The sequence below is a fragment of the Psychrobacillus sp. NEAU-3TGS genome (genome assembly GCF_029955155.1).
Classification (GTDB): domain Bacteria; phylum Bacillota; class Bacilli; order Bacillales_A; family Planococcaceae; genus Psychrobacillus.
In genome coordinates, this window is the sequence record NZ_JAPNOZ010000005.1 from 1 (window position 1) to 115343 (window position 115343).

The window sequence follows — 115343 nt, forward strand, 5'->3', positions numbered from 1 at the left end:
CATTAAATGATGTCATAATTGCTTTGCTTTTAGACTAAAATAAATTAGTCTATCAAGCTATATGTCTTAACGTTTTGCATGTTCAGTTTTCAATGTTCATGTTGTTTAATTTGTCGTTTTGTTTTGGCGACCTTTGTATCTTAACATCGTTTTAACATGAATGTCAACACTAAAACATAAAGTTTATTAAAATGATTTGAAAAGGTGCGTGTTACTTTGAAAAAAAAGCTATTGTTGGTCGGTTCATTCGCATTATTAATCACACTGTTGTTCATCTCCCCAAGAAACTATTCCTCTATCCTACCTGTATTTCAATTAACAGAAAAACCAACCGTAATTTCTAAAGGAACATACGGAAAAACAGTTACAATTGATTTAACCTTTGGAAAAGAAGAAATTGAAACCTTGCTAAAGGATATAGAAGCGCCTTATCCACACTTTTTTATAAGCACCGAGTGGATGGAACGATCTGCACCCATTATAAAAACTATGCAAGATAAACATATTCCGATTGGGCTTTTAGGTCAGGATGGGGCAATTTATATAGAGAATCCCGGTTTATTTCAAAAAGAAGTAGATCAATTCGAAAAGGCTATGGGTGAAAAACCGCTTTGGTTTCGAACGAAGGATTATCAATTTCCAGTGGAGGTTCAAGAAATTGCTTGGGATCAAGAGGTAAACTTGCTAAGTTCCAGTAAGTATTGGGATGGGGAAGTTCCTGTACTTTCAAAAGGAGATGTCCTTTCCGTACCACTTCACCAAGAGGAACGGGTTGACATAAAGCAACTGACCAAACTTTTAAAGTCTCAATCATTTTTACCTATAGAACAAAATATATTCGGTTTAAAAATGAATACAAAAACGTTTCCCGAATAAAATTCCATAAGTCCTATTATAAAAACTGCCATGACAATCATTCGTCATGGCAGTTTTCATTTACTTTGTTTTAGCAGCAACTTCTCTTCTTTCTTTTCTGCGTGCTTCTAATTTCAAACGATCCTCATCTGATTTTGCATTGTATTTCGGCAAAGCTAATAATTGGTAAGCATTTACTGCAAGAATCGGGAATAATAATAATGTTACCCAACTATCCACATTATCTGCTCGTACCATTAATACTGGTAACCATTCCAATGTGGATACAACGATCATAAAAAATAATGCAGAAATAAGGGTATGTTTTTTGGTCATATTCGCTTTAGCAATGGCAACTACTATAGCTGTAATTATTAATATCGCAAGTAAGATAACATATAGCCAAATTTGTCCGGTAGTCTCTGCATTCGGACGGAAACGGAACATAATTAAATCAAAAATGACAATTGCAATAATGAGTAATTGAACCCAATTCCAGAGTGTAAGCGTTCTGAAAATATTAACACCCATTTGATGAATCGTTAAGTAAGCAAAATAACCCATTTGTGCAATTACACTTACGGTAAAGCCCATAACAATCATAAATGCAAAAGCTGCAAAAAACTCTCCCCATTGCCCTGCTTCAAAATATTTTGCGAAAGCATCATCCCATCGTATAAATAAGCCCAAAATACCGGTAATGACTCCACCGATCAACATGGCATTTAGAAAAAATTTAAACCAATTTCGTATAGTCACAGCAAAGTTTCCTCCAACTTTTCTTTTTCTTCTTTTTAAATTGTAACAACCATTTACCCAAAAATCTATTTCTTCCTAGTTACTATACATATTTCTGAAACAAATGTGAACAATAATCGAAAGGACGGTGACGATAATGAAGTATTTTGCACTTATTTTGTTGAGTCTTGGGCTTCTTGCCGGATGTAGCAGCTCTACTGCTCCTCCCTCCTATGAGGAAAATAAAAAAATGCTCATAGATGCGTTACAGACCGAAGACGGAAAAAAAGCCATTCGAACACTTTTAGATGACCCGCAATTTAAAGAATTGTTAGTAATTGATCATGAGCAGGTAAAGAAATCCGTTGAACAAACAATGTTATCGAAGGAAGCCGAAGAATTTTGGAAGGAAGTTTACCAAGACCCTAAATTTTCGGAAACCATGGCCAAAAGTATGGTGAAACAGCAAGAAGAACTCATGAAAGCACTGATGAAGGATCCCACCTATTTAAAAGACTTAGAAAGCTTTTTCGGCTCTGCTGAGATGAAAAAGGAATTAGAAAAGGTGCTACAATCCAGTGATATGCGAAAAGAAATGCAAAAGGTTGTAGAGGAAACGATTCAAAGTCCTCTATTGCAAACAAAGTGGCAAAAACTAGTGGAAGAAGCTGGTTCTGGTTCACAGAAAGAAAGTGGCGGTGGGTCCAAAGAGGAATCGGGTGCTTCTGACGAGAAGAAAGACGAGACGCAAAAATAAGGCCGCTCCCTTAGAGGAAACGGCCTTTTCTTATGCTTTTTCGATTACTTTTTGTGCGATTTCTAAATAGATTTTCCCTGTATCATGTGTTTCAGCATAGACAGATGGAGCAAAATCGATATCATTCCAATCTGGCTGTCCTAATGGAAGTTGACCAAGTAATTCTGTACGGAGTTCATCCGCAAGCTTAGGGCCACCGCCTTTACCGAATACAAATTCACGCTCTCCTGTAGATTTCGCTTCATACCAAGACATATTTTCGATGACACCCAGTATTTCATGATCTGTCTGAAGTGCCATTGCGCCTGCTCTTGCAGCAACAAAAGCCGCTGTTGGATGAGGTGTTGTTACAACAATCTCTTTAGAAGCCGGCAACATTTGATGAATGTCTAATGCAACATCTCCAGTACCCGGCGGTAAATCTAATAATAGGAAATCTAGTTCTCCCCACTCGACATCTTTGAAAAATTGATCTAATACTTTTCCAAGCATTGGTCCACGCCAAACGACTGGTGTATTATTTTCAACGAAGAACCCCATAGAGATTACTTTTACCCCTTTGCGTTCTACCGGAATGATGCGGTCATCTTTTATTTGTGGGATATCTTTTACCCCCATCATATCCGGCACACTAAACCCGTAGATATCTGCATCCACTAGTCCAACTTTTTTGCCTAAACGTGCAAGTGCTACAGCTAAGTTAACCGATACAGTAGATTTACCAACTCCACCCTTACCAGAAGCGATGGAGATAATCTTTACTTTGCTATTAGGGGATAGAATGCTCTCATTATCGCTTTCCTTTGCTTTCCCACGGAACTGTTCTAATACCTCTTTTGGTAATTCTTCAAAGCGGATACCTACTGTTGCCGCTCCCGCTTCTTTTAATACATCCACTACTTTACTTTGTAGTTGCATTTGCTCTGCTGAATTTATTTTGGCAATCGCTAGTTTAACACTAACATGATTTTTTTCTTCTTTTATAGATACTGTCGATATTCCGTTTGTTTCTTCTAAAGTTCTATGTAAAAATGGATCATTCAATTCGCCAAGTAACGCACGAACTTGTTGTTCATTAATCATCTGTAGACACTCCCCTTTAGTTAACTATTCGCCATATAGTATACCATATACGAGTGTCTACATTCCTAAACATTGGCTCAGTAAATATTGTCTTCTACAAAACGAAGTACACCATCTGAAATGGCATCCACCATTTGATTTTGGTATTTATCCGATTGCAGTAATTCTCGCTCTTCATTGTTACTTATAAAACCTGTTTCTACTAACACTGCTGGTGCTTTTGCTTTTTTCAAAATATACACCTGTTTAATAGCGAGTGCTTCTCTCTCTGTATTACCTATATTTTCTCTAATAGAACCTTGAATGGACTTAGCTAAAAGTTCTCCACCTTCGTGACCATCCGCATGATAAAATACTTGTGCACCACGCCATCTCTCTTCAGGAACTGCATTCACATGTAAGCTAAGGACAATATCAGCTTCCGAGTTATTCATAATCTCTTCTCGAAGGAGTAAATCTGCTCGCTTTCTAGCACGAGTTGTTGGAAAATCTCCATCCGGATTATGTTCTGCTACTGCATCTCCTTCTTTCGTGCGTGTCATGACGACTGTTGCTCCTTGTGCTTTTAATTTTTTCTCTAGCTTTAGAGACATAGCTAATGTAATATCACGTTCCACTACCTCCCCGTGACTAGCACCCCCATCTATCCCCCCATGTCCTGGGTCAATGACTATTTTCACGCCACTTAACGGATTTGGTAGGAAAAAACCAGTATCACTTGCCTTCGTTCCATAAATAACAGCAAGTAAAGAGATGAAAAACAATGCCGAGATGATTATCCACTTTTTCAGGTCCATCGCTCCTTTTTCACTCATTATACGTATGAGGGACAAAGAGTATGATAGCTTCAATGAGTCATTTTTCGATTCGATAAATTCCTTTTTTATCTCTTAATACGCAGCCGTTTTTCTTGAATATCTGCACCATATGCGCGTTACTTTCATCTGTACTTCCAACATAGTATGTAGCTTTTATCTTCTTCATGATTGAAAGTGTAACTTTGTGAATCTCAGCACCTAGACCCATCCCTCGCATTTCTGGAATCACTCCAAAGTAGAACATCCTTCCTTCTTCTTCTGTTCCCATCTCAATATGCGGGATACTTATCCCAACTAATTTCTGTCCTTTTAAAAAGTAGTAGCAATGGCTTCTCCAGTCTTCCCCTAACTCTTTACCGATGGAATCCATCACCTGCTCGATCGGCTGAGGTATATTTTTATTTGCAGTTCCTGTCCTACATAATTCATACACCTGTGCAAATTCTGTGTCCGTCATCAAACCATCTGATAAGGAATGGAACAAAAGATCACTGTCCAGATTAATCTCTTCTTCCAATAGCTTTGTGTACTCCACTATAGAAGAAATCTTTCTAAAGTCTCGCTCAAGCAACCATTTTTCAAATGCCTCATCCATTAGTAAAGATAGATAGCCTATTTGTTCTTCGTCGTAAGCTTTTAAGATTTTCTTAAACGCTTCTTTGTATTCCTCCTGCGATTTCCCTTCCATCTTCACTTGATCAACTAACCAATACGCTTTTTCATTTTTAATCAGATTGAATAATTGCATGTCTATTCTTCCTTTCTTCCATCCGGTTACTAAAATAAAACGATGGTATTGCAAGCAATGTAATTCCACCGATAATCGTAAATACAAGTGCTCCACTATTCAAACTGTCTAAAAGAATGCCTCCCATACTTGGTCCAGCAATTCTTCCAACTGATTTCACGCCAGATAATGCAAAATAAGTCCCTTTTTCATGATCCTCACATATACCATCAATATGAATATCGATCATTGTAAAAACTAACACTTCACCTGCTGTAAAAACAACCATCGCTAATATTAATAAAAGAATTCGTTCACTCTGCCCAAAGCAGATGAGACCTAACGATAACAAAGCACTGCCTATAATGAGGGAAGACGTTGTACTAATAACTTCCCCCAATCTATAAACAAAATATTGAATAATAATTACTGTAATAGCATTTGTCGTAATTAGCCATGCAAAATATTGAATAGCTAACTCATGGTTAAATCGTATACCTAAATATTGACTAAACGTCGAGTCGAACTGACTATATCCAAAGCTAATAAAAATTAATGCCAATATGAAAATGCCAAATGCATAATCCTTCTTGAATACATAGAAGGATTGAAAAATAGACGTTTTTTCCTTATGTCCAGATACTTGCTTCATTGGGTATTTTCTAAAAATGATTGCAAAGGTCATAATATTAATAAAGAAAATAAAGCCTACTACAAAAAACAAATTCTCCATACCAAACTGCTGAAAATATACAGATGTTAACGGTGCAATAGCAGCAGAAATATTAATGAGGAAATATCGAACATTAAATATGAATCTTCTATTTTCCAGTTCGGTATAAAGGCTTAATAACACCCGGTAAGTCGGTTCAACAACCGATTGGCTGGCACCAAGCAATGCTGCAAACAATATAAATCCACCATACTGCTCGATAAAAGGAAAATATATATAACAACCCAGGTAACCGATTAACCCGGTTATAATCACTTTATCTTTAGGAAACCTATCGATATATGGACCTACCAGGAAGCTCATAATTAAATTAGATAAAGCAAGCGTAGATATAACTGTACCTATTTGTACCGCTGAGAAATGAAACTCATCCAACAAAAACAACGTTAAGTACGGCAAAACTAAAAAAGTCCCAAACCGTGCAATAAAAATACTAACAAGAATCGTTGATGTAACTATATTAAATTTACTTTTCATACATTTCCTCTTTTTCTAAAATTCGACTATCAATTTGAATAGACGTATACATTATGTCCTTTAAAAATAATCTCTGCCTCTACACTCATTCCATTCTTAGCTGCTACTTTTCGAGAAGCCTTATTCCCCTGTTGGATTAAAGATATAAACCTATCTACCCCTAACTGTTTTTCCCCTCTATGTAAAAAGGCTTTCGCTGCTTCAGAAGCATAACCATTTCCCCAATACTTTTTTGCAATCCAATAACCTACCTCCAGTTCATCCTTCCCCTTTACTTTTTGCGGGACAATACCAGCATGTCCGACCGGAACATTATCTTCTTTCCGAACAACCACTTTTAAGCCATACTCAGAATTCATCTCATACTGGCTGTAAATCCATTCTAAAAATACTTCAGCACCTTTTAAATCTCGTGTCTCTCCATTTCCGATATAGCACACCATATCTGGATCAGAAAGCATGCCATACAAGAAATCAAAGTCATCTTGTGTATACGAACGAAACAATAATCTTTCAGAAGTAAACTCCATTATTCATCATCCCACCCACGTTTTTCTAGTTTTAAAATATTTCACTTAATATACACCTCCAAAAACAACGAAACAACTACTTTTTAAAATTTTGATGTCCGGATACAGGAATCTGTAATGCCTCTTCATTACCGAAGCTATTCAACAGGTTGATAGTCCGTTGTAAGATAAAATACCAGAAGCTATTTTTACCTAAAGAGGAATAACAATATATTAATGCGTGCCGTAATACCTTTTACTGAAAACGTTAAGGAAATATGGACAATATTTAAAATGAGCCAGTGTGATAGTCGTCTCATATAAGTAACTTGTTATTTCTAGAATTGGTCACTTCCCTTACTCACGGCCATTTACTGGATTCAGGCATTCTCACTTTGTTTTAGCTATTCGACTATGAGTAAGCAAGTAGTTTCCAGACATTGATTTTCACTGCAGGCCGCGACACTAGCCAAAGATCAACTTAATAAATCTTTTTATGACGTATTCTCGATAAAAAAGAGCATATATTATGTTGTTGAGAGAAAACTATTTACATGTCATCCATTTTTAATTTCCCCAAGCTAAAAAAAGCACCTCTCGATATATCTCGAGAAGTGCTTTGAACTGATAATATAAAATTAACGTTTTGAGAACTGAGGTGCACGACGTGCGCCTTTAAGTCCTGGTTTTTTACGTTCTTTCATACGTGGGTCACGTGTTAAGAATCCAGCTGATTTTAATGCTGAACGGAAATCAGGGTCTACTGTAAGTAGTGCACGTGCAATACCGTGACGGATTGCTCCTGCTTGACCTGTGAATCCTCCACCGTTTACGTTTACGTGTACATCATAGCTACCTAAAGTTTGAGTAGTTACTAATGGTTGTTTAATAACTTCACGTAAAGTTTCGTATGGTACGTAATCTTCTACGTCACGTTTGTTAATAACGATTTTTCCTTCGCCTGGTACTAAACGTACGCGTGCTACTGAACTTTTACGGCGACCAGTGCCGATATATTGAACTTGTGCCAAGTGTATGTCCTCCTCTTAGTTATTATCCGCGAAGCTCGTATGCTTCTGGTTTTTGTGCTGCATGTGGATGCTCTGCTCCAGCGTAAACGTTTAGTTTAGAAAACATTTGACGTCCTAAAGTGTTTTTAGGAAGCATTCCTTTGATCGCTAATTCGATCATTTTCGTTGGGTACTTAGTACGCATTTCTAAAGCTGTACGTTGTTTAAGTCCACCAGCAAATTGTGTGTGACGGTAGTAAATTTTATCATTTAACTTGTTCCCAGTTAAATGAATTTTTCTGCATTGATAATGATAACGTGATCACCTGTATCAACGTTTGGTGTGAATGTTGGTTTGTTTTTACCACGTAAAATAGCTGCAACTTCTGAAGCTAGACGACCAAGAGTTTGGCCTTCAGCGTCTACTACTAACCATTTACGTTCTACTTCGTGACCTTTAGCCATGAATGTTGTACGCATGTATTTTGTCCTCCTAATTCAATCATAATCGATCTATAATTTTCTATATCCTCATACCAATAAGTTTCGGGGCTTATATTGTGGGGTTAATGAAAATACCATACATCATCTTACCCCGAATGCGTCATTTAGTCAAGCATTTTATGAAAAACACCTGGAAAGGTTGCTTCATTGTGAATACACTACTTTTTCTAAGTACAAACCGTGTGCTGGCGCGGTTTTCCCCGCATTTTTTCGATTGCATGATTGCAAGATTTCAGGCAAGTCCTCTACACTTTTTTTCCCGATTCCAATTTCCCACAAAGTTCCTGCGATAATTCGAACCATATTATATAAAAATCCATTCCCGCTAATCTCCATTTGAAGCTGATTCATCTCTTTATCTACTTCCAAACGAATCGAATGGATTGTTCTCACGAAGTCTTTCACACTCGTGTTAGATGCACAGAAACTTGAAAAATCGTGGGTCCCTAGCAAATGAATAGATGCCTCTTTCATCCTCTTAATATCCGGCTTGTAACGGTCTGCATGCACGCTATAGTTGCGTTCAAATGGACTATGCACTTCATTCAATGACCAAATATAACGATACGTTTTTCCAACTGCATTATATCTTGCATGAAAGTCACTCTGCACTTGTTCCACTAATAACACCCGAATATCTCCTGGTAGTTGTACATTTAAAGCCGTTCTCCAGCGATCCATCGGCAATGTAAGCTCACTATCGAAATGGATAACTTGTCCTGTTGCATGTACACCAGCATCCGTTCTCCCACTAGCAACCACTTTTACAATAGACCCTTTGTGCATTGTCTGTAATACTCTTTCTAACTCCAACTGAACGGTTCGTTTTCCCGGCTGCACTTGATAGCCCGAAAACGCACTTCCATCATAACTAATAATCGCCCGTAGCCGCATGACATACACCTCCGATTACGATCTAAAATAAATAAGAACGACCGCTAGTATGAGGAGAGTAACGATGATTACCGTATCTTTTGTTGCCCATTCTAGTTTACGATATCTCGTTCTTCCTTCCCCGCCTTTATAGCCGCGCACCTCCATAGCAGTCGCCAAATCTTCGGCCCTTTTAAATGCACTAACAAACAAAGGAATTAGTAACGGTACGATCGCATTCATTCTTTCTTTCATACTACCCGTTGTCATATCCGAGCCTCTCGCCATTTGCGCCTTCATAATTTTATCCGTTTCATCCATCAAAGTTGGGATAAATCTTAACGAAATGGACATCATAAGCGCTAATTCATGCACAGGTAGCTTCCATTTCTTTAATGGGTTCAATAATGTCTCCAATGCATCTGTAATCGAAATAGGGGTCGTTGTGAGCGTTAAAATAGACGTCAAAATAACAAGGACAAAAAAGCGGATGGAAATGAATATCCCTTGACGTAAACCTTCCTCGTATATCTTTAAAAATTTCCACTCAAATATAACTGCACCTTCTCGTGTAAAAAACAAATGCAATAAAAAAGTAAATATGATTAAAATGACGACCGGCTTCAACCCGTTGATCAAAAAATAAAGCCTAATTCTAGACATTCGGATGATCAAAAATGTAAACACAACTAAAATTGCATAAGTAATCCAGTTATTTGCGATAAACACTACCGCAATAAACAAAAATACAAAGATCAATTTTGCACGTGCATCTAACCTATGAATAAACGAATCTCCAGGTATAAATCGACCAAATATCATTTTCTCTAGCATTACAACTCACGCTCCTTCTTCAAAAATTGCGCAAGTTCCTCTGCTAACATCTCTTCCGTCAAACAAAGTACAGGTAGCTTCTTCTCCATCATCTGTTCTACCTTTTTCTGAAACTTAATGCTTTGAGGAAGTTCTAAACGATAATCCATCAAACGAACTTCATCCGAAAAAATATCTTGCGGTGTTCCAGCTAATACACATTTACCATCATGCATAATAGCAATCCGATCCGCATATCTTGCGGCGTCCTCCATACTATGTGTCACAAGAACCGTCGTTAACCCTTTTTCTTTGTGCAAGTGATAAAACAAATCCATTATTTCTTTTCTTCCTCTTGGATCTAAACCTGCTGTTGGTTCATCTAAGACTAACACCTCTGGATTCATCGCAAGAACCCCTGCAATGGCAACACGTCTCATTTGCCCTCCCGATAAATCAAAGGGTGACTTTTCTAATACCTCGTTCGGTAAGCCCAGTAAGTTTACTAGCTCAATTGCGCGGCGTTTTGCTTCTTCTTCCGACACGCCAAAATTCATCGGACCAAACATAATATCTTTTAACACTGTTTCATCAAATAATTGATGTTCAGGAAATTGAAATACTATCCCTACTTTTTGTCTAACTTTTCTAAGTTGCTTATTTTTCTTCTCCGCCTTTACTTCTACATCCCCAATTTTAATCGAACCTTCCGTCGGTTTTAATAATGCATTCAAATGCTGTAAAACCGTTGACTTACCTGAACCAGTATGCCCAATAATCGCTTGATACGACCCAGAAGGGATATGTAAATCTACATCATAGAGTGCTCTTTTTTCAAATGGTGTATTTTTCGAATAGGCGTAACTTACTTGTTGAAGTGTGATGTCCATAAATCATTCACCAATTCTTCTTCTGACATATGTTCTGCTACTAATGGAATTCCTTGTTTCTTTAATAATCTAGAAACGTTCATCGCAAAAGGAAGATCTAATCCTAAATCGACTAACTCCTGTCCACGTTGGAAAATCTCTTCGGGCTTTCCTTCTGCATATTTGCTCCCTTGATTCATCATAATGACCCGATCAGCAAGTAATGCTTCTTCCAGGTCATGTGTAATAGAAATAACGGTCAAATCTGTCTCTGCTCTAAGCTGTTGTACCGTTGAAAGCACTTCATCTCTTCCTTGTGGGTCTAACATAGAGGTCGCCTCATCTAGCAATAATATTTTGGGCTGTAAAGCAATAGCACCCGCAATCGCAACACGTTGTTTTTGCCCACCAGATAAATGATGCGGCTCACTATTCATAAAATCGCTCATTTTCACTTTTAGTAAAGACCGTTTTACTCGTTCTACCATTTCCTCAAAAGGGATCCCGTTATTTTCTAAAGCAAACGCAACATCATCTTGCACAGTTGCCCCTACAAACTGGTTATCCGGATTTTGAAAAACCATTCCCATTTGTGAGCGTGTATCCCATAAGCTTTGTTCATCTAACGGCTCTCCAAAAACTCGTACTTTTCCCGTCTGAGGAAATAGAAGACCATTCATTAAACGTGCAAGCGTAGATTTTCCGGACCCGTTATGACCGACAATCGCAACCCATTCTCCTTCGTAAACTGTATATGATACATTATTTACTGCAGGTCGTATGTTTTCATCTTCTTCTGTATATGTAAAAGTTACTTCTTGTAAAGAAATAATTTCTCGTTTCATCCTTTACCTCCTCTTGCTCGTCTCAGCTAAACTAATACGCTTTACACTATATTACGACAAATTAAAAAAGCGCGCACCTCATTTAGAGAAATGCGCTCTTCTATAACTTATTTCAAGATTGGGTGCTCAAGACCAATCCGAAAATGAGGTGCGTAGAGCTAGACGAGACGCAACTTAATGTTTAAGTCCGCTCATCGTAACACTCTGCTTTTATAATGTCGTATAAATCTGTTTGAAAAAAGAAGAGGGTGGTAGGATGCACCAATTGCCCTCTTCAATTTGTAGAATAAATTAAATTAAACTAACTCAATTACTACAACTGGTGCTCCGTCTCCGCGACGAGGTCCAACTTTCATAATACGAGTATAACCGCCTTGACGATCTGCGTAACGTGGTGCTACATCATCAAACAACTTTTGTAATGCAAACACATCTGTTTCATTACCTTCTTCGTCAGTAGAAGTTGCTACTTCACGACGAATGTAAGATGCAGCTAAACGACGTGCATGCAAATCTCCGCGTTTACCTAAAGTGATCATTTTTTCAACGACAGAACGTAATTCCTTCGCGCGTGCTTCAGTAGTTTGAATACGCTCGTTAATGATTAAGTCTGTTGTTAAGTCACGTAACATCGCTTTACGTTGAGAACTTGTACGTCCAAGTTTTCTGTAACCCATGGATGTTTCCCTCCTTTGGTGAATAGTTCAAATCTAGCTATATCAAAAATCGCTTAGTCTTCTTTACGTAATCCTAAGCCAAGCTCATCTAACTTCGCTCTTACTTCTTCTAAGGATTTACGTCCTAGGTTTCTTACTTTCATCATGTCATCTTCTGATTTGTTTGCAAGCTCAAGTACTGTATTAATACCTGCGCGTTTTAAACAATTATAAGAACGAACAGAAAGATCAAGCTCTTCGATAGTCATCTCTAATACTTTCTCTTTTTGATCTTCTTCTTTTTCGACCATGATTTCAGCAGTTTGTGCCTCGTCTGTCATCCCTACGAAAATATTCAAGTGCTCTGTTAAGATTTTTGCTCCAAGCGAAATCGCCTCTTTAGGACCGGTGCTGCCATCTGTCCACACATCAAGAGTTAGTTTATCGTAGTTAGACGATTGCCCAACACGAGTATTCTCCACTTGAAAATTAACGCGTGAAACTGGAGTATAAATAGAGTCGATCGGGATTACGCCGATAGGAAGATCCTCACGTTTGTTTTGATCAGCAGGAGTGTAGCCACGGCCTCGACCTGCGTACATACGCATACGGAAATGACCATTTTTGCCGATTGTTGCAATATAGAGTTCTGGATTTAATATCTCAACATCACTGTCATGTGTAATGTCAGCAGCTGTTATCGTTCCCTCTCCTTTTACATCAATCTCAATGACTTTTTCTTCATCAGAGTAGATTTTTAAAGCTAGCTTTTTCACATTCATAATAATAGATGCAACATCTTCCACTACGCCTTCAATAGTTGAAAACTCATGTAAAACGCCATCAATCTGAATAGAAGTTACTGCAGCTCCTGGTAAAGAAGACAGAAGGATACGACGTAAAGAATTTCCCAAAGTATTTCCATAGCCACGTTCTAGCGGTTCTACAACAAATTTACCAAACTTGGTATTTTCGCTGATTTCTACACTTTCAATCTTTGGTTTTTCAATTTCGATCATTCCAATTTACCCTCCCTCAAAACATCGAATGTATAGGTTCTTTCCATCATGAATTCGATCGTTTAACTGGTTGCTTGTTTGAACAACCTCAGTCTGTACAATAAATGATGTTCTCAAACAATTTGAGTAGCACCTTTTACACGCGACGACGTTTTGGTGGACGACAACCATTATGTGGTACTGGTGTTACGTCTTTAATAGCTGTAACTTCTAGACCTGCAGCTTGAAGTGCGCGGATAGCCGCTTCACGTCCAGCACCAGGACCTTTAACAGTTACTTCTAAAGTTTTAAGACCATGTTCCATAGAAGTTTTTGCAGCTGTTTCTGCAGCCATTTGTGCAGCGAATGGAGTAGATTTACGAGAACCTCTGAATCCAAGAGCTCCAGCACTTGACCAAGAAAGTGCATTACCTTGCATGTCTGTGATAGTCACAATTGTGTTATTAAATGTTGAGCGAATGTGAGCAATACCGGATTCGATATTCTTTTTCACACGACGCTTACGTGTTTGTTGTTTACGTGCCATGTTAAGAAGAAACCTCCTTTACCGATTATTTTTTCTTGTTAGCGACTGTTTTACGTGGACCTTTACGAGTACGTGCATTGTTCTTCGTATTTTGTCCGCGTACAGGTAAGCCGCGACGGTGACGGATACCACGGAAAGATCCGATTTCCATCAAACGTTTAATGTTAAGTGATACTTCACGACGAAGGTCACCTTCTACTTTGTATACACCGATTTGTTCACGGATTTTGTTTAACTCGTCTTCTGTAAGATCACGAACTCGTGTCGATTCAGAAATACCAGCTTCTACTAGTACTTTTTGTGCAGTAGTTTTACCAATTCCGTAAATGTATGTTAATGCAATAACAACGCGTTTGTCGCGTGGAATGTCAACACCAGCAATACGTGCCATATGTGTCGTGCACCTCCTTCTAATTATCCTTGTCTTTGTTTGTGTTTAGGATTTTCACAGATTACCATTACTTTACCGCGTCGGCGAATTACTTTACATTTTTCGCAGATCGGCTTCACAGATGGTCTCACTTTCATCTAACCCAACCTCCTTAGTAGTCCGGAGTGCAAAAGATTATTTAAAACGGTACGTGATACGACCGCGAGTTAAATCGTAAGGAGAAAGTTCAATTGTGACTTTATCTCCAGGTAAAATGCGGATAAAGTGCATACGAATTTTACCCGATACATGCGCAAGTATCGTATGACCGTTTTCTAATTCTACCTTAAACATCGCGTTTGGCAAAGTCTCAACAACTGTTCCTTCGACTTCAATTACATCATCTTTCGCCATCAACCCTGTCTCCCTTCTATATACAAATCAGGTTCTCATCAAAACTCAAACGTAATTTGCTTTTAGTATAGCCTCTAACGGAACGAAACTATTCGTTTCAAGCATATGTTTGGAAATCATGAGAGATGTTCGAAAGACACTCGTAAGGTTTCGCTTTTTGCAATCCACGGAGTAGACTGACTGGTAGAAACCCGTCTCCCTCATGTCAACATGTTCGCACGAATGTGTTGGATGAGTTCCATAGTACCCGTTCGTTACATAGATGCTTCCACGAAACCCATTATACCCTTTCAGAAGTCAAAATGCACGTGGACTAGGGGGTCCTCGTTATAGATGCATCTCCATTCATCCAGTTCGTATACCGGGCGCAATATGCTTTTGCAGCTCTCGAAAAAAACGTCTTCGTTCTTATGCATAGTGCCCGGGTATTCAGTCGTCTGCGACAGGCACCGGGCTATTAGATGCGGTTGCCCTGTAACAGAGCATCTAGATCAGCAAATACTTTTGTAATATCTTGCTGTCCATCTATATTTGTTAAAACACCTTTGTTGTCGTAAAAGTCAAGCAAAGGTTGTGTTTGCTTCATATTTACTTCCAGACGGTTAGTTACCGTTTCCGGATTATCATCCGCACGTTGATAAAGCTCTCCACCATCTTTGTCACATAACCCGTCCTTAGCAGGTGGGTTAAAGACTAAATGATAAGCAGTGCCGCATACTTTACAAATACGACGGCCAGTTAGACGTTTGATCAATTCATCTTGTTCTACTTGAATATTAAGCACATGCTCAATTGATTTTCCAAGATCCGTAAGTAAAGCATCTAGCGCTTCTGCCTGCGGTACAGTACGTGGAAAACCATCAAGTAGGAATCCTTTTTCACAGTCTGGTTTACTTAATCTATCGCGAACGATACCTATCGTTACTTCATCCGGTACTAATGCACCTTGATCCATAAACGATTTTGCTTTTAAACCAAGCTCCGTGCCATCTTTAATAGCTGCACGAAACATATCGCCTGTAGAAATATGAGGGATTGCGTACTTCTCAACAATTTTATCTGCCTGCGTACCTTTACCAGCACCTGGCAGACCCATTAAAACGATATTCATACGAAAATACCCCCTCAGGACTATTTGTAGATTTTTAGGAACATAAACCGTTCCTAAAAACCATATTATTTCATAAAGCCTTTATAATGACGTTTAACTAATTGTGATTCCAATTGCTTCATCGACTCTAATGCAACCCCAACTACAATAAGTAAGCTGGTACCACCAATTTGAGCTGATTGCGGTAGACCCGCAAACTTAACAAATAGTAATGGCATTATTGCAATTAAAGCCAAGAAAATAGAACCGATAAAAGTTAATCGATATAATACGCTAGTCAAATAACTTTGAGTGTTTATACCTGGGCGTATCCCCGGAATATAAGCACCTTGCTTTTTCAAATTGTCGGCTACATTTTCTGGATTCACTTGAATGAATGCATAGAAGTAAGTAAAGGCAACAATTAAAGCAATGTAAATAATCATACCAATAGGTTGTGTATAATCTAATGCTCTTGTTATGAAATCAGTCGTACTATTCTGTCCGAAGAACAGAACAAGTGACTGAGGTGCCATAAGAAAAGCAGAAGCAAAGATTACCGGAATTACTCCCGCAGCATTTACTTTTAAAGGCAAGTGCGTTTGTTGACCACCCGTTTGGGCTGTGCCAGCAACACGTTTTGCATATTGGATTGGAATTTTACGCAACGCTTGTTGAACATAAATTACTCCAACCGTAACAGCAATAATTGCCAGTAATAATAATAATACAATCACAATATTGATAAATAGTGCTTCTCCAGCACCCTCAATAAATTGTGCATACACTTGGTTCATCGCATTTGGAATAGCAGCTACGATCCCAGCGAAGATAATGATAGAAATACCATTTCCAACACCTTTTGATGTAATCTGTTCTCCTAACCACATTAAAAATGCAGTTCCTGCAGTTAATACAATTGCAATTACAACGTAATTCAAGATGCCTTCTTCTCTTATTAAAGAACCACCATACATACGGTTAAAACCATATGACATAGCAATTGCTTGAATAAAAGCTAACACAATAGTGAAGTAACGTGTGAATTGAGCAAGTTTACGTCTTCCAACTTCTCCTTGCTTAGCCCACTCCGTAAACTTCGGTACAACATCCATTTGTAACAATTGTACAATAATGGATGCTGTGATGTATGGCATGATACCCATTGCTAAAATAGAAAAGTTAGCAAGTGCTCCACCACCAAATGTATTTAAGAAACCAATTAAACCTAATTGATCTGTTTGCTTCAATACATTTGCATCGACGTAAGGTACAGGAACGAATGTCCCTATACGAAAGACGATCAACATCAATAAAGTAAAAATGATTTTATTTCGAATATCTCTCACACGCATAAAGTTGGAGATCGTCTGAAACATTAAACCACCTCGGTTTGTCCGCCAGCATTCTCAATTGCTTCTTTAGCTGAAGCAGAGAATTTATGAGCTTTTACTGTTAACTTCTTATCAAGAGTTCCATTACCTAGAATCTTAATACCAGACTTTTCACTGCTCACAACACCTGTTTCAATCAATAATGCAGGTGTTACTTCTGTGCCTTCTTCGAAACGATTTAATGTGTCAAGGTTCACAATTGCAAACTCTTTACGATTAATGTTCGTAAATCCACGTTTTGGTAAACGACGGAATAATGGGTTCTGACCGCCCTCAAATCCAGGACGAACTCCTCCGCCTGAACGAGCGTTTTGACCTTTATGACCTTTACCTGCAGTTTTACCATTACCAGAACCGGTACCACGACCTACACGGTTACGCGTAGAACGAGATCCTTCTGCTGGTTTTAACTCATGAAGTTTCATTTGGTGGCACCTCCTTATTATTAAGATATACCTTAAATTTCTTTAAGTGTTACCAAGTGAGCTACTTTGCCAACCATCCCACGGATAGCAGCATTGTCTTGATGCTCAACAGTTTGGTGTAATTTACGTAGTCCAAGGGCTTCAGCTGTTTTGCGTTGATTTGGTTTAGTACCAATCAAGCTTTTAGTAAGGGTGATTTCTAATTTAGTTGCCATTGTCAATTTCCCCCCTTATCCTAACAGTTCTTCTACTGATTTACCACGTAATTTAGCAACGTCCTCAGCACGTTTTAGTTCTGTTAAACCTTGGATTGTAGCACGAACCATGTTAATAGGTGTGTTAGAACCAAGTGATTTAGAAAGAATGTCTGTGATACCTGCTAATTCTAGAACCGCACGAACCGGTCCACCAGCGATAACTCCTGTACCAGGTGCAGCTGGTTTAACTAGAACAGATCCAGCACCGAAGCGTCCAATAATTTGGTGAGGAGTAGTTCCTCCAACTCTTGGTACTTCTACTAAGTTTTTCTTTGCATCTTCAACTGCTTTACGGATTGCATCTGGAACCTCTTGAGCTTTACCAGTACCAAATCCAACATGTCCGTCTTTATCTCCAACTACTACTAATGCAGTAAAACGGAAACGACGTCCACCTTTTACAACTTTAGCAACACGGTTAATCGTTACTACGCGTTCTTCAAGTTCAAGTTTGTTTGGGTCAATACCACGCATGAAATATGTCCCTCCTTCTTCTTAAAATTCTAAGCCGTTTTCACGTGCAGCTTCAGCTAACGCTTTAACACGTCCATGATATAAGTAACCGCCACGGTCGAATACAACAGATTTAATGTTCTTTTCAACAGCGCGTTTTGCGATTGTTTCACCGATTAATGTAGCAGCTTCAACATTTCCAGCTGTACCATTAAAGTCTTTATCCATAGTAGACGCACTTACGATTGTTACACCTTGTGAATCATCGATCAGTTGTGCGTAAATATGTTTGTTAGAACGGAATACATTTAAACGAGGACGTTCAGTAGTACCCGTGATTTTTGTACGAACACGTGCATGACGTTTCTTACGAACTTGATTTTTGTCTTGTTTCGTAATCACAGTGGTCACTCCTTTCTAATGCGGGATGCATTATTTACCTGTTTTACCTTCTTTGCGGCGTACAACTTCGCCTTCATAACGAATACCTTTACCTTTGTAAGGCTCTGGTGGACGAACAGCACGGATGTTAGATGCTAATGCACCAACACGTTCTTTGTTAATACCGCGAACGATAACTTTTGTATTAGAAGGAACTTCAACTACTACTCCGTCTTCAGGAGTAAATTCTACTGGGTGAGAGTATCCTACGTTAAGTACAAGTTTAGTTCCTTGTAGTTGCGCACGATAACCAACCCCAACTAATTCAAGACCACGTTCGAATCCTTGTGATACACCAGTGACCATATTTGCTAATAAAGCACGTGTTGTACCGTGGATTGTACGGTGTTCTTTAGACTCTGAAGGACGTACTAAAGTAATGACATTACCTTCTTGCTCAATTTTAATATCTTGGTTAAAAGAATTTGTTAATTCACCTTTTGGTCCTTTTACTACTACTGTATTATCAGCGTTAACTGTAACAGTAACATCTGCAGGAACCTCTATTGGTTTTTTACCTACTCGAGACATTTTGTTGCACCTCCATTCGTTTGTTGATTATTACCAAACGTAAGCTACGATTTCTCCGCCAACTTGTTTAGCGCGAGCTTCTTTATCTGTTAATAAACCATTTGAAGTAGAAACTAAAGCAATTCCTAAACCATTTAGTACTTTAGGCACTTCGTTTGTTTTTGCGTAAACGCGTAGACCAGGTTTTGAAATACGTTTCAAACCAGTAATAACGCGCTCGTCGTTTTGACCGTATTTTAAGAAGATACGGATGATACCTTGTTTGCTATCTTCTACTAATTCTACATCACGTACGAAACCTTCGCGTTTTAGGATTTCTGCGATTTCCTTTTTCATGTTTGAAGCAGGAACTTCCAATTTCTCGTGACGAACCATGTTAGCATTACGAATGCGTGTAAGCATATCTGCAATTGGATCTGACATTGTCATTACATTTACCTCCTTCCCATTTATAGGGGTTTACCAGCTTGCTTTTTTAACGCCAGGAATTTGTCCCTTGTATGCAAGTTCACGGAAACAAATACGGCAAAGCTTAAATTTACGATATACAGAGTGCGGACGTCCACAACGCTCACAGCGTGTGTATTCTTGCACTTTGAACTTTGGCGTACGTTGTTGTTTAACGACCATTGATTTTTTAGCCACGTTTTCGCCTCCCTTAGTTTACTTTTGGAATGGCATACCGAACTGTGTTAATAACTCACGAGCTTCTTCGTCAGAGTTCGCAGTTGTTACAATTACGATGTCCATACCGCGTACTTTCGAAACTTTATCATAATCGATTTCAGGGAAGATTAATTGCTCTTTAACTCCAAGCGTGTAGTTACCGCGACCATCAAATGCTTTTTTAGAAACACCACGGAAGTCACGTACACGTGGAAGAGAGATAGCGATTAATTTATCCAAGAAGTCATACATACGCTCTCCACGTAGTGTAACTTTTGCTCCGATTGGCATTCCTTCACGAAGACGGAAACCAGCGATCGATTTTTTAGCTTTCGTAACTACAGGTTTTTGACCTGAGATAATTTGTAATTCTTCAACAGCAGCATCAAGTGCTTTTGTATTAGATACAGCATCGCCCACACCCATGTTGATAACGATTTTATCAACTTTAGGTACTTGCATTACTGATTTATATTCAAACTTGCTCATTAGAGCAGGAGAAACTTCCTTAAGATACTTTTCTTTTAGGCGGTTCATGTGTGTACCTCCCTTCTCTTTACTTATTTAATAATTTCACCGGATTTTTTCGCAACACGAACTTTTTTGCCATCTTCTACTTTATAACCTACGCGAGTCGGCTCGCCAGTTTTAGGGTCGATTAACATAACATTCGATACGTGAATTGCTGCCTCTTGGCTTACAATTCCACCTTGCGGATTTACTTGATTTGGCTTCATATGTTTTTTGATGATGTTTACACCTTCAACTAACACACGGTCTTTCTTAGGGAAAGCTGCAAGGATAACACCTGTTTTTCCTTTGTCTTTACCTGAGATTACCATTACTTTGTCGCCTTTTTTAACATGCATTCTGTCGCACCTCCTTGATTGGCACTTTCATGTAAATTAAAGAACTTCTGGAGCTAAAGATACGATTTTCATGAAGTTGCTGTCACGTAGTTCACGCGCAACAGGTCCGAAAATACGAGTTCCACGCGGTCCTTTATCATCTTTGATAATAACACATGCGTTTTCATCAAATTTGATATAAGTACCGTCTTTACGGCGTACGCCGCTTTTCGTGCGAACGATTACAGCTTTAACGACGTCACCTTTCTTGACAACGCCACCTGGTGTTGCTTTCTTAACTGTACATACGACGATATCGCCGATATTAGCAGTTTTACGACCAGTACCACCAAGTACTTTGATTGTTAAAACTTCACGTGCACCTGAGTTGTCAGCAACTTTCATACGAGTTTCTTGTTGGATCACTTAGGTAACCTCCCTTCGGAATGAATTAGTTCCGAAATTTATTATTAGATAATAACCGCTTTTTCTACAATTTCCAATAAACGGAAACGTTTTGTAGCTGATAACGGACGAGTTTCCATGATACGCACGATATCACCGATTTGTGCTTCGTTTTGCTCATCATGAGTTTTGAATTTCTTCGAATATTTAACACGTTTACCGTATAACTTATGTTTTTTATGAGTTTCAACTAAAACAGTAATTGTTTTATCCATTTTATCTGAAACAACACGGCCTGTGTATACTTTGCGTTGATTACGCTCAGTCATGCCTGAAAACCTCCTTTATCAGTTGTTTGCACTGATTTCTCTTTCGCGAATCACAGTTTTCATACGCGCAATCGCTTTACGTACTTCACGAATGCGAGCTGTGTTTTCTAATTGACCAGTCGCCAATTGGAAGCGAAGGTTGAAAAGCTCTTCTTTCAGTGATTTTACCTTTTGTTCTATTTCTGCAGTAGTAAGTTCACGGATGTCATTAGCTTTCATTAGATTCACCACCAATTTCTTGACGTTTAACTACTTTACATTTAACAGGAAGCTTATGTGATGCTAAGCGTAACGCTTCACGAGCGATCTCTTCAGATACACCAGCAATTTCAAACATAACTTTTCCTGGTTTTACTACCGCTACCCAACCTTCAGGAGCACCTTTACCAGATCCCATACGAACCTCAAGAGGCTTTTTCGTATATGGTTTATGCGGGAAAATTTTAATCCAAACTTTACCGCCACGTTTCATGTAACGTGTCATTGCAATACGAGCAGATTCGATTTGACGGCTTGTAATCCAGCTTGCTTCAGTTGCTTGTAAACCGAATTCACCGAATGATACTTCTTTACCGCCTTTCGCTTCACCACGCATTTTTCCGCGGTGTTCACGACGATATTTAACGCGTTTAGGCATTAACATATTATTTGCCTCCTTCCTCAGAGTTCTTCTTCACTGGAAGGACTTCCCCACGATAGATCCATACTTTAACGCCTAGCTTACCATAAGTAGTGTCAGCTTCAGCATGTGCATAATCAATGTCAGCACGTAATGTATGAAGTGGTACAGTTCCTTCACTATAGTGTTCAGCACGCGCAATGTCAGCGCCGCCTAGACGTCCAGATACTTGAGTTTTAATACCTTTAGCGCCAGCACGCATTGTGCGTTGAATTGCTTGTTTTTGAGCACGACGGAAAGATACGCGGCCTTCTAATTGACGTGCGATACTTTCTGCTACTAGTTTAGCATCTAAGTCAGCTCTTTTAATCTCAACGATGTTGATGTGTACGCGCTTGCCAGTAAGTTCGTTCAAGTGTTTACGAAGTGCTTCGACTTCAGTACCACCTTTACCGATTACCATACCTGGTTTCGCAGTGTGAATTGTAATGTTAACACGTTTAGCAGCACGTTCGATTTCTACAGTAGAAACAGATGCATCGTTTAAACGAGTTTCAATGTGTTTACGAATTTTTAAATCTTCGTGAAGTAGAGTTGCATAGTCTTTACCAGCGTACCATTTTGACTCCCAGTCACGAATAATACCTACTCGTAATCCTATTGGATGTACTTTTTGACCCACGAATTATCCCTCCTTCTTCTCAGATACCACTACAGTAATGTGGCTAGTACGTTTGTTAATCGCACTTGCACGACCTTGTGCACGTGGACGGAAACGTTTTAGTGTTGGACCTTCGTCAACAAAAATTTCAGAAACAACTAGGTTGTTAATATCTAAATCATAATTGTGCTCAGCGTTCGCAACTGCAGATTTTAATACTTTCTCAACAACAGGTGATGCTGTTTTAGGAGTAAGTTGTAAAATTGCAACTGCTTCACCAACTTGCTTACCTCTGATTAAATCAACGACTAATCTTACTTTACGAGGAGCAATGCGCACCGTTTTAGCAATAGCTTTTGCTTGTGACATTTGAATGACCTCCTCTCAAATTAGCGTCTTGTTTTCTTATCATCTGCACCATGGCTTTTATAAGCGCGTGTTGGTGCAAACTCGCCTAGTTTATGACCTACCATATCTTCAGTCACGTATACAGGAACATGTTTACGTCCATCATATACTGCGATTGTTAATCCGATAAAAGTAGGGAAAATTGTCGAACGGCGAGACCAAGTCTTAATCACTTGTTTTTTCTCAGAATCCTTTTGTGCATCGACCTTTTTAAGTAAATGATCGTCTGCGAAAGGTCCTTTTTTCAAGCTACGACCCATGCTGAATCCTCCCTTTCGTGATTACACCACGGTCCGTTCTTTGAACCGTAGTAAACCACATTATTTTTTACGACGACGAATGATAAGCTTGTCGGATTTGTTTTTCTTGCTACGAGTTTTGTATCCAAGAGTTGGTTTACCCCATGGAGACATAGGTGACTTACGACCGATTGGTGTACGTCCTTCACCACCACCGTGTGGGTGATCGTTAGGGTTCATTACAGATCCACGTACAGTTGGGCGTTTACCTAACCAACGAGAACGACCTGCTTTACCAATGTTTACTAGTTCGTGTTGTTCGTTTCCTACTTCACCGATAGTTGCACGGCAAACACCTAGGATTAAACGAACTTCACCAGATTGTAAACGTACGATTACGTATTTACCTTCTTTACCAAGTAATTGTGCAGATGTTCCAGCAGAACGTACTAGCTGACCACCTTTACCAGGTTTCATTTCAATATTATGGATTGTTGAACCCATTGGAATGTTTTCTAATGGAAGAGCGTTACCTACTTTAATATCAGCTTCTGGACCTGACACAACTGTCATTCCAACTTGTAAGCCTTTAGGAGCTAGGATATAACGTTTTTCTCCATCCACATAGTTAATCAATGCGATATTCGCAGTGCGGTTTGGATCATATTCAATAGTAGCTACACGGCCTTCAATACCATCTTTGTTTCGTTTGAAATCGATGATACGGTATTGACGTTTGTGTCCACCACCATGATGACGAACAGTAATTTTACCTTGATTGTTACGGCCGCCTTTACGTGTCACAGGAGCAAGAAGTGATTTCTCAGGTTTGTCTGTTGTGATCTCAGCGTAATCTAACGATGTCATGTTACGACGTCCGTTTGTCGTTGGTTTATACTTTCTAATCGCCATTGTATTCCCTCCTTCTTGAGTATTGATTTGTTTTTATAAGATTTAGATCTCGAATAATTCGATATCTTTGCTATCTTGAGTTAATGTAATAATCGCTTTACGGCGTTTGTTAGTGTACCCACCAAATTTACCTACACGTTTGAATTTCCCTTTGTAGTTCATGATGTTTACTTTTTCAACATCTACTCCAAAGATTTCTTCAACTGCATATTTAACTTGAGTTTTGTTAGCGCGAGTGTCCACTTCAAAAGTGTACTTTTTATCTGCCATAATTTCAGAAGAACGCTCGGTAATGACCGGACGTTTAATAATATCACGTGCTTCCATTATCCAAGCACCTCCTCAACTTTTTCTACTGCAGATTTAGTTAACACTAATTTATCGTGTCCTACTAAATCTAATACGTTAATGCCTGTTGCAGACACAACTGTGATTCCAGGGATGTTACGTGCAGCTAATGCTACGTTTTCATCTAAATCAGCAGTTACGAATAACGCTTTTTTATCGATTGAAAGGTTAGATAACACTTTCACGAATTCTTTTGTTTTTGGTGCATCAAAAGCTAAACCTTCTAATACTACGATGCTTTCTTCACGCACTTTAGATGAAAGAGCTGAAAGAAGAGCTAAACGACGTACTTTTTTAGGTAATTTATAGCTATAGCTACGTGGAGTTGGACCAAATACAACACCACCGCCGCGCCATTGTGGAGAGCGAATCGACCCTTGACGAGCACGACCTGTTCCTTTTTGACGCCATGGTTTACGTCCACCACCAGCTACTTCAGAACGGTTTTTCACTTTGTGATTACCTTGACGAAGTGATGCACGTTGAGCAATGATAGCTTCAAACAAAACTGCTTCGTTTGGTTCGATACCGAAAACTTTATCGTTTAACTCGATTTCACCAACAGAAGATCCTGCTTGATTCAATAAAGATACTTTTGCCATTCCTGTTTCCTCCTTTCTTCAAGAGATTATTTCGATTTAATAGCAGCTTTTACAACTACTAATGATTTACGAGAACCAGGAACATTACCTTTTACAAGTAGTAGGTTGCGTTCAGCATCCACTCTTACGATATGTAAGTTTTGGATTGTCACTACATGCCCACCCATTTGACCAGGTAATTTCTTTTGTTTAAATACACGGTTCGGAGCAACTGGCCCCATTGAACCTGGACGACGGTGGTAACGAGATCCGTGAGCCATTGGTCCACGTGATTGTCCGTGGCGTTTAATAACACCTTGGAAACCTTTACCTTTAGTAACACCTGTTACATCAATTACATCGCCTTCTGCAAAACTTTCTACGTTGACTTCTTGACCAACTTCGTAATTAGCTGTATCCAAGCCGCGGAATTCGCGGATGAAGCGCTTAGGAGCAGTGCTTGCTTTTGCTACGTGCCCTTTAGCAGGTTTGTTAGAAAGCTTTTCACGCTTATCTTCAAATCCTAACTGAATAGCTTCGTAACCGTCTGTTTCAACTGTTTTCTTTTGAAGTACTACGTTTGGAGTAGCTTCAATTACAGTTACAGGGATTAAGTCACCGTTCTCAGCAAATACTTGCGTCATACCGATTTTTCTACCTAAGATTCCTTTGGTCATCCGTCACACCTCCTATAATAATTTGTTGTTTTATTTTTTTACCATTAAAGTTTGATTTCAATATCAACGCCAGATGGTAAATCAAGCTTCATTAACGCATCAACAGTTTGTGGTGTTGGGTTAACGATATCGATCAGACGTTTATGCGTACGCATTTCGAATTGTTCACGAGAATCTTTGTACTTGTGAACAGCACGAAGAATTGTGTACGTCGACTTCTCAGTTGGAAGTGGAATCGGACCTGATACACTTGCACCTGAACGTTTAGCAGTTTCCACAATTTTCTCAGCAGATTGATCAAGGATTCTGTGATCATACGCTTTCAAACGGATACGAATTTTTTGTTTTGCCATTATTTTCCCTCCTTCTCGCCTATTTTCTAGACATTCTCCACGAAAATTTTCCGATCACTCGCCATGGCAAAGCGGCCGGGTGTGTCGGTAACCTCTCGCTTCATCGCAGTCAAAGACCAACTACAACATTATAAACAATAAAAAAAGATTTCGCAAGTGTTTTAGCGAAATTCTTTTAAATTGTTTTAGAAACATATTTTACAGCTACACTTGCTTTCTTAAGCCGGGTTTTAGTATATAAAATTCCGCAACAAAATACAAGTGATATGGTGTTGTGAATTTGTGGAATTATTCATTAGGATAACATTATGACCAGAAGAGTGCATACCACCGTTTAGGGAACTGTGCGCTAGTGAGTTGAATGAGCTGTACAATAGGTTCTTCTCGACAGGACAGACGGTTTCCAGGGGATGAGCGATAATCCACGCAGACGCTTACACGTTCGCCTAAGATGTCTCATCTTCTCACAGAAGTACGAAGGTTAAGAATGCCACATCGTGTGGCAACACCTTGAGGACCAACATCTAGGAGTCGCCCACTACAATCTATTAATGATAGCACTAGTTAATTAGTGGCACTCCTTCAAGAGGTATATTCTAAAGTGAAATCACAGTAGTTGATGTAGCGCTATATAATTTGCTATGAACGCGACAAATATCCCAGCGGTCACTTTCTTCAAACCTACTAAGTCGAAGTATCCCTTTTCGGTTATAGTTTAATTACATTTATCCAGTAAACAGGCATAAGCAAGCTATCAGCTATCAGAAGTAACTATACTAGCCGTAAAGCAACTAATACTTCCTTTTGTGAGATGCCCCAATGATTGACTTCCCCTATACAAAAAAGGATGACCTCATTAAAGATCATCCTTTTCTTTCTATAGAAATTCGTTTATTACGAGAAAAACATAATTGCAATCCATCCGAAAACGATTAACGGAATGTTAAATATAAAAAACGTTGGTATACAAGTGTCACGTATATGGTTATGTTGACCATCTACGTTTAAACCTGCTGTTGGACCTAAAGTAGAATCAGAAGCAGGAGAACCAGCATCACCTAATGCACCCGCAGTTCCAATCAATGTAATAATTGCTGCTGGACTTAAACCAAATTCTTGAGCAATCGGAACAAAGATAACCGCAATAATAGGGATCGTTGCAAACGAAGAACCAATACCCATATCAACGATCAAACCTATAAGTAACATGATCAGCACTGCAAGACCTTTGTTGTCACCCATTATAGATGTAGATGCCGTTACTAGCTTCTCTACATCACCTGAGTCTGTCACTACTGCAGCAAATCCGCTTGCAGCTATCATAACTAAACCTATGAATGCCATCATACGCATACCATCCGTTAGCAATTCATCTGCTTGTCTCCATTTAAGTGCTCCTGTTATATATAATATAACTACACCAGATAATGCACCCAAAATCATGGACCCCGTCGGTATTTGCACGACAACAGCAGCTACAAGAGCAAGGATAGTAAAAACTACATTTTTCTTCTCAATCGTTACTTCTACCTCTTCTATTTCATTTGTATCTAACTCTTTATAGTAGCGAGGTTTACGGAATACTATAAACGCAAGGATTAATCCTACTACCATTCCGATAGCCGGAATTAACATCGGTCCATATACATCTGACGTAGAGATTGCTTCTCCCGCTGCTGTTATTTGCTTAGCCACAATTTCTTGATATATTAACCCAAATCCAAAAGGCAAACTCATGTATGGAGTTATTAAACCAAACGCCAAAATACAAGCGATTAATCGACGATCCACGTTCATCAAATTTAAAATCTTTAAAATCGGAGGGATTAATAATGGAATAAAAGCAATATGAATCGGTATGAGGTTTTGCGAGAATATAGCCATCAACAGTAGCACAAAGAAAACCAATGCTTTAGCCAAACCAGTTTTTTGTGTATCTCCATTACGTTTTACTAATTTCAAAATGGTCATAACTAGTAACTCAGGAATTCCTGTTTTAGAGATGGCAATTGCAAAACCGCCTAACATTCCATAACTTAAAGCAATGGCTGCACCATCACCTAATCCACCTGTAAATGAAGCCATCGTCTCTGTGATGGATAAACCAGCTGTAAGACCGCCTACTATTGCACCTATTGTTAAAGAAAACACGACATTTATACGAAGTAAACTCAAAACCAACATTACTATAACTGCAATTAAAACAGCATTCATAAAAACACTCACTTTCACGTACTAGATTACTAATAAGTGAAAGTTTAATTCTTCTTAGCCTGAATGTCAATGGAAAATGCCCCCTTGCTTTCAAAACAAAGGGGCATTTTCTTTAATTAATCATCATAGCGATTCATTTACTACTTTTCGGTAGTATCCAATAGAGAGAAATGCAAAGATTGAATATAAAACTACATAAACTCCCATTGTAATTAGTAAAGGTGCTACTAGTTCCGTGCCAAATAGCATCCAACCCGATTTAACCGCAAAGTAGCTATGTGCTAAACCAATAACTAGTGGAACACCGAAGTTAAACAATTGCTTTTTATAAATTCCTTTCATCAACTCATTCGTCGTGAAACCAATTTTTCTAAGCACCGTATAGGAAGCTTTCTCTTCTTCCGCTTCCGTCATTTGTTTAAAGTAAAGAATACTGCCCGTAGTCATTAAAAATGCTAAACCTAAGAATCCTGTTACAAAGATCACTAGTCCAAACATATCTAGCATCGACAATCTATATGCTTCTTGCGTATCCATGTTCACACTTTCAATTACACCATCATCTTTAGACACTTCAAAATGACCATTATTTGTTGTTTCTTCGTATATGGCTTGTACTTCTTTTAGTTGCGCACTATCCGCTAAATCAATACCAACTTGTTTTTGCCATATAGTTTGCTCGCTGATCATTGCGTCTGCTTTCAGTTTTTCAAATTGATCATCTGTTACGACTATCGACATGCCAGCACCTGTTACATAATAGATGAGCAATGAATTGGATTTGATTTCTTTAATGGTAATAGGTTCTTCTCCATTCGATGTTGTTAGCTGTACTGGTTTATTTTCTTCCAGTTTCACTATTTCTGACATCATACTACTATATCCTGTGATATACCCTTCTCCTTCTTTTAAGGAAAGCTCTGGCATTTCTTTTTGCATATCACTTAGCTTTGTGATAACCATGGGACCTTTAGATACCATACTTAATCCCGCAGGCATGTCACTAGCATATATAGCCGACGTATCAACATCTACATTTAATAATTCGATATCTGTTTGTGTGTATTCTATTTTTTTCTCGTTTAACTGCTCTATAAATGTCCCGCCTTGGTCATTCATAATAATATAATCAAACGGTATGTTTAATTTTGCCGTGGAACCTGCTGAATAATAGGAGATATACGACAAACAAAGAATACCTAAAGCAGTTGCGGAGATAACCGTAATTGTTGTTAACGACATAGCATTCGATTTCATGCGATGCATAATTGGCGTTAAAGATAATACGTCCTGTATAGACAAATGTCCTCTTTTCTGTTTTCGAATTAAATTCATTATAAATGCAACTGAAAAACGAAAAACAAAAAATGTTCCTCCAATTGTTGAAACTAAAATTGCGATCATTTTATAAAAAAGCATATTAGGATTTTCACTATCAAGTTCGAACAAAGTAGTAGACAAGTAATACCCATAACCAATTAATAAAAGACCAATGAAGCCGAGTAACATTTGAAATCCACTAAATCGTTTCACTTTTACATCCGCTGTCGCATTTGCCGTAAACAATGCAAGTAACGAGACTCGTCTGATACCGATTGCAGTCTGGATCAATACTACGATTAATAACACTAAAAACACGAAAATCGTCATTTGCAGTGCTTCCACCGAAAATATTAACTCAACTAATACATCTTTTTCTAAAATGCGCAGTAAAACCATTCCAAAAACTCTAGAAGTTAAAAAACCAAGTCCGACACCTATCGTCAGTGCACTAACCCAAAGAATTGTATTCTCAAGCACTAATAACCTTGTCACAAGCCCTTTAGACATTCCTATTAGCTGATAAAGCCCAATTTCTTTACTTCTTCTTTTCATAAACAACAGATTCGCATATAGAACAAAAAACACTACTACAAATAACAATATATACGATGCGGCCTTTAAACCGGCAGCAACCTTTACCCCTTGCGATACATCTACTACACTAGGATTGTATTGCAATGTAACAAAAGAAAAGTAAAGCGTTACACTGAATATAAGGGCAAAGAAATATAAATAATAATGCTTAATATTTTTCTTCATGCTCCGAAGAACTAATTGACTAAGCGTCATAGCCATCACCACCAAGCACACTTTGCGTACTCATAATCTCTTGGTAAAAACGCATCCGATCTTTTTCACCTTTATACAGTTCCGTATATAATTGTCCATCCTTCAGAAATAACACGCGAGAACAAAAACTTGCGGCAACCGCATCATGTGTAACCATCATGATTGTCACTTTTTTATCTCTATTTATTTTCTCAAGATTACTGAGTAACGCAGTAGCTGCCTTAGAATCTAGAGCCCCTGTTGGTTCATCGGCAAACACTACGGAAGGATTACTGATTAATGCTCGGGCAGCCGATGTTCTTTGTTTTTGTCCTCCAGATATTTCGTTTGGATATTTATTTGCGAGATCGTCAATTCCTAATGTTTTAGTAAGTTCTTTGAAACGGCCCTCCGCTTCTTTTTTAGATATATTACTAATAGAAAGTGGTAACAGTATATTTTCCTTCACCGTTAATGTATCTAAGAGATTGTAGTCTTGGAATATGAAGCCTAATTGTTCGCGACGGAAATTAGATAACTCTCGTTCTTTCATCGTTCGTAAATTGTGACCGCTGATCTCAATAACACCCTCAGTCGCTTTATCAATCGAAGCAAGAACATTTAATAACGTTGTCTTTCCGGAACCCGATGGTCCCATAATGCCAACAAATTCCCCTTCTTGTACTTCCATATCTATACCTTTCAACACTTCTTGCGCAGTTGATTTTTTTCCATAAACTTTTCTAATTTTACGTCCACTCAAAATAGTCATGTATTTACCTCCTACATAGTATTAACTCTAGTGTAAGACTTTTTATACGTTTAATCGTTCGATTTACATGACAAACAAACAAAGTAGATGACAATTTTGTCATCTACTCGTTATTTTGCTCATTTCATTTTTTAAAGGAAATTGTAATGAAAATGATGAGCCTTCGTCGATTTTAGAATCTACTATTATTCGTATCCCCAATTTATCAGCAGCTTTTTTCGTTAAATACAGTCCCATTCCAGTGGAAGCAGCAGTATTTCTCCCCGTTTTACCGGTAAATGACTTTTCAAATATACGTGGCAGATCTGCCTTTGTTATCCCACTTCCAAAGTCTTTTACAGTTAAAATAGTATGACCTGATTCGTCTTTTTTAGAAAAAATGTGAATTTCTTTATCTGAATCACTATACTTCACTGCGTTTGTTAACAACTGACGAAGGATAAATGCTAACCATTTTTGATCGGTCAGCACATCTTTTTGTAAGAGTTCAATTTCAAAACCAATCCCCTTTTGCATGCACCATGCTTGTAGTTCAATGATTTCTTTATGTATTAATTTTTGAAGTGGAACAGATTCTACTAAAAAGTCCTTTTCCAAAGAAGGAAGCCTTGTATGGTGAAGCTGCTGGTCTAGTAATAAATGAATTCTTAACCATTCGACCTCAAGCTTCTCCTGCAAAGGTTGTTCTTGTACAGCATCGATTAGGAGCTTCATGCCAGTCAATGGTGTTTTAACTTCATGAATCCAAGATAAAATCCGATCATTCTCTTCTAAATGCTCCACCTTCAATTGATTCAGTTCCTCGTTATTTACTAATATTAATTCTTCCATAATGCTTGTAATTTTCTTTTCAAAGCTAGACTCACCCTTTGGAAGAGAATCAAACGTTGCACTTTCTTCTAATTCTTTATAATAAGTTGTCTCTTTCCTATACCTCCACCATATAAAAAGGAGGAAAGTTAAAATATACACTAGGTTGATATAAAGAATAGCAACGTCTTGGAAAGCGATATCTAAAGTTAATAGGATGTTCAACCAAATTTGCAAGCCAATAAAAAAAAGAATCCATGCTTTTCTTTCTTTCATGTACATTATGAACAAATAACATTACCCCTCTTTCGTAATTGCCATGTAGCCTAATCCTTTTTTCGTTAGAATAACTTCTTTTAAATCAATTTCCTCTAGTTTTAACCGCAATCTATTCACATTAACAGATAACGTATTGTCGTTTACAAATCGTTCATCATCCCAGAGCTGCCGCATTAACTCATCACGCGAAACGATTGTGTCCACAGATTTTAGTAGGATACGTAATATAAAAAGTTCATTTTTCGTGAGCTCGATAGATCTATCCTGCTTCTTCACTTCACTTTTTGCAAAGTCAATGATTGCACCATTCCAATTACTAACTTCTAATTTTTCTTCCTGGTAATCATATGTTCTCCGTAGTAATGCTTGTACTTTCGCAAGCAGTACATCCATATTAAATGGCTTTTGTACAAAGTCATCTGCCCCCATTTGCATCGCCATAATCATATCCATCGGATGATCTCGGGAGGATAAAAAAATTATCGGAACTTTAGAGATATGACGAATTTCTCTACACCAATGAAAGCCATCATAGGACGGCAATTGTATATCAATAATAACTAATTGTGGCTTTTGTTCAATAAAATCTGACATTACTTTTTGAAAGTCATCTGGACGAATTACATCAAATGACCACTGGATAAATCGTTCTTTAATCATTTCATATATTAGTTGATCGTCTTCAATCAATAAGATTTGTGCATTCATTAGACTCCACCTCTTACAATCAGTTTACACTATTTTTATTTATAAAAAAGTTTTGTTCATAATATGGGGATAATGTATCTTAATAAGTCTTGATAAAGTAACAGCTGAGAATTAGTACGTCGGTGATTCGCTTATCGCGGGCATTTCACCTTCACACACTAAATCCCATAAATTATGTAGTTTCATAATAAATATACCCAATAAATGGCTATGGGCAACCAAGTAACTAGGAAAAGAAACTAAATTACTATTTAAGGTAACTAGTTTACAAGCGAGAACAACTAATTCTTCAATTATATCTCCATATCACGTTCCATCATCTGTTTATATAACGTAAAAATTTATCCACACAATGGAGAATTTAAAACTTCTAGAACAAAAAAAATCCATCTCGTCGTCACGAGATGGATTTAAACATTTAAATTATCAATTACTTAGTGATAGAAGCAACTACACCAGCGCCTACAGTACGTCCACCCTCACGGATAGAGAATTTAGTACCTTCTTCTAGAGCGATAGGAGAGATTAGAGAAACAGTCATTTCGATGTTGTCTCCAGGCATAACCATTTCTACGCCTTCTGGTAAGTTACAAACGCCAGTTACGTCAGTTGTACGGAAGTAGAACTGTGGGCGGTAGTTTGAGAAGAATGGAGTATGACGTCCACCCTCTTCTTTTGAAAGAACATAAACTTCAGCTTTGAAGTCAGTGTGTGGAGTGATTGAGCCTGGTTTAGCTAATACTTGTCCACGTTGGATTTCTTCACGAGCAACCCCACGAAGAAGAGCACCGATGTTGTCTCCAGCTTCTGCATAGTCAAGAAGTTTACGGAACATTTCAACACCTGTTACAGTAGTTGATTTAGCATCTTCAACGATACCGATAATGTCTACTACGTCACCAACTTTAACTTGACCACGTTCAACACGTCCAGTTGCAACTGTACCACGACCAGTGATAGAGAATACATCCTCGATTGGCATCATGAATGGTTTGTCAGTTTGACGTTCTGGAGTTGGGATATAGCTATCAACAGCGTCCATTAACTCAACGATTTTTTCTTCCCATTCTGCTTCGCCTTCAAGAGCTTTAAGAGCAGAACCTTTAATTACTGGAATATCATCACCTGGGAATTCGTATTCAGAAAGTAGGTCACGAATTTCCATTTCAACTAATTCTAATAATTCTTCATCGTCAACCATATCACATTTGTTCATGAATACAACTAGGTAAGGAACACCTACTTGACGTGAAAGAAGGATATGCTCACGAGTTTGTGGCATTGGGCCATCAGCAGCTGATACTACTAAGATACCGCCGTCCATTTGAGCTGCACCTGTGATCATGTTTTTAACATAGTCAGCATGTCCTGGGCAGTCTACGTGTGCATAGTGACGAGTTTCAGTTTCATACTCAACGTGTGAAGTATTGATTGTGATTCCACGCTCTTTTTCTTCTGGTGCGTTGTCGATGTCAGCGTATGATTTAGCTGTACCACCCATTTTTTTAGAAAGAACTGTTGCGATAGCAGCAGTTAAAGTCGTTTTACCATGGTCAACGTGTCCGATTGTACCAATATTAGCATGCGTTTTTGAACGGTCAAATTTTTCTTTAGCCATTAGAGAGATCCTCCTCAGTAATTGTATGATTTTTTATGATAAAAGGTAGAGGGCGTACGTCCCCCTAACTTTTATACTCTATAAACTAGTTATACTTTAATTTTGGTGAAATATCAATTATTCACCTTTATGTTTTTTAATAATTTCTTCGGAAATTGATTTTGGAACATCTTCATAGTGATCGAACACCATTGAGAATACTCCACGTCCTTGCGTGTTAGAACGTAAAGACGTTGCATATCCGAACATTTCAGCAAGTGGAACCATTGCACGTACTACTTGTGCGTTACCACGAGCATCCATACCTTCAACGCGACCACGACGAGACGTGATATCACCCATGATGTCTCCTAAATATTCTTCAGGAATAACAACTTCTACCTTCATGATTGGCTCAAGAAGTGCTGGGTTAACTTTAGATACAGCATTTTTCAATGCCATAGATGCAGCAATTTTAAATGCCATTTCATTCGAGTCAACATCATGGTAAGATCCGTCGAATAATCTAGCTTTAATATCGATTAGTGGGAAACCTGCAATTACCCCATTGTCAAGTGCGTCACGAAGACCCGCTTCAACAGCTGGAATATATTCACGTGGTACTACCCCACCTACGATTGCGTTTTCAAACTCAAAACCTTTTCCTTCTTCGTTTGGAGAGAATTCAATCCAAACGTGTCCGAATTGACCACGTCCACCAGATTGGCGTACGAATTTACCTTCAACTTCAGCTGAAGAGCGGAAAGTTTCACGATAAGATACTTGTGGAGCACCTACGTTAGCTTCTACTTTAAATTCACGACGCATACGGTCAACTAAGATATCAAGGTGAAGTTCACCCATACCAGCGATGATTACTTGTCCAGTTTCTTGGTCAGTATGCACGCGGAATGTTGGATCTTCTTCAGAAAGTTTTTGTAAAGCTTGACCCATTTTATCTTGGTCTGCTTTTGTTTTTGGTTCAACTGATAGTGAGATAACAGGCTCTGGGAATTCCATAGATTCTAGAATTACTAAAGCTTTTTCATCACATAGTGTATCACCAGTAGTTGTATCTTTTAACCCTACAGCCGCTGCGATATCTCCAGAGTGCACTTCTGAGATCTCTTCACGAGAGTTAGCATGCATTTGTAGGATACGTCCTACACGCTCACGCTTACCTTTTGTAGAGTTTTGTACATACGAACCTGATTGTAATGTACCAGAATATACGCGGAAGAATGTTAACTTACCAACATAAGGGTCTGTCATTACTTTGAACGCTAATGCAGAGAATGGTTCTGAATCGTCTGAGTGACGTTCTACTTCTTCATCTGTATCAGGATCAATTCCTTTCATAGCAGGAATATCTAGTGGTGATGGAAGGTATGCTACAACTGCGTCAAGAACTTTTTGAACACCTTTGTTTTTAAATGCAGTACCACATACTACTGGATAGAATTCTACGTTTAAAGTACCTTTACGGATACCAGCAACTAGTTCTTCGTTCGTAATTTCTTCTCCACCAAGATATTTTTCCATTAACTCTTCGTCAAGTTCAGCTACCGCTTCAACTAGTTTTTCACGGTATTCTTCAGCTTGCGCTTTGTATTCTTCTGGAATTTCTACTTCTTGAATGTCTGTTCCTAAGTCGTTACCGTACATAGTAGCTTTCATCGTTACTAGGTCGATAATTCCAGAGAACTGATCTTCAGAACCGATTGGTAACTGAATTGGATGAGCGTTAGCTTGTAAACGGTCATGAAGTGTTCCTACAGAATATAGGAAATCCGCGCCCGTTTTATCCATTTTGTTAACGAAAACAATACGTGGTACACCGTAAGTTGTAGCTTGGCGCCATACTGTTTCAGTTTGTGGTTCAACACCAGATTGAGCATCTAGTACTGTAACCGCACCATCAAGTACACGAAGTGAACGTTCAACTTCAACAGTGAAGTCTACGTGTCCAGGTGTATCAATGATATTTACACGGTGGTTATCCCAAGAAGCTGTTGTAGCAGCAGAAGTGATAGTAATACCACGTTCTTGCTCTTGCTCCATCCAGTCCATTTGAGAGGCACCTTCATGAGTTTCCCCAATCTTGTGGATTTTACCAGTGTAATAAAGAATACGCTCCGTAGTAGTCGTTTTACCAGCATCAATGTGAGCCATGATCCCGATATTACGTGTTTTTTCTAAGGAGAACTCTCTAGCCATATTGTATTTCTCCTTCCAATTTCAGATTAGGTATCATTTTAAAGTAAATCTTACCAACGATAGTGTGCGAATGCTTTGTTAGCTTCCGCCATTTTGTGCATATCTTCACGTTTTTTAACTGAAGCACCAGTGTTGTTAGATGCATCAAGAATTTCGTTAGCTAAACGTTCTTCCATTGTTTTTTCTCCACGAAGACGTGAATAGTTTACTAAATAGCGAAGACCTAAAGTTGAACGGCGATCAGGACGTACTTCAACCGGTACTTGGTAGTTTGCACCACCAACACGACGAGCACGAACTTCTAAAACTGGCATTACATTGTTTAATGCAGCTTCAAATACTTCTAATGCATCTTTACCAGAACGTTCTTTTACAAGATCAAACGCTCCGTATAGGATTTTTTGAGAAGTACCTCTTTTACCATCAACCATCATTTTATTGATTAAACGAGTTACTAGTTTCGAATTATAAATTGGATCTGGTAACACGTCACGTTTGGAAACAGGACCTTTACGAGGCATGTGTTTTCCTCCTTTCGACGAATGTCTAATTATAGATTAAATTATTTCTTTTCTTTCGGGCGTTTTGCACCGTAAAGTGAACGGCTTTGCATACGACCATTAACTGCTGCTGTGTCAAGAGCACCACGTACGATATGATAACGTACCCCTGGTAAATCTTTTACACGTCCTCCGCGAAGAAGAACAACACTGTGTTCTTGAAGGTTGTGACCTTCACCCGGGATATACGCGTTTACCTCTAACGTATTTGTTAAACGTACACGTGCATATTTACGAAGTGCAGAGTTTGGTTTTTTCGGCGTCATAGTACCAACACGAGTACAAACTCCACGCTTTTGAGGTGAGTTCAGATTCGTAGCTGATTTTTTAAAGCTGTTATAGCCTTTTCCTAACGCTGGTGATTTAGATTTCGTGCTTTTGGATTGACGAGGCTTACGGACCAATTGGTTAACTGTAGGCATCGATTATTCCTCCCTTCATTTCATCTTGTTAATACCACACATCCAGGTGGTTCATTTTTTGGGTAAAAACAAAGCTTTTGTGATTTTCACAAAAACTGTTACACAGTAATAGCTACTACCGACGCGCTAACGCGCAGTCCACAAGCTTTACCAAGATCTACTTTAGACTCAACATAGTGAATTAGTACATTGTTTTCTTGTGCTGTTAACCGTACAAGTTCAATGATTTTTTCGTCTACATCAAGCGCAATATAAACTTCTTTGACAAACCTTTTTTTCATTGCTTTTACTGCTTGCTTTGTACCAATGATTGTTTTTTTCGCTTGCTTGACTTTTTCATAAGACATTTTCATATCCTCCAAAGCTACAAGTCCGATAACTATCAACCTTAAGTATATTATCATTCCTTGAAAAAAGTGTCAACACTTATCATTAAAATTATTAGGGAGAATTAGTTCTCCCTAATAATAATTTCCTTACTCAGCCTTTACTGCTTCTTTTTCCGCATCTGCCTCATTAGGAGAGATTTCAATTTGACGGTAACGTTGCATTCCCGTACCAGCTGGAACTAATTTACCGATAATAACATTCTCTTTCAATCCTAACAATTCATCACGTTTTCCTTTGATCGCCGCATCTGTTAGGACACGAGTCGTTTCTTGGAAGGATGCAGCAGATAAGAACGATTCAGTTTCAAGAGAAGCTTTTGTAATACCAAGGATAACTGGGCGACAAGTTGCTGGTATTTTGCCTTGTAGAACAGCATCTTTGTTTGCTTCAGCAAATTGATGGATATCAAGCAGTGAACCAGGAAGTAGGTCTGTTTCACCTGCTTCAATAATTCTTACTTTACGAAGCATTTGGCGTACCATTACTTCGATGTGCTTATCCCCAATTTCTACCCCTTGCATACGATAAACTTTTTGTACTTCTTTTAGTAAGTACTCTTGAACTGTTGAAACGTCTTTTACTTTTAACAATTCTTTAGGATCTACAGAACCCTCTGTTAATACTTGCCCACGGTTAACAACATCGTTTAATTGAACTTTTAAACGCGCATTATATGGTGCTAAGTATTTACGTGTTTCTACAGTACCTTGAATAGTAATTTCTTTTTGGCCTTCTCTTATTTCATCAATTTCCGTAACAATACCCGTAATTTCTGTAATAACAGCTTGCCCTTTTGGATTTCTCGCTTCGAAAATCTCTTGGATACGTGGAAGACCTTGTGTAATATCGTCTCCCGCAACCCCACCTGTATGGAATGTACGCATCGTTAACTGAGTACCTGGTTCACCGATTGATTGAGCGGCAATAATACCTACTGCTTCCCCAACTTCTACCGTATCTCCAGTCGCTAAGTTTAGACCGTAACATTTTTTACATACACCGTGTTTTGTATTACAAGTGAATGCAGAACGAATTGTCAATTCTTCAATTCCTGCTTCTTCGATCACGCGAGCGACGTCTTGTGTAATAAGTCCGTCTCTTTCTAAGATGACTTCATTTGTAGTAGGATGGAAAATCGTTTTCTTCGTATGGCGACCAACAATACGTTCACCAAACTCTTCAATAACTTCTGTTCCTTCCATAAGCGAGCCAATCAGTAAACCGCGATCTGTTCCACAATCGTCTTCACGAACGATTACGTCTTGCGCAACATCTACTAGACGACGAGTTAAGTAACCTGAATCGGCTGTTTTCAGCGCTGTATCGGCAAGACCTTTACGAGCACCATGTGTAGAAATGAAGTACTCGAGTACCGTTAACCCTTCACGGAACGATGATTTGATCGGAAGTTCGATAATACGTCCTGCCGGGTTGGCCATCAGTCCACGCATACCTGCAAGTTGAGTAAAGTTAGATGCGTTACCACGGGCACCTGAGTCACTCATCATGAAGATTGGGTTCATGTTATCAAGAGTTTTCATCAGCTTATCTTGAATTACTTCTTTCGCTTTACTCCAATGTCCGATTACGCTCGCATAACGCTCGTCTTCCGTGATTAATCCACGGCGGAATTGTTTCATAACTTTATCTACTTTACTTTGTGCCTCTTCTAGAATTTCACCTTTATCAGGAAGTACAACGATATCGGAAATACCAATTGTAATACCTGCTTTAGTAGAATATTTAAATCCAAGTGCTTTCATGCGGTCAAGCATTTTTGAAGTTTCCGTGATATGGAAGTTCTTAAATACTTCTGCAATGATATTACCAAGGATTTTTTTCTTAAATGGCTGTACAAGATCTGTAGATTCAATATGTTTCTTCACATCAGTAGTTGTAGAAACAAAGTATTTTTCTGGAGTTTCAATTTGTAAGTTGAAATCCGTTGGTTCATTAATGTACGGGAACGTTTCTGGTAGTATTTCATTGAAAATTACTTTACCAACAGTTGTTAGTAACAACATCTTGTTTTGTTCTTCCGTAAATGTTTGGTTTTTTAAGGACGATGCTGCAATAGCGATACGAGTATGCAAATGTACATGCCCTGTATTATAAGCAATTAGCACTTCTTCTGGACCGAAGAATGTAGAACCTTCTCCTGTTGCTCCTTTACGCTCAAGTGTTAAGTAATAGTTTCCTAAAACCATATCTTGAGAAGGTGTAACAACTGGTTTTCCATCTTTCGGGTTTAGAATGTTTTGTGCTGCAAGCATTAATAGACGTGCCTCTGCTTGTGCCTCTGCTGATAGAGGAACGTGAACGGCCATTTGGTCACCATCGAAGTCAGCGTTATAAGCTGTACATACTAATGGATGAAGACGAATTGCACGACCTTCTACTAATGTAGGTTCGAAAGCTTGAATACCTAAGCGGTGAAGAGTAGGTGCGCGGTTTAGTAAAACCGGATGCTCCTTAATAACATCTTCTAATACATCCCAAACCTCTGCATGCATACGTTCAATTTTACGTTTTGCACTCTTAATGTTATGAGCTAACCCACGTTCAACTAGTTCTTTCATAACAAATGGTTTGAATAACTCAATAGCCATTTCTTTTGGAAGACCACATTGATACATTTTCAAGTTTGGTCCTACTACGATAACCGAACGACCAGAGTAGTCTACACGTTTACCAAGTAAATTTTGACGGAAACGACCTTGTTTCCCTTTCAGCATATGTGAAAGTGATTTTAATGGACGGTTACCTGGACCAGTAACAGGACGACCACGACGACCATTATCTATTAAAGCATCTACAGCTTCTTGTAACATACGTTTTTCATTTTGAACAATGATGCTTGGAGCACCAAGGTCTAATAATCGTTTTAAACGGTTGTTACGGTTAATAACACGACGATACAAATCGTTTAAATCGGATGTAGCAAAACGTCCACCATCTAATTGAACCATTGGACGTAATTCTGGTGGAATTACCGGAAGTACATCTAAGATCATCCAATCTGGTTTGTTTCCTGAATTACGGAATGATTCTACTACTTCTAAACGTTTAATCGCACGTGTACGGCGTTGGCCTTGTGCTGTTTTTAACTCTTCTTTTAAGCTTTCTGTTTCACTTTCTAAATCAATCTCTTGAAGTAGACGTTTAATTGCCTCTGCACCCATAGCAGCTTGGAATTTTGTTCCAAACTTATCACGGTATGCACGGTATTCTTTTTCAGAAAGTAATTGTTTCTTTTCAAGTGGTGTATCTGCCGGCTCGATTACTACATAAGAAGCAAAATAAATTACTTCTTCTAGTGATCTTGGAGACATATCTAAAAGTAAACCCATACGGCTTGGAATACCTTTGAAATACCAGATATGTGATACCGGTGCAGCTAATTCGATGTGGCCCATACGTTCACGACGAACTTTCGCACGTGTAACTTCTACTCCACAACGATCACATACAACACCTTTATAACGAACTCGCTTGTATTTACCACAGTGACATTCCCAGTCTTTTGTCGGACCGAAAATACGCTCACAGAATAAACCATCTTTTTCAGGTTTTAAAGTACGATAGTTAATCGTTTCAGGTTTTTTTACTTCTCCATAAGACCATGAACGGATTTTATCAGGTGAAGCTAAACCAATTTTCATATACTCAAAATTATTAACGTCTATCAAGGAGCCTACCTCCCTTTAGTCTTGTGTCTTTTAAAAAGACTTTCCAAGTAGCTCTGCATTATGCAATTTTATACGGAAATACGGACAGGTATCACCTGTCCGATTTTTATTTTTATTCCCCGATTTCAACTGGTTCCTCTTCGCTTGCTTGTGGCAAAATTCCAAGTGCATCAGCTGCTGGGATATCATCATCTTCATCTAAATCACGAAGTTCAATTTCTTCTTCGTCAATCGTTAACATTTTAACGTCCATACCTAAACTTTGTAATTCCTTAATCAATACTTTGAATGATTCTGGAACGCCAGGTTCTGGTACGCTTTCTCCTTTAACAATTGCTTCGTACGTTTTAACACGTCCTACAACGTCATCGGATTTCACAGTTAAAATTTCTTGCAATGTATAAGCTGCACCATATGCTTCTAGTGCCCATACTTCCATCTCACCGAAACGTTGTCCACCAAATTGCGCTTTCCCTCCAAGAGGTTGTTGCGTAACAAGTGAATATGGTCCAGTAGAACGAGCATGTAACTTATCATCTACCATGTGGGCAAGTTTAATCATATACATAATTCCGACAGAAACGCGATTATCAAATGGTTCGCCTGAACGTCCGTCGTATAATGTTGTTTTACCATCTCGGTTTAGACCTGCTTCTTCCATTGTCGTCCACACGTCTTCCTCGTTGGCACCATCAAATACTGGTGAAGCCATATGAACTCCAAGTAGTCTAGAAGCCATACCTAAGTGTAGCTCTAATACTTGCCCGATGTTCATACGAGAAGGTACACCAAGTGGGTTTAACATGATGTCAACTGGTGTTCCATCTGGAAGGAACGGCATATCTTCTTCCGGAAGGATACGCGAGATAACCCCTTTGTTACCATGACGTCCGGCCATTTTATCCCCAACGGAGATTTTACGTTTTTGAACGATATAAGCACGAACTAATTGGTTAACACCTGGAGACAACTCATCGCCATCTTCACGATTGAAGACTTTTACATCTAATACAATCCCGCCAGCACCATGAGGTACACGTAGAGATGTATCACGAACTTCACGTGCTTTTTCACCAAAAATAGCATGTAGTAGACGTTCTTCGGCAGTCAGTTCTGTAACTCCCTTAGGTGTTACTTTACCAACTAAAATATCCCCATCACGTACTTCTGCACCAACACGGATAATTCCACGGTCATCTAAGTTGCGAAGTGCATCTTCTCCGACGTTTGGAATATCTCTTGTGATTTCTTCTGGTCCAAGCTTCGTGTCTCGTGATTCTGACTCATATTCTTCAATATGCACAGAAGTATATACATCATCTTTCACAAGGCGTTCGCTCATAATAACAGCATCCTCGTAGTTGTATCCATCCCATGTCATGAAGGCTACTAGCACGTTACGTCCTAGAGCAAGCTCTCCTTGTTCCATAGAAGGACCGTCTGCAAGAATATCAAGTGGTTTTACTCGATCTCCCACTTTAACAATTGGACGTTGATTGATAGATGTCCCGTGGTTAGATCGTTCAAATTTATGGACTTTATACGAAGTTAAATCACCTTTAACTTCTTTTCCATCTACTTCTTCAATGCGACGAACACGAATTTCTTTCGCTTCAACATGCTCTACGATTCCGTGATACTTCGCAATTACAGCAGCTCCAGAATCACGTGCATTCACATGTTCCATACCAGTTCCAACAAAAGGAGCTTCTGGATTTAACAATGGAACAGCTTGACGTTGCATGTTCGCTCCCATTAGTGCACGGTTCGAGTCATCGTTTTCTAAGAATGGGATACATGCTGTCGCTGCAGAAACAACTTGTTTTGGAGAAACGTCCATGTAATCCACTTGTTCTCTTCTGAATACCGTGTTATCCCCTCGGAAACGCCCAACTACTTCTTCGTTTAAGAACGCACCTTCATCTGATAATAAAGAGTTCGCTTGTGCTACTACGTAGTTATCCTCTTCATCAGCAGTTAAGTAATCAATGCGCATCGTTACTAAGCCAGTCTCTGGGTCAACTCTGCGATATGGTGTTTCGATAAAACCAAATTTATTCACTTTTGCAAAGCTTGAAAGTGAGTTAATAAGCCCGATGTTCGGACCCTCTGGTGTTTCGATCGGACACATACGACCATAGTGAGAATAGTGAACGTCACGTACTTCGAAACCAGCACGCTCACGCGTTAAACCACCTGGTCCAAGCGCTGACAGACGACGTTTGTGCGTAAGTTCGGCAAGTGGGTTTGTTTGGTCCATGAATTGAGATAATTGCGAGCTACCAAAGAATTCTTTAATAGATGCAATAACTGGTCGAATATTAATAAGTTGTTGAGGCACAATGGACTGTGTGTCGTTAATAGACATACGTTCACGTACCACACGTTCCATACGAGAAAGACCAATACGGAATTGGTTTTGTAACAATTCTCCTACTGAACGTAAACGACGGTTACCAAGATGATCAATATCATCTGTGTTTCCAACATTGAATAATAGATTAAAGAAATAACCAATAGAAGAAACGATATCAGCTGGCGTAATATTTTTTACTTCATTTTCTACATACGCATTACTAATAACATTAATTTCTTTTTGTTCTTCATCGTTTGGAGCAAATATTTTAATCGATTGGATTGTAATGTCGTCTTCTAAAACACCACCAACTTGCGATAATGTTTTGAAGCCAATTCCATTTTCTAAATGAGGAATTAGTTTATCTAGCACACGACGATCAATAAGTGTACCCGCTTCTACTAATATCTCACCCGTTTCCGGATCCACTAACGTTTCTGCTACCGTTTGATTGAACAAACGATTTTTTATATGCAGTTTTTTATTCATTTTGTAACGACCAACATTTGCAAGATCATAGCGTTTTGGGTCAAAGAAGCGAGAATATAACAAGCTCTTTGCACTTTCCACTGTTGGTGGTTCACCAGGACGTAAACGCTCATAAATTTCAAGCAACGCTTTTTCAGACGTTTCTGTGTTATCTTTTTCAAGCGTATTACGTAGATATTCATTGTCACCGATTAAATCGATGATTTCTTGATCGGATCCAAAGCCTAAAGCGCGAAGTAAAACAGTCACTGGTAATTTACGAGTGCGATCGATACGAACGTACACTACGTCTTTTGCATCAATTTCATATTCTAGCCATGCACCGCGGTTCGGGATTACTGTTGCCCCAAAGCCTTTTTTACCGTTTTTGTCTGTTTTATCATGGAAGTAAACACTTGGTGAACGGACTAACTGAGATACGATAACGCGCTCAGCACCATTAATTACGAAAGTACCTGTTTCTGTCATAAGTGGGAAATCACCCATGAAGACATCTTGTTCTTTCACTTCGTCCGTTTCTTTGTTGTGGAGACGCACTTTTACGCGCAGTGGTGCCGCATATGTTGCATCACGTTCTTTCGATTCGTCGACGGAATATTTCGGTTCATTTAAACTATAGTCGACAAATTCAAGTGATAGATTGCCTGTAAAATCCTCGATTGGTGAAATATCTTTAAACATTTCACGCAAACCTTCTTCAAGGAACCATTCGTAAGATGCTGTTTGAATTTCGATTAGATTCGGAAGTTCAAGCACCTCACTGATACGCGCAAAGCTTCTGCGTTGGCGGTGTTGTCCGTACTGAACTAGTTGACCTGTCAACTCATTCACCCCTCAATAAAGCGATAATAGGTCTTTTCGTTATACACATTTTGGTGTATGATAACGAAAGACAAAAAGAAAACGAGTTCTTAATAAGAGCTCATTTTTCGATTAACCAAACTTTTTCTCGGCCAGTATACCCAATTTTATAAGTTTTATTCAAAAGGGCACACGTCCTCAAAATAATATTTTTGCATTTTATTATAATATCATAGCGATTTTGTCAAGTCAATCTTTTGTAGCTTTTATAATCCAATAGCCTTTTGCTTTCTCTACAACTTCTACTTGACCAAAAATCTCTTCTAAATAACTAAAAGTAGATGGTGCCCCTTGTTTCTTTTGAATCACAACCCACAATTCTCCCTTTGAAACCAACTTCTCATAGGACTCTTTGTAAAAACGAAAAATAGTTTCTTTTCCAGCGCGAATCGGTGGATTAGTTATAATAGCCGCAAAGTTTGCAGTAGTAACTGCTGACAACCCATCACTTTCATAGATTCGTACATTTTGTACCCCGTTAGCAGCAGCATTTTTTTCTGCAAGTTGGATTGCACGTGTGTTTACATCTACTAAATGAACTGTTCTCTCTTCATTTGCTTTTGCAATAGAAAGACCTATAGGTCCGTACCCACACCCTACATCTAAAAAGTCACCTTCTTGATCAGGCACTTCAAAAGCATCGATTAATACACGGGAGCCAAAATCTACTTCGCTCTTACTAAATACACCAGTATCTGTTTCAAATCGAAAATTGTGACCGAGCAATGTAAAATTCCAATGACGTGGTTTACTTTCCGTTTGAGGTTTTCTAGAATAATAATGATCAGACACCGAATAACCCTCCACAATACATACGAAGAAAAGCCCGTCGTTTACTGACGAGCTTTTTTCTTCGGAGTGTACAAAAATTACTTAACTTCTACGCCTGCGCCAACTTCTTCAAGTTGAGCTTTGAAAGCTTCTGCTTCATCTTTAGAAACGCCTTCTTTAAGTGGTTTTGGAGCGTTGTCAACTAATTCTTTAGCTTCTTTTAATCCAAGACCAGTGATTTCACGAACCACTTTGATTACTTTGATTTTTTGAGCTCCAGCAGATGCAAGGATTACGTCAAAATCAGTTTTTTCTTCTTCAGCAGCAGCTCCGCCACCTGCAGCAACTGCTACTGGTGCAGCAGCTGTTACACCGAATTCTTCTTCAATTGCTTTTACTAAGTCGTTTAACTCAAGAACTGTCATTGATTTGATAGCTTCTAAGATTTGCTCGTTGTTCATTATAATTTCCTCCTGTAATTGGATATTTTTTAGGCTGTTAGCCGTTTTTTTCTTATCAAGCCGCGTAATGAATTATGCGCCTTGCTCTTCTTTTTGTTCTGCAACAGCTTTTGTTGCAAGTGCGAAGTTGCGCACTGGAGCTTGAAGTACTGAAAGAAGCATAGAAAGAAGTCCTTCGCGTGATGGAAGTTCTGCTAATGCTTTTACATCTTCAGCAGATGCTACAGTTCCTTCGATGATACCAGCTTTGATCTCAAGCTGTTCGTTCTTTTTAGCAAAATCATTAATGATTTTTGCAGGTGCGATTACATCTTCGTTAGAAAATGCAACTGCGTTTGGACCAACAAGATGTTCATTAATCCCGTCAACTCCAACTACTTCAGTAGCACGGCGTGTAAGTGAGTTTTTGTAAACTTTGAATTCCACACCAGCTTCACGAAGTTGTTTACGTAATTCTGTTACTTGCGCAACGTTTAAACCACGGTAATCAACTACAACTACAGAAGCGGCAGCTTTAAACTTTTCTGCAATGTCTTGAACTTGCACTTTTTTTGTTTCAATTGCTTTGCTCATTTTGGCACCTCCTATAAGAATTGGCCATTTATACCGAAAAAAGAAAAGCCTCTGATCTACGGATAGACACAGAGGCAGAAAGTCATCATCTAATAAGAATCTGAATTTGCTTGTCCTCGGTAGGATATTAAGTGACGAGTCACTCCTACTGTCTTCGGTACAAATGTATATTTCACAACAAAAGTCATCTTACCAGATAACTTCTACGTTGTCAATTATTATTTAATAGATTGAGCATCAACTTTTACAGCTGGCCCCATAGTAGTTGTAACATTTACTGACTTCATGTAAACACCTTTTGATGCAGCTGGTTTAGCTTTTTGAATTACTTCAAATACTGCCATGAAGTTTTCTACTAATTTATCGTCTTCGAAAGAAACTTTACCGATTGGAGCGTGGATAATTCCAGCTTTGTCAGCGCGGTATTCAACTTTACCTGCTTTAATTTCTTCGATTGCTTTTGTAACGTCAAATGTAACAGTACCTGTTTTCGGGTTTGGCATCAAACCTTTTGGCCCAAGAACACGACCGATTTTACCAACTTCACCCATCATGTCAGGAGTTGCTACGATCACGTCGAAGTCAAACCATCCTTGTTGGATTTTGTTGATGTATTCTGCATCGCCTACGTAGTCTGCACCAGCAGCTTCAGCTTCTTTAAGCTTTTCACCTTTAGCGAATACTAATACGCGTTGTGTTTTACCAGTACCGTTTGGAAGTACAACTGCCCCACGGATTTGTTGATCATTTTTACGAGTGTCAATTCCTAAACGGAATGCAACTTCTACTGTTGCATCGAAATTAACTGTGCTTGTTTTTTTCGCAAGCTCGATCGCTTCTTTAGCTGAGTATAATGTGCTGTTATCAACTAATTTAGCTGCTTCTTGTAACTTTTTACCTTTGTTAGCCATTTAAAATGTCCTCCTTGATAGTGGTTTTAGCGGAATTAAACCTCCCACGTGTAAAGGTTGCAGTTATCCAAATGAACAACTACAACCTTTCAAAAAAACAAATGCGTCATATCAAAAATGCACTTTAAGTATTAGTCTTCGATCGTAATACCCATGCTGCGTGCAGTACCTTCTACCATCAACATAGCTGCTTCAACAGATGCTGCATTTAAATCTGGCATTTTTTGTTCAGCGATTTCGCGAACTTTTTCACGTTTCACTTTCGCCACTTTTACGCGGTTCGGTTCACCTGATCCAGATTGAATACCTGCTGCTACTTTAAGTAACACTGCTGCCGGCGGAGTTTTTGTAATGAAAGTAAATGAACGGTCTTCAAATACAGAAATTTCAACCGGAATGATTAGACCTGCTTGATCTGCAGTACGTGCGTTGAACTCCTTACAGAATCCCATGATGTTAACACCTGCTTGTCCTAATGCAGGACCAACTGGCGGTGCTGGGTTTGCTTTTCCAGCAGGAATTTGTAATTTAACAACTTTAATCACTTTTTTAGCCACGAGACACACCTCCTTAAGTCCGTGATGTGGTAATTGGGTTGCCCCTCCCACTCAAATATCTGTCTCTCAGCTCTGCGCTGATAACATTAGAAAATTAATGCAGACGTATTTTCAGTCTGACCTTTGAAATGATACCATTTTTTTGTTACTTCTGCAAGTATCTATACATAATTATATTTTAATCACCTGATCAAAATCTAATTCCATGTTTGTTTCTCGTCCGAACATATCTACGGAAACCGTTACTTTAGCTTTTTCTAAATCGATTGTTTCCACTTTACCTTGGAAGTGAGCAAACGGTCCTTCTAAAACCTCTACCAATTCTCCTATTGTGAAATCAACTTCTACCTTGCGATCATCTGTACCCATTTGTTTCAGCATAGATTGCACTTCTTCCGGCGCTAATGGAGTTGGTTTTGTACCTCCACCTGAAGAACCAAGAAACCCTGTTACTCCTGGCGTATTTCGAACTACATACCAAGCATCATCAGTCATAATTAGTTCTACAAAGACATAACCCGGGAAAGTTTTTCTTAAAACGGCGCGTTTTTTGCCATCTTTAAAATCGATCTCTTCTTGCTCAGGGATATACACGCGAAAAATTTTATCTGACATCCCCATCGTTTCTACACGTTTTTCTAAATTCGCTTTTACTTTATTTTCATACCCAGAATAAGTATGAACTACATACCAATTTTTCTCCATACATGTCAGGACCTAACGTCCTTTCCCTCCTTTTCTTTAGACAAATGAAAAAACCCGTTCGTTTTCTAAGACGGGCTATTTCAAAAAATATTTACATGCTACTTGTTATCATCCTAAATACCAGCGGAATAATTCTGAGATCCCTAAGTCTACTATAGCAAAAAACACAGTCATTAATACAACCGTAGCAAGAACAATTATTGTATAGCGAGTTAGTTCTTTGCGTTTTGGCCAACTTACTTTTCTCATTTCAGACATTACATTTTTAAAAAATCCACCTACATTAGCCATTCTAGCTAAACCTCCACATGGAAAATCTATCTTACTTTCAAACTTACAGCGTTTGTTTATGAAGTGTATGTGCGTTACAATGCGCACAGTGTTTTTTTCTTTCTGTACGTATAGATGCACTCTCTTTCGACGCAGGAACTGTATAATTCCGGTGTCCACATTGCACACAACTTAAGACAATTTTCTTTGTCAATTTATCACCTTTTTACGCGTATAATTCTTTTTCAAGATTATCATTTTACAGAAACAGTGTCAACCAAACATTAGCATTTATACATAATTACTGTCAATCTCCATATAGCGTTCTAGTTTTCTTTTAACACGCTGTAATGCATTGTCAATTGACTTCACATGACGATTTAGCTCTTCCGAAATTTCTTGATAAGATTGTCCATCCAAATATAACGCGAGTACTTGTTGCTCTAACTCACTTAAGATTTCAGCCATTTTTCCTTCCATGTAATCATAATCTTCTCGATTAATAATTAACTCTTCTGGATCATCTACGACAGAGCCAGCAATCATATCCATTAGCGTACGATCTGATTCTTCATCGTAAATAGGCTTGTCCAAAGAGACATAAGAATTTAGCGGGATATGCTTTTGACGGGTAGCTGTTTTAATCGCAGTTATAATTTGTCTCGTAATACATAACTCTGCAAACGCCCGAAAAGAAGCAAGTTTCTCTTCCTTGAAATCTCGTATTGCTTTATATAATCCAATCATTCCTTCTTGGAGAATATCCTCTTTATCGGCACCTATTAAAAAATAGGACCTTCCTTTCATTCGAACAAACGAACGATACTTCGTTATTAAGAAATCTAGCGCTTCAGTGTTTCCTTGATGAACCAGCTCTACAAGTTCCTCATCTAGTAAACTATCCAATTGCTGTAGATTCTGTTCTGTCTTTTCCAATGAAGTCACCTCAGCTAAATTACTAATAGTTACCACAAGTATACAGGATGAAATTTTATAGCGTCAATGAATCATTTCATTCCTCTTCGCCATTTTTCAAAAATTTCTGCAACTTCCTCTGTTAAGGGTATAGTAGAAGTGGGCTTATTTTCTTGTATATGCTTCATTTTTTTCGTAATTTTCGAAGAAATAGCTAGCATTTCAATTTCAAATTCCCTTGCTGATTTTCTTAGCGCTCCTTGTCCAAATATTACCCTTTGTTCTGTCATATCAGAAGTTGCTACATAAATTTGCACCCTTCTGCTGCTTAGTTCTAAAGTAAGTTTTTCGATTCGCTCATCTGCTGTTTCGTTTTTCCGCGTATAGATGATTTCCACATCGTATTCTTTCTTTTTGTGTTCAATACCTGGCACTAGATGCGCATCAAAAACAACAATCACTCGAATACCTGTAAATGCCTTATATTCTGCCATTAGCTCGATCAATCTGTCTCTAGCGTCTAGTAATTTATCATTTTTTAACTTCCTTAACTCGCTCCATGCGCCGATGATGTTATAACCATCGACAAGTAGAATTTGCATGCTATTATCCTTGAAGCGGATTTCGGACGCGCAATACTTCGTATAAAAGTATTGACGCAGCTACTGACGCATTCAAACTAGTTACATGACCGACCATTGGCAAATGATAAAGAAAATCACATTTTTCCTTCAACAAACGACTCATCCCTTTACCTTCACTACCGATGATCAGGGCAAGGGGAAGTGTTGCATCCATATTACGATAATCTGTTGACTTTTGAGCATCTGTTCCAGCAATCCACACACCACGTTCTTTTAACTCGTCTACCGTTTGAGACAAATTGCCAGCTCGGTATACCGGGATATGCTCAATTGCCCCGGTAGATGCTTTTGCAACAACTGCCGTCAGTCCAACAGCACGTCTTTTCGGAATGATAATGCCATGAGCACCTACTGCATCAGCCGTTCGCATAATTGAACCAAGATTATGCGGATCCTCAATTTCATCTAAAATAACAAAAAGTGGATCCTCCTGCTTTCTTGCTGCTAAAGCAAATAGATCGTCTAATTCTGCATAGCGATAGGCGGCAACGGATGCAACAATTCCTTGGTGGTTCGCATCTGTCAAACCGTCTAATTTCTTTTTGGGAACAAATTGAACAATGATTCCTGCCTCTTTTGCTAATTGCATGATTTCAGAAACTCCACTTTTTTGGATTCCTTCTGCGAGCCATACCTTATTCATATCTCTACCTGAGCGCAGTGCTTCCACCACTGGATTTTTACCGGCAATAATTTCTCCCGTTTGCTCTGTTTGTTCTGCCATTTACTTTTTCTCCCCTTTCTGTTTATCTATAAAGTCAATTGAAAATTGTAATACCTCTTGTAGACGTACTTCTTGTTCACTTAAGTATAGACTTCCCACAACTGCTTCAAACGCAGTACTATAGTGATATGTTTGGACATCTGTATTTTTCGGAACTGTACCAGACTTCGCATTACGGCCCCTTCGAAGTACAGCTTCCTCCTCTTCTGTTAGAAACCCGGTATTTAACATCTCTCGTACAATTGTCGCTTGTGCTTTGGCGGATACATACATTGTCGCCTCTTTATGCAAAGTATTGGGCTTAACGCGACCGGAAAAGATGAGATGCTTTCGAACTACTTGTTCGAATACAGCATCTCCCATATACGCTAACGCTAAAGCATTTAGTTGTTTCACATCGGATAATTTAAAGTTTTCCACAAGTTTATCCTCGTTTCCATCGGATACCTTGCGCAGTATCTTCCAAAATAATATTCATCTCTTTTAATTGATCTCTTATTTCATCCGCTCTTGCGAAATTACGATCTTTTCTCGCTTGGTTACGCTCTTCAATTAACGCATCAATTTCCTCATCGAGCACTTCATTTTCTTTTTGCAATGTTAAACCTAATACTGCCGTTAATTTATCGAATACGGCTATAAACTGTTTCAACACTTTTTCTGCTGTTTGTTTTTCTAGCAAATACGTATTAGCAAGCTTGGATAATTCAAAGATTGCCGCAATGCCATTTGCAGTATTAAAATCATCATCCATCGCGGTTTCAAATTGTGTTTGTACTTCTGCGATTTTATGCAGCCAAATATCATGTTGATCCCCTAAGTCAGCGGTTGCATTCAATCGATGCAATACGTTTGCATATGCGGTACGAATACGATCAAGACCAGCTTCTGCTTGCTCTACTAGCTCGACTGAATAGTTGATCGGATGGCGGTAATGGACGCTTAACATAAATAGACGTAGTACTTGCGGGTCAATTTGCTGACGAATGTCATTCACTAGGACAAAGTTGCCAAGTGATTTAGACATTTTTTCATTGTCAATATTAATATACCCATTATGCATCCAATATCGCGCAAATGTTTTACCTGTTCTAGCTTCCGACTGCGCAATTTCATTTTCATGGTGAGGGAAGGTTAAATCTTGACCACCCGCGTGAATATCAATCGTATCCCCTAGTATTTCTCGTGCCATTACAGAACATTCGATATGCCAGCCAGGACGCCCTTGCCCCCAAGGACTTTCCCAGAAAATCTCACCTGGTTTCGCTGCTTTCCATAGAGCAAAATCTAAAGCATCTTCTTTCTTTTCTCCAGTTTCAATACGTGCTCCAACCTTCAAATCATCTACTGATTGATGGGATAGCTTACCATAGCCGTCAAACTTTCTCGTACGGTAGTATACATCTCCTTGAGATTCGTAAGCGTAGCCTTTTTCTTCTAATACTCGAATAAAATCTATAATTTCATCCATATGATCCGTAACGCGAGGGTGTGAATCTGCTCTACTGCAGCCAAGCGCTTCCACATCAGCAAAATATGCTTTAATAAAACGAGCAGTTAACTCTGATACGTCTTCTCCTAGCTCATTTGCTGCTTTAATAATTTTGTCGTCGACATCTGTAAAGTTCGATACAAACGTCACATCGTATCCACGATATTGCAGATATTTTCTTACCGTATCGTACACAATAACGGGGCGTGCATTTCCAATATGAATGTAGTTGTAGACTGTTGGACCACAAACATACATTTTTACTTTTCCTTCTTCCATTGGCACAAATGGTTCTTTCTCACGCTTTAAAGTATTAAAAATTTGGATTGTCATAATATTTGTTTCTCCCTTTCCTTTGCCAGTCGTCTAATTTCCTCTTGAAGTGCCGCAATTTCTTCTTCCATCCTTTTGCAACGATCAGCAATTGGATCCGGCAAGTCTTGATGATCTAAGTCCCGTTTTAGTTTTACTCCGTCTTGAATAACGACAACTCCCGGTATTCCAACAACCGTTGAGTTCATTGGTACGTCTTTCAGAACAACGGAACCTGCACCCACTTTACTATTTTCCCCAATAGTAATAGATCCTAATACTTTCGCTCCCGTTGCAACGAGTACATTATCTGCAAGAGTTGGGTGTCTCTTTCCTTTTTCTTTTCCCGTTCCACCAAGAGTGACACCTTGATAAATCGTACAGTCATTTCCGATTTCACAAGTTTCTCCAATTACAACTCCTGAACCATGATCTATAAAAAAACGTCTACCAATGGTAGCTCCTGGATGAATTTCGATACCAGTGAAAAAGCGACTTATTTGAGAGATTGCTCGTGCAAGGAAAAAAAACTGTTTTTTGTATAAAGCATGCGCAATTCGATGACTCCAAACGGCATGTAAACCTGCGTATGTTAATATTACTTCTAACTTGCTTGTCGCTGCAGGATCTTGTTCAAAAACAACAGCTATGTCTTCTTTGATACGTTCCAACATTTTGGTACCTCCTCCTTTTTTGCACAAAAACGCCTCTGCCTAATATTAGACAGAGACGCAAAAGCGCGGTTCCACTCTGATTGGAAAAATATCTCTTTTCCCACTCGACATCTTTAACGCAGATGATACGTCCAGCCTACTAGACATGTTCGGCGTGGCGCTCTGAGGTGCATTTCGGTAACCCACTCGTTCAGACCACTTTCAGCCGGTGATGGTCCTCTCTAAAGAACATGTGTTACTTACTTCTCCTCTTCTTCGCTTTCTATTTCTTCGTTCTCGTATTTGTACACTCATTTTCACACCTTAGGAGCGGAAAGTCAATCTTATTGTTTTGCGTACTTAGCAACGCGTTCGATTACTTTTTCTTTTCCTATTAAGCTAATGGCATCTGCTAATTCAGGGCCATGTGTTTGACCAGTCGTTACGACACGAATTGGCATAAATAAGTTTTTCCCTTTATGTCCTGTTTCCTTTTGTACAGCTTTAATCGCAGCTTTAATCTCTGCTGCTTCAAAAGTTTCTAGGCTTTCTAATTGTACTTTAAATGCAGCCATTACTTCTGGAACTTGTTCTCCCGCTAATACTTCTGTCGCTTCTTCATTATATGCAAGTTCATCGTTAAAGAACAAAGAAGATAATTCTACAATCTCTGCACCGTAACTCATTTGGTCTTGGTAAAGTGCGATTAAATTATTTGCCCAGACACGTTGACCTTCTGATAATTCAGCCGGAAGAAGATCCGCTTTTTGTAAATGTGGTAGTGCAAGTTCGATTACTTTTTCTAATGACAACTGTTTAATGTATTGATTGTTCATCCATGTTAGTTTTTGCTTATCAAACATAGATGGTGATTTAGATAAGCGGTTTACATCAAATATTTTAATGAGCTCATCCTTAGAGAAAATTTCTTCTTCTCCTTCTGGAGACCAACCTAGTAATGCAAAGAAGTTGAACATTGCTTCTGGTAAGTAGCCAAGGTCTTTATATTGAGCAACGAATTGAATAATGGATTCGTCACGTTTAGATAGTTTTTTACGGCTTTCATTAATGATCAATGTCATATGGCCGTACTTCGGATATTCCCATCCGAACACATCGAATACCATCAATTGTTTAGGTGTATTGGATAAATGCTCTTCTCCGCGAAATACATGGGAGATTTTCATGAAATGATCATCTAACACAACTGCGTAGTTATAAGTTGGGATGCCATTTGCTTTCACAAGAACCCAATCACCAACATCTTTTGATTCGAATGTAACGGATCCACGTACTAAATCTTCAAATGTATAAGTCACATTTTCCGGAACGCGCATGCGAATAGTATAAGGAAAACCTTCTGCTTCTTTTGCTTGTACTTCTTCAGCTGATAAATGACGGCATTTACCATTATACATAGGAGCAGCTACCCCATTTGCTTTTTGTACTTCACGGTCAGCTTCTAATTCTTCTGATGTACAGAAGCATTTATAAGCATGGCCTTTTTCTACCATTTCTTCTGCATGTTTTGTATAAACATCTAGTCGTTCCATTTGACGATAAGGTGCATAAGGTCCTCCGATATCAACAGACTCATCATAGTCGATACCTAACCATTTTAAGTTATCCAGTTGTGATAATTCGCCACCTTCGATATTACGTTCGATATCCGTGTCCTCTATACGAACGATAAATTTTCCGTTATGATGGCGTGCATATAAATAGTTAAATAATGCCGTACGTGCTCCTCCAATATGTAAGTTCCCTGTTGGACTTGGCGCGTAGCGTACGCGAACTTCTTGTGTCATTGATTTTCCTCCTAGTTTTCGTGCATCTAAACTTTTTTTATTTTACCACTGCTAACCTGTTTTTAAAAGTTAGTCTTTCTTTAGAAGCAATATAGTTGCCATGGAAGCAATTCCTTCTTCACGTCCTGTAAAACCTAATTTTTCAGTTGTTGTTGCTTTCACATTTACCTGACTAACGTCTGCCTGTAGAAGTTCTGCGACACGTGCGCGAATCGTTTCTATATGTGGTGCCATTTTTGGTTTTTGGGCGATGATCGTACAATCGATATTCCCTAGTTTATATCCTCTTTCATCTACTAACTTCCAAATATGCTCTAAAAGTTTTGCTGAATCTGCATCTTTAAAATCAGGATCAGTGTCTGGGAAATGTCTTCCTATATCTCCCTCTCCAATTGCTCCAAGGGCTGCGTCTGTAACTGTGTGAAGCAGCACGTCTGCATCAGAATGCCCGATAAGACCTCTTTCGTAAGGAATCGTTACCCCTCCTATTATTAACGGGCGATTATCCGCAAACTCATGCACATCAAATCCTTGACCAATTCGCATCATTCTATTGTTCCTCCTGTTCTCGTTTAGTTAAAATTACTTCTCCAAAAAGAAGATCTTCTTGTGTTGTCATCTTCAGATTATCATAGGTACTTTCTATAATATGGACCTGCTCACCTTGTCGCTCTACAAGCATTGCTTCGTCTGTACCTAAAAAACCTTCTTTTTCTGCTACTCTTTCTGCTTTTTCCAGTACATCATACCGGAATGCTTGCGGTGTTTGAATAATCCAGAGGCTTTCTCGATCGACTGTTTCCTGGATTATACCATTTTCTACTTTTTTCATCGTGTCCTTTGCACGAACCGCCGCTACCGCCGCTCCAAATTCTTCTGCAGCTTGTACTAATCGATAGATAACCTCTTGTCTTATAAACGGTCTTGCAGCATCATGTACGAGCACAATACCCTTAGACGGCGAAGCCTTTAAGCAAGCATATACACTATGTTGCCGTTCTGCTCCTCCTTCGGTAATAGCGGCAACCTTCGAAATCCGATGTTTTACTAGCAGCTCTTCGATAAAAGCTTGTTCTTCTTTTTTCACTGCCAATACAATTTGATGACACTTCGGATCTTGTTCAAAAGCGCGTAAAGTATGTATTAAAATTGGAATCTTTCTTAATTCTAAAAAAAGTTTATTTTGGCCTGCTCCCATCCTTTTACCACTTCCAGCAGCAGGTAACAATACCGTATACAACAATAGCACACCCTCCTACATTACATAGAAAAAGGGCTTTCCCTAATAAAATAGGAAACAACCCCTCCCCTTATTTAGATTCTTGTGGTTTCGCAAAAATCATCCGACCTGCAGAGGTTTGCAATACACTTGTCACTTCCACATTTATCGCCTGACCGATATATGCTTTTCCACCTTCCACAACAATCATCGTTCCATCATCTAAGTAAGCAACACCTTGATTATGTTCTTTTCCATCTTTAATGACAACTACATGCATTATTTCCCCAGGAATAACGACTGGCTTCACTGCATTTGCTAAGTCATTAATATTCAAAACACGTACTTGATGTAGATCACATACTTTGTTCAAGTTAAAATCATTTGTTACAACGATTCCATTCATCTTTTTAGCTAGACGGACTAGCTTTAAATCTACTTCTTGTATATCTTCAAAGTCTTCCTCTACTATTAAGACTGCAGAAGCACGTTCGGTTTGTAGTTTTTTCAACACATCTAATCCACGGCGTCCTCTTGTTCTTTTAAGCGTGTCAGAAGAATCAGCTATATGTTGCAGCTCTGTTAGCACGAACTGTGGAACTACCAATACTCCCTCGATAAACCCTGTTTCTGATATATCCGTAATACGTCCGTCGATGATCACACTCGTATCTAGCAACTTATATGTTCCCAGACCTAAACCTTGTGCACCTTCTTCATCTGCAGCTTTCTTTTTGCTAGTTTGTTGCTTAGTAGAAGTAAAAACATGAATTAATTCATCTCGTTTTTTAAACCCTACCTGGAAACCTAAGTATCCAAGTACGATTGATAATAATACCGGTACAATAGAGTCAATGCCCAGAAAGGCAATATTATTAATAGCCGATCCAAGTAAAAATGCGACAATCAATCCGATAACTAAACCAAGTGTACCAAATAGTAAATCTCCAATCGGTGCCCTCAACAGACGTTCTTCCATCCACTTAATAAAATTTATTAAGTAATCCGTTAAAAACAAGGCTGCAATGTACAGTAAAACTGCTCCAATTAAAATAGATACGTAAGGATTGTGGATCCAAGGGTTGTTGGATAAATTAATGAACTCGTATAAATGCGGTAATAATATTAAACCCAATGTACCACCGATTAAAACAAATGCGATTTGTATAATCCATTTCAACAAAATGCCACCTCCATTAATTATTAATTATACTTCTTGTGGTCTTATTACGTCTATTAAGACCACAAGAAGTAGGTTTTTAATACTTCAACTTAAGAAAATGCTTCTTTCATTGCTTCATTTACAGATTCTATACCTATAACTTGAATTCCTTTTGGGTAATCCCATCCACCTATATTAGACGCCGGAACTATCGCTCTGTTGAACCCTAACTTTGCCGCTTCCTGCACACGTTGTTCAATTCTAGAGACTCTTCGGACTTCTCCTGTTAACCCAACTTCTCCTATAAAACAATCGGTAGGAGTTACACCTGTATCCCGAAAACTGGATACGATACTTACTAGGACGGCTAAATCGATCGCAGGTTCGTCTAGTTTTACTCCACCCGCAACTTTTATATATGCATCTTGTGTTTGAAGCAGTAATCCCATACGTTTTTCTAACACCGCCATGAGTAATGACACACGATTTTGATCAATTCCAGTTGCCATTCGTTTCGGATAGTTAAAACTAGATTGTGTTACAAGCGCTTGTATTTCCACTAAAATCGGCCTTGTCCCTTCCATCGAAGCAACAATCGCTGAACCTGCTGCCCCATGAGAACGTTCTTGCAGGAATAATTCAGATGGGTTTAACACTTCTTTTAATCCTTGCTGCACCATTTCGAAAATTGCTATTTCATTGGTAGAACCGAAGCGATTTTTTTGTGATCTTAAAATTCTATACGTATGATGGCGTTCTCCTTCAAAATATAATACGGTATCTACCATATGTTCAAGTATACGAGGTCCTGCAATTTGTCCTTCTTTCGTTACGTGTCCAACTAAAAAGATAGCGACGTTTTTTGTCTTGGCTATACGCATTAGTTCTGCTGTACATTCGCGTACTTGAGACACACTTCCTGGAGCACTTGTTACTTCCGGATGGTGAACCGTCTGAATAGAATCCACGATTACAAATTTTGGTTCTACACTATCGATTGTTTCGTTGATCAATTCTAAATTCGTTTCCGAATAAATATATAGTTCTGCTGAGGTAACCCCAAGACGTTCTGCACGAAGTTTTGTTTGGCGGATAGATTCTTCACCTGATATATATAAAACACGCTCTCCTTTATTCGCAAGTAAGGCAGAAACTTGCAAAAGAAGTGTCGATTTCCCAATACCCGGATCTCCACCTATTAGCACAAGCGAACCAGGTACTATGCCTCCGCCAAGCACACGATTTAACTCACCAAAGTCGGTTGCTACTCGAGGCTCCTCCACAGTTTCCACTGCAATAATCGGTGTTGCTTTTTGCGCTACGCCTGTAGAATGCTGAAAAGTCCGTTTAGGACCTTTCGATACGATTTCCACTTCTTCCACCATCGTATTCCATTCACCGCATCCTGGACATCTTCCCATCCATTTAGCAGCCTCATAACCGCAAGCATTGCACATAAATTTCGTTTTTTTCTTCGCCATGGTACCTCCTATGTAAAAAGCACAAGCGCCTATTTTGACTCCGAAAGGTAGATGAGGACGTGATAGGTCTGCAAAATACGCCAAGTCTCGTGGCAAAGCAAACACCTCCCATATCTGGCAGCCCTAATAGGTAGCCCCCCACCGCAAGCGATTTTGTTTGCGACGAGTTTTCATAGGAGCAGTTTTCCTTATCTGACCCTAAGGGAAAAGGCGCTGATGCTAGATTAATAATGAGTAAAAAAGGGCATTCCGTCCTTAGGGTTGGAATGCCCGCAATATTATTTTTCTGCTGCTACCGCCGCTTTTGTACGTACAACAAATTCATCATTCTCTACATCAAACACGACATGTTGCCCTGCTAATACTTCCCCTTTTAATAACTCTTCAGAGAGTCGGTCTTCCACGTGTTTTTGTAGTGCTCTACGCAATGGACGTGCACCGTAGGCCGGATCGAATCCTTCTGTTGTAATTTTCTCTTGAGCTGCTTCTGTAAGCTCGAGTTCTATTCCTTGTTCTTTTAAGCGTTTAGCTAATTGTTCCGTCATTAGTGAAACAATTTGTTTTAAATGTTCTTTTTCTAGTGAGTGGAAGACAATCATTTCATCTAAACGGTTTAAGAATTCAGGACGGAATGCTTTTTTCAATTCTTCTAGCATTTTGCCCTTCATGTCTTTATAATCCGTTTTCCCAGCTTCTTGTAGGTTAAATCCAACATGTTTATTGTATTTAAGTGCATCCGCTCCTACGTTAGATGTCATAATGACAACTGTGTTGCGGAAATCTACTGTACGTCCTTTAGAATCAGTTAGTCGACCATCTTCTAAAACTTGCAAGAGAATATTAAACACATCTGGATGTGCTTTCTCTATTTCATCTAACAAGATTACAGAATAAGGTTTACGACGTACTTTTTCCGTTAACTGTCCACCATCATCAAATCCAACATACCCTGGAGGTGAACCTACCAGACGTGAAGTTGAGTGTTTTTCCATATACTCAGACATATCAACTCGGATCATAGCATCTTCATCGCCAAACATTACTTCTGCAAGTGCACGAGCAAGTTCTGTTTTACCTACACCAGTAGGACCGAGGAAAATAAAGGAACCAATTGGTCGTTTAGGATCTTTTAAACCTGCACGAGCTCGGCGAATTGCTCGAGAAATCGCATCTACAGCTTCCGCTTGACCGATTACTCGTTCATGCAGCTTCTCTTCTAGCTTTAATAACTTTTCAGATTCAGTTTGCGCTAGCTTAGAAACAGGTACTCCCGTCCACATAGAAACAACTGCCGCGATATCTTCTACTGTTACTTCTGACTCTTCTTTTCCTTGTTTTTCTTTCCAGTCATTCTTCATTTTTTCTAGCTCATCTTTAAGCTTTTGTTCTTTGTCGCGGAAAGATGCAGCTTTTTCAAATTCTTGACTTTGAACAGCAGCGTTTTTCTCTGAACGAATTGCTTCAAGCTTTGCCTCTAATTCTTTTAAATTAGGAGGTGTTGTGTAAGAACGTAATCTTACTTTTGAGCCTGCTTCATCGATTAAATCGATTGCTTTATCTGGTAAGAAACGATCAGAGATATAACGATCTGACATTTTAACTGCCGCTTCTACCGCTTCGTCTGTAATTTTCACACGGTGATGCGCTTCATAACGATCACGTAAGCCGTATATAATTTGAATCGCTTCAGCGACTGATGGTTCATCCACTTGGATTGGCTGGAAACGACGCTCTAACGCAGCATCTTTTTCAATGTATTTTCGATATTCATCTAATGTTGTCGCACCAATACATTGAATTTCACCGCGTGCAAGTGCTGGTTTTAAAATGTTCGATGCATCTATTGCACCTTCTGCTCCACCTGCCCCAATTAATGTATGAAGCTCATCTATGAATAGAATAACATTTCCAGCCTGGCGAATTTCATCCATTACTTTTTTCAAGCGATCCTCAAATTCACCGCGATATTTAGTTCCAGCAACCACTGTTCCCATATCAAGTGTCATTACTCGCTTATCTCGCAAGATTTCCGGGACTTCATTTTGGATAATTTGCTGAGCAAGACCTTCTGCGATTGCTGTTTTACCAACACCAGGTTCCCCTATCAAAACAGGGTTATTTTTTGTTCGGCGCGCTAGGATCTCAATAACACGTGTAATTTCTTTACTACGCCCCACTACCGGATCTAGTGTGCCTTCTCTAGCAATTTGAGTTAAATCACGTGCTAATCCATCGAGCGTAGGAGTACTTGCCGGAGCAGCACTATTATTCGCATTACCATGAGATTGATCATTACTACCTAGTAATTGAAGAACTTGTTGGCGAGCTTTGTTTAGACTAACACCTGCATTATTTAAAACTCTTGCCGCCACTCCTTCTCCCTCTCGGATCAATGCTAACAATAAATGCTCTGTACCTATATAGGAGTGTCCCAGTTTGCGAGACTCGTCTACGGAAAGCTCAATTACTTTTTTCGCACGTGGTGTGTAGTTGACGATTGGACCAACTTCTTCTGCTCCAGTTCCAACTAGCTCTTCAATTCCCACTTCAATCACTTTTGTATCTACTTCAATCGCTTCTAATGCTTTTGCAGCTATACCGCTGCCTTCACGGATTAAACCAAGCAATATATGTTCTGTGCCGATAGATTCGTGCTTTAAGCGAATTGCTTCTTCTTGCGCTAATTGTAAAACTTTTTGCGACCTTTGTGTGAATCGATTAAACATCATATGAGTTCTCTCCTTTTGTTTTCGTTTTTTCTCCCTTTTGCAACCTTTCCCTTAGCAACTTTGCTCGAAACAAATCTCGTTCAGAAGTATTTAAAGTCGTTCCGGCATATTGTTGTAAAAATCCTGGTTGCATAAAGACCATACATTCATTCAAGATAGTCTCATCTACATCTTCAATAAGTCCCATATCTATCCCTAAACGCACATCGGACAGACACTTCGCCGCCTCTTCCGTGGTCATAATACGTGCGTACGATAAGGTTCCTAAAGAACGATATAACCGATCCTCTAGTGTATTGGCTGAATGCTTTAAAAGTGCATTTCTTGCTTCTCTTTCTTTTTGAATAATTTGTTCGGCAATGCTTTGAAGATCGGCAATTATGTCTTCCTCCGTTTTACCAAGAGTTGTTTGATTGGATACTTGGTATACATTTCCGAGCGCTTCACTGCCTTCCCCGTAAATACCCCTTACAACCATTCCTAATCTAGAGATAATTGTTACGATTCGGTTCATTTGTTTAGTTATCGTTAATGCTGGTAAATGCATCATAACGGATGCACGTAAACCAGTACCTGTATTAGTGGGACAGCTTGTTAAATAACCGAATTGCTCATCAAACGCATAAGATAGCTCTTTTTCTAAAACTCGATCAATCGTGTCTGCTTGCTTGTATGCTTCTTGAATTTGAAGACCTGGAAATAAGCATTGAATACGAATGTGGTCTTCCTCATTGACCATTACGCTAACAGCTCATCATCAGATATAAGGGCTGAACCCGTCATCGGCGAATTTGCTAGCTTAGGACTGATTAAATGCTTTTCTACAAGGACTTGACGACTCAATTCAGACAAATCCTTTATTTGAATGGAGGAGAAGTTCATCTGTAGATCCTCATTCGCATCTAATAACGTAGCCGAAACGGATTGGTCAATTTTATGCGCTTCATCTTCCGTAAATGCAAGAGGAAATCGATATCCGTTTAAGTTTCTTGCTAGTCGAATTCTTGTACTCATGACAATATCGGAATGTTCTCCATCTCCTGCCATCCAACTAGAAATCGAGTTATCTAAAAAACGTTCAATCGACATGCGTTTCTTCACCTCCAGCGGCAAGTTTATCTTCTAGTTCCCTTACCTCATCCCTTAGCAAGGCGGCCTCTTCAAACTTTTCTGTTTCAATTGCTTCTTTCATTTGCAACCTTATTTCTTCAATTCGTTTTTTCACCGCTAATTTTTCGCCGAATGCACCAGGTGCTTTCCCAACATGTGTCACGTTTCCGTTATGTAAACGTTTAAATACGGTAGGTAATTGTTCGCGAAAACTATTGTAACAAGAGGCGCAACCAAATTTCCCTTCATCTAAAAATCGTTGAATAGACCAACCACACGCTTCACATTCTAATGGAAGTTTTTTCTGCACTTGTTGCATTGGTTGTTGATCTGTATGATTGAACCAATTTGTTAATAATTGATGGAGAGATAATGGATCATGTTTATATTCCACATAAAACGGGTGGAGACTATTTGCACAGACCTCACAATAATGTCTTTCAAAGTGTTCACCGTTATGCACTTGCGTAACCGTTACTTTTGCAGGTCTTTGCTTACAATTTTCACAAATCACTTTTCAACACCCCGTTCATCTTCACTTTTTTTCATATTTTAAAGTAAGTAGCATTGCACATAGTATACGCGCTCTTAGCTCATCTCTTGCTGGCAGTGGAATAGCAAGTGTCGTTCGATTAAGGGCAGCTAAGATAAGTTTTGCTTCTCGATTAGAAAGAACTTCTTCATCGATCAATCGGAATACAATATCTTCTGTTACCGTCTCAGATGCCCCTTTTTCTAGTCCTTTTATTATATGCTCAATCAAATCAGCTTTCGTATGCGCCCGCACGCGGAGGATTCGAATATATCCACCGCCACCACGTTTACTTTCCACTAAGTATCCGCGATCTTGGGTAAATCGAGTATTTATCACATAATTTATCTGAGATGGGACACACTGAAATTTTTCAGCAATTTCACTTCTTTTTATTTCAATTTGTCCCTTACTCTCTTCTTCTATAATGGACTTCAAATACCCTTCAATAATGTCAGATATATTTTTCACCTTCTCACCTCTTCTCGCAAACTGACTTTGACTAACTTTGACTATATTATAACGAGAAAATTATGGTTGTGCAATTGATACGATTCTTCCATCAGTGTTCCCGAATTTCTGAATAAAAAAACATACATTGCCTTTAAATATGTCTTGTTTTTTCGACAGCTCTTTGTCGTACAGTATAGGGAAACTGTATGAGCTGAAGACCCCGCAGGAGCGAGAGCTCCGAAGAGGCTGAAGCCATGCCCGCGGAAAGCGTCCGCCCTGCAGCGGAAATCCTAGTGGTCACCTAAATAGAGCTTGCTACCGCACAGTTTCCCTAAACAACCACCTAACAGCTATTTCATAACTCTTAAAAGATAAAAAAACTACTAATCAAATGAATTAGTAGTCGGGCAATTTTATTTTATTCGTTGCAAGATCTATTTTTTCTTTTTGTAATTACTTCTCTGGGTTTTCGTAATTTGTTTCCACTTATCTCGTTCTACTTTTCGAGCAGCCACATCATTTTTTCGTTCAATGTGGGCAAGTTCTCTCATTAATTTTACATAGCTTTTATATCGCTCTTCTTTAATGGTCCCAGTGTATATAGCTTCTTGTATTGCACAACCTGGTTCTTTTTCATGCTTGCAATCTCGGAAACGACATCCTTCTGCTAGTTCCTCAATGTCTTTGAAACTGGCACTTACGCCCTCACTTGTATCCCAAAGTTGAAATTCTCGCATCCCCGGGGTATCGATTAGTAACCCTCCACCCGGTAATAGGGTTAGCTCTCTATGCGTCGTTGTATGCCGGCCTTTGCTATCATCTTCCCGAATACCATTAACAGCCATTACTTCTTCACCAGACAATGCATTGATCAAGGAAGACTTCCCTACTCCGGAAGATCCTAGTAGTGCACCTGTTTTACCTGCTGACAAAAGGTTCGCCAAGCTATTGATTCCTTCTCCAGTTACACTACTGACCGTGAATATATCAACACCAAAAGCAACAGATTCTACTTCACTTAGATAGTATGCCAAGTCATCACATGCATCTTTTTTTGTCAAAACAACTACAGGTGTTGCTCCAGAATCCCATGCTGCTAACAAGTAGCGCTCCAACCTGCGTACATTAAAGTCATTATTAAGAGACATGACAAGAAAGACGTAATCGACATTTACAGCGACTAACTGTATTTCAATTGTTGAACCGGCCACTTTTCTTGAGAACTGTGAGCTACGAGGAAGCACCTCATGGATAATCCCTTTTTCCTCTCCTGGCATTTGTTCTAGTTCAACCCAATCTCCAACGGCAGGAAATGCCTCCCGCCCATGATCAAATTTATACTTTCCAGAAAGAGAACATAACCATTCTCCTCCGTTTGTTATTACTCGATATAAATGTTTATGCTCTAGTAGGACGCGCCCTACGATACCACTACCTTGCTTTTTTTCTTCCCATTTATCATTCCAACCATATTGTTCGATTAAATTCAAATTTACTTCCTCCTAATTTTAGACAATAAAAAACCATGATTGCACGAATCAGCAATCATGGTTTCCCGGTCATTAGAAAAGAAGCATATCAAATAGAAAAGTATAAAAAACTATACTTTTTTAGATATATCTAGAGTGGGACATCATGATCTTACTGATTCGTGTACTAAAAATTAAATTTGCCATAATGCCTCACTCCTTTTCTTTAAGTTATTTTCAGAATACAATAATTTCTGCTATATGTCAATTATACAAATGACATGCAACAAAATGTCCTGTCGCTTGTTCTTTCCATACAGGCTTTTTTTCTGCACAAATGGACATTGCATGTTCACAGCGTGTTCTAAAAACACAACCGGACGGTGGATTGATTGGACTAGGCAGCTCGCCATGCAATAGAATACGTTCACGTGATTCCTCGATATCTGGATCTGGAATCGGAATAGCGGATAATAATGCCTGTGTGTATGGATGTAATGGTTCCTCATATAACTGATTGCTCGTTGTAAGCTCTACCATGTGTCCTAGATACATTACTCCGATACGGTCAGAAATGTATTTCACCATTGATAGATCATGTGCAATAAATAAATACGTTAATCCTTTTTCTTTTTGCAATCGTTGCAAGAGCTTTACTACTTGCGCTTGAACGGAGACATCTAAAGCCGAGATTGGCTCATCCGCTATGATGAATTCAGGATCTAACGCGAGTGCACGAGCAATCCCTATGCGCTGTCTTTGCCCTCCTGAAAATTCATGGGGATAGCGGTTAGCATGATCTCTGTTGAGACCCACATCTTCCAATAACTCGTAAACTCTATTTTTCAATGCCTCTTTGGATTTATATAGTTTATGTACTTCCATTGGTTCCGCAATTATTTCGAGCACAGTTGAACGTGGATTTAGGGATGCATACGGATCTTGGAAAATCATTTGCATCTTTTTGAGATATTCTTTCCGCTCTTTATCATTCATTTCGTGTACATTTTTATCTTCAAATATAACGTTGCCTTGTGTTCTATTATACAATCCTAAAATTGTTCGTCCTGCAGTAGACTTCCCACAACCAGACTCTCCAACTAGACCAAACGTTTCCCCTTTTACAATGTCAAAACTGATGCCATCCACAGCTTTTAACGTTTCGCCGTGCCCCAGTTCAAAATGTCGTCTTAAATCTTGTACGGATAAAAGAACCTTTTCTGCCATGTAAATCCCCCCTAAACGGCATATCTTCTTACTGCACAGATTTCTGTCTCAAGCTTAGAACCTTCTAACTCCATAATCTCAATCGTTTTTCCCGTAGAAGGCGAATGCAATAGTTGTCCATTTCCATAATAGAAGCCAACATGGCGAACCGGACCTGTCCCCTCATCATTAGCGAAAAATAGTAAATCCCCTTTTTTCCACGAGGCCATATCGTGTATTGAAATTTCTTCTCCGCTTTTCGCCTGATCACTTGCATCACGAGGGATCAAATATCCGCCTGCCTTTAGCATATTGTATGAAAATCCAGAACAATCATAGCCATAGGGAGACATTCCACCCCATAAATAAGGAAGATCTAAATATTGTTCTCCTAAAGCTAAGACCTCTTCCGCTGATCTCCTTGAAAATTGTTCCATAGACATAGCAACATCTGCATATTTTTTTTGCAGTAATGCTTCTCCATGGGGAGTATGAACGTAAAAGTAGGATGCATCTTCTGAGATAACCGGAAGTGTTGTATTAAATGGAACGATAAGTAACGGTTTCTTTTCTTTATCCCACAACTGCGCTTTCACAGCGGCTACACGCGCAATGCCAATTGGATTCAAACATTTTGACTTCTTTAATTGTTTTACTGGAACCCAGCCAGGATATCCACGAGAATCCTTTTTAGAAGGCTGCCATACCGCAATAATTTTCGCCCAATCCCCTTCTATTTTTTCTACCAGTACTGGCTCTCCGTAAAGAAGTTGCGTTTGTACTCGATTTTCATCGCAAAGAGCAAGTCGCTCCTTATACGGCAGTGCCTCCAACCAGTCAGCTATTAACACTGGGTTTGAAATCCCAGGCGCATCCAATTCTCTGGCCGAAGCCGGCTCCGTCCAAACAGTTGCTACTTTTACACAACAAACCCACTCATGCACTCCTGTTGTCATTTATAGACCCCCTATACGATCTCCAATCGTGAAATACCAAGTCCATGCTCTTTTGAAAACGTCATCTTACTTCCTTCGTAACAAACCCCACCAACAACTAGATCCTTTGCAAGCATAAGCGGTGCATCAAAATCAAAGAAGTGAATATTTGGTTGACTAGCAGCGAAGTGAGCCGCCGCAGTAATTCCTATCTTTGTTTCAATCATACTTCCAACCATACATGCCACGCCATTTGCTTCAGCAAGCGCATTTATCTTTTTAGCATGATGAATACCACCGGATTTCATTAACTTAATATTAATCAAATCTGCAGCTCGCATTTCCAAAACCCTTTTAGCATCTATTACCGAAAATACACTTTCATCCGCCATAATTGGTGTATCTGTACGCTCTGTAACATATTTTAAGCCTTCTAGATCATGAGCAGGAACAGGTTGCTCGACAAACTCGATCCCTAGCCTAGCATCTTCCATTGCTCGAATTGCTTTAACTGCTTCTTTTGCATTCCAACCCTGGTTTGCATCAAGCCTTAGCTTCGGCTCGTTTCCAACTCGTTCTCTAATAGCCTGAATACGTGCAATATCTTCTCTCATATCACCTATACCAACTTTTACTTTTAAAACATGAAACCCATTCTTCACGTACCGCTCCGCGTCCTCAGCCATTTCATCTGGTGCATTCACACTTACCGTAAAATCGGTTTCCAATGTATCGTGATACCCTCCCAAATATTGATATAGAGGAAGTCCTGCTTGACGAGCGATTAGATCATGTATAGCCATATCGACTGCTGCTTTAGCACTTGTATTTCTGACAAGCGATGCATTTATTTTTTGAAAAATATGTTCACTTTCGCAAAGGTTAAGCCCGATTAACTGTGGTGCTATTATGTCGTTAATCGCATACCGAATACTAGCCATGGAGTCTCCAGTAATTACATGAGTCGGAGGAGCTTCCCCATAACCTACAACTCCTTCACTACTCGTGATTTTCACATAAACGGAGTAAGCAGTAGTAACTGTCCGAAGAGCCGTTTTAAAAGGCTTAGTAAGCGGAATTGCTACGTCAAACGTTTCAATCGATTGAATATTCAATTGGTTAGCCTCCCTTATTCAACTCCCGGTAAGATAGTAAGTGTTAAGTTATCTGCATCGAGTACTGCTTCTGTTCCAAGCGGAACCGCAAAATGTGGTTCACAATGGCCTATTTTGAAGCCTTTTACTGCCGGTTTACCTAATTGACCTATATAGTGATCGAGCACTTCCTCTAATGACAATGATATGGGACGTTTCTTTGGTTCTGCGTCTTTAAAATCTCCAATAACAAAACCAGCTGCTTCTTCTAGTTTTCCCGCTTGCCTTAGCTGGTTGAGCATTCCATCTACTCGGTAAGGCTCTTCCCCAATGTCTTCGATTAATAACAACTTACCTTTTGTGTCCACTTCATACCTCGTTCCGATACCACTTGCAAGAAGAGATAGATTCCCTCCCGTTAACTCGCCTCTCGCGACACCTGTCGAAAGACTTTCTAAAGGGGAAATCGTTGCCGTATAGTGAAGTTCCATTGGTTCAAATAACTGCTGAAACATTTTCTTCGATAGATCAGAAAAAGTATCTTTTCCTACATCAGATGCCAGCATTGGTCCGTGGAAAGTAACGATTTCCGAGTAAATATTCATGCTTGTATGTAAAAAAGTAATATCGGAATAACCCCAAAAAATCTTTGGGCATTCATTCATTAATTGAAAATCTATTTTATCTGTATACCTAGCAGAACCATATCCTCCGCCTGCGCAAATAATCCCTGCTATATCAGGGTCTGCAAACATTTCATGCAAATCTTCTAAACGTTCTTCATCCGTGCCTGCTAGATAGCCATACACGTTTTCTACACTTTTCCCTATTTTATAAGACAATCCTAGCTCCTCTAAAAAGGTTAAAGAACGCTTTAACTGTTCTAAGTTTGGTGGACTGGAGGGAGCAATAATTCCAATCGTGTCTCCTTGTCGTAATCGTTTAGGACGAATTTTCATAGTTATTTTCTCCTTTTTAATAAACAAAAGGGGCGGCACCTAAATAGGCACCGCTTCTTTTTTAGTTTTTATCTGCCCATTTTAAATCTAAGTAGCCTACTGGATGTCTTACAATGTCTGATACGGACGGCTTCTCTAATGTCACTTGGTTATAATAGTGAATTGGGAATACTGGCATCTCTTCCATTAACAAAGCATCTGCTTCTATTAACATTTCCCAACGTTTTGATTGGTCGGTTTCGTTTTTAATATCTGTTATTAATTTATCATACTCCGCATTTGACCAAGTTGTACGGTTCATCGATGAACCAGTAATGAAACTTTCAAGTGCATTTACTGGATCCGCGTAGTCAAATAAGAAAGAAGAACGCGACAACTGGTACTTAAATTCTTTTTGCTCTGTTGCAAATACACTTGCCTCTACATTTTGAAGTGCTACATCTACATCTAACACTTCTTTAAATTTACTTTGTAATGCTTCTGCAATTTTCTTATGAGTATCACTTGTAGAATAAGTTAATGTTACTTCAGGTAATACCGTATACCCTTCTTCTTTCATACCTTCTGCTAATAATGCTTTTGCTTTATCTGCATCAAAACCAACAAGCTTTCCAGCAGTTTCTCTAAACTCTTTTCCATCAGGACCAATGAATCCATAAGGAACAAATCCTTCTGCTGGTTTTTCCCCATTTTTCGTTACGAAATCGACCATTTCCTGCTGGTTAACAGCATATGCAAACGCTTGACGGATTTTTTTGTTTGTAAATGGTTCCATAGAGACGTTGAATCGATAGAAATATAAACCTGCTTGGTCTTCATTCTTTAGTTCCGGGCTGTTCATCAAGCTTTCAGCAAGTTCAGATGGCACTGCCGATGTGTCTAACTCGCCTGTTTGATACATTTGATATTCTGTATTGGAGTCATTGATCATTGCCCACTCTACTTTGTCAAGCTTTACAGCTGACGCATCCCAATAATTCTCATTTTTTGCAAACGTAAAGCTTACATCATGCTTCCAGTCAACTAATTTAAACGGACCATTCCCTACGAAAGTTTCTGCATCTGCGAACCAAGTAGGATTCTCTGTTGCTACTTTTTCATTAACCGGGAAGAAGCTTGGGTTTGTAATAATATTTAAAAATGCTTCTGTTGGTGTAGTTAGCTTCACTTCAAAAACTTTATCTTGTACTGCTTTAATCGCTACAGCATCAGCTGTACCAGTCCCACTGTTGTATGCTTCTGCTCCTTCAATGAAATATGCTAGAAATGCTGCTGGAGATGCCGTTTCAGGATTTAACATGTGTAGCCATCCATACACAAAATCACTTGCTAAGACTGGGTCTCCATTAGACCATTTTGCATCCTCACGAATAGTAAAGGTATACGTTAAACCATCATCGGATACGTCTATTTTCTCCGCTGTAGCGGGTTCTGCTAATGATCTTTTGAAAGTCTAACTAACCCTTCCATAAGATTGTTCAATGCATTCCAAGACACAGCATCAAATCCTACGGATGGATCGAATGAGGTTGGTTCATTCCCATTATTTAAATATAGTACTTTTTCAGTTGGCGTTGCTTCTGTTTCCGTTCCCGTTTCCCCTTTGTCACCCTCTTTTTCTGTACTTGGTGCTTCACCCGCATCTTTTGTAGCTGTACAAGCACTTAACACAAGTACAAATAACGCGACTACAAATAATGATAACCACTTCTTCATCTCAGTTCCCCCTTTGTATTGTCTATGTGAATGCACTATCGCGCGCTCATCCAACCCTATCGCTATTCTTGATGACTTTCGCACGCTCATCTTGTAGCCAGCAGTCTACTCTATGAGCTTCAGATAACTTATTTGTAAATGGGTATACATGATCACAAACTTCCATCGCATAATCACAACGTGCTGTGAATGGACAACCTTTCGGAGGAGAAAATAAATCCGGTGGAGTTCCCTCGATAGGTTGCAATTCCTCGTCCTCTAAGTCTAGGCGAGGAACAGAGTTTAATAGTCCCCGTGTATATGGATGCTCTGGAGTATAGAAGATTTCTCGCTTATTTCCAATCTCTACAATTTTACCCGCATACATTACTGCAATGCGATCTGCAATTTTTGCCACCACTCCAAGATCATGCGTGATTAATATAATAGATATCTTTTTCTTACGTTGTATTTCTTCAAACAACTCCAAAATTTGCGCTTGAATTGTTACATCCAGTGCGGTTGTCGGTTCATCCGCGATAAGTAATTCTGGATCACAAATAAGCGCTATCGCTATTACAATACGTTGACGCATACCTCCGGAAAATTGATGAGGAAATTGTTTTAAACGCTCCTCAGGGTTTGGAATTCCTACAAGCTTTAACATGTCGATAGCTCGTTTCTTTGCCTCCTGCTTTCCTATTTTTTTGTGGGTACGGAGACCTTCCGTTAACTGCTCCCCTATCGTTAATGTCGGGTTTAACGCAGTCATTGGATCTTGAAAGATCATCGAAATATCCACGCCTTGGATTTTGCGCAGCTCTCCCTTTGTCAATTTCGTCAAATCTTTTCCTTTAAATAGAATATGGCCATTTTTAATAATTCCAGGTGGTTGAGGAATCAGCCCCATGATCGCATTTGAAGTCACACTTTTACCGCAACCCGATTCTCCAACGATGGCAAGTGTTTCTCCTTTATACAAGTCAAAGTCAACACCTCTAACAGCTTCGACTTCTCCTCCGTATGTTCGAAAGGAAACTTGTAAGTTATTAACTTGTAATACTTTCTCATCTGATATCATTTTCTTCTCTTTTTTCTTACGTTCATTCACCTATTCTCACCTCCTAAGCTTCGGATCCAGTGCATCTTGTAGTCCATCTCCTAGTACGTTAAAAGCAAACATTGTTAAGGAAATAAAAAATGCTGGGAAGAATAATCGCCACCAGTGACCAGATAGGATAACCGGTAAGGCATCGTTTGTCATCACACCCCAACTGGCAAATGGTGCTGCAACTCCTAAACCTAAAAAGCTAAGAAATGCTTCTGCAAAAATTGCACCCGGTACAGTAAGTGTCATCTGTACAATAATAGGTCCCATCGTGTTAGGAAGTAAGTTTTTCCCAATGATTCGCGATGTTTTTGCACCAAATGATTTGGAAGCTGTGACAAACTCGTAGTTCTTTATTTGCAAAACCTGCCCTCGAACAATTCGTGCCATTCCGACCCATCCAGTTACGGTTAGGGCCACAATTATTGTAGTTAAGCTTGGTCCCATTACAACCATTAGCAATATGACCACCAACAAATGTGGCAATCCATAAAGTACTTCGATGACGCGCATCATTATTGCGTCTGTTCTGCCTCCCTTATACCCACTAAAGCCGCCATAGATAATACCTATAAAAAAGTCAATAAGAGCTGCCATCACACCTACAAACAATGAAATTCGAGCTCCATACCATGTTCTAGTAAATACATCTCTTCCAGCTTCATCCGTACCGAACCAATGGGCTAAAGAAGGAGCTTTGTTTTGGTTGGGATAATCTGTTCCTGTAACGGAATAAGGAGATAATATAGGTCCGAAAATAGCCATAAACAATAGGAAAATAAGGAAAGCTAGTCCAACCATTGCCAGCTTGTTCTTTCTTAACCTCCTCCAAGCATCTTTCCAATAGGATAAAGAAGGTCTGACTACAGATTCTGCTCTTCCTTGTTCTTTTTGTTTAGGTCGAAACCATTCGTCTTTTACACTTTGTGGGGATACTATTTTAGTTGTAGTTGAATTAGTCATTACGCATCCCCTTCTTTTCGATGTAGTTTTATACGTGGATCTAAGAAACCGTATACGATATCCACAAGGAATAGCATGAATACTAAAAATGCACTATAAAATACGGTCGATCCCATTATGACTGGATAATCACGGTTGTTGATGCTCTCTACGAAATATTTTCCCATTCCCGGGATAGCGAAGATCCGTTCAATAACAAATGTTCCCGTTAAAATTCCTGCGAGCATCGTTCCCATAATGGTAACTACAGGCATAAGTGCATTTCTTAATGCATGCCTAACAACTATTCTTACCGGTGAAAGCCCTTTTGCACGAGCCATTTTAATGTAATCCTGCGTTAACACCTCAAGCATACTTGATCTCGTTAAGCGCGCAATGATAGCCGTTGGTCCAGTTGCAAGAGCGAGGGTAGGTAATATCATATGTAATGGACTACTCCACGTGGCAGGAGGAAGCCATTCTAAATTTACTGCAATTTGCTGAATAAGTAAGGTCGCCAGAACAAAGTTAGGAACAGAAATCCCCACAACAGCAAAAGTCATTGCTGTATAATCTATAATCCCGTTATGCCTTAAGGCCGCGAAAGTCCCTAAAGTAACCCCCGACAACAAAGCGACTAAAATGGTGACCATTCCAAGCTCAAAGGAAATTGGAAATCCTCTTGCAAGTAATTCATTTACAGATTCGTTAGGCTTTTTAATGGAAGGTCCAAAATCAAAAGTAACGATAGACTTCAAATAATATAAATATTGAATATGCATTGGTTCATCTAATTTATAAAACTTTTCTAAATTCGCTTGAATAGTAGGATTAGAAGTACGCTCATCATCGAATGGAGAACCTGGAATGGTATGCATCAATGCGAAAGTTAACGTAGCAATGATAAGAATCGTTGCTATCATCATTAAAAAACGTTTAATAATATACTTCGCCATAAGCAAACTTCCCCCTTAACAAAATTTCGTTTGCATTGCTAGCTCTACCATTACAAGCATTGCACGGTAGGCCTCTAATATATCTTTCGCCTCGAACTTAACTATTGTTGTTCCTTCTATAATTTCACAACCGGGCATAAGAGCTGCCCATTCCGCCTGTCCATAGTTAGCAAACTCAATTCTTAACGTAGGATTTTTTGGTGGTACGAGAGGTTTTATTTGATCACTTTTGCTAATCGCTTCTTCCACCTTTTCTTTCAACAATGCATGTGCCTTTTGTGGATGCAAGGTTTTAACGGCAGATCTAGAGATCGATTCTTTCACAACTGCAGTAACCACTCCAGGAATCAGCGCCTCTGCTTCCCTACACGCTCCATCATCCCCAGCAACCATAATAACCGGTACACCAAAGTGACCTGCTACATATGCATTTAATCCCAATTCACCTATTTCCACATCGTTTATATACATATTTCTTACTCCAAATATCATTGAGTGACTCATAACCCCTGGTTGTCCTGCTCTTGAATGATAGCCAGCAAATACTGCACCTATGTACGATTCATCTAATGATTGCACCATTGAAAACGGTTTCACATCACCTGTTATCAATTTCGCTTCTGGATGCAATTCCTCTATTAAAATATTATTCATCTTCGAATGACTATCATTTACTAGAACCTCTTTTACTCCGCTTGATAAAGCCCCTTCCACAATCGCATTTGCTTCTTGCGTCATTATACGTCGGGCACGTTCATAATTATGTTTTCCCGAGTCTACAAATGTATGATCTGGCAAGCCTGTAATTCCTTCCATATCAATTGAAAGAAAAATTTTCATATCTTATTTCCCACCCCTTTACTTTTTGCATACAAATTCCAAATCTAGAATAAGTTCTACTTTATCAAAAAATATAGAATATTACAATATGTTTTGAATTTTGAAATATATTAGATTTTCTACAATCTAAAAAGCAAATGCGCTTTAATATAAAGGCATTTGCTCATCTAAACTAGAAGTCTTTCTTTCCTTTATCTAGGCTGGCCTGGGAAAAATTGTTGTTGACCCATTGGTTGACCGAATTGTTGACCCATTTGTTGGCCCATTGGTTGACCGAATTGTTGCCCAAAAGGCTGTTGGAATCCGCCTTGTTGCATCGGGAAAGCTTGCTGAGGTGGATTAACTACTACATTTCGATTTGTTTCAGTCCAGAAATGTTGTGGGACATTGACGATATGCTCTCTGTTCACATTCACAATTGGGTGAATCACCGGTTGCATTCTTGGTAAAAATGAATCCCGCACTCGATATTGTGGAGGACATACTATCGGCTGAGCAGCTGGTTGTTGCCACGGCGATACTTGCCCGCAACCACATTGGTTACCCCATTGTGGCATTTGTCCGCATGAACTACATGAATGACGATTTTGGTTCATGATTAAATCACCTCCTTCTTGCACTTATAGTAGTAAATGCAAAACCCCCCCCGATAAACTAGACAAACATCTCAGTTCCATGCAAATAAAAAACTTCCTTTTTTAAGAAGAGTTTGCGCAGTACAGGGAAACGGCGTGTGAGTGAGATGAATGAAGCGTCCGCTGGTTGAGCGATGAGAGGAATCATTTGCCTACTAAGGAACAAAGGCTAAAGCGCCACTGTTTAATATTGAATGTTAGGAGATATTTGCAACTGATAAATTCCAGTAAATGATGTAATACGACGAAATGTGATGCGAACGCGACAAAGCTAACAAAGCAGATGCTTTTTGTAAAGAAACCCTGAATAATGCACCATTATTATTAACATCTCACTCCAAGTAAACTTGCTTTATGAAAATTGGTTGCTCTCAGAAGTAATTTGGTTGCTTTCAGACTGATACTTGTTGCTCTCAACAGTCGTTTGGTTGCTCTCAGACTGGAATTGGTTGCTTTCGACAGTTGTTCGGTTGCCCTTAGCCACTTATTGGGCATACCTATTCTGCAACTAAATCCAAGCGGTCACTTCATTCAACTCACTACCCAGAAGAGAGCAACCTGTACGATGAGATGACTGTAGCTGTGATCTTTAAATTGCACTTAATATAGAAAAAAAGAACGTCTCCGAAGAATACGCTCTTTTCGATACTTCCCATATTTATGTGTGTGGTGTTTGTAATGCCATTTGTAACTTTCTTTCCCAACAATCAAATGAGACCTTCAGGAAAGAAAGTATTTTATATTTACTCGTTTTAGCCTATACAAATGGGTAATTGGCGTACGACGAGGTGTTACCTTTTATTATTTCCAGATTTCTTTTGAGATGTCCACGATGTACTTTAGTTTCTCCCACTGTTGCTCTTCAGTAAGTTTGTTGCCATGATGAGTAGAAGCAAAGCCACATTGGGGGCTAATACTTAGTTGATCAAGTGGTACATATTCAGATGCTTCTTTTACACGAGCGATAATATTTTCTTTGTTTTCTAGTTCTCCATTTTTAGAAGTGAATACACCTAATACTACCTTTGCCCCGCCGTTTGGAATATGCGCAAGCGGCTTGAAATCGCCTGAACGATCGTCATCATATTCTAAGAAAAATCCATCTACTTTTTCTTTAGCGAAAAAGGTTGGAGCGATTAGTGCGTAACTTCCTCCGAATGCCCAAGTTGATTGGTAATTTCCACGGCATAAATGAGTCGTCACCACCAAATCTTCCGGCTTATTTTCCAATACACCATTCATGACACGTAGTGCAAGGTCAATTAAAAACGCTCTTTCCTCTTCCTTATAAGGAATATCTGGTGAAGAAAGTCCAGCAATGTACACATCATCGATTTGTAAATACCTTACTCCTGCTTGATAAAATGCTTGAATTGCACCCTGGTATGCTTTAATAATGTCTTTTGCAAAGTCCTCTACATCTGGATAAATATTTTCGTCTCGTATACCAGGATGGAATAGCTGATTTGGACTTGGAATTGTTTGTTTTGCAACTGCACGGCCGTCTACAATTTTGTTGAACTCGATAAAGTCTTGGATAAATGGATGATCTGGGTTAAAAGAAATCTTACCAATGTTTCGAACCTCGTATTTGTCTGTTTCTAATCCATCGAATTGATATCCCTTTTCAGGGACATATCCTTCAAATCCATTTAGATGTTCTAAAAAGTCTAGATGCCACCAGTCACGTCTAAATTCCCCGTCCGTCACAAGCTCTAAACCAACTTCAAGTTGTTTGTCTACAATACGCTTAATTTCTTTTGTTTCTATTTCTTTTAGTTGCTCTCTCCTGATAGTTCCGGCCTTAAAGTCCTTTCTTGCTTGTAGTAAGTTTTCTGGTCTTAATAAACTCCCCACATGATCCGCTCTGAATGGTGCTGCAATAGCTGTTTTTGTTGTCATAATGATTTCTTCCTCCTTAAATTTGAATTGGAAATCAAATAAAACCCCTTCTTAAAAACAAGAAGAGGTTTACACGTCAGAGTAATGATTCTCTTCTTATCTTCAAGCACGAAACGCTTCTGGAATTAGCACAGTACTAAAAGCCTGTTGCTGAGGTATCGTAGGGCCAGTCCCTCCACCTCTCTTGATAAGAAAGTTGTTCTATTTGATTGATTACTAGATTACATCCTTTCGACTGTTCTGTCAATACAGAATTTTAAGTAATTTAACCTCACTGTTTCTAATTGTTTTAAATCTTTAAATTTTGGGTACAACTCTGAAGAAACGGAACCCTTGATATCATTTGATTTCACCTTATTTTATTAGTATAGTTAGACATTTAAAATTATCCATTCTACGAGGGGGAAGTATGAAGAAACTATCTATTACATTTTATATCACTATGGGCTTAGTCATATTAGCCGCAGGGTATGGAGCTCTCCAGCCCGAAAGTTTTGAAACAATTACTACAACTATTAAAAGCTTTGTTGCATCCTCATTTGGTTGGTACTACATGCTACTAATGACGTTTATGCTGGTACTAAGTATATTTTTTATCTTTAGTCCATACGGAAAAATCCGCTTGGGAAAAGATACAGATCGCCCACAGTTTTCAACGGTGACATGGATTTCTATGTTGTTTTCTGCTGGTATGGGAATTGGGCTTGTTTTTTATGGCGCTGCTGAACCTTTGTCGCATTATGCTATCAATCCAGCAACTGCAGAACCAAATACAGCTGCGGCCTTTAAGGAAGCTCTCCGTCAGTCCTTTTTTCACTGGGGATTTCACGTGTGGGCTATGTACGGGGTTGTTGGATTATCCCTTGCCTTCTTCCAGTTCCGTAAAGATGAACCAGGGTTAATATCAGCAACATTGAAACCGATTTTCGGTAAAAAGATGGAAGGACCATTTGGTATCCTGATAGATGTTCTTGCTATTTTTGCCACTGCATTTGGTGTAGCTACTTCACTTGGATTTGGTGCTGTTCAAATTAATGCAGGTTTGAACTATCTTTTCGGCATGTCAATTGGAATCGTTTCTCAGATAATTATTGTTGCTATCGTAACGGTTCTGTTTATTGCTTCCGCATGGTCCGGTTTAAGTAAAGGAATCAAATATTTATCGAATACAAACTTAGTATTAGCGCTTGCAATACTTGTTTTTGTTGTCCTTCTCGGTCCAACATTACTCATTTTTGATATGCTCACGGACTCTTTTGGAGGGTATTTAGCCAACATCGTTCAAATGAGCTTACGTACAGCACCACTCAGTCTAACTGATCGCGAGTGGCTGGAAGATTGGACAATCTTTTACTGGGCTTGGTGGATTTCATGGGCTCCATTTGTAAGTATGTTTATAGCTCGTGTATCAAAAGGGAGAACAATTAAAGAGTTTGTTACTGCCGTATTAGTTGCGCCAACAATACTTGGAGCAATTTGGTTTTCCGCTTTCGGTTCAACTGCCATTGATATGCAAAAAAGAGGCGTTGCTGATTTAGCGAAAGCGTCTACTGAGTTGACTATATTTGAAATGTTCCATGCAATGCCCTTGGCGACAATTGTATCGATTTTTGCCGTGGTACTTATTGCATGCTTTTTCATCACATCGGCCGATTCTGCCACCTTTGTTCTCGGTATGCTCTCAACAAACGGCTCATTGACTCCGCCAAATAAAGTAAAACTTATTTGGGGAATTACCTTGTCAGTCATCGCAACCATTTTGTTAGCCGTTAACGGACTCGATGCTTTGCAGAATACCATCATTATTGCAGCTTTACCTTTTTCTTTTGTGATGCTTTTCATGATTGCCTCTTTAATAATGGGATTAAAAAAAGAAGTGAGGCAGACAAAAACCAAAAAGTAAAAAAAGTAAAATGCCAAGGACTAACCAGATTCCCTTGGCATTTTACTTTTGTATACGAATAATTAAGTAATGATTTTGAATACATAGAGTGAATTATGAGATAATAGAGGCTGCAAGGGGGTTTTAGTATGATTCGAACAATTGGAAGAACGTCCAACCAAGAAATAATCAGCGATTTTCAGTTGGAGGATATAAATGAGAAAATGTTTGAATGGTATTGGGTTGATATTGGTGAACCTACAAAAGAAGAGGAAACACTACTTAGCTCCTTCTTTCATTTTCATCCACTTGCAATTGAGGACTGTTTGTTTCGACTTCAACGGCCAAAAGTGGATCATTACGATGGTCATTCTTTTTTTGTATTGCATACATTTAACGAAGAAACATTAGAAGCAGAGGAACTAAATTTGTTTGTTGGAGAAAACTTTGTAGTTACTTTCCATTTTCCTTCTATGCATGAGTTAGATCAAGCACGCGAACGTATTGTTGAAAATACAAAATGGTGGAACCACGGAGCGATGCATACAGCTTATCATATTTTCGATAAAGTGGTGGATGCATATTTTCCAATTGTCTATAAAATTGAAGATTATTTAAACGATATAGAAGATAAGCTATCCTCCGATGTATACCATTTATCCTTAGATCAAGTATTTGACCTACGAAGTGATTTACTGCGATTGCGACGAACAATTCTTCCTATGCGAGATTTAATCTACAGGGTGTTGAATTCTGAACGTGTCAATTTGCAACAAACGGAAAAAGCCTACTTTGGGGACATTTACGATCACCTATTAAAGCTTGCCGATATGGTGGAATCGAACAGAGAGCTAACAGCTGATATTCGGGATAGTCAAATGTCCATCAACTCGAGCCAGATGAACCGAATTATGATGATTTTAACAACTGTTTCCACCGTCTTCATCCCTTTAACATTTATCGCTGGGGTATATGGGATGAACTTCACAAACATGCCAGAACTTGAATGGCGTTATAGCTATTTTATTGTGCTTGGTATTATGTTAATTATTGCAGTATCGATGCTTGCTTGGTTTAAATATAAAGGCTGGTTTAACTTGTTTAAAAACTAACTTAATGAGGTGAAATGTTGATAGAAATAGAAGGAACATTTAATCGTGCACTTGTATTTACAAATACAATTGAGGAGACCGCAAAGCGTCAGGTCGAGGAGCTTTGTAGTCTTCCCTTTTTACAAGACACGAAAATACGGATGATGCCAGATCTTCATGCTGGGAAAGGCTGTACTGTTGGCACAACGATGACAGTTTCCGACAAAGTTGTACCTAATTTTGTAGGAGTAGACTTAGGTTGTGGTATGATTTGCGCAAAACTAGAGCTTAAAAGAGAAGATGTTAACTTCGAAAAGCTAGATAAAACAATTAAGAAAAACGTCCCAAGCGGAACGCGAATTAGAAACAAAGAACATCGTCATACAATAGAAATACCATTTGCAGAGGTTGCTGCTCCTATAAATGAAAGTCGCGCTCGTTTGAGTTTAGGAACTCTTGGGGGTGGAAATCATTTTATCGAACTGAACGAAGGAAGTGACGGCAGTATCTATTTAGTTATTCACTCGGGAAGCAGAAATTTAGGAAAACAAATTGCGGAACATTATCAGCAAGTTGCCCATCAATCTCTGGGGGATTCTGTTCCGAAAGATTTAGCATATGTAGAAGGTCAAAATATGAAAGATTATTTATGGGATCTTTCCATTGCACAAAAGTACGCAGCACTTAATCGTAAAACGATGGCTGATGTCATTTGTAGGGGGATGAATTGGAAGATTGAATCCGTATTCGACACAATTCATAATTATATCGATTTAGACAATATGATTTTACGGAAAGGTGCTATTTCTGCACAGGATGGAGAAATTGTCATTATTCCAATGAATATGCGGGATGGTTCATTGATCTGTCGAGGAAAAGGCAATCCTGATTGGAATTATTCTGGTCCACATGGTGCAGGTCGTATTATGAGCCGTTCCCAAGCCAGAAAGCTTGTGGCATTGGAGGACTTTCAGGATTCGATGAAAGATGTGTGGAGTACCTCTGTTCTAGCGAGTACGGTTGATGAATCACCATTCGCTTATAAAGATATGCAAGACATACTTGCTCATGTTGCGGATACGGTAGATGTGTTAGAAGTGATTAAACCAATTTACAACTATAAAGCGCATTGATGGAGGAGCTGACAATACAATGTCAGCTCCTTATTGATTGGCCGTCCAGTAATAAAACAACGCGGCAAAAGTTAATTTTTCTATATGAGATAAATCAGAAGCCAGCGATACATGCGTGTTCATCGCTTGCGCTTCAAATGCTGGGTGAGTTGCATAAGGAAACATACCAAAACGGTACGTTGCCAGGCGTTTTCCCTCAAAACTATTTACGTCTATATCACCGTATGTACTTTTCGCTTTCATTTCATGCATCTTTTCATTATCCGCATTGAAAAAAACTGCCTTATTTTTCAAAGAGAATATTGGCATAATTACAGTGGATATAGGTGATCTTGTATGATCATATACTTTCAGTTGCATATATTTAAGTTTATTTTTTATCGTAAAATGACTTACAAGTCTTCCATCCATTGTGGTCAAATCATACGTAATGGGGAAGAACATACCACTTTTTAAAATAGCGAAAGCAGTTAATTTACGTTTGATTGGTTCATTTTTTGTCGGTGTAATCATGTAAAGCCGTTCTCCTGTATGAGAAACTAAGTAACTATTAGGAATGAGCGATACATCATTTTGAAAGTTTAACTCATTAACAGGAAATTCGATCGAATAATATTCGCTATCTATTTTCTTCTCATCTGGTAACTTTTCTGCAGCATGCTGAAAAAAGTAAGAAGTACCTAATAGCATGCATACTGAAAATCCTAATATAAAATGAGTCTCGAAATCTTTCCACATAACATCTTTAAAAATAAAAACTAGCGCTATATAGATGACTAATGTTAACAATGAACCTAACTTCGTATACTTTGCCGTCCGTTCATATATATGTTTCATTTGCAACACCTCTACAAGTACATACGATTGAACATTCTTATAGTTTCACAAAAAAACTTTAGAAGCTATATCTTCATAACTTCTAAAGTGAATTTTACGGATTTTTCAATGCCCGCCCAAATATTCTTTTTAAAAAGTAACCTAAACCGTATAAACAGATGAATACAAAAAGGACTAATAACATTGTTTCCAAAGGGTAGGATAAAGAAAGTGGATCTAAAAAAATCTGAAACAACACAAGTAAATAAATAATTCCAGCACTACCTGTTAGTAATACTATCCCGATTATAGCTACTTGAGGGAAAGAAAGCTTCTTTATATGTTTCCGATGTTTTACTAACTCCAAAATAATTACAAAAGCTATAATGATAAAGGTGAGTGTCAGTTCCTTAACATAAATAGAATTGATCAAATAAACGACGAGCAGCATAATCAAAATATATTTATAAAGTTCGTCGATTCGCTTTAACATGCGATCACTTCCTACTCTTCTAGTATCTCATCTCCATGCGTTGTCTACGATGTAAGCGTCTAGCAGGTCCTGTTTCAAATAAACGAATTTCCTCTTTCGTTTCTGGATGAATGCCTTTTACTGGAATCGGTTTATTGTTTTCATCCACTGCTACCATCGTTACAAAAGACTCGGTCGTTAGCTTTTCTTCCCCAGTCAAAACATTCGTCGATGTTACACGTACATATACCTCCATGGATGAACGGCCAGTTGAAGAAACAATTGCATCTAATTCAATTACATCTCCCACTCTTGCGGAAGAAACAAAGTCTACTGAATCTATAGACGCTGTTACAACAGCACCTTTTGCATGCTTCATTGCAGTAATTGCCGCAATTTCATCGATATAGGCAAGTACTTTTCCACCGAAAATTGTTTGATGATGGTTTGTGTCTGGCGGAAGGACTAAATGGGTTTGAATTGTTCTAGATTGGCTCATCGGATTTGTTTTCATATTTATTGCTCCTTTTAATCGTCTGTTTCATTGATAGTATACCATGATGTTTAATTGGTACCGGAAGACGCTGCTACGCTCGTTGCCGCAATAGTAGAAATCATCATCGCTTGTTGCGCTTGCAAAATAAGTTCTAATGATGTTGCCATCGAAATTGCGGCAGTTGCATATATATCTTTTGATGATCTTAAAGAAAGTCCAAACGCTATTGGCAGTGCAGATTCTTTATACCAGGAAAACAACTTCATATTTGCGATTGATTCGTAAGTAGTCACGATCTCATTTAACTGATCTTCCTCTAATTTTAGGGCAGCCATAAATCCAATAATCGGATATTGTGGAGCCGACGTTTTTATTTTGACAGTTTTTAACCCATCCCGAATAATAACTGCTCGTTGTATTAAGCTTTCTTCATAATTGGGACTCGTATACGTTAATACTTGGGACATCCATTGTAATTCATTTCCTGCGTAAAACTTATAATCTTTCAGCTGTTTGTAATATCTATTCATCGTTTCCGCACGAAGAGCAGTGTCACCTTCCAGCTTTCCTAAAAACATTGCATAAGGATAGTCATCTGTAGATGTTAAAAAACGATGATGTTTTTTCATATCTGCCATTAGTTGTTCTGCACGCTTTATTTCTCCTGACCAATTCTCTTTGTCCTCAGACATCATTAACGCAGCTAAATACGCATAGCTATTAATCTTAAAAGATGCTGCTTTTAATGCCTCTGTTTTTTCTATAAGCAAATCGACCGCTTGTTTCGGTTCCATATCACTTACATCGAGCGTAGAAACGAAAAGAGGATGTAAGTGAGAACGCAATGGATTAAACATGCCTACACTTTTTTTAATATGCGTTGAAATCTCATTGTATCTTTTTTCGTTAAATTCTCTCTCTAATGTTACATAATACCCTGCAAGTGATAATGTTACTCTCTTATCTACCGTCCATCCTAAAACTTTTTTAAGTGCATTATATGTTCGTTCGATTTTTTCATTTACCGTCATCTTCACTCACTCCTTTTCTTTTTTACGGAATTTGCACTATAATGGTTTCACGCTTTGATATAATTATTTTAACTCATAAAAGTAGGTGGCAATCATGCGTATAAATAAATTTTTAAGTGAAGCCGGCATTGTATCCCGCCGTGGAGCGGACAAGTGGATCACAGACGGAAGAGTCATGATAAATGGAAAGCAAGCAGAGTTAGGTAGTCAAGTAGAAGCTGGAGATGATGTACAGGTAGACGGAAAACCAATTGTTGTGGAACAACCACTAGTGTACCTTGTTTTAAATAAGCCTGTAGGCATCACAAGCACTACGGAACGCCATATTAAAGGCAACATCGTCGACTATGTGAATCATCCACTTCGCATTTTCCATATAGGTCGATTAGATAAAGACTCTGATGGCCTCATTCTATTAACTAATGATGGCGATATCGTAAATGAAATTCTTCGTGCTGAAAAAGGTCATGAAAAAGAATATGTGGTCACAGTCAATGAAAAAATTACAGATACTTTTTTAGCGAAAATGGCGGCAGGAGTTAACATCCTTGGAACGAAGACCCTTCCTTGTAAAGTAAGAAAGTTAGGACCCTATACGTTTAACATCATCTTAACGCAAGGTCTAAATAGACAAATTAGAAGAATGTGTTCTGCACTTGGCTTTACTGTAAAACGATTACAACGCATTCGAATTATGAATATTACAATTGAAGGGCTTCCTATTGGAGAATGGAGAGAGTTGACGGAAAACGAGAAAAAAGAATTATTCACGACACTTGACTATTCCCCTAAACGGTAATTGCAGAAACATCGAAAAATGTGTGATTCATTTGACATGACACCAAAAGGTTTTATATAATAATCAAAACGAAACTAAAAGGTTTCATATTCAAAATGAAAGCAGGGAAATCGATGGAAAATACATTACCTGATATTACGCAAACAATCGTATTAAATGCGCCCATTCAAAAAGTATGGGATACAGTAACAACATCCGAGGGCATTGCCTCATGGTTTATGCCAAATGACTTTAAACTGGAAGTAGACCATGAATTTCATATTCAATCACCTTTCGGACCATCTCCTTGCAAAGTAACAGAAGTAGATGCTCCTAATAAGCTTACATTTATATGGGATACAGATGGTTGGGTCGTATCCTTTATTTTAAAAGAATTAGGGGATCAAACAGAGTTCACGCTCATTCACGGTGGGTGGAAACAGCCGGATGCAATCATTCCAAAAGCAAATCAAAAAAGCGCTATTATTCGTGAAACAATGTCTCAAGGTTGGGTAGGCATTGTCCAAAACGGTTTGCGAAAGGCTGTTGAAAACTAATTGTCCTCCTCTGCACAAAAATATGATGTGTTTCAAGCAATAGCAGACCCAACGCGGAGAGAAGTTTTAAAGCTACTTGCTCATAAAGAACTTCCTATATCGGAAATTACTTCCCACTTTCCGATGAGTCGTACAGCAATTGCCAAGCATCTTCATATACTTTCAGAAGCCAATTTAGTGAGCGGACAAAAAGTTGGTAGAGAAAAAAGATATCATTTAAAACCAGAAACCTTTCAAGAGTTAAAAGACTGGCTTTCCTATTATGATCAGTTTTGGAGTAATAAGTTGTCTATGTTGAAGTTTGTAGTCGAAAACGACGGAGAAGATAGCAGAAGTAACAAAGAGACCGATTGAATATTATCACGAGTTTCATTTCCTAGCATAACATTCAAAAGTGACTATCCAATTTTATATTGATTGGATAGTCCTTTTTTGTTGGTTACTTATTATTTCCGACTGATGTAATCTTATTGAATTTCAAATCCTTTAAAAGAGACAGGATTTTATATTAGATAGATGGAATATTAAAATATAAAAAAATTTCAAGGGGTGTTTCTATGAATAATCCTATCTTAAATCAAATCGGAACAGTATTTATTCCTGTAAGCAATATAGAGAACGCGAGAGATTGGTACTCTGATATTTTAGGATTAAAAATAGAAGGAAAAATTCAGTTTGGTCACCTTTACGTTATTCCTATGGAAGGTACAGGGATTGTATTGGATAGCAAAATTTATTCAGAGGAAAGAATTTTTAAAACACCAGCATTCCACTTAAATACTAAAAATATTGAAGAAGCATTTCATTATATGCGTAAAAAGGGAGTAAATTTGATTACAGAAATAGAACATAATCATTATTTTAATTTCAAAGACCCTGATGGAAATGTAATAATGATTTGTGAATGTTGATTTTAAGTTAAAGGGTATTTTAATAAAATAGCCCAGTTAGGCACTGGGCTATTTGTAAGATATACTGTGAGTTCTACTAATTCAATGGAAGCCAAAAATATTATACTTATTATCGGTCTTTTTTCGTTATTATGAATTACCAGCTACACGTTTTTCAAGTGCTTGAAATAATTTCTTTTTGTCTACATTTGGTCGAATTGTTTCCAGTTGTTCTAATGCTATTTTTGCACCGTAATCCATTCCCTGGCAGCCTGCAAGTAATACAAGATCACCTTCTTCAATGTTCTGTAGACCTTGTTCTATTGCACTTGGCAATTCCTCATATAAACGAACATTAATCCCTGCTTCTTCCATTACTTCTTCAAATACTGCAAGTTCGCTATCTGAGACAACATCCTTTTGAGTTACATGCGAACGGCTTAATGTAGCTATCACTTCATGTATCCCTAGTCTAGGCGCCCATTTCGCAATTGTCTCCGCATTCTCTCTATTCACGGTAACTCCTCGATCTCCTCTTATTGCATACACAAGACAAATACGGTTAAAATCCATTCTTTCTAATGTACCTAACGTAATATCTATGTTCCCGCTATTTGCAAAGTGGTCATCGATAATTTTAAAATCATCCTCAAAGATGATTTCGAAACGGCGTTCCACTCCCACAAACTCTTTTAGGCTCTTTTGAATCGTTTCAACAGGCACTTCGCATAATAAGCCAATAATGATACTAACGATCGAATTATATACAGAGTGGAAACCTGGTGTAGAAAGTTCAATTTGGAATTGTTGTTTTGGAATCACAAGATCCTTCGTAACTATATCTTTAGAAATGACTACTGTGAATTTTGCTCGACCAGTTGATAAATCGAGGTTTTTGCAAGTTACATCTGCAGACTGTTCTTCTACACCATAAGTGATGACTTCCGCTTTTGTTTGGTCTACAAGAGAGGCCGAATACGTATCATCTAAGTTTAAGATTGCTATTTTATCCTCACCAGCGTTCCGGATAAGACTAGATTTATGTTCAAAATAATTTTCAAATGACGAATGTAAATCGATATGCTCGCGACTAATATTATTCAAAGTAACAATATCAAAATCCACGCAGCCTACACGATTCAATTCAAGTGCAGATGAAGATACCTCCATCGTCGCATGTGATACATCCTCTTCCACCATTTGTGCATAAAACCGTTGTAAATCTAAAGATTCAGGTGTCGTCAGCTCAGATGGTTCTGCATAATCACCGATTTTCACCACAACGGTGCCCATTAATCCTGTTTTCAAACCGTGGTTTTCTAATATAGCATTTGTCATAAACGAAGTGGAAGTCTTCCCGTTTGTCGCAGTAATGCCAATCGTTTTTAATTTTCTTGTTGGGTGATCATAAAATGCATCTGCAAGTGTGGCAAGTGCAATTCGACCGTTTTCTACTTTGTACTGAGGTACTTCCAAACTTTCTATAAAGTCCTCTACTACAAGTGCTACCGCTCCATTTTCAACTGCTTGTCCAGCAAACTGGTGTCCATCTACCTTAAACCCTTTTATACAAACAAACACTTGTCCTTCTTCCACCTTACGTGAATTATAAGCAAGTCCTGTTATTTCTATTTGTTTTGCATTTTTTACTTCAGTTATCTTGATATGTTCCATTAACTTGGTTATTTCCATTAATGTGGCCACCTTTTTGTGAAATCATTGTATATTTCAGTTTACCCCAATTTACAAAAGAAGAAAACCGAGAAGAACGTCCCTTCTCGGTTTTAAATTGCTTCGTTATAATGTTCTTTACAAAAAGCAAGAACTTCCACTTCTTCTTCCTCTTCAAGTCCAAAGTCTAGTACTTTGCCATTGCTTCGATTCAAGAAATGATATTGTACGATTCTTTCTTCTGTTTCTACAACTGCTAAAATTACTCGTAAATCCAATGAGCTGTCCTCATCAAATAACTCGTCATCTTCCGGCACTTCGATCCCCAATAAAAACTCATAGCGATCGCCCGTAATAATGCCTGTTGGGTCTTTTATTTTTTCAACCTCATAGGATGTTATTTTCAAAAAGTCCACCTCCGTTTATACAGTTTATCATGTTTTGTAAATAAAATAATCCAATTTATATGTTATTGCTATAAAGATTATATATAGCAGAAGAGGAAAAACCCGTGAAACACAGTACCACTTGTCTCCTACATACTAGTATTAGGAAAAGCGCTGTATTCTATTCTTTTTACCGTTATCCATATAAAAAAGTAAGGAACGAAAAAATCAATTTAATCTTCCCTCTATTTCACTCATAATCTTATATGCACCACTAGAAATATTTGCACACACCGCAAGGCTAGCATCTATTTCTGGATAATAGGATGAATGAAAGCTTACCCCTGGATCATATCCCATCAAATGATACTTAAAAATAGTATCCTCTTTTTTCTTTATCCATACCCCATAGCCATAAAAATCATCCGCTTCTTCCTGTACATGAGGTGTCAATAATGTTTTCGTCAATGACCCACTTAATAATCTATAATTCACAAGAGCATCCCAAAACTTCAGCATATCCCCAACCGTTACAAAGGCTCCCCCATCTGAACCACCTTGAACAGGAATAGAGTACATATTAGTTTTCCATGTTCCATCCTCGTGCTCCAGATAGCCGAATGCTGTTTTTGCTGGAAGAGAGTCTAATGCGAAATAACCTGAATCCGTCATCTCTGCTTTTTCAAAAATGGATTTTTGTACATAATCCTTAAATTCAAGGCCACTTGCTTGTTCGATGATTAAACCGAGCACGATAAAACCAGCATTATTATAGTGAAATTTCTCGCCTGGGCTAAACTTCATTTGGGCATGTTGGAAGAATGGTAAAAAATCTTGAAGACGTCTCATGTGATACATTGGCTTTTCTATCCATAATTCCTCAAAGTCATCCATTATCTCCTCATCGAAATAGTCAGGAATGCCCGAAGTATGAGTCAGAAGATGATGAATTGTAATATTTTCATTGAAATTTGGAAAGGAGATGTCTAGGCATTCCTTTAATTTACTATCGAACGAAAGCTTACCCTCTTCTACAAGTCGGCTAATAGCTACTGCTGTAAATATTTTGCATCCCGATGCTATTCCAAATCGTGTGCTTATCTCATTGTCTAATTTATCTGCTCGATTGGCATATCCATAACTACTTTTAGCAAGCACTTGTTCTCTCTGTTTTACAAGGATGGATCCTGAAAAACCAATTTCTTTTTGAGTATGTTCAATTTGTTCCTTTAGATCATTTCCCATTCACATCACCCGCTTTGTAATTTTCAAAAAACTATTGTTCTTTTCATTGTACACTATTATTCTAAGTCCTCGCACATTCTTAACTAGAATATAAGTTAGGAGTATTCTACAATATACTTACAAGAAGGATCGGAGAAGGAGAATGCATAAAATGAGTGACTTAAACAAGGAGCTATATAATTTTATCATTGAAAACAAATCAAAAATAACGGAAGATTGGCTAGCGAGTAAGCTTTTGGACAATCCCTCTTATGCTACAACCGATACTGAAGTATTTCTGAGAACTGAAAATGGTTCCCTTATTGAGGCAATTTCCTCCGTGTACATCCAAGATAAAAAGGACTTTCGAGCGTATATAGAAAATCGTGCTTTCCAGGTGGCGGAGATGCGAGTAGAAGAATCCTTTCCTTTATATGAAAGTGTTCACGGGTTCAACAAGGTCAGAAAAATATTCTGGAATTATGTAGAAATGTTTATTGAACAGACCGATGAGAAAGTTTCTGGTATTGAAGTGGCCATTTGGTCTGATTTGATGAATTCGGCTATCGATTATATTGTGGATATTTTTGCTAAGCACCACCATGAATATTCTCAAAAGATCCTGGTTGCTAATCAGGCATTAATCACAGAACTTAGCAGCACTGTCATTCCTATTAAAGAAGGTATTGGTGTATTGCCACTCGTTGGTAGTATTGATGATGAAAGAGCCAAAATAATATTCGAATCTACTTTAGCCCAAAGCTCATCCAAAAAACTGAAAACTATTTTTATCGATTTTTCAGCAGTACCAGTATTAGATTCGATGGTTGCCAATCAGTTATACCAATTATTAATAGCGCTTAAACTTATCGGTGTAGAAGCGATTTATTCAGGTATTCGCCCAGAATTAGCACAATCTATTCTTTCACTTGAAATCGATTTAACAAGCATTAAAACCTATTCAAGTTTAATGCAAGCTTTGAAAGAGAATTCCAACTAAGAAAGCGACTAATACTGCTAGGGTAGCGTATTAGTCTTTTTCGTTATATTACATTTATTTTCCCATCTTCCGACATACTAATCGTTTGACCATCTGTAAATTCTATTTCAATAGGCGAAGTGATACTTATTTTTTTAGAAAAATACCATCTTCTGTTTGGCGGGACCAATAAAATAAATGTATCCTTACTCCCTAGAAAGTTAAGCTCTTTGGGATCGATATCCACGTGTCCTGAAACATGTACACCAATAGCTTGTAATTGTTCCCCTACCTCCTGGACAAAAGGAGTAGTTATACTGACCTCACTTAGGTTTAAAAGAGAATCACTACTGAAATCACTCCATTTATCTACATGTCGCCTTGCAATTAGTTCGATTATATTGCCTGCCGGATCTTCAAAGTAAAATGCATCTGCATTAAAACGAGAATAGTAAATTTCATCCACTGCATCTTCTCTATTTAATGTAACTCTTTCTTTTGCCCAATACTTTGCAAGGGTAAACTGATTTCCCGGAATATTAATAGCAAAATGGTATACAGTATTTTTAGAAGACTGCTGAAAAGTTAATGTGGACGTACCGATAGATAACTTGAAAAACTCATCCCCTGATTCAAGAATAGTAAGCCCTAATACATTTCCATAGAAGCCCTTAAGTTGTTTTAGTTTATCAGTATATAACTTAACTGCTCGAAACATTTTTTCACCCCATTATTTGACGTCTATCAATTCAAAACGCTCACAAACTAAAAGCATATCCTCAGAAAACGTTATTCCTACTTCTTTGAGCTCCTTTGTAAAAAATTCGATATGCACATCACGCCAATACTTGTAGGAACGATCTCCTTCTCCTTCTGCGTATGCAAAATCAACTGGAACCTCATTCATAGGCATTATGCTTACTTCGGAAGTTCGTATGATGCAAATAGGTTCATCTTTGCTGTTTAATACAATACTATAGTCATCTACTTTTGGTAGAGCCTCATTTTCTATCTCATAAAATATATGCCCGGAACAGGTTGCTGATTTTACTCCGTCTACAACAAGTTGGACTAATTCATCTGGACTTCCTCCGAATTGCCATGCACTAACAGATTCAGGCATTTCTTTTCCTTCCCAAAAGGAAATCCAATAATTTTGCGCTTGTACATTCATTATAAATTCCTCAATTCTTTGTTCCTTTATACTATCAGTATATTAAAACAATTGTACAATTACTATTGCAAATAGTAGGATTACTCTTAATATAAACGATAGAAGGAGTGAATGACCCATGTCTAAAAAGTTATATTATGAAAACCCATATATCCAAACATTTTCTGCTCGAGTCATTAAACAGGAACAGGATTACGTCATCCTTTCAGAAACTGCATTCTACCCTACTGGTGGTGGACAGCCACATGATACAGGTACATTAAATGGAATTCCGGTTGTGGATGTGGGAATAATCGACGGGGAAATCAGACATTTTCTGGCGGAACCATTACAAGTAAATACAGAAACAGTGGAAGGCTCTATCAATTGGGATAGACGGTTTGATCACATGCAGCAACATGCCGGACAGCATATATTATCCGCTGCATTTGAAAGCTTATTTGGATTCCAAACGATTAGTTTTCACTTAGGGAAAGAAAGCGCAACAATCGATTTAGAATCGTCTATCGTTACTGAAGAACAATTAAATGAAGCTGAAAAGCTAGCCAATCAAATCATTATGGAAAATCGACCAATCGACGCGAAGTGGGTTACTTTAGAAGAGCTTAAGCAGTACAAGCTACGAAAAGCAACTACTTTAACAGAAGATATACGACTCGTTATCATACCTGATTTCGATTACAACGCTTGTGGCGGTACCCACCCTGAAACAACAGGACAAGTTAGACTCGTTAAAATACTACGAACAGAAAAACAAAAAAGCCATATCCGAGTAGAATTCATTTGCGGAGAAAGGGTCCTTGCGCATTTACATCGCAAGCAACAGGTTTTGCTAAATTTAATAAACACCTTAAATGCACCAGAAGAGAAGCTACCCGATGCAGCAAAGACATTGCTAGACAACGGAAAAGCTTTTGAAAAACAAATAAATGAATTAAAAGATACGCGCATACATCACGAAGCAAAAGAACTACTATCGAAAGCTAAAACATCGATTATTACAGCCACTTTTCATAACCGTACTATTCAAGCATTGCAGAAATTAGCACGGAAAGTAGTAGCTAGCTCACCTGAAACAACTTGCTTATTTGTTTCGGAAAATGAACACAAACTACAAATAGTAGCTGCAAAAGGCGACTTGGTAGAACAAAACATGAAAGAATTAGTTGCAAATGTTCTTCCCTACCTAAATGGGAAAGGAGGAGGCAATGAAAAAATGGCACAAGGAGGAGGAGATAACATAATATCCAGCGAACAATTAATTGAAAAAGCACTTTTTTATATTCGATAAGGCAAATCACCGTTCCATAAAAATCCTCCCCCCATATACTAATTTGACAATGTAAGAAAAGGAGGATTTTTGCGTTGAACAATCAATTTCCATTTCCACAAGATCAAAACCCATTTTCTTCAGGTAGTACACGTTTCCCGGGTAATACGATGCCAATGATGCCACCAATAGATCAGTTCCCTGGTCGTTTCCCTGGACAATTTCCGAGTCAATTTCCCGGGCAATTTCCGGGGCAACAAGGACCTTCATTTCCCCCTAGTTTTCCACCAGGGCAGCAACAAAACCCAGAAGGAAATCCACCAACTAACCCACCGCCGTCATTTACGCCGCAACGTCAGCAGCAATCTGTATCAGCTTTTGCGGTTGATCCGGGTGCTATAAGGGGTTGTTTATTCCGAAATACGTACATCTGGCTCATAAACGGTAACTCTTTCTGGTTTTATCCAACCTTTGTTGGTAGAAGATCGGTAGCTGGCTTTAGATGGACCGGACGTATGTGGACGTATTATGGAACAGATTTAAATAGAATCTCATCTTTTCAATGTTTCTAAAGTAAAACCGGGCAGAGATGCTCGGTTTTTTATGCACGATTACGGTAAGCCATAATGGAAGTTTTAATAGAAGAATAAGATCCTATCGCTGCACCACTGTAGAAAAAACCCATAAAAATACCTGCCGATAAATTATGCGGATGGCTTATAAAAATAGAAATGATAAGTCCAATAGACGTGGCAATAGTAGATATGTATTGCGGACGAATAGGTAGCATTCTTTTTAAAATTTCAGTTAACACAACGATAACTGGCACCGCCCAAAGAGAGTCCCAAATATTCGTGTGGATTATAGGAAATTCTGTCATATCACTTTGTCTCCTTGTTTTCATCTTTCTAATCAGTTTGGACATGTCTTCCTCATTCAATGCAATCCTCTTTTTATCTTTCTTTACAGATTGCATCAATCGTAGTAAAATATATTTAGCTAGGTAAATATATTTCTTTAACAATTTAAAAAAGGAGCCTTTTAATCGATGAACCCACTTTTTCATGAGCTTTTTCAGAAAACACGTTTTTTAACAAATGAAATAAATGTTACTTTAAAAAAACACAATTTATATGCTTCCCAATGGACAGTTCTCTACACCATTCAAAAACATGGGGAAATGTCACTGACACAAATTTGGAAGTATTTAAATGTGGAAGCGCCAACCATTACTCGCACCGTTTATCGTTTAGTTGAGCTTGGATGGATTGATATACGTCCTGGAAAAGATCGTCGTGAAAAAATTGTACGTTTATCAGAAAAGGCTTCTCAGGACTTCTCTGCTATAAAAGAATCTATTTTGGAATTTGAAGATAGAATGGTCGAAGGTCTTACAAAGGAAGAAGAGACTATATTGATCGAGCTATTACGCAAAATTAAATAAGGAGTAATACATGTGAACAAAAAAGAACCTATATGGACAAAAGCATTTATCAGTTTGTTTGCTACAAACTTTTCTATTTTTATTATATTTTATGGTTTAGTATCCGCCCTTCCCCTCTATGCCACAGATGTTTTGTCTCGATCGGATGAAGATGCAGGTTTATTAATGACGATATTTTTAATCTCCGCAATTATAGTGCGACCATTCTCCGGAAAGATACTGGACTTAATCGGTAAGCGTAAAGTACTTTGGACTACCTTCTTTCTCTACCTGCTATGTACGGCACTCTATTATTTTGTCGAACCCTTTGAGGCTTTATTAGTTTTACGCCTTGTACAAGGGATATTCTTTAGTATTGCAACAACTGCTAGTGGATCCTTGGCAGCAGATAATATTCCCATTTCTAGACGCGGCGCAGGACTAGGATATTTTGTTATGTCTACAAACTTAGCTGTTGTTGTAGGGCCTTTCATTACATTAACCATCATTCAATCTTTCTCATATGATGCAATGTTTCTTACATTGACTGCCTTACTTATTATCGGTGCTATAGCAGCTTTAATGATACCAGCAGATGAGAAACCTACTACTCCTTCTGCAAAAACTCGTTTGACATGGAATGACCTTTTTGAGAAAAAGGCTTTACCTATTGCGCTCAATGCTTGTATAGTTGGTTTTTCTTATGCTAGTGTTCTATCGTATTTGTCGATTTATTCACAACAAAAAGGGGTGCTGCATTTAACAAGTAGTTTTTTTGCGATATTTGCTATTGTGATGCTAGTAACTCGACCGTATACTGGACGAATTTTTGACGAAAAAGGACCGAAGTATATAATTATTCCTGGTTTACTTTCTTTCGTTATCGGACTAATTTTACTTGCTTTGATGAACTCACCTTTCCTATTTTTACTATCAGGAGCGTTTATCGGACTTGGTTATGGAGCCGTCGTGCCAAGCTTTCAAACACTTGCTATCCAATCTACAACGCACGCTAGAAGCGGATATGCGACTGCTACATTCTTCACATTATTTGATACGGGACTAGCAGTAGGATCTTTTATACTCGGAATAATTGCTACCCAATTTGGCTATCAAAATCTATATTTATTGTCTAGTGTATTTGTTATTTTGGCACTTATTTTGTTTATGGGAATACAAAAGAAGAAAGACCGTTTAGCGTAAAAAGCTAAACGGTTTTTCTTTTCCAATTTACCCCGCATTAACCAGCAGTAAGACTCCTACTTTAAGATTTAAGAAAAGCGAAAAGATAAGTGGGAGATCAACTGCCCGTAAAAGCACGATAAAATGATCCCAGACTAAGTACGCAACATCGTGTTGCAACGTCCCACTAGCACGTCCTGTGAGTCGAAAAACCCCCACTGATTGAAGTTTCACTTTATTCGTTTATTTATGAATATAATCCCTCTATTTGGCAAGACTTGAATGGACTTATATTGAGGAGGGAATTCAGGTGAAGAAACAATATATTAGCTTATACGTTTTAATAATAGCCATACTAAGTGGATGCAGCTTTCCATTAGCAGGAGCAGATTCAAATGAACAAGTACAAGTTTCACTTCTTAACACAGAGGGGAAAGAAGTAGGTCAGGCTACCCTCACAGATCAAGCAAAAGGTGTTCATATTTTCATAAAAGCAGAAGGGCTATCACCAGGAGTGAAGGCTATCCACTTCCATGAAACTGCGCTATGTGAAAAACCAGATTTTAAAACTGCGGGAGCTCATTTTAATCCTACGCATAAAGAGCATGGTTTTCAAAATCCAAAAGGCTATCACTTAGGGGATTTGCCTAACATCGAAGTCGATGCTAATGGTACAGTAGAATTAGAAACAGTATCACCGGCAGTTGTATTAGCTGCAGGAAAAAGTAACTCTCTACTAGACGCAGATGGTAGCTCTATTATTATTCATGAAAATGCGGATGATTATAAGACAGATCCTTCCGGTAATTCAGGAGATCGAATAGTTTGTGGGGAAATTAAGAAATAGGTTGGAAGGTGAATTGGATGAAAAAAATAGGCTGGTTGCTACTTTTGGTTGTTGCCATTTTCTTTTCTAGACCTTTATGGGAACAGCATGCTGAAAAATATGTAGACCTTACTTTTTTAGAACCTGTAGATGAATGGATTGATTCAATAGAGGTCATGGACTATTTGAACGAAGCTAAAGCATACTGGAAAGAAATAAAAGAGGAACCAGCCACAAATATTTCTTCCAATCAGCAAACAACACCCGGTGAAGGAATCGAATTAGATCAAATTACCATCGGAATGAAGAAAAGTGACATTGAGAAAATTCATGGCAATGCAAAACGAGTGAGCTTGAATGAATATAATTTAGTTTGGCATACCTACCATGAAGAATATCAAAACTTTATGATGGTTTCATACGATAACAAAAATACAGTGAATGCCATGTTTACCAATCAACCTTCCGATTCTTCATTTTTAGGTTTAAGTATGGATAGTACTAGAGATGAAGTTCTTGCTAAGTTAGGAGAACCGATTAAAAAATTAAAAAAAGGAAATATCATCTATATATTACCTGATGCAGGGGAATATGATTTGTACTTTATCGATCATAATTATGTGACATTCTTTTACGATTTACATGAAAATAACACAATTACCGCCATTCAAATTATGAAAGAATCTGTGGAAAAAAATCAATCTAAGACTTTTGGAGAACCTTCGGAGGAACTAAAGACAGGATTCGAGTTTCAGCTTTTTGACTTAACAAATTCTGCTCGGGTCATTAGAGGTTTATCTATTCTGACGTATGATGAAGCTGTGAGTAACACAGCCCGTAAGCATAGCGAGGATATGGCCATTCACAATTACTTTAGTCATGAGAATTTAAAAGGGAAATCTCCTTTTGATCGGCTAGAGGAGGACGGTTTAACTTTTTCTTACGCAGGGGAGAACTTAGCTTATGGACAAACTAGCAGTATTTTTGCCCATGAAGGTTTGATGAATTCTATTGGTCACCGGAAAAACATACTAAATGCGGATTACCGAAATCTAGGTGTAGGTACCGCCTTTAACAAAGATGCTACTCCTTACTATACGGAAAACTTTTTCACAAAGTAAGAAAGAGCAACAAGACGACATAAACTCTACTGAAAGCGTCTAAAAAATTGGGGCTATCCTTTTAAGATAGCCCCTTTCGTTATTTCATGTGTTTTAGCGCTTCTCTTTTACTTAACGGTGCAAGCTTAGTATTTTCTACAAACTGACGAACAACCTCTGGGCTTGTTTTTGCATATTCTCTTAGCACCCAACCAATTGCTTTCTGAATAAAAAACTCTTTCGAGGTAGCATGTCGATTAATTGTCGCAAACAATAATTCTTCATTCGTCTCTTGCTTATACTTTAACTGATGCAAAATGGAGGCACGGTTTGTCCACATATTTTCAGACTTAGCCCACTCCATCATGACAGCCTCTCCTTCTACTCTATTCATTTTCACAATATCCCCAACAATTTTAGGCGCAATAGCATCGACACTATCCCACCAAGAATTTGTTTCAATGAGCTTTAAACAAAAAGGTAGATCTTCGATTGTTAACTGTTTTTGGTATTTTGCAAGTAATTCAATCGCTATGTAATGATATTCTCGTTCCTTTAATTGAAAAAGTGCCCATACTTCCTCCTGTACCGTGTTCAAACTAGGAAGCTCATTCTCTTTCACGAGTGCTCGAAACAACATTCTCCTTTCAGGCGTTTTAATGCCTAGAAAAGGAAAAAGGTTTTTCATATATGCGGCCATGGGAACTGCATTTTCTTCATTTCGATGAGGCTCCATATAGCTTTTTACAAGTTCAATTGACCATTTCATTTTAAGTGAAATCCTTTACTCGCTAGAAATTCACGGATATGTGGACGACGCGGGCTTTCTAGAAACTCTGCCATTTGTTCTGTCCAATTTGCTGTTTTTTGATTTGAACCACGGTTTGCGTAATATTCCTCCATCGTGTGATCATATTCCGTTAATAGCGATTCATATTTTGCACTATCATAACTATTTTCATGTAATACCGCAGCAACTGGAAGACGAGGCTTTACTTCATTTTGTTGATCTGGCACACCTAAAGTAATAGCGAATAGCGGGAAAACACCTTCCGGCAAGTCCACTAATTGACTAATTTCTGTAGGGGCATTGCGCACACCACCTATGAAGCAAATTCCGAATCCTTTCGATTCTGCAGCAATCACTAAATTTTGTGCAAACAAAGCAACATCGACTGCTCCAACTAAAACATTTTCGGTTGTATCAATTACAATCTCTGTATTATGCAGTTTCCCCGCTGCTTGAAGTCGGTGAAAGTCGGCGCATAGTAATAATGCTGCACCTGCTGTCTCAAATTGTTTTGGGTTTTGTGAAAGTCTACCCAGTTCCTCTTTTTTCGCTGCGTCTGTAACCCAAATGACACTATATGCTTGTACGAAATGAGAACTCGCTGCATGTTGTGCAGTTTCAACTAACGCAAAGATCTCTTCTTTCGTGAGTGTGTATTCTTTATACTTTCGAACGGATGCATGGGAACGGAGTAATTTTTCTACCATTTGTCAAAACCTCTTTCATTTTTAATTGTTATCTTTAAGTATATCGAAAAAAATGAAAAGAGTGGACAAAAGAGCCTTCCATAGACACTTCCATCCACCCTTTATACTTAAACAATTTAGAATGCAAATAGCACAATAAAATAGACAACCATTGCTGCTAGTCCAAGTGGGAACCCAAACTTCGCCCATTCTTTACTTTGAATACCTAGTTTACCTGCAGAAATAATATTCGGGATATTCCCAGGAATAAGCATTCCTCCACTAATCATAAGCCCGAGAAGAATCGCTCGAATTGTTTCTTCACTCATAGCTGGACTAATTTCAGCCGCGGCTAACGTAGCATTATCCAAAACAGCTGAAATCATATTGATCCAATACAAAATAGCTGGGTGTAAATCAAGCAAGTAATTATTAATTAATGGTTCAAAACCTGCTCCAAGCAATGTTAATCCCATTACAAATAAATAAATTTTAACGGTTCGAATAATGATTTCTTTATATGACTCGCTTTCTTGGTTACTAGATAAGCCATCTTCGTTTTGTTTTGGCTTTACGAGTACAGCAGCTAATATCCCGAAAATGATAACAGCAGAAATAATTTCTGGTCCAATTAAACGGATTAGATAGAAAAAGTCTTGATCTAATCTACTAATAGCAATCGTAGAAAGTGGTTCTCCGATTGGAGTTAAAGCTGCTCCAAGACCGATTGAAAAACAAGCCAATACAACAAGCCTTACCTCTGATTTACGGTCCAGTTTAATCACACTTACGATCAATACTAATACTAAAGCAGCAATAATTGCCGTTATCACACTGGAAATCAGCCCTAGAATAATAACAATCAGTGCACTAAATAACCGGAAAGGCATTGCATTACTTATACCTAGAATCCCTTTTTCTAAAGGAGTTTGTAGCCATTTAAACAATAATCCTGCCACTAAAACAGCGAGCGTAATTTTAATAGGATCTTCTAACGCTTTTATTATTAGAGACATGTCCAATACGCCACTAACAATAGCCGCTGCGATACCCATGATGAATAAAAATACCTCTAAGTTATGCTCTACGTATTTTACACTAAAAGGTAAAAACAGTACGAACAAAAGTATTATAATTAAACCAATAATCATTGCTATGTAATCTTCCCTTCCAACTAGACATATCCAAACAATATTTAAAAATATCAATATTAGTAGTTTAACATAATTATAGCAATATTCGAACTAATATTTTCCTCTATTTAAACAATATATTGGTCTCTTTTCATTAAGAAAAGCGAATAAGAAGTTTTTCCCTTCCCATTCGCTCATTATTATACTTATAGCAGTCTATATTCTTCCTCTGTAAATGCACGAGACCTTGTTAAGAAACGCTTCCCCTCTACTCCTTCAAGAGAAAACATTCCCCCTCGACCTTCCACCACGTCAATGATTAACTGCGTATGCTTCCAGTAATCGAACTGGCTTTTATGCATATAAAATGGAACATCCCCAATTTTGCCTAATAATACATCCTGATCCCCAATAATAAGGTCCCCATCAGGATAGCACATCGGAGAAGAACCATCGCAGCAACCACCTGACTGATGAAACATTAATGAACCATGCTTACTTTCCAATAATTCGATAAGTTCCAGTGCAGCTTCTGTAGCAATTACACGCTCAACCATCTACATGCACCTCCTTCTAATCAAAAGAAGCCAAGCTTATTTTCACTATAGCTCACAAGAAGATTCTTTGTTTGTTGATAGTGACTTAACATCATCAAATGGTTTTCACGACCTACTCCAGACATTTTATATCCACCAAATGCAGCATGCGCAGGATATTGATGGTAGCAGTTTGTCCATACACGACCTGCTTGAATACCACGACCAAAACGGTATGCCGTATTCATGTCTCTTGTCCAAATACCAGATCCTAACCCGTATAATGTGTCATTTGCAATTTCTAATGCTTCTTCTTTTGTTTTGAACGTTGTAACGGATACTACTGGTCCGAAAATTTCCTCTTGGAAAATGCGCATTTTGTTATTACCTTTGAATACAGTCGGTTTAATATAATACCCTTCTGCAAGCTCGCCTTCAAGTGTGTTACGCCCTCCGCCGATTAAACACTCTGCGCCTTCTTGTTTACCAATATCTAAGTAAGATAAGATTTTCTCCATTTGTTCTGAGGAAGCTTGAGCACCCATCATCACATTAGGATCTAGCGGATTTCCTGTTTGAATCGCTTCCACTCTTTGCAGAACACGTTCCATGAATTTATCATAGATAGACTCTTGGATAAGTGCACGAGAAGGACATGTACATACCTCTCCTTGGTTTAGCGCAAACAAAACAAAGCCTTCCACCGCTTTATCTAAAAATGCATCGTCCTCGTCCATAATATCTTCGAAGAAAATATTTGGTGATTTTCCTCCAAGCTCTAACGTAACCGGGATTAAGTTTTGAGACGCATATTGCATGATCAATCGACCAGTAGTCGTTTCACCAGTGAATGCAATTTTACTAATTCTTGGGCTAGATGCTAGTGGTTTACCAGCCTCTAAACCAAAGCCATTTACAATATTTAAAACACCTGGCGGCAACAATTCTCCAATTAGCTCCGTCAGTACTAAAATAGATGCAGGAGTTTGTTCAGCAGGCTTTAACACAACACAGTTACCTGCTGCTAATGCCGGTGCTAACTTCCAAACTGCCATTAAAAGCGGGAAATTCCAAGGGATAATCTGTCCTACTACACCAAGCGGTTCATGGAAATGATAAGCTACAGTATCATTATCAATTTGACTTAACCCACCTTCTTGGGCACGGATAGCCCCCGCAAAATAACGGAAATGATCTATAGCAAGTGGTAAGTCTGCGTTTAAAGTCTCCCGTACTGCTTTCCCGTTATCCCAAGTTTCTGCAACTGCTAGCATTTCTAAATTTTCTTCTATACGATTTGCAATTTTATTTAATATATTTGACCTTTCAGCAACAGAAGTTTTACCCCATGCATCTTTTGCTGCATGCGCCGCATCTAATGCAAGTTCGATATCTTCTGCGGTTGACCGTGCAACTTGGGTAAATACTTTTCCTGTTACCGGTGTAATATTATCAAAATACTGTCCTTTTACTGGGGGTGTCCATTCGCCGTTAATATAGTTTTCATACTTGTCCTTAAATGTAATCTTTGAACCTTCTGTATTCGGAAATGCGTAAACCATTCTGTAATTCCTCCCCTAAGTAACATTTTTTTGCACACCACAAATATATATGCAAGCATCTATTAGCGTATGCGCTTTCAAAACTATTAAAATAAAAAAATAGCCTCCATACCATAATGTCAGATTATAATAATAATTACAAATATTAAGTTTGATAGATTGTGTATTCCGGCAAATAAGAGTTTGCGCAAAATAGATATACTGCGCGGTAAGAAATTGCCACTAAGCCTTCGCACTTGCCGCACCTCGCATGAGACCCACTCGCGCTTCGCCCGAGTGGGTCTCATGACTTCGGCTCATGCGGCTTTGGCGTGCTACGGCCAAAAGTGTTCGCTTGTGTATATCTAAATAAGATTGTCCGAATTACACATAATTGCTTGAAGAAATCAGCTTCTCATAACAAGTGAATTTTGTTCTTTCAGAAATGGCTTTTTTATTCGATCAGTTGATTGCTCTCAGTAGTAAATTGGTTGCTTACAATGAGTAATTGATTGCTCTAGGCCATTTATTGGATGAATATCACAATTGAAAACTGTATAATATTTGGTTTTTAGTGTGGCGACACTGATAAGTGGGCAATTTTGTATGATTGAAGCGAAAGGGCGACGACTCCGGCGGGAACAGCGCGAGCTGAAAGCCCCGCAGGAGCGAGAGCTCCGAGGAGATTGAAGCCGTGCCCGCGGAAAGCGTCCTCCCTGCAGCGAAAATCCTAGTGGTCACCTATATAGAGCTTGCTACCGCGCAGTTTCCCTAAATAGTGAAATAACTTATGCTGCTTAGAGAAAGTTATTTATTTGGATTTTATAATTTTCCAGAGCAAAAAAAAGCTGAGATACTTTATGTATCTCAGTCGTTTTCTAATAATTATTTACTTGTTTCTCTCCGCACTATCGGAGCCACTTCTGTTGCAAGTAGTTCGATCCCTTTTGCAACCTCACTAAATGATTGGCCACCGATATCCATTTGTGCGATAAAACGGTCGTGTCCGAATGCTTCATGCTGGCGAAGTATTTTTTCAATGATTTGCTGTGGACTTCCCACAAAAAGGGCCGTTTCTGGACTTGCTACTTGCTCAAAATCAGAACGAGTTATTCTTGTTGCCATTCCTCTTTGCTTATTCACATAAGACCAATAATTAGCGTAATAAGGATAAAACTCGTCTTTTGCCTGTTGGCTTTCTTTTGCTATATAGGTATGTGCGTTTACTGCAATCGGTAAGTTTTCTCGTTTATGTCCCTCTTCCATACCCGCTTGTATATATAAATCTACTAAGGATTTAAAATGTGTTAGCGGTCCTCCTAATATAGCCATTGCCAATCCTGTTCCGAGTCTACCAGCTCTGATTGCACTCTTAGCAGTCCCTCCTACTCCAACCCAAAGTGGCAGCTTTTCTTGAATTGGTCGTGGAGAAATCATTGCGTTCTCCAGGTTAGAACGAAATGTACCTTGCCAAGTCACGATTTCCTTTGTATTTAACTGTTGTAGTAATTTTATATTTTCTTCAAACAATGCATCATAATCATCCAGTTCATATCCAAAAAGGGGAAAGGACTCTATAAATGCTCCCCTACCTGCTATGATCTCAGCACGTCCTTCGGAAATAACGTCTAAAGTTGCAAAGTCTTCAAATAAACGAACTGGATCTAGGGTGCTTATAACACTTGTTGCACTCGTTAGTTTAATATGTTTTGTAGCTTGTGCAACCGCAGCAAGGACAATTGCAGGAGACGAAATAGCATAATCCAACCGATGGTGTTCGCCAACACCAAAAATATCAAGACCTGCCTCGTCAGCCATTTTCCCCAATTCAATCACTTCTTTTAAACGCTGTTTCGCACTAATTGTTTCTCCAGTGTGCGGATTTGGACCTAGGTCCCCAAATGTATATATACCAATTTCCATTATCTACTCCGCTTCTGAAACAACTGAAAAACGTTCATTAACATGCTTGGCATTTTCAATTTCATCTACAATGGCGATTGCGTAATCTGCATAACTGATATAGCTTTCGCCTTTTGAGTTTAAAATTAGATTATCTTTTCCTAATTGATAAGAACCCGTTCTTTTACCTTCTGGGTCAAAGTGGCCAGCAGGACTAACAAATGTCCAATTAATATCAGCTGTTTCTTGTAATTCTTTTAAATTTCTTCCTTGACCTGTTGCTGTAGGCTTGAAAATGTCAGGAAAATCAGGTGTATCGATTACACGGATTGTTTGCGCTTCATCCACATATAAACTTCCTGCGCCACCTACAACAATCGCCCTTGTATCAGTTCCTTTAATCGCCTCGATTAAAGCATGGCCAGCATCTACATGGGCTTGCTCTTCACCAAGCGGAGCACCAAAAGCATTTACGACAACGTCAAACTGTTTTATATCCTCTGACGTAAGGTCAAATATGCTTTTTTCTAAAACTTGAACGTCTTTCGCATTCAGTTTCGTAGCATCTCTCACAATTGCCGTTACTTCATGCCCTCTAACTTTTGCTTCTTCTAATATATGACTTCCTGCTTTTCCTGTTGCCCCAATTATACCTATTTTCATGTTTTTTCCTCCAATAAAATTTTATTTGGTTGTAACTTAAACCGTTACAACTATAGTAAAAAAATTGAATAGAAATCATCCAATTTTTTTGCTTAACACTTTAACTAACTCTTCCATCGTAACTTCCTTTAAAACTGCCTCCATTGCATCTTGCGCACGGAACAGTATTAGTTCCAATACCCCTTGAATATTAGCACCGACAGGACAATTGGGATTTGGATTCTCATGCATTTGAAAAAGTTCTCCTTCTTCTACCACTTCTACCGCATGATATACATCTAAAAGAGTTATATCATGTAAAGGCTTTTGAAGCGTAGCTCCTCCTAGCCCACGTCGGATCTCTATAAGTCCTGCTTTTTTTAGCTTACCCATTACTCTTCTAATTACCACTGGATTTGTATTAACACTCTCTGCAATCCACTCAGAAGTACAAACGATATTTCGATCTAATGTTACGAGAGATAGTATATGAACAGCGACTGTAAATCGACTACTAATCTTCATATCTTTCCACCTTCCGATGTAACCATCATAATTACATCTGTTGTTTTTGTCAAATTAATTGCTGTTTCCTTACACAACGTAATATCTTCCCCTTCTATTATCCCAAAAACTTCTATAAAATAAAAAGAAAGCTTATAGAAAAGAGGAGATTAAATTGAGTGACGTATCTGCAGAACTAAAGGTTGAAAAAACTCCCCATAGAAATGCTCCTAAAAAAGTCATCTTCGCACGGACTTTAATGATTGCTATTGGTGCTATTTTAATGTCAGTTGGATTGGAGTTATTTTTAGTACCAAATCAAATATTAGACGGGGGAGTAGTTGGGGTCTCAATTATTCTTTCACACCTTACTGGTGTCCGTTTAGGTATTTTTATATTTATCCTCAACATTCCATTCTTTTTCCTTGGCTATAAACAAATAGGGAAAACCTTCGCATTATCCACCTTATTTGGTATTACAGTCTTATCTATTTGTACTTCCTATTTACATAATATAGATCCCATTACGAAAGATTTATTACTCTCAACTGTTTTCGGAGGAATCATTTTAGGAATGGGTGTCGGTCTTGTTATTCGAAATGGTGGTTCCTTAGATGGTTCCGAAATTCTAGCAATTTTATTCAATAAAGCCCTACCATTTTCAGTTGGAGAAATTATTATGATTATTAACTTAGTTATTTTCAGTGTGGCGGGCTTTGTGTTTACTTGGGAACAGGCGATGTATTCATTTTTAGCCTATTTCATCGCATTCAAAACAATTGATATTGTCATTCAAGGATTAGATGAATCCAAATCTATTTATATTATTAGCGATCAGATAGAGGACATTGGAGATGCTATCATGGATCGACTTGGGCGTGGAGTAACCTACTTGCACGGAGAAGGTGCCTATACGGGGGACAATAAAAAAGTGATTTTCACAGTCGTTACCAGAATTGAAGAAGCAAAATTAAAATCGATTGTAGAAGAAATTGATGATCATGCATTTTTAGCAATCGGCAATATCGCAGAAGTGCGCGGTGGAAGATTTAAGAAAAAAGATATCCACTAATGAAAACTCCCCTTTTATTTTGCATAGTTGAGGTATAATGCGACGCAGAGGGTAATTTCTAGTCTGCGCAATTATGCAGTCATGAGACTCATACGACCCGACGCACTAAGGCAAATATTATAAACGCGCAATGTTTTAGCTTTTGCGACACATTATCTGCAAGAAGGAAGGAATATTCCTTCCATACAAAACGATCTCCATGTAAATGAGATCGGTTTTTGTTTTATATATATGATTTTATTTTCTCATCAAGCATCGTTCCATTTTTCGCTAGATTCGTATGGAACGAGAATGCTTTTTCAAGCACATGTGGAGTTTGTCCACCTCTTGTTAGAGCTTCTTCATAGTAATCACGTAATTGTGCTTTGTACATTGGATGTACGCAATTATTAATAATCAGTTCTGCACGTTCTCTTGGAGCCAATCCGCGAAGATCTGCATAGCCCTGCTCAGTCACAACCACATCTACATCATGCTCGGTGTGGTCTACATGCGCGACGAAAGGTACAATACTTGTAATGTTTCCGCCTTTTGCTATAGACTTCGTAACGAAAATGGCAAGTTTTGCATTTCGAGCGAAATCCCCTGAACCACCAATACCATTCATCATTTTCGTTCCAGAAACATGCGTAGAGTTAACGTTTCCGTAAATATCAAACTCAAGCGCTGTGTTAATCGAGATCAATCCGAGTCGACGAATAATTTCAGGATGATTTGTAATTTCCTGTGGACGTAGAACTAACTTATCTCGATAGTTCTCCAAGTTTCCATATACTTGCTTCATCATTTCTTCTGAAAGCGTGATGGAGCAAGCTGATGCAAAATTGACTTTTCCTGCATCGATTAACTCGAACACAGAGTCTTGTAGCACTTCCGAGTATACTTGTAAATCTTCAAATTCGGAATCAATGAGTCCGTGTAACACTGCATTCGCAACCGAACCAATACCTGCTTGTAGAGGAGCCAGATTATTAGTAAGTCTTCCTGCTTTTACTTCTTCCCGTAAGAAAGAGATTAAATGCTGTGCCATTTCTTTTGTCTCGTGATCCGGTGGAACAATAGGTGATGGTGAATCTGTGCATTTAGTAAAAACGATACCACGAATTTTATCCGTATCAACAGGCATTCCAACTGTACCGATTCGATCATCTGCTTTTGTTAATGGAATCGGAAGTCTTTGTCCTTGTTCAGCCGGCTCATATAGGTCATGTAAACCTTCTAATTGTTCCGATTGGTCTAGATTAATTTCTACAATAATATTTTTAGCGTGTGTTACAAAAGTTAAATTGTTACCAATAGATGTAGTAGGAATAATCATACCATCTGCCGTTATTGAAACCGCTTCCACTATAGCGAAGTCAATTTGTGGTAAGACTCTATTACGTACCATTTCTGCTGTATGGGACAGATGTTGGTCAACAAATAAATGATTGCCGGCATTGATATTTTTACGCATCGTTGCATCTGCTTGGAAAGGCAGGCGTTTGTTAATAATACCCGCTTCCGATAATACTTTATCTAAATCAGAACCTAAAGAAGCCCCTGTAAAAATATTTACTTTGAATTTTTCTTTCTTCGCTCGCTCGACTAATGCAAATGGAACCGCTTTCGCATCGCCCGCCCTTGTAAATCCACTTAAACCTAATGTCATACCGTCTCTAATCCACGATGCAGCATTCTCCGCTTTTACGACAAGATCGTGCAAGCTGCTATCTTTTATACGCTCAAGATTCTTTTCCATCAATTAAACCTCCTCGTAAGATACATGTATCTTATTTTATCGTATATTGTCACAATTTCGAAAAAAGTAGATAAAGAAGCTTATTGATCGATTAGAGCAGAGAATTTTATGATTAAACCAGCAAATTTCTTAACGTATATTTTCAAACTATTATTTTAATAAAATAATCCTCTAAAAAAGGCTTGAATAAAAGGATGATTTCCCCTTATACAAGCCTTTTTATCATCATTCAGCAGAAGACTCCACCTCTATGGATTGTCAAAATCCTAATAACTTTCGAAAATAACTAGAGTATGACTGACTAACGGATACTTTTTCCCCATTTTCCATCACTAGAATAAACGTAGAATGTGTGTCTGGATAAATTTCTTTTATATGATGAACATTCACGATAAATGAACGATGACAGCGTATGAAGGATTGTCTGGGAAGCCTATATTCGAAGTCATGTAGTGAACTTGTGTGGGTTCCTGAAAATGTCTTCGTCACTATATGCGTTTTTCGATCTCTTGCTTCTAAATAGATAACATCTGAAAACGAAATTGGAATCCAGCCATCCTGTGTTTTGATCGTTACGACAGACTTTCCTTCCGTAAATGCAGGATAAATAGCTAGTACACAACCTTCTAGCTCTCCTTTATGCTGAAAAGGTACAGCCATCCCGTGATAAGGAACACCGAACACTTCTCGGTCGATAAACTCTGATACTTTTTGCTTTCCGCTCATCGCTTTATAAGCAAGTGTTCCCTCTACCACAGGATCACCAGAAGTAATTTTCAAATCTATTCGTTTACTTGGTCGATAATAGATATACTTTTCTTTATCGGATACTGCAATAGATATTTCATCCGAAAATAATTCTCCTATTACGTCTAAAAGTCCACCAATGGATAGATCCTTCATTCCTGTGCTCTCCTTTCGTTCCAAATTACTCGCAAACAACTATTTCACGTGAAAACTGCTGCTTCTTTGTAATACAACGATCGATTATTTGGAATCCAATCGATTCTAATCGCTCATCCATAGACTCAATTGTTACAATAACAACCTTTTTGGCTATTCTTCTAGCGTGCTTCAATATCGTAAATTGTTCGTCCCATGATGCATGCGTATATAAATTATACGGCAAATCAATAATGGCAACATCATATGCTTCGGTGATGTCCTCAATAGCACTTTTCCTTACATCCCCTGTTAAACCAAAATGTTCAATATTTTCTCTAGAACCTAAGCAAACAAGTGGATTAATATCCCTTCCGACTATGTTTATTCCCATAGATAGAGCTTCGACAAGCACTGTTCCAATTCCGCAGCAAGGATCGATTGCTAGAATCCCTTCAGGACGTGGAACTGCAATATTTGCTACTGCGCGAGCCACTCTTGTGCTAAGTGCAGTTGAATACTCTCTTGGTTTTTTCATATGCTTAAACCAAATAGGCTCACTTTTCGTATATAACCCAAAGTACCAGCGGCCACCGTATGGAACTACCGCATAAAGTTGGGCTGGGTTATGTAAGTCGAATTCTCCTTGCATTTCACTGCCGATTGCTCGTTCTATTTGAAGGCGCTCGTTATTTTCAACTTTATCTTTCCCTTGTCGATCATTAATTTTAAGGAACATCACTTTGTTTGTCTGTTCTTCGTTGCCAAACATGGGTGCTTGTGCAATGATTTCTTCCACCGTGTCTCCCTCTGCTAAAACTTCCACTCTTCCTTTTATAAATGGGCTCCTACTAGGATCTATCTTCACATTGCTTTTTATGATTTTGGCTTCTGTATCTGCTCCAAAAAAAGAGCGCATCTCTAAATGACATAGGGAGCGTTCTGCATCGTTATATGCAAATGTATAAATGAATGCCGGTTGTCGGCTAAAATTCGTCAATGTATTCCCTCCAATAATATGTCTATTATAACACGCAACAACCGATTCCTCTTTTGAAAGAAATCGGTTGTTTTGCTTACTTTAGACGTTTAGGGAGCTATCCTGTAAATAAGTATATATTTCTTCTCCTATTTGAGCTAGAACTTGCTTGGAAACTAGGTCATCTTCTTCCTTTGATAAAACAGTTGCGATTAGCTTTCTTTGTCCGACATAAAAAATCCCTACGTCATGACGAGTTCCAGGTATCCAACCTGTTTTATGGGCAAGTTCCCAAGGTGTCATCCCATCATTAAAGTTAGAATATGGGGAAGGTAGTTTTTCAGGTAAGCAATCTTTTATTTGTTGCTTTTTCATGATAGCAATCATCTGTTTACTAGCCTCTTCACTTACTAGCTTATCTGTAGCCATCAGCTTTAATAGTTTTCCAATATCATTAGCCGTAATTTGATTAAAGCCTTTTGGGTTAGGGTTATTCATCATTAATTTATTGTAAAGGTGCTCTTTTCCATACCTGCTTCTTTCATTGTCTGTACAATAGGTTCTACTCCTACTAAATCTATTAATATATTCGTCGCTGTGTTATCGCTTTGAATAATCATTAGCATTACAATGTCGCAAATAGAAAGGGCTGTGCCGGGAGTTAAATGTTGAATAACCCCTGAACCTCCTACAAAGTCATCTTCTTTTAGGATAATTTCAGCTGTTAATGATATTTCATCACGTTCAACAGCTGAAAAAACTGCTACCATAATAGGTACTTTTATAACACTTGCTGCATAAAAAAGCTCATCCCCGTTTAACTCCCACCTCTCATCTCCATACAAATCTTCTATAACAATCCCCCATATCCCCTTTGACTGTTCTGTTAACTGGTTAATTTTGTCTATCAACATTCGCACCTTTTATCCCCCTTTTTTAAAATCATGAAATTACATTCTATTATAATGGAATATTAAGATATATTATGAATAATAGATAAACTAAAAAGGTGGCAATTGCTATACAACAGTTATTATTACTACAACAAGTTATTGATTACATAGACGAACATATTAAAGAGGAGATTAATGCAGAGGAACTAGCTGCTCTTGTTGGCTATTCTCCTTATCATTTTTATAGAATCTTTGATAAACATATTGGGTATCCCGTTATGAACTATGTACAGAAAAGAAAGCTTCAATTCGCTTTGTACGAGTTAGTCCAAGGCAAAAGAATTATTCAAATAGCACTAGATTATGGATTTGAAACGCATTCCGGTTTTACAAAAGCGTTTAAAAAGTGTTTTGGAAGTCCTCCAAGTTTATATAAGCTTCACTGTCCAATCTCCTTACCACAAAAATTAGATTTACTCAGTCTTCGTCAAAAACAGACTGGCGGAATAGTGATGCAACCAAAAATTATTCACAAAGAAGCTTTTGATATTGCAGGTAAAACATTTGAGAGTCACTTGGAAAAGGTTTCTTACACAAGGGATGCACCTGCTTTTTGGGAACAAAGGATTTCAGCTGATGAAGCAATCGAAACAACGCTGTACAATCTATTGGCTCCTAAAAAACATGGGGAGTATTGTATTAATATAAGTGGAACTGAATTGAAAGACAGCTTCACTTACTTATTTGCCGTAAACTATGACGAGGACACCCTTCTTCCTCAAGAACTGACAAAGTTGAAAATTCCAGCAGCAACATACGCGGTTTTTAGAACCCCACTCGTCAAAGTAGGACAATTCGTCCAATCTATCAAAGGCACTTGGCAATATATTTTAGAAGATTGGTTACCATCATCTCATTATGAGGTCGATGAAAGCGTCTATGACTTTGAATATTACGATGAACATTGCCATGACTGGATATACGAGAAAATATTTATGGAAATCTACCTGCCGATTAAGAGAAGAAAAATGGACTGAGTTAAATTCCGCAAATATTACCAGTTTACCCTTATTCCTGAGGGGTAAATATATACGGAGAAACAGATTAAGCATCTGAAAAGATCTCCCTTCGTTTTTCTCATAACTATTTGACAATGCTGCTTGTCTGAATAGGAGCCTCACTCGGCAGAGTGAGGCTTTTTAAATTTATTGGGTTCAATAAAGAAGTCAAATATGCGACTTATATTCCCCTCGCTAATGTAGAATTTCTTCGGAATGGTATATTAACAAATTAAGTGCCGAGTTAAATAACAAAAGCATCAGTATTAAGACTGGTGCTTTTTCATAACGATATTATATAAAAATAGAACTGGAGTTAACAAAACTGCGCTAACAATAATCGCTGTTTTTATCGTAGAATTAGCAGCAACATAACCAATTACAGGACCTCCCCCAATTTGACCGATAGCATCCACTTGGCCTTTTACGGAAAAAAATGTTGCACGTGTGGAAGATTCAGGAATAACCTTATTTAGCCAAATATCCTCTAACGGATACATCACTTTTCTTGTTACTTGAATTACGATATAAAGTACTAATAAGCCAATCGCATATGTTGACACTGCAAAGCCGATTAATGAAGCAATAATAAATAAGCTACAAGTAAATAGCAAAGCATAAATATGCTTTAAATTCTGATGGATGGAGCTTCTATTCATGAAATGGAGTACCCCAAAAGAAATGAGCACAACTATAAATTGAATACCTCCAGTTAATAAAACTAGCTTTTCAGCCGTTAGTGCTACTAAATTAGATACATCAAAAAAATGGGACATCCACAAACGATCGAATCCTTCACTATAAAACCCAATGAATAATGCAATGAGGAATAGCATTCTGATGATAAAGCTGGTTCTTGTATGAAATATAATTTTCCCCATGCTTACCTTCATACTTTTCCAACTAGATGTTCCCTCCGTTTTGTCTAAAGGTTTAAAGTTTTCTTCCTTCATAAATAGGATTAAATATATCGCCAACCCAAACATACAAAGTCCGCCAATAACGATTGGTAGATTAATCATATAAAGACCCGTTAATATACTTAGAGGTATTGCTATGACTTGCCCAAGATTACCAGCCTTTGCTCCTTTTATAAACGCTAAGGAAGCTTGCTCTTCCCCTACTTCATCTGCAATCCAAGCTTGCAAGGAACCACTAGTAAATGTATAACCAATCCCCCATGCAACTTGCGCTAAAAGCACAGCGATAAAATATGGGAATAACCCCTCGATTAAAAAACCACTCCCTATTAAAAAGTACCCAATTATTATGGAGAGCTTACGGCTTTTTGCATCTGAAATTACTCCAGTTGGAATTTCAAATAGAAAAACAGATAGCTCCAAAACAGTTCCTACTAAAACTAGTTGAAATGGATCTAGCATGACAATTTTAACTTGATATAACAAACTTACAGTGAAAATAAATGTAAAAAACAACTGTGATAAAAAACAAGTATAAATATAAACTTGATAAGAATTTTTTCTCTTCCATACTGTCATTTTTCTCCCCCCCTCCTATTGATTATAGGAAGGGACCATATTGTTTTCTTGTCCAAATTTGCGATTGTTTACAAAAAAATATGCTTCCAATTCATCTATGTTATAGTAAAGAACAACTGAATAACGTGTAGATTTAGGTGCTAATTTCCTTTAGGAAAATAGCTTAAAAGGGAAGTTCGGTGAAAAACCGACG

General features: G+C 38.4%; 125 protein-coding genes, 4 pseudogenes, 2 riboswitches and 2 other annotated features (1 of these 133 running past the window's edge). Of the genes and pseudogenes, 18 read left to right on the top strand and 111 right to left on the bottom strand.

The window, feature by feature from the left end; genetic code table 11:
* Nucleotides 1–216: 216 nt before the first annotated feature.
* Complete coding sequence (locus OR571_RS03660; protein WP_282241504.1) at nucleotides 217–876, top strand: polysaccharide deacetylase family protein; 660 nt, start codon at nucleotides 217–219, stop codon at nucleotides 874–876.
* 60 nt (nucleotides 877–936) lie between these two features.
* Here OR571_RS03660 and OR571_RS03665 read toward each other — a convergent pair whose 3' ends face one another.
* Complete coding sequence (locus OR571_RS03665) at nucleotides 937–1614, bottom strand: KinB-signaling pathway activation protein (RefSeq protein WP_282241505.1); 678 nt, start codon at nucleotides 1612–1614, stop codon at nucleotides 937–939.
* Nucleotides 1615–1750: 136 nt separating this feature from the next.
* Between OR571_RS03665 and gerD the strand changes: the two genes are divergently transcribed.
* Nucleotides 1751–2350 carry a spore germination lipoprotein GerD gene (gene gerD / locus OR571_RS03670; RefSeq protein WP_282241506.1) on the top strand — a complete coding sequence of 200 codons (600 nt, stop codon included), beginning with the start codon at nucleotides 1751–1753 and terminating at the stop codon, nucleotides 2348–2350.
* Nucleotides 2351–2380: 30 nt separating this feature from the next.
* On the opposite strand, the gene OR571_RS03675 is transcribed toward gerD, so the two are convergent.
* The 87 genes and pseudogenes from OR571_RS03675 to OR571_RS04105 form a co-directional block, all read right to left on the bottom strand.
* Complete coding sequence (locus OR571_RS03675) at nucleotides 2381–3433, bottom strand: Mrp/NBP35 family ATP-binding protein (protein WP_282241507.1); 1053 nt, start codon at nucleotides 3431–3433, stop codon at nucleotides 2381–2383.
* A 77-nt stretch (nucleotides 3434–3510) separates the two neighbouring features.
* Entirely contained in the window at nucleotides 3511–4224 is a 714-nt protein-coding gene (locus tag OR571_RS03680) for an N-acetylmuramoyl-L-alanine amidase (protein WP_282241696.1), read from the bottom strand.
* Between the two features lie 64 nt (nucleotides 4225–4288).
* Nucleotides 4289–4999 (bottom strand): GNAT family N-acetyltransferase, encoded by a 711-nt coding sequence (locus OR571_RS03685; RefSeq protein WP_282241508.1) that lies wholly within the window; start codon nucleotides 4997–4999, stop codon nucleotides 4289–4291.
* Nucleotides 4977–6188 (bottom strand): MFS transporter, encoded by a 1212-nt coding sequence (locus OR571_RS03690; protein WP_282241509.1) that lies wholly within the window; start codon nucleotides 6186–6188, stop codon nucleotides 4977–4979. The genes OR571_RS03685 and OR571_RS03690 overlap by 23 nt, the downstream gene beginning before the upstream one ends.
* 29 nt (nucleotides 6189–6217) lie before the next feature.
* A complete protein-coding gene (locus OR571_RS03695; protein ID WP_282241511.1) occupies nucleotides 6218–6718 on the bottom strand; it encodes a GNAT family N-acetyltransferase in 501 nt (166 codons plus the stop codon).
* Between the two features lie 617 nt (nucleotides 6719–7335).
* On the bottom strand, nucleotides 7336–7728 hold the full coding sequence (gene rpsI / locus OR571_RS03700; RefSeq protein ID WP_142538213.1) for a 30S ribosomal protein S9: 393 nt from the start codon (nucleotides 7726–7728) through the stop codon (nucleotides 7336–7338).
* Between the two features lie 22 nt (nucleotides 7729–7750).
* A pseudogene (gene rplM / locus OR571_RS03705) lies at nucleotides 7751–8187 on the bottom strand (50S ribosomal protein L13).
* A gap of 168 nt (nucleotides 8188–8355) precedes the next feature.
* Entirely contained in the window at nucleotides 8356–9105 is a 750-nt protein-coding gene (gene truA / locus OR571_RS03710; RefSeq protein WP_282241514.1) for a tRNA pseudouridine(38-40) synthase TruA, read from the bottom strand.
* A gap of 15 nt (nucleotides 9106–9120) precedes the next feature.
* Nucleotides 9121–9918 (bottom strand): energy-coupling factor transporter transmembrane component T family protein, encoded by a 798-nt coding sequence (locus OR571_RS03715; RefSeq protein WP_282241515.1) that lies wholly within the window; start codon nucleotides 9916–9918, stop codon nucleotides 9121–9123.
* Nucleotides 9918–10787 (bottom strand): energy-coupling factor ABC transporter ATP-binding protein, encoded by an 870-nt coding sequence (locus OR571_RS03720; RefSeq protein WP_282241516.1) that lies wholly within the window; start codon nucleotides 10785–10787, stop codon nucleotides 9918–9920. The genes OR571_RS03715 and OR571_RS03720 overlap by 1 nt, the downstream gene beginning before the upstream one ends.
* Nucleotides 10763–11611 carry an energy-coupling factor ABC transporter ATP-binding protein gene (locus tag OR571_RS03725; protein WP_282241517.1) on the bottom strand — a complete coding sequence of 283 codons (849 nt, stop codon included), beginning with the start codon at nucleotides 11609–11611 and terminating at the stop codon, nucleotides 10763–10765. Before OR571_RS03725 ends, OR571_RS03720 begins: the two co-directional genes overlap by 25 nt.
* A gap of 296 nt (nucleotides 11612–11907) precedes the next feature.
* Complete coding sequence (gene rplQ / locus OR571_RS03730; protein WP_282241518.1) at nucleotides 11908–12288, bottom strand: 50S ribosomal protein L17; 381 nt, start codon at nucleotides 12286–12288, stop codon at nucleotides 11908–11910.
* A gap of 53 nt (nucleotides 12289–12341) precedes the next feature.
* Nucleotides 12342–13286: a DNA-directed RNA polymerase subunit alpha gene (locus OR571_RS03735; protein WP_142538206.1), complete on the bottom strand. Its 945-nt coding sequence runs from the start codon at nucleotides 13284–13286 to the stop codon at nucleotides 12342–12344.
* Between the two features lie 136 nt (nucleotides 13287–13422).
* Nucleotides 13423–13812, bottom strand: coding sequence for a 30S ribosomal protein S11 (gene rpsK / locus OR571_RS03740; RefSeq protein ID WP_053591340.1), 390 nt, complete (start codon nucleotides 13810–13812; stop codon nucleotides 13423–13425).
* A 25-nt stretch (nucleotides 13813–13837) separates the two neighbouring features.
* Nucleotides 13838–14203: a 30S ribosomal protein S13 gene (gene rpsM, locus OR571_RS03745; protein WP_144512700.1), complete on the bottom strand. Its 366-nt coding sequence runs from the start codon at nucleotides 14201–14203 to the stop codon at nucleotides 13838–13840.
* Between the two features lie 23 nt (nucleotides 14204–14226).
* Nucleotides 14227–14340 carry a 50S ribosomal protein L36 gene (rpmJ, locus tag OR571_RS03750; protein WP_003247619.1) on the bottom strand — a complete coding sequence of 38 codons (114 nt, stop codon included), beginning with the start codon at nucleotides 14338–14340 and terminating at the stop codon, nucleotides 14227–14229.
* A 37-nt stretch (nucleotides 14341–14377) separates the two neighbouring features.
* Nucleotides 14378–14596, bottom strand: coding sequence for a translation initiation factor IF-1 (infA, locus tag OR571_RS03755; RefSeq protein ID WP_016429904.1), 219 nt, complete (start codon nucleotides 14594–14596; stop codon nucleotides 14378–14380).
* A gap of 457 nt (nucleotides 14597–15053) precedes the next feature.
* A complete protein-coding gene (locus tag OR571_RS03760; protein WP_282241528.1) occupies nucleotides 15054–15707 on the bottom strand; it encodes an adenylate kinase in 654 nt (217 codons plus the stop codon).
* 65 nt (nucleotides 15708–15772) lie between these two features.
* The gene (secY, locus tag OR571_RS03765; protein WP_282241529.1) at nucleotides 15773–17065 is read right to left on the bottom strand and encodes a preprotein translocase subunit SecY; all 1293 of its coding nucleotides are present in this window, start codon (nucleotides 17063–17065) and stop codon (nucleotides 15773–15775) included.
* Complete coding sequence (rplO, locus tag OR571_RS03770; protein WP_142538202.1) at nucleotides 17065–17505, bottom strand: 50S ribosomal protein L15; 441 nt, start codon at nucleotides 17503–17505, stop codon at nucleotides 17065–17067. Before rplO ends, secY begins: the two co-directional genes overlap by 1 nt.
* 32 nt (nucleotides 17506–17537) lie before the next feature.
* The gene (gene rpmD, locus OR571_RS03775) at nucleotides 17538–17720 is read right to left on the bottom strand and encodes a 50S ribosomal protein L30 (RefSeq protein ID WP_142538201.1); all 183 of its coding nucleotides are present in this window, start codon (nucleotides 17718–17720) and stop codon (nucleotides 17538–17540) included.
* A gap of 15 nt (nucleotides 17721–17735) precedes the next feature.
* A complete protein-coding gene (gene rpsE, locus OR571_RS03780) occupies nucleotides 17736–18236 on the bottom strand; it encodes a 30S ribosomal protein S5 (RefSeq protein WP_093274720.1) in 501 nt (166 codons plus the stop codon).
* Nucleotides 18237–18257: 21 nt separating this feature from the next.
* Nucleotides 18258–18617, bottom strand: coding sequence for a 50S ribosomal protein L18 (gene rplR, locus OR571_RS03785; protein ID WP_142538200.1), 360 nt, complete (start codon nucleotides 18615–18617; stop codon nucleotides 18258–18260).
* A 30-nt stretch (nucleotides 18618–18647) separates the two neighbouring features.
* Nucleotides 18648–19187 (bottom strand): 50S ribosomal protein L6, encoded by a 540-nt coding sequence (rplF, locus tag OR571_RS03790; protein WP_142538199.1) that lies wholly within the window; start codon nucleotides 19185–19187, stop codon nucleotides 18648–18650.
* Between the two features lie 30 nt (nucleotides 19188–19217).
* The gene (gene rpsH, locus OR571_RS03795; RefSeq protein WP_142538198.1) at nucleotides 19218–19616 is read right to left on the bottom strand and encodes a 30S ribosomal protein S8; all 399 of its coding nucleotides are present in this window, start codon (nucleotides 19614–19616) and stop codon (nucleotides 19218–19220) included.
* Between the two features lie 30 nt (nucleotides 19617–19646).
* Entirely contained in the window at nucleotides 19647–19832 is a 186-nt protein-coding gene (gene rpsN, locus OR571_RS03800; protein ID WP_090567851.1) for a 30S ribosomal protein S14, read from the bottom strand.
* An 18-nt stretch (nucleotides 19833–19850) separates the two neighbouring features.
* Nucleotides 19851–20390 (bottom strand): 50S ribosomal protein L5, encoded by a 540-nt coding sequence (gene rplE, locus OR571_RS03805; RefSeq protein WP_142538197.1) that lies wholly within the window; start codon nucleotides 20388–20390, stop codon nucleotides 19851–19853.
* A gap of 23 nt (nucleotides 20391–20413) precedes the next feature.
* A complete protein-coding gene (gene rplX, locus OR571_RS03810) occupies nucleotides 20414–20722 on the bottom strand; it encodes a 50S ribosomal protein L24 (RefSeq protein WP_142538196.1) in 309 nt (102 codons plus the stop codon).
* Nucleotides 20723–20758: 36 nt separating this feature from the next.
* Entirely contained in the window at nucleotides 20759–21127 is a 369-nt protein-coding gene (rplN, locus tag OR571_RS03815; protein WP_053591327.1) for a 50S ribosomal protein L14, read from the bottom strand.
* 44 nt (nucleotides 21128–21171) lie between these two features.
* Nucleotides 21172–21435 carry a 30S ribosomal protein S17 gene (gene rpsQ, locus OR571_RS03820; protein WP_282241533.1) on the bottom strand — a complete coding sequence of 88 codons (264 nt, stop codon included), beginning with the start codon at nucleotides 21433–21435 and terminating at the stop codon, nucleotides 21172–21174.
* Nucleotides 21436–21453: 18 nt separating this feature from the next.
* The gene (gene rpmC, locus OR571_RS03825; protein ID WP_053591325.1) at nucleotides 21454–21654 is read right to left on the bottom strand and encodes a 50S ribosomal protein L29; all 201 of its coding nucleotides are present in this window, start codon (nucleotides 21652–21654) and stop codon (nucleotides 21454–21456) included.
* A complete protein-coding gene (gene rplP, locus OR571_RS03830; protein WP_053591324.1) occupies nucleotides 21644–22078 on the bottom strand; it encodes a 50S ribosomal protein L16 in 435 nt (144 codons plus the stop codon). The genes rpmC and rplP overlap by 11 nt, the downstream gene beginning before the upstream one ends.
* Before the next feature lies 1 nt (nucleotide 22079).
* On the bottom strand, nucleotides 22080–22736 hold the full coding sequence (gene rpsC, locus OR571_RS03835) for a 30S ribosomal protein S3 (protein WP_093274747.1): 657 nt from the start codon (nucleotides 22734–22736) through the stop codon (nucleotides 22080–22082).
* Between the two features lie 3 nt (nucleotides 22737–22739).
* Nucleotides 22740–23084 (bottom strand): 50S ribosomal protein L22, encoded by a 345-nt coding sequence (rplV, locus tag OR571_RS03840; protein WP_093274750.1) that lies wholly within the window; start codon nucleotides 23082–23084, stop codon nucleotides 22740–22742.
* A 20-nt stretch (nucleotides 23085–23104) separates the two neighbouring features.
* Nucleotides 23105–23383: a 30S ribosomal protein S19 gene (rpsS, locus tag OR571_RS03845; RefSeq protein WP_090567829.1), complete on the bottom strand. Its 279-nt coding sequence runs from the start codon at nucleotides 23381–23383 to the stop codon at nucleotides 23105–23107.
* 60 nt (nucleotides 23384–23443) lie between these two features.
* A complete protein-coding gene (gene rplB, locus OR571_RS03850; protein ID WP_142538193.1) occupies nucleotides 23444–24274 on the bottom strand; it encodes a 50S ribosomal protein L2 in 831 nt (276 codons plus the stop codon).
* A gap of 42 nt (nucleotides 24275–24316) precedes the next feature.
* Entirely contained in the window at nucleotides 24317–24601 is a 285-nt protein-coding gene (gene rplW, locus OR571_RS03855) for a 50S ribosomal protein L23 (protein ID WP_282241535.1), read from the bottom strand.
* Nucleotides 24601–25224 carry a 50S ribosomal protein L4 gene (rplD, locus tag OR571_RS03860; RefSeq protein ID WP_142538191.1) on the bottom strand — a complete coding sequence of 208 codons (624 nt, stop codon included), beginning with the start codon at nucleotides 25222–25224 and terminating at the stop codon, nucleotides 24601–24603. Before rplD ends, rplW begins: the two co-directional genes overlap by 1 nt.
* Before the next feature lie 26 nt (nucleotides 25225–25250).
* Nucleotides 25251–25880, bottom strand: a complete 630-nt coding sequence (gene rplC, locus OR571_RS03865) for a 50S ribosomal protein L3 (protein ID WP_142538190.1) — start codon at nucleotides 25878–25880, stop codon at nucleotides 25251–25253.
* Nucleotides 25881–25924: 44 nt separating this feature from the next.
* The gene (gene rpsJ, locus OR571_RS03870) at nucleotides 25925–26233 is read right to left on the bottom strand and encodes a 30S ribosomal protein S10 (RefSeq protein ID WP_093274779.1); all 309 of its coding nucleotides are present in this window, start codon (nucleotides 26231–26233) and stop codon (nucleotides 25925–25927) included.
* Nucleotides 26234–27127: 894 nt separating this feature from the next.
* Nucleotides 27128–28447: a Na+/H+ antiporter family protein gene (locus OR571_RS03875; RefSeq protein ID WP_282241536.1), complete on the bottom strand. Its 1320-nt coding sequence runs from the start codon at nucleotides 28445–28447 to the stop codon at nucleotides 27128–27130.
* A gap of 123 nt (nucleotides 28448–28570) precedes the next feature.
* Nucleotides 28571–30559, bottom strand: a complete 1989-nt coding sequence (locus tag OR571_RS03880) for an FtsX-like permease family protein (RefSeq protein WP_282241537.1) — start codon at nucleotides 30557–30559, stop codon at nucleotides 28571–28573.
* Complete coding sequence (locus OR571_RS03885) at nucleotides 30549–31310, bottom strand: ABC transporter ATP-binding protein (protein ID WP_282241538.1); 762 nt, start codon at nucleotides 31308–31310, stop codon at nucleotides 30549–30551. Before OR571_RS03885 ends, OR571_RS03880 begins: the two co-directional genes overlap by 11 nt.
* A gap of 99 nt (nucleotides 31311–31409) precedes the next feature.
* Entirely contained in the window at nucleotides 31410–32396 is a 987-nt protein-coding gene (locus OR571_RS03890; RefSeq protein ID WP_282241539.1) for a sensor histidine kinase, read from the bottom strand.
* A gap of 21 nt (nucleotides 32397–32417) precedes the next feature.
* Entirely contained in the window at nucleotides 32418–33107 is a 690-nt protein-coding gene (locus OR571_RS03895; RefSeq protein WP_282241540.1) for a response regulator transcription factor, read from the bottom strand.
* 430 nt (nucleotides 33108–33537) lie between these two features.
* Nucleotides 33538–34725: an elongation factor Tu gene (gene tuf, locus OR571_RS03900; RefSeq protein ID WP_282241541.1), complete on the bottom strand. Its 1188-nt coding sequence runs from the start codon at nucleotides 34723–34725 to the stop codon at nucleotides 33538–33540.
* Between the two features lie 117 nt (nucleotides 34726–34842).
* A complete protein-coding gene (gene fusA, locus OR571_RS03905) occupies nucleotides 34843–36921 on the bottom strand; it encodes an elongation factor G (RefSeq protein ID WP_282241543.1) in 2079 nt (692 codons plus the stop codon).
* A gap of 50 nt (nucleotides 36922–36971) precedes the next feature.
* Entirely contained in the window at nucleotides 36972–37442 is a 471-nt protein-coding gene (gene rpsG / locus OR571_RS03910) for a 30S ribosomal protein S7 (RefSeq protein ID WP_142538182.1), read from the bottom strand.
* Between the two features lie 41 nt (nucleotides 37443–37483).
* The gene (gene rpsL, locus OR571_RS03915) at nucleotides 37484–37903 is read right to left on the bottom strand and encodes a 30S ribosomal protein S12 (protein WP_093274835.1); all 420 of its coding nucleotides are present in this window, start codon (nucleotides 37901–37903) and stop codon (nucleotides 37484–37486) included.
* 98 nt (nucleotides 37904–38001) lie between these two features.
* Complete coding sequence (locus OR571_RS03920) at nucleotides 38002–38250, bottom strand: ribosomal L7Ae/L30e/S12e/Gadd45 family protein (RefSeq protein WP_282241546.1); 249 nt, start codon at nucleotides 38248–38250, stop codon at nucleotides 38002–38004.
* A 129-nt stretch (nucleotides 38251–38379) separates the two neighbouring features.
* Entirely contained in the window at nucleotides 38380–41982 is a 3603-nt protein-coding gene (gene rpoC, locus OR571_RS03925; protein WP_282241547.1) for a DNA-directed RNA polymerase subunit beta', read from the bottom strand.
* Nucleotides 41983–42094: 112 nt separating this feature from the next.
* Nucleotides 42095–45649, bottom strand: a complete 3555-nt coding sequence (gene rpoB / locus OR571_RS03930; RefSeq protein ID WP_282241549.1) for a DNA-directed RNA polymerase subunit beta — start codon at nucleotides 45647–45649, stop codon at nucleotides 42095–42097.
* Nucleotides 45650–45877: 228 nt separating this feature from the next.
* Nucleotides 45878–46480 carry a class I SAM-dependent methyltransferase gene (locus OR571_RS03935; RefSeq protein WP_282241550.1) on the bottom strand — a complete coding sequence of 201 codons (603 nt, stop codon included), beginning with the start codon at nucleotides 46478–46480 and terminating at the stop codon, nucleotides 45878–45880.
* 77 nt (nucleotides 46481–46557) lie between these two features.
* A complete protein-coding gene (gene rplL / locus OR571_RS03940; RefSeq protein WP_481900358.1) occupies nucleotides 46558–46920 on the bottom strand; it encodes a 50S ribosomal protein L7/L12 in 363 nt (120 codons plus the stop codon).
* Between the two features lie 72 nt (nucleotides 46921–46992).
* Entirely contained in the window at nucleotides 46993–47493 is a 501-nt protein-coding gene (gene rplJ, locus OR571_RS03945) for a 50S ribosomal protein L10 (RefSeq protein ID WP_282241551.1), read from the bottom strand.
* Between the two features lie 32 nt (nucleotides 47494–47525).
* Nucleotides 47526–47669, bottom strand: a sequence feature (ribosomal protein L10 leader region).
* Between the two features lie 42 nt (nucleotides 47670–47711).
* Entirely contained in the window at nucleotides 47712–48404 is a 693-nt protein-coding gene (gene rplA / locus OR571_RS03950; protein WP_142538175.1) for a 50S ribosomal protein L1, read from the bottom strand.
* A 131-nt stretch (nucleotides 48405–48535) separates the two neighbouring features.
* Nucleotides 48536–48961: a 50S ribosomal protein L11 gene (rplK, locus tag OR571_RS03955; RefSeq protein ID WP_282241552.1), complete on the bottom strand. Its 426-nt coding sequence runs from the start codon at nucleotides 48959–48961 to the stop codon at nucleotides 48536–48538.
* A 171-nt stretch (nucleotides 48962–49132) separates the two neighbouring features.
* Nucleotides 49133–49666, bottom strand: coding sequence for a transcription termination/antitermination protein NusG (gene nusG, locus OR571_RS03960; RefSeq protein WP_282241553.1), 534 nt, complete (start codon nucleotides 49664–49666; stop codon nucleotides 49133–49135).
* A gap of 108 nt (nucleotides 49667–49774) precedes the next feature.
* The gene (secE, locus tag OR571_RS03965; protein WP_142538173.1) at nucleotides 49775–49957 is read right to left on the bottom strand and encodes a preprotein translocase subunit SecE; all 183 of its coding nucleotides are present in this window, start codon (nucleotides 49955–49957) and stop codon (nucleotides 49775–49777) included.
* Nucleotides 49958–50000: 43 nt separating this feature from the next.
* Nucleotides 50001–50150: a 50S ribosomal protein L33 gene (gene rpmG, locus OR571_RS03970; protein ID WP_142538172.1), complete on the bottom strand. Its 150-nt coding sequence runs from the start codon at nucleotides 50148–50150 to the stop codon at nucleotides 50001–50003.
* A 77-nt stretch (nucleotides 50151–50227) separates the two neighbouring features.
* Nucleotides 50228–50872: an RNA polymerase sporulation sigma factor SigH gene (gene sigH / locus OR571_RS03975; protein WP_142538171.1), complete on the bottom strand. Its 645-nt coding sequence runs from the start codon at nucleotides 50870–50872 to the stop codon at nucleotides 50228–50230.
* Nucleotides 50873–50943: 71 nt separating this feature from the next.
* On the bottom strand, nucleotides 50944–51453 hold the full coding sequence (locus OR571_RS03980) for an NYN domain-containing protein (RefSeq protein ID WP_282241554.1): 510 nt from the start codon (nucleotides 51451–51453) through the stop codon (nucleotides 50944–50946).
* A gap of 4 nt (nucleotides 51454–51457) precedes the next feature.
* Nucleotides 51458–52219, bottom strand: a complete 762-nt coding sequence (gene rlmB / locus OR571_RS03985) for a 23S rRNA (guanosine(2251)-2'-O)-methyltransferase RlmB (protein WP_282241555.1) — start codon at nucleotides 52217–52219, stop codon at nucleotides 51458–51460.
* Nucleotides 52220–52582: a Mini-ribonuclease 3 gene (locus tag OR571_RS03990; protein ID WP_282241698.1), complete on the bottom strand. Its 363-nt coding sequence runs from the start codon at nucleotides 52580–52582 to the stop codon at nucleotides 52220–52222.
* Nucleotides 52583–52643: 61 nt separating this feature from the next.
* A complete protein-coding gene (gene cysS, locus OR571_RS03995) occupies nucleotides 52644–54044 on the bottom strand; it encodes a cysteine--tRNA ligase (protein ID WP_282241556.1) in 1401 nt (466 codons plus the stop codon).
* On the bottom strand, nucleotides 54041–54697 hold the full coding sequence (cysE, locus tag OR571_RS04000; RefSeq protein ID WP_282241557.1) for a serine O-acetyltransferase: 657 nt from the start codon (nucleotides 54695–54697) through the stop codon (nucleotides 54041–54043). The genes cysS and cysE overlap by 4 nt, the downstream gene beginning before the upstream one ends.
* 48 nt (nucleotides 54698–54745) lie before the next feature.
* Nucleotides 54746–54962 (bottom strand) — a binding site (T-box leader).
* Between the two features lie 58 nt (nucleotides 54963–55020).
* Nucleotides 55021–56484, bottom strand: a complete 1464-nt coding sequence (gene gltX, locus OR571_RS04005; RefSeq protein WP_282241558.1) for a glutamate--tRNA ligase — start codon at nucleotides 56482–56484, stop codon at nucleotides 55021–55023.
* A gap of 69 nt (nucleotides 56485–56553) precedes the next feature.
* A complete protein-coding gene (ispF, locus tag OR571_RS04010) occupies nucleotides 56554–57033 on the bottom strand; it encodes a 2-C-methyl-D-erythritol 2,4-cyclodiphosphate synthase (protein ID WP_282241559.1) in 480 nt (159 codons plus the stop codon).
* Nucleotide 57034: 1 nt separating this feature from the next.
* On the bottom strand, nucleotides 57035–57727 hold the full coding sequence (gene ispD / locus OR571_RS04015; RefSeq protein ID WP_282241560.1) for a 2-C-methyl-D-erythritol 4-phosphate cytidylyltransferase: 693 nt from the start codon (nucleotides 57725–57727) through the stop codon (nucleotides 57035–57037).
* Between the two features lie 67 nt (nucleotides 57728–57794).
* A complete protein-coding gene (locus tag OR571_RS04020; protein WP_282241561.1) occupies nucleotides 57795–58886 on the bottom strand; it encodes a PIN/TRAM domain-containing protein in 1092 nt (363 codons plus the stop codon).
* 89 nt (nucleotides 58887–58975) lie between these two features.
* Nucleotides 58976–60346 (bottom strand): DNA repair protein RadA, encoded by a 1371-nt coding sequence (gene radA, locus OR571_RS04025; protein WP_282241562.1) that lies wholly within the window; start codon nucleotides 60344–60346, stop codon nucleotides 58976–58978.
* 278 nt (nucleotides 60347–60624) lie between these two features.
* Complete coding sequence (locus tag OR571_RS04030) at nucleotides 60625–63075, bottom strand: ATP-dependent Clp protease ATP-binding subunit (RefSeq protein ID WP_282241563.1); 2451 nt, start codon at nucleotides 63073–63075, stop codon at nucleotides 60625–60627.
* A pseudogene (mcsB, locus tag OR571_RS04035) lies at nucleotides 63065–64164 on the bottom strand (protein-arginine kinase McsB). The gene OR571_RS04030 and the pseudogene mcsB overlap by 11 nt, the downstream one beginning before the upstream one ends.
* Nucleotides 64154–64699, bottom strand: coding sequence for a UvrB/UvrC motif-containing protein (locus tag OR571_RS04040; RefSeq protein WP_282241564.1), 546 nt, complete (start codon nucleotides 64697–64699; stop codon nucleotides 64154–64156). Before OR571_RS04040 ends, mcsB begins: the two are co-directional and overlap by 11 nt.
* A 21-nt stretch (nucleotides 64700–64720) precedes the next feature.
* The gene (locus tag OR571_RS04045) at nucleotides 64721–65188 is read right to left on the bottom strand and encodes a CtsR family transcriptional regulator (protein WP_282241565.1); all 468 of its coding nucleotides are present in this window, start codon (nucleotides 65186–65188) and stop codon (nucleotides 64721–64723) included.
* A 416-nt stretch (nucleotides 65189–65604) separates the two neighbouring features.
* On the bottom strand, nucleotides 65605–66660 hold the full coding sequence (gene rsgA, locus OR571_RS04050; protein ID WP_282241566.1) for a ribosome small subunit-dependent GTPase A: 1056 nt from the start codon (nucleotides 66658–66660) through the stop codon (nucleotides 65605–65607).
* 243 nt (nucleotides 66661–66903) lie between these two features.
* Complete coding sequence (locus OR571_RS04055; RefSeq protein ID WP_282241567.1) at nucleotides 66904–67866, bottom strand: ABC transporter ATP-binding protein; 963 nt, start codon at nucleotides 67864–67866, stop codon at nucleotides 66904–66906.
* A gap of 11 nt (nucleotides 67867–67877) precedes the next feature.
* A complete protein-coding gene (locus OR571_RS04060) occupies nucleotides 67878–68801 on the bottom strand; it encodes a C40 family peptidase (protein ID WP_282241569.1) in 924 nt (307 codons plus the stop codon).
* A gap of 11 nt (nucleotides 68802–68812) precedes the next feature.
* Nucleotides 68813–69895, bottom strand: coding sequence for a mandelate racemase/muconate lactonizing enzyme family protein (locus tag OR571_RS04065; protein ID WP_282241570.1), 1083 nt, complete (start codon nucleotides 69893–69895; stop codon nucleotides 68813–68815).
* 14 nt (nucleotides 69896–69909) lie between these two features.
* Nucleotides 69910–70833: a S66 peptidase family protein gene (locus OR571_RS04070; protein WP_282241571.1), complete on the bottom strand. Its 924-nt coding sequence runs from the start codon at nucleotides 70831–70833 to the stop codon at nucleotides 69910–69912.
* A gap of 61 nt (nucleotides 70834–70894) precedes the next feature.
* A pseudogene (locus OR571_RS04075) lies at nucleotides 70895–72549 on the bottom strand (ABC transporter substrate-binding protein).
* A gap of 46 nt (nucleotides 72550–72595) precedes the next feature.
* Nucleotides 72596–73609, bottom strand: coding sequence for an ABC transporter ATP-binding protein (locus tag OR571_RS04080; protein ID WP_282241699.1), 1014 nt, complete (start codon nucleotides 73607–73609; stop codon nucleotides 72596–72598).
* Between the two features lie 36 nt (nucleotides 73610–73645).
* Nucleotides 73646–74599, bottom strand: a complete 954-nt coding sequence (locus OR571_RS04085) for an ABC transporter permease (RefSeq protein ID WP_282241572.1) — start codon at nucleotides 74597–74599, stop codon at nucleotides 73646–73648.
* Nucleotides 74599–75534 (bottom strand): ABC transporter permease, encoded by a 936-nt coding sequence (locus OR571_RS04090; protein WP_282241573.1) that lies wholly within the window; start codon nucleotides 75532–75534, stop codon nucleotides 74599–74601. The genes OR571_RS04085 and OR571_RS04090 overlap by 1 nt, the downstream gene beginning before the upstream one ends.
* A gap of 15 nt (nucleotides 75535–75549) precedes the next feature.
* Nucleotides 75550–76374: a M55 family metallopeptidase gene (locus tag OR571_RS04095; RefSeq protein WP_282241574.1), complete on the bottom strand. Its 825-nt coding sequence runs from the start codon at nucleotides 76372–76374 to the stop codon at nucleotides 75550–75552.
* Nucleotides 76375–76565: 191 nt separating this feature from the next.
* Nucleotides 76566–76970, bottom strand: coding sequence for a hypothetical protein (locus OR571_RS04100; RefSeq protein ID WP_282241575.1), 405 nt, complete (start codon nucleotides 76968–76970; stop codon nucleotides 76566–76568).
* A gap of 840 nt (nucleotides 76971–77810) precedes the next feature.
* The gene (locus tag OR571_RS04105; RefSeq protein ID WP_282241576.1) at nucleotides 77811–78911 is read right to left on the bottom strand and encodes a 5-methyltetrahydropteroyltriglutamate--homocysteine S-methyltransferase; all 1101 of its coding nucleotides are present in this window, start codon (nucleotides 78909–78911) and stop codon (nucleotides 77811–77813) included.
* Nucleotides 78912–79004: 93 nt separating this feature from the next.
* Nucleotides 79005–79105, bottom strand: a riboswitch (SAM riboswitch).
* 215 nt (nucleotides 79106–79320) lie between these two features.
* Here OR571_RS04105 and OR571_RS04110 point away from each other — a divergent pair.
* The 3 genes from OR571_RS04110 to OR571_RS04120 all read left to right on the top strand — a co-directional run bounded on the left by OR571_RS04110 (nucleotide 79321) and on the right by OR571_RS04120 (nucleotide 83017).
* Nucleotides 79321–80814 carry a BCCT family transporter gene (locus tag OR571_RS04110; protein ID WP_282241577.1) on the top strand — a complete coding sequence of 498 codons (1494 nt, stop codon included), beginning with the start codon at nucleotides 79321–79323 and terminating at the stop codon, nucleotides 80812–80814.
* A 128-nt stretch (nucleotides 80815–80942) separates the two neighbouring features.
* On the top strand, nucleotides 80943–81905 hold the full coding sequence (corA, locus tag OR571_RS04115) for a magnesium/cobalt transporter CorA (protein ID WP_282241578.1): 963 nt from the start codon (nucleotides 80943–80945) through the stop codon (nucleotides 81903–81905).
* Nucleotides 81906–81922: 17 nt separating this feature from the next.
* Nucleotides 81923–83017, top strand: coding sequence for an RtcB family protein (locus tag OR571_RS04120; protein WP_282241579.1), 1095 nt, complete (start codon nucleotides 81923–81925; stop codon nucleotides 83015–83017).
* Nucleotides 83018–83047: 30 nt separating this feature from the next.
* Here OR571_RS04120 and OR571_RS04125 read toward each other — a convergent pair whose 3' ends face one another.
* The 4 genes from OR571_RS04125 to OR571_RS04140 form a co-directional block, all read right to left on the bottom strand.
* Nucleotides 83048–83854 (bottom strand): hypothetical protein, encoded by an 807-nt coding sequence (locus OR571_RS04125; RefSeq protein WP_282241580.1) that lies wholly within the window; start codon nucleotides 83852–83854, stop codon nucleotides 83048–83050.
* Between the two features lie 94 nt (nucleotides 83855–83948).
* Entirely contained in the window at nucleotides 83949–84326 is a 378-nt protein-coding gene (locus tag OR571_RS04130) for a hypothetical protein (protein WP_282241581.1), read from the bottom strand.
* Between the two features lie 19 nt (nucleotides 84327–84345).
* Nucleotides 84346–84819: an acyl-CoA thioesterase gene (locus OR571_RS04135; RefSeq protein WP_282241582.1), complete on the bottom strand. Its 474-nt coding sequence runs from the start codon at nucleotides 84817–84819 to the stop codon at nucleotides 84346–84348.
* Between the two features lie 50 nt (nucleotides 84820–84869).
* Complete coding sequence (locus OR571_RS04140; protein ID WP_282241583.1) at nucleotides 84870–85832, bottom strand: DUF4003 family protein; 963 nt, start codon at nucleotides 85830–85832, stop codon at nucleotides 84870–84872.
* A gap of 94 nt (nucleotides 85833–85926) precedes the next feature.
* On the opposite strand from OR571_RS04140, the gene rluF reads away from it, so the two are divergent.
* The 4 genes from rluF to OR571_RS04160 all read left to right on the top strand — a co-directional run bounded on the left by rluF (nucleotide 85927) and on the right by OR571_RS04160 (nucleotide 88078).
* The gene (gene rluF / locus OR571_RS04145) at nucleotides 85927–86631 is read left to right on the top strand and encodes a 23S rRNA pseudouridine(2604) synthase RluF (RefSeq protein ID WP_282241584.1); all 705 of its coding nucleotides are present in this window, start codon (nucleotides 85927–85929) and stop codon (nucleotides 86629–86631) included.
* A gap of 113 nt (nucleotides 86632–86744) precedes the next feature.
* A complete protein-coding gene (locus OR571_RS04150) occupies nucleotides 86745–87167 on the top strand; it encodes an SRPBCC family protein (protein ID WP_282241585.1) in 423 nt (140 codons plus the stop codon).
* Complete coding sequence (locus tag OR571_RS04155) at nucleotides 87168–87521, top strand: ArsR/SmtB family transcription factor (protein WP_282241586.1); 354 nt, start codon at nucleotides 87168–87170, stop codon at nucleotides 87519–87521.
* 203 nt (nucleotides 87522–87724) lie between these two features.
* Nucleotides 87725–88078, top strand: a complete 354-nt coding sequence (locus OR571_RS04160; protein WP_282241587.1) for a VOC family protein — start codon at nucleotides 87725–87727, stop codon at nucleotides 88076–88078.
* A gap of 129 nt (nucleotides 88079–88207) precedes the next feature.
* On the opposite strand, the gene OR571_RS04165 is transcribed toward OR571_RS04160, so the two are convergent.
* The 3 genes from OR571_RS04165 to OR571_RS04175 form a co-directional block, all read right to left on the bottom strand.
* Nucleotides 88208–89749: a Mur ligase family protein gene (locus tag OR571_RS04165; RefSeq protein WP_282241588.1), complete on the bottom strand. Its 1542-nt coding sequence runs from the start codon at nucleotides 89747–89749 to the stop codon at nucleotides 88208–88210.
* A gap of 92 nt (nucleotides 89750–89841) precedes the next feature.
* The gene (locus OR571_RS04170) at nucleotides 89842–90144 is read right to left on the bottom strand and encodes a DUF6509 family protein (RefSeq protein WP_400791735.1); all 303 of its coding nucleotides are present in this window, start codon (nucleotides 90142–90144) and stop codon (nucleotides 89842–89844) included.
* Nucleotides 90145–90342: 198 nt separating this feature from the next.
* Nucleotides 90343–91359 carry a serine hydrolase domain-containing protein gene (locus OR571_RS04175; protein ID WP_282241590.1) on the bottom strand — a complete coding sequence of 339 codons (1017 nt, stop codon included), beginning with the start codon at nucleotides 91357–91359 and terminating at the stop codon, nucleotides 90343–90345.
* 151 nt (nucleotides 91360–91510) lie between these two features.
* On the opposite strand from OR571_RS04175, the gene OR571_RS04180 reads away from it, so the two are divergent.
* Entirely contained in the window at nucleotides 91511–92338 is an 828-nt protein-coding gene (locus tag OR571_RS04180; protein WP_282241592.1) for an STAS domain-containing protein, read from the top strand.
* Between the two features lie 43 nt (nucleotides 92339–92381).
* Here OR571_RS04180 and OR571_RS04185 read toward each other — a convergent pair whose 3' ends face one another.
* On the bottom strand, nucleotides 92382–93035 hold the full coding sequence (locus OR571_RS04185; RefSeq protein WP_282241593.1) for a glyoxalase: 654 nt from the start codon (nucleotides 93033–93035) through the stop codon (nucleotides 92382–92384).
* Nucleotides 93036–93047: 12 nt separating this feature from the next.
* On the bottom strand, nucleotides 93048–93491 hold the full coding sequence (locus OR571_RS04190; RefSeq protein ID WP_282241594.1) for an ASCH domain-containing protein: 444 nt from the start codon (nucleotides 93489–93491) through the stop codon (nucleotides 93048–93050).
* Nucleotides 93492–93609: 118 nt separating this feature from the next.
* On the opposite strand from OR571_RS04190, the gene OR571_RS04195 reads away from it, so the two are divergent.
* Both OR571_RS04195 and OR571_RS04200 read left to right on the top strand, forming a co-directional pair.
* Complete coding sequence (locus OR571_RS04195) at nucleotides 93610–94782, top strand: alanyl-tRNA editing protein (RefSeq protein WP_282241595.1); 1173 nt, start codon at nucleotides 93610–93612, stop codon at nucleotides 94780–94782.
* Nucleotides 94783–94856: 74 nt separating this feature from the next.
* Nucleotides 94857–95333, top strand: coding sequence for a transporter (locus tag OR571_RS04200; RefSeq protein ID WP_481900359.1), 477 nt, complete (start codon nucleotides 94857–94859; stop codon nucleotides 95331–95333).
* A gap of 29 nt (nucleotides 95334–95362) precedes the next feature.
* Here the strand turns inward: OR571_RS04200 and OR571_RS22740 are convergent, their stop codons facing one another.
* On the bottom strand, nucleotides 95363–95827 hold the full coding sequence (locus OR571_RS22740; protein WP_348775013.1) for a hypothetical protein: 465 nt from the start codon (nucleotides 95825–95827) through the stop codon (nucleotides 95363–95365).
* Here OR571_RS22740 and OR571_RS04210 point away from each other — a divergent pair.
* The 4 genes from OR571_RS04210 to OR571_RS04225 all read left to right on the top strand — a co-directional run bounded on the left by OR571_RS04210 (nucleotide 95810) and on the right by OR571_RS04225 (nucleotide 99313).
* Entirely contained in the window at nucleotides 95810–96205 is a 396-nt protein-coding gene (locus OR571_RS04210; RefSeq protein WP_142538128.1) for a MarR family winged helix-turn-helix transcriptional regulator, read from the top strand. The genes OR571_RS22740 and OR571_RS04210 overlap by 18 nt on opposite strands.
* Before the next feature lie 12 nt (nucleotides 96206–96217).
* Nucleotides 96218–97387 carry an MFS transporter gene (locus OR571_RS04215; protein WP_282241596.1) on the top strand — a complete coding sequence of 390 codons (1170 nt, stop codon included), beginning with the start codon at nucleotides 96218–96220 and terminating at the stop codon, nucleotides 97385–97387.
* Between the two features lie 289 nt (nucleotides 97388–97676).
* Nucleotides 97677–98213: a superoxide dismutase family protein gene (locus OR571_RS04220; RefSeq protein ID WP_282241597.1), complete on the top strand. Its 537-nt coding sequence runs from the start codon at nucleotides 97677–97679 to the stop codon at nucleotides 98211–98213.
* A gap of 17 nt (nucleotides 98214–98230) precedes the next feature.
* A complete protein-coding gene (locus OR571_RS04225; protein WP_282241598.1) occupies nucleotides 98231–99313 on the top strand; it encodes a CAP domain-containing protein in 1083 nt (360 codons plus the stop codon).
* Nucleotides 99314–99392: 79 nt separating this feature from the next.
* Here the strand turns inward: OR571_RS04225 and OR571_RS04230 are convergent, their stop codons facing one another.
* From OR571_RS04230 to OR571_RS04265, 8 genes are all read right to left on the bottom strand, one after another.
* Nucleotides 99393–100061, bottom strand: coding sequence for a DNA alkylation repair protein (locus tag OR571_RS04230; RefSeq protein WP_282241599.1), 669 nt, complete (start codon nucleotides 100059–100061; stop codon nucleotides 99393–99395).
* The gene (gene nfsA / locus OR571_RS04235; RefSeq protein WP_282241600.1) at nucleotides 100058–100789 is read right to left on the bottom strand and encodes an oxygen-insensitive NADPH nitroreductase; all 732 of its coding nucleotides are present in this window, start codon (nucleotides 100787–100789) and stop codon (nucleotides 100058–100060) included. The genes OR571_RS04230 and nfsA overlap by 4 nt, the downstream gene beginning before the upstream one ends.
* A 116-nt stretch (nucleotides 100790–100905) precedes the next feature.
* A complete protein-coding gene (locus OR571_RS04240) occupies nucleotides 100906–101919 on the bottom strand; it encodes a DUF1646 family protein (RefSeq protein ID WP_282241601.1) in 1014 nt (337 codons plus the stop codon).
* Nucleotides 101920–102107: 188 nt separating this feature from the next.
* Nucleotides 102108–102458, bottom strand: coding sequence for a DUF779 domain-containing protein (locus tag OR571_RS04245; protein WP_282241602.1), 351 nt, complete (start codon nucleotides 102456–102458; stop codon nucleotides 102108–102110).
* 20 nt (nucleotides 102459–102478) lie between these two features.
* Nucleotides 102479–103999, bottom strand: coding sequence for an aldehyde dehydrogenase (gene adh / locus OR571_RS04250; RefSeq protein ID WP_282241604.1), 1521 nt, complete (start codon nucleotides 103997–103999; stop codon nucleotides 102479–102481).
* Nucleotides 104000–104863: 864 nt separating this feature from the next.
* Nucleotides 104864–105901: an LLM class flavin-dependent oxidoreductase gene (locus OR571_RS04255; protein WP_282241605.1), complete on the bottom strand. Its 1038-nt coding sequence runs from the start codon at nucleotides 105899–105901 to the stop codon at nucleotides 104864–104866.
* A gap of 3 nt (nucleotides 105902–105904) precedes the next feature.
* On the bottom strand, nucleotides 105905–106543 hold the full coding sequence (locus OR571_RS04260; protein WP_282241606.1) for an NAD(P)-dependent oxidoreductase: 639 nt from the start codon (nucleotides 106541–106543) through the stop codon (nucleotides 105905–105907).
* Between the two features lie 75 nt (nucleotides 106544–106618).
* On the bottom strand, nucleotides 106619–107047 hold the full coding sequence (locus OR571_RS04265; RefSeq protein WP_282241607.1) for an Rrf2 family transcriptional regulator: 429 nt from the start codon (nucleotides 107045–107047) through the stop codon (nucleotides 106619–106621).
* 238 nt (nucleotides 107048–107285) lie between these two features.
* Here OR571_RS04265 and OR571_RS04270 point away from each other — a divergent pair, with 238 nt between their 5' ends.
* Nucleotides 107286–108098, top strand: a complete 813-nt coding sequence (locus tag OR571_RS04270) for a YitT family protein (RefSeq protein ID WP_282241702.1) — start codon at nucleotides 107286–107288, stop codon at nucleotides 108096–108098.
* Nucleotides 108099–108321: 223 nt separating this feature from the next.
* On the opposite strand, the gene OR571_RS04275 is transcribed toward OR571_RS04270, so the two are convergent.
* From OR571_RS04275 to OR571_RS22900, 4 genes and pseudogenes are all read right to left on the bottom strand, one after another.
* Entirely contained in the window at nucleotides 108322–109839 is a 1518-nt protein-coding gene (locus tag OR571_RS04275; protein ID WP_282241608.1) for an acetyl-CoA hydrolase/transferase family protein, read from the bottom strand.
* Nucleotides 109840–110097: 258 nt separating this feature from the next.
* Nucleotides 110098–110742, bottom strand: a complete 645-nt coding sequence (locus OR571_RS04280) for a LytTR family DNA-binding domain-containing protein (protein ID WP_282241609.1) — start codon at nucleotides 110740–110742, stop codon at nucleotides 110098–110100.
* A gap of 25 nt (nucleotides 110743–110767) precedes the next feature.
* Nucleotides 110768–111721 (bottom strand): TRM11 family SAM-dependent methyltransferase, encoded by a 954-nt coding sequence (locus OR571_RS04285; RefSeq protein ID WP_282241611.1) that lies wholly within the window; start codon nucleotides 111719–111721, stop codon nucleotides 110768–110770.
* A gap of 81 nt (nucleotides 111722–111802) precedes the next feature.
* Nucleotides 111803–112614: pseudogene (locus OR571_RS22900) on the bottom strand (serine hydrolase).
* 95 nt (nucleotides 112615–112709) lie between these two features.
* On the opposite strand from OR571_RS22900, the gene OR571_RS04295 reads away from it, so the two are divergent.
* A complete protein-coding gene (locus tag OR571_RS04295) occupies nucleotides 112710–113630 on the top strand; it encodes an AraC family transcriptional regulator (RefSeq protein WP_282241613.1) in 921 nt (306 codons plus the stop codon).
* A gap of 287 nt (nucleotides 113631–113917) precedes the next feature.
* Here OR571_RS04295 and OR571_RS04300 read toward each other — a convergent pair whose 3' ends face one another.
* The gene (locus tag OR571_RS04300; RefSeq protein ID WP_282241615.1) at nucleotides 113918–115150 is read right to left on the bottom strand and encodes an MFS transporter; all 1233 of its coding nucleotides are present in this window, start codon (nucleotides 115148–115150) and stop codon (nucleotides 113918–113920) included.
* Between the two features lie 118 nt (nucleotides 115151–115268).
* Nucleotides 115269–115343, top strand: a riboswitch (cobalamin riboswitch); it runs 117 nt beyond the window's last position.

Bases quoted from the DNA above. Each gene is read 5' to 3' on its own strand.
- OR571_RS04100 (WP_282241575.1), bottom strand. From the start codon at position 76,970: ATGAACCAAAATCGTCATTCATGTAGTTCATGCGGACAAATGCCACAA.
- nusG (WP_282241553.1), bottom strand. From the start codon at position 49,666: ATGGAGAAAAATTGGTATGTAGTTCATACTTATTCTGGGTATGAAAAT.
- OR571_RS04225 (WP_282241598.1), top strand. From the start codon at position 98,231: ATGAAAAAAATAGGCTGGTTGCTACTTTTGGTTGTTGCCATTTTCTTT.
- OR571_RS04125 (WP_282241580.1), bottom strand. From the start codon at position 83,854: ATGAAACATATATATGAACGGACGGCAAAGTATACGAAGTTAGGTTCA.
- OR571_RS03725 (WP_282241517.1), bottom strand. From the start codon at position 11,611: ATGAAACGAGAAATTATTTCTTTACAAGAAGTAACTTTTACATATACA.
- OR571_RS04195 (WP_282241595.1), top strand. From the start codon at position 93,610: ATGTCTAAAAAGTTATATTATGAAAACCCATATATCCAAACATTTTCT.
- OR571_RS03980 (WP_282241554.1), bottom strand. From the start codon at position 51,453: ATGCAAATTCTACTTGTCGATGGTTATAACATCATCGGCGCATGGAGC.
- secE (WP_142538173.1), bottom strand. From the start codon at position 49,957: ATGGCTAATGTAGGTGGATTTTTTAAAAATGTAATGTCTGAAATGAGA.
- OR571_RS03715 (WP_282241515.1), bottom strand. From the start codon at position 9,918: ATGCTAGAGAAAATGATATTTGGTCGATTTATACCTGGAGATTCGTTT.
- rpsQ (WP_282241533.1), bottom strand. From the start codon at position 21,435: ATGACTGAGCGTAATCAACGCAAAGTATACACAGGCCGTGTTGTTTCA.
- rlmB (WP_282241555.1), bottom strand. From the start codon at position 52,219: ATGGCAGAACAAACAGAGCAAACGGGAGAAATTATTGCCGGTAAAAAT.
- OR571_RS04240 (WP_282241601.1), bottom strand. From the start codon at position 101,919: ATGATTATTGGTTTAATTATAATACTTTTGTTCGTACTGTTTTTACCT.
- rplC (WP_142538190.1), bottom strand. From the start codon at position 25,880: ATGACCAAAGGAATCTTAGGTAGAAAAATCGGTATGACGCAAGTATTT.
- OR571_RS03895 (WP_282241540.1), bottom strand. From the start codon at position 33,107: ATGAATGCACAAATCTTATTGATTGAAGACGATCAACTAATATATGAA.
- OR571_RS04185 (WP_282241593.1), bottom strand. From the start codon at position 93,035: ATGTTTCGAGCAGTTAAGTTATATACTGATAAACTAAAACAACTTAAG.
- rpsM (WP_144512700.1), bottom strand. From the start codon at position 14,203: ATGGCACGTATTGCTGGTGTTGACATTCCACGCGACAAACGCGTTGTT.
- OR571_RS04245 (WP_282241602.1), bottom strand. From the start codon at position 102,458: ATGGTTGAGCGTGTAATTGCTACAGAAGCTGCACTGGAACTTATCGAA.
- OR571_RS03735 (WP_142538206.1), bottom strand. From the start codon at position 13,286: ATGATCGAAATTGAAAAACCAAAGATTGAAAGTGTAGAAATCAGCGAA.
- OR571_RS04300 (WP_282241615.1), bottom strand. From the start codon at position 115,150: ATGACAGTATGGAAGAGAAAAAATTCTTATCAAGTTTATATTTATACT.
- rpmC (WP_053591325.1), bottom strand. From the start codon at position 21,654: ATGAAAGCTAATGACATCCGTGAACTTACTACTGCAGAAATAGAACAA.
- gerD (WP_282241506.1), top strand. From the start codon at position 1,751: ATGAAGTATTTTGCACTTATTTTGTTGAGTCTTGGGCTTCTTGCCGGA.
- OR571_RS04265 (WP_282241607.1), bottom strand. From the start codon at position 107,047: ATGAAGATTAGTAGTCGATTTACAGTCGCTGTTCATATACTATCTCTC.
- OR571_RS04175 (WP_282241590.1), bottom strand. From the start codon at position 91,359: ATGGGAAATGATCTAAAGGAACAAATTGAACATACTCAAAAAGAAATT.
- rplB (WP_142538193.1), bottom strand. From the start codon at position 24,274: ATGGCGATTAGAAAGTATAAACCAACGACAAACGGACGTCGTAACATG.
- rplE (WP_142538197.1), bottom strand. From the start codon at position 20,390: ATGAACCGCCTAAAAGAAAAGTATCTTAAGGAAGTTTCTCCTGCTCTA.
- OR571_RS04280 (WP_282241609.1), bottom strand. From the start codon at position 110,742: ATGAAGGATCTATCCATTGGTGGACTTTTAGACGTAATAGGAGAATTA.
- OR571_RS04055 (WP_282241567.1), bottom strand. From the start codon at position 67,866: ATGGCAGAAAAGGTTCTTTTATCCGTACAAGATTTAAGACGACATTTT.
- OR571_RS04230 (WP_282241599.1), bottom strand. From the start codon at position 100,061: ATGAAATGGTCAATTGAACTTGTAAAAAGCTATATGGAGCCTCATCGA.
- truA (WP_282241514.1), bottom strand. From the start codon at position 9,105: ATGCGGCTACGGGCGATTATTAGTTATGATGGAAGTGCGTTTTCGGGC.
- OR571_RS04110 (WP_282241577.1), top strand. From the start codon at position 79,321: ATGAAGAAACTATCTATTACATTTTATATCACTATGGGCTTAGTCATA.
- OR571_RS03880 (WP_282241537.1), bottom strand. From the start codon at position 30,559: ATGACGCTTAGTCAATTAGTTCTTCGGAGCATGAAGAAAAATATTAAG.
- OR571_RS03720 (WP_282241516.1), bottom strand. From the start codon at position 10,787: ATGGACATCACACTTCAACAAGTAAGTTACGCCTATTCGAAAAATACA.
- OR571_RS04085 (WP_282241572.1), bottom strand. From the start codon at position 74,599: ATGACTAATTCAACTACAACTAAAATAGTATCCCCACAAAGTGTAAAA.
- OR571_RS04095 (WP_282241574.1), bottom strand. From the start codon at position 76,374: ATGAAAATTTTTCTTTCAATTGATATGGAAGGAATTACAGGCTTGCCA.
- OR571_RS04130 (WP_282241581.1), bottom strand. From the start codon at position 84,326: ATGTTAAAGCGAATCGACGAACTTTATAAATATATTTTGATTATGCTG.
- OR571_RS04260 (WP_282241606.1), bottom strand. From the start codon at position 106,543: ATGAAAATAGGTATAATTGGGGCAACAGGAAAAGCAGGAAGTCATATA.
- OR571_RS04105 (WP_282241576.1), bottom strand. From the start codon at position 78,911: ATGACAACAAAAACAGCTATTGCAGCACCATTCAGAGCGGATCATGTG.
- OR571_RS04160 (WP_282241587.1), top strand. From the start codon at position 87,725: ATGAATAATCCTATCTTAAATCAAATCGGAACAGTATTTATTCCTGTA.
- OR571_RS03760 (WP_282241528.1), bottom strand. From the start codon at position 15,707: ATGAATATCGTTTTAATGGGTCTGCCAGGTGCTGGTAAAGGTACGCAG.
- rplO (WP_142538202.1), bottom strand. From the start codon at position 17,505: ATGAAACTTCATGAGTTAAAACCAGCAGAAGGATCTCGTTCTACGCGT.
- rpmD (WP_142538201.1), bottom strand. From the start codon at position 17,720: ATGGCAACTAAATTAGAAATCACCCTTACTAAAAGCTTGATTGGTACT.
- OR571_RS04270 (WP_282241702.1), top strand. From the start codon at position 107,286: ATGATTGCTATTGGTGCTATTTTAATGTCAGTTGGATTGGAGTTATTT.
- rplQ (WP_282241518.1), bottom strand. From the start codon at position 12,288: ATGGGTTACAGAAAACTTGGACGTACAAGTTCTCAACGTAAAGCGATG.
- OR571_RS22740 (WP_348775013.1), bottom strand. From the start codon at position 95,827: ATGAAAAAGTGGGTTCATCGATTAAAAGGCTCCTTTTTTAAATTGTTA.
- OR571_RS04135 (WP_282241582.1), bottom strand. From the start codon at position 84,819: ATGAAAACAAATCCGATGAGCCAATCTAGAACAATTCAAACCCATTTA.
- secY (WP_282241529.1), bottom strand. From the start codon at position 17,065: ATGTTTCAGACGATCTCCAACTTTATGCGTGTGAGAGATATTCGAAAT.
- rpsH (WP_142538198.1), bottom strand. From the start codon at position 19,616: ATGACAATGTCAGATCCAATTGCAGATATGCTTACACGCATTCGTAAT.
- rplV (WP_093274750.1), bottom strand. From the start codon at position 23,084: ATGTCACAAGCAAAAGCTATTGCTAAAACGGTGCGCATTGCTCCTCGT.
- rplA (WP_142538175.1), bottom strand. From the start codon at position 48,404: ATGGCTAACAAAGGTAAAAAGTTACAAGAAGCAGCTAAATTAGTTGAT.
- rpsK (WP_053591340.1), bottom strand. From the start codon at position 13,812: ATGGCACGTAAACAACAAACACGTAAGCGTCGTGTGAAAAAGAATATC.
- OR571_RS04275 (WP_282241608.1), bottom strand. From the start codon at position 109,839: ATGGAAAAGAATCTTGAGCGTATAAAAGATAGCAGCTTGCACGATCTT.
- infA (WP_016429904.1), bottom strand. From the start codon at position 14,596: ATGGCGAAAGATGATGTAATTGAAGTCGAAGGAACAGTTGTTGAGACT.
- rpmJ (WP_003247619.1), bottom strand. From the start codon at position 14,340: ATGAAAGTGAGACCATCTGTGAAGCCGATCTGCGAAAAATGTAAAGTA.
- rplL (WP_481900358.1), bottom strand. From the start codon at position 46,920: ATGAACAACGAGCAAATCTTAGAAGCTATCAAATCAATGACAGTTCTT.
- rplF (WP_142538199.1), bottom strand. From the start codon at position 19,187: ATGTCTCGAGTAGGTAAAAAACCAATAGAGGTTCCTGCAGATGTTACT.
- OR571_RS03690 (WP_282241509.1), bottom strand. From the start codon at position 6,188: ATGAAAAGTAAATTTAATATAGTTACATCAACGATTCTTGTTAGTATT.
- OR571_RS04150 (WP_282241585.1), top strand. From the start codon at position 86,745: ATGGAAAATACATTACCTGATATTACGCAAACAATCGTATTAAATGCG.
- ispF (WP_282241559.1), bottom strand. From the start codon at position 57,033: ATGATGCGAATTGGTCAAGGATTTGATGTGCATGAGTTTGCGGATAAT.
- rplP (WP_053591324.1), bottom strand. From the start codon at position 22,078: ATGTTAATGCCTAAACGCGTTAAATATCGTCGTGAACACCGCGGAAAA.
- OR571_RS03920 (WP_282241546.1), bottom strand. From the start codon at position 38,250: ATGTCTTATGAAAAAGTCAAGCAAGCGAAAAAAACAATCATTGGTACA.
- rpsL (WP_093274835.1), bottom strand. From the start codon at position 37,903: ATGCCTACAGTTAACCAATTGGTCCGTAAGCCTCGTCAATCCAAAAGC.
- nfsA (WP_282241600.1), bottom strand. From the start codon at position 100,789: ATGGTAGAAAAATTACTCCGTTCCCATGCATCCGTTCGAAAGTATAAA.
- radA (WP_282241562.1), bottom strand. From the start codon at position 60,346: ATGGCGAAGAAAAAAACGAAATTTATGTGCAATGCTTGCGGTTATGAG.
- rpsJ (WP_093274779.1), bottom strand. From the start codon at position 26,233: ATGGCAAAACAAAAAATTCGTATCCGTTTGAAAGCGTATGATCACAGA.
- tuf (WP_282241541.1), bottom strand. From the start codon at position 34,725: ATGGCTAAAGAAAAATTTGACCGTTCAAAAACGCATGCTAATATTGGT.
- OR571_RS04070 (WP_282241571.1), bottom strand. From the start codon at position 70,833: ATGAAAATTCGTCCTAAACGATTACGACAAGGAGACACGATTGGAATT.
- rpsE (WP_093274720.1), bottom strand. From the start codon at position 18,236: ATGCGTGGTATTGACCCAAACAAACTTGAACTTGAAGAACGCGTAGTA.
- fusA (WP_282241543.1), bottom strand. From the start codon at position 36,921: ATGGCTAGAGAGTTCTCCTTAGAAAAAACACGTAATATCGGGATCATG.
- rpsG (WP_142538182.1), bottom strand. From the start codon at position 37,442: ATGCCTCGTAAAGGTCCTGTTTCCAAACGTGACGTGTTACCAGATCCA.
- OR571_RS03675 (WP_282241507.1), bottom strand. From the start codon at position 3,433: ATGATTAATGAACAACAAGTTCGTGCGTTACTTGGCGAATTGAATGAT.
- rplD (WP_142538191.1), bottom strand. From the start codon at position 25,224: ATGGCAAAAGTATCTTTATTGAATCAAGCAGGATCTTCTGTTGGTGAA.
- OR571_RS04080 (WP_282241699.1), bottom strand. From the start codon at position 73,609: ATGATATCAGATGAGAAAGTATTACAAGTTAATAACTTACAAGTTTCC.
- gltX (WP_282241558.1), bottom strand. From the start codon at position 56,484: ATGACACAAGAAGTTCGCGTACGCTACGCGCCAAGTCCAACAGGGAAC.
- rplJ (WP_282241551.1), bottom strand. From the start codon at position 47,493: ATGAGCAAAGCAATTGAAACAAAAAAAGTGCAAGTTCAAGACATTGCA.
- rplW (WP_282241535.1), bottom strand. From the start codon at position 24,601: ATGGAAGCACGTGATATTATTAAACGTCCGGTCATTACCGAGCGTTCT.
- adh (WP_282241604.1), bottom strand. From the start codon at position 103,999: ATGGTTTACGCATTTCCGAATACAGAAGGTTCAAAGATTACATTTAAG.
- OR571_RS04060 (WP_282241569.1), bottom strand. From the start codon at position 68,801: ATGACAACAGGAGTGCATGAGTGGGTTTGTTGTGTAAAAGTAGCAACT.
- OR571_RS04180 (WP_282241592.1), top strand. From the start codon at position 91,511: ATGAGTGACTTAAACAAGGAGCTATATAATTTTATCATTGAAAACAAA.
- OR571_RS04190 (WP_282241594.1), bottom strand. From the start codon at position 93,491: ATGAATGTACAAGCGCAAAATTATTGGATTTCCTTTTGGGAAGGAAAA.
- OR571_RS03875 (WP_282241536.1), bottom strand. From the start codon at position 28,447: ATGAATGCTGTTTTAATTGCAGTTATAGTAATGTTGGTTTTGAGTTTA.
- OR571_RS04210 (WP_142538128.1), top strand. From the start codon at position 95,810: ATGAACCCACTTTTTCATGAGCTTTTTCAGAAAACACGTTTTTTAACA.
- OR571_RS03890 (WP_282241539.1), bottom strand. From the start codon at position 32,396: ATGAAAGAAAGAAAAGCATGGATTCTTTTTTTTATTGGCTTGCAAATT.
- OR571_RS04030 (WP_282241563.1), bottom strand. From the start codon at position 63,075: ATGATGTTTAATCGATTCACACAAAGGTCGCAAAAAGTTTTACAATTA.
- OR571_RS04255 (WP_282241605.1), bottom strand. From the start codon at position 105,901: ATGGAAATTGGTATATATACATTTGGGGACCTAGGTCCAAATCCGCAC.
- cysS (WP_282241556.1), bottom strand. From the start codon at position 54,044: ATGACAATCCAAATTTTTAATACTTTAAAGCGTGAGAAAGAACCATTT.
- OR571_RS03695 (WP_282241511.1), bottom strand. From the start codon at position 6,718: ATGGAGTTTACTTCTGAAAGATTATTGTTTCGTTCGTATACACAAGAT.
- OR571_RS04090 (WP_282241573.1), bottom strand. From the start codon at position 75,534: ATGGCGAAGTATATTATTAAACGTTTTTTAATGATGATAGCAACGATT.
- rpsS (WP_090567829.1), bottom strand. From the start codon at position 23,383: ATGGGTCGTAGCTTGAAAAAAGGACCTTTCGCAGACGATCATTTACTT.
- cysE (WP_282241557.1), bottom strand. From the start codon at position 54,697: ATGTTGGAACGTATCAAAGAAGACATAGCTGTTGTTTTTGAACAAGAT.
- OR571_RS03885 (WP_282241538.1), bottom strand. From the start codon at position 31,310: ATGACTATTTTGAGTGGACGTAAAATTAGAAAAGTTTATGGAAAAAAA.
- OR571_RS03685 (WP_282241508.1), bottom strand. From the start codon at position 4,999: ATGCAATTATTCAATCTGATTAAAAATGAAAAAGCGTATTGGTTAGTT.
- rluF (WP_282241584.1), top strand. From the start codon at position 85,927: ATGCGTATAAATAAATTTTTAAGTGAAGCCGGCATTGTATCCCGCCGT.
- rplX (WP_142538196.1), bottom strand. From the start codon at position 20,722: ATGCATGTTAAAAAAGGCGACAAAGTAATGGTAATCTCAGGTAAAGAC.
- corA (WP_282241578.1), top strand. From the start codon at position 80,943: ATGATTCGAACAATTGGAAGAACGTCCAACCAAGAAATAATCAGCGAT.
- OR571_RS04140 (WP_282241583.1), bottom strand. From the start codon at position 85,832: ATGACGGTAAATGAAAAAATCGAACGAACATATAATGCACTTAAAAAA.
- OR571_RS03990 (WP_282241698.1), bottom strand. From the start codon at position 52,582: ATGGGAGATGCTGTATTCGAACAAGTAGTTCGAAAGCATCTCATCTTT.
- OR571_RS04165 (WP_282241588.1), bottom strand. From the start codon at position 89,749: ATGGAAATAACCAAGTTAATGGAACATATCAAGATAACTGAAGTAAAA.